Genomic DNA, 115,343 nt, shown 5'->3' with positions numbered 1-115,343 from the left:
CGAACAGGAGTTCGGCGGGCAACTGCCCTTCCAGGCTGATTACCGCAGCGAATATGTGCAGAACCTGATCCACAAGGACGGCGGCTGGTTATTGTTCCCGCTGATTCCGTTCAGCGATGACACGCCCAACTATGACCTGAACAAACCGGCGCCGAGCCCACCAACATCGGTCAACTGGCTGGGCACCGACGATCAGGCGCGTGATGTGCTGGCCCGCGTCATCTTTGGCGCTCGAGTATCGATACTGTTTGCCTTGATGCTCACGTTTGTCAGCGCGCTGATCGGTATCGCCGCCGGCGCGTTGCAGGGCTATTACGGTGGCTGGGTCGATCTGCTGGGGCAGCGGGTACTGGAAGTCTGGTCGGGACTGCCGGTGCTTTACCTGCTGATCATCCTCTCCGGTTTCGTCGAGCCGAATTTCTGGTGGTTACTGGGGATCATGGCGCTCTTTTCCTGGCTCGCACTGGTCGATGTGGTGCGTGCCGAGTTCTTGCGCGGGCGCAATCTGGAATACGTCAAAGCCGCACGCGCCTTGGGCCTGACTGACCGCAAGGTGATTTTCCGGCACATCCTGCCCAACGCGATGAACGCGACACTTAGCTATTTGCCGTTCATTTTGACCGGGGCGATTTCGACGTTGACCGCGCTGGATTTTCTTGGCTTCGGCATGCCGGCCGGCAGTGCCTCGCTGGGCGAACTGATCGGTCAGGGCAAGCAGAACCTGCAAGCGCCGTGGCTCGGGTTGACCGCGTTCTTTACCCTGGCGCTGATCCTTTCCTTGCTGGTATTCATCGGCGAAGCGTTACGTGACGCTTTTGACCCTCGATCCTGAAGCGTGACCATGACTGAAAACCTGATCGAAATCCGCAACCTCAATGTCGCCTTCCATGGCCAGACGGTGGTGCGAGAACTGTGCCTGGATATCCGCCCCGGTGAGTGCCTGGCGCTGGTCGGCGAATCGGGTTCGGGGAAATCGGTGACCGCGCATTCGATCCTGCAACTGCTGCCCGATACGGAGACGCAAACCCGTGGCAGCATCCGCTATCGCGGACAGGAACTGCTCGGTGCCGAGCCGAAAGTCTTGCGAGAACTACGCGGCAATCGCATTGCGATGATCTTTCAAGAGCCAATGACCTCGCTCAATCCGCTGCACACCATCGAAAAGCAGATCGGCGAAACCCTGTTACTGCACCGTGGCCTCGGCGGCAAGCAAGCGCAGCAGCGTATTCTCGAACTGCTCGGGCTGGTCGGCATTCAAAAGCCCAAGGAGCGCTTGAAAGCTTATCCGCATCAGCTCTCTGGCGGGCAACGGCAACGGGTGATGATCGCCATGGCCCTGGCCTGCGAACCGGAGTTGCTGATCGCCGATGAGCCAACTACGGCGCTGGATGTCACCGTTCAGCGCAAGATCCTCTTGCTGCTCAAATCGTTGCAGCAACGCTTGGGCATGTCGCTGCTGCTGATCAGCCACGATCTCAATCTGGTGCGCAGCATCGCGCAGCGTGTGTGCGTGATGAAGGCTGGCGAGATCGTCGAGCAGGCACCCTGCGAAACCCTGTTTACCGAACCCCGACACCCTTACAGCTGCGTGCTGTTGAACGCAGAGCCGGAAGGTGAAGCCCTGCCCCGTGACGAACGTGAAAATGTGCTGGAGGTCGCTGACCTGCGTGTCGATTTCCAGGTCGGTGGCGGACTGTTTCGCCGCAAGCAATATTTGCGCGCGGTTGATGGCATCAGCCTGAATATTCAGCGCGGCAAGACCTTGGGCATTGTTGGCGAGTCCGGTTCGGGCAAGTCGACGCTGGGGCAGGCGATTCTGCGCTTGCTCGACTCCGAAGGCAGTATCCGCTTTCAGGGCGAAGCACTTGATGGTCTCAATCAGAAGCAACTGCGGCCGTGGCGCCGAAAGATGCAAGTGGTGTTTCAGGATCCGTTTGGCAGCCTGAGCCCGCGCATGTCGGTAGCACAGATCATCAGCGAAGGCCTCGAAGTGCATTGCGAATCGACGGCTGACGAATGCGACGAGCAGGTAATTCGTGTTCTCAAGGAAGTCGGTCTGGATCCGGAGAGCCGCCATCGCTACCCGCATGAATTTTCCGGCGGTCAGCGCCAGCGCATCGCCATTGCCCGGGCACTGGTGCTCAAACCCGCGCTGATCCTTCTTGATGAACCGACCTCGGCCCTCGACCGCACCGTACAGAAACAAGTGGTCGCCCTGCTCCGTGATCTGCAGGAAAAACACGGTCTGACCTACCTGTTCATCAGCCATGATCTGGCGGTGGTGCGCGCCCTCGCCCATGACATGATCGTGATCAAGGACGGCCAGGTCGTCGAGCGGGGCGCCAGTCACGACGTGTTCGACAACCCGCAGCATCCGTACACCAAAGAGCTGTTGGCGGCGGCGCATCCGGGGTAGGCAATCGGCGCTCGCCTCGGAACCGAGTCATGGCTATCCCGAGCAGGCTCACTCCTGCAATTGGAATGCGTTCCCCTGTAGGAGTGAGCCTGCTCGCGATGAGGCCTTAAACAGGCGAAACATTTTCAGGACCCTGCAGATGAACACCACCGAAAGCCTCAAGGACTATCAACGGGTTCGCACCCTGGCGATCCGTTCGCTGTTCGAGATCATCGAGCAGTCCAGCGAAGGCACGGTGATCGTCGATCGCGAAGCGAACATCGTCTGGATGAACGAACGCTACGCGCGGCGCTTTGGCCTCGAATCGGCGGCAGGCGCCATCGGCAAATCCTGCGAAAGTGTGATCCCCGGTAGCTTGCTGCGCGAAGTGGTACGTACTGGTCGCCCCATTCTGCTGGACATGCAGGACACGCCGAAGGAACCGCTGGTAGTGATGCGCCTGCCGATCCACGACGACGCCGGCAGCGTAATTGGCGCCATCGGTTTTGCCCTGTTCGACGAGTTGCGTACGCTGTCGCCGATGCTCAAGCGCTACCTGAGCATGCAGGAAGAACTCGCCTCGACCCGCTCGCTGCTGCGTGCGCGGCAGACCAAATACAATTTCGCCCATTTCATCGGCACCAGCGCCGCCAGCCTCGAAGTCAAACGCCGCGCCCGGCGCAGTGCCAGCGCTGATTCGCCCATTTTGCTGCTGGGGGAAACCGGCACCGGCAAAGAGCTGCTTGCCCAAGCGATTCACAGCGCCTCGCCTCGGGCGCACAAAGCCTTCGTCAGCATCAACAGTGCGGCGATTCCCGAAGCGCTGCTGGAAGCCGAATTCTTTGGCACGGCACCCGGCGCTTTTACCGGCGCCGATCGCAAGGGGCGCACCGGCAAACTGCAGGTCGCTCAGGGCGGCACGCTGTTTCTCGACGAGATCGGCGACATGCCGCTGCCGCTGCAAAGCAAACTGCTGCGGGTGTTGCAGGAAAAAGAGTACGAACCGGTCGGCTCCAACGAAGTGATCCAGAGCGATGTGCGGGTAATCGCCGCGACCTCGACGGATCTGCAGGCGGCGATCAAGCGCGGCGAATTCCGCGCCGATTTGTACTACCGCCTCAACGTACTGCCGATCCAGGTGCCGCCGCTGCGCGAACGTCTCGATGATCTGCCGGCGCTGAGCGAGGCGATTCTGGAAGAACTGCGCAGCCAGCATGAACTGCACCGCGATGCGCTGGCGTTGCTGGGCCAGCATGCGTGGCCGGGCAACATTCGCGAATTGCGCAACGTACTGGAGCGGGCGGCGTTGCTCAGTGATGATCTGATGTTGACCGAACAGGATATTCGCGCGGCGATTGGCACGTTCACTCCGGTTGAGCGAACGCCCGAACCGAGTCTGCAAGCGCCGGCCGGTGAGACATTTGCCCAGGCGCGGGCGCGGTTTGATCGGCAGTTGATCGAGTCGACCTTGGCGCAATGCAATGGGAAAGTACCGGAAGCTGCGGCTCGGCTGGGGCTGGGGCGGTCGACCCTGTACAAGAAGATGGCTGCGCTGGGGATCGTCGAGTCTACATAAAGAGACATTGATCTCATATCTTGGATAGTTTTTTAAAATCAAACTATCGCAGCCTTCGGCGGCTCCTACAGGGTTGATACGTATTTCCTTGTAGGAGCTGCCGAAGGCTGCGATCTTTTCGGTCTCACAAACGAGACAAATTTTCCGGCGCAATCTCACTTTTTCATGAAATATCTATAGATATCAACGTGTTAGGCACTTGGCACAGTAATCGCTAACACCTCTCCACACCCGTTCCACCCACAAAAATAACAATCCTGGAGAGACACACCATGAGTGTGATCATTGCCTTGGCAGCCCTGACGCTGCTGATGCTGGCTGCCTACCGTGGCTACAGCGTCATCCTCTTCGCCCCGATCGCCGCCCTCGGCGCGGTCCTGCTCACCGATCCGTCCGCCGTTGCTCCCGCGTTTACCGGGGTGTTCATGGACAAGATGGTCGGTTTCATCAAGCTCTACTTCCCGGTATTTCTCCTCGGCGCGGTGTTCGGCAAGTTGATCGAGCTGTCCGGTTTCTCACGCTCGATCGTGGCTGCTGCGATTCGCCTGCTCGGGACTCGGCAAGCGATGCTGGTGATCGTGCTGGTCTGCGCCCTGCTCACTTATGGCGGCGTGTCGTTGTTCGTTGTGGTCTTTGCCGTTTACCCGTTTGCAGCGGAGATGTTCCGCCAGAGTAATATTCCCAAGCGCCTGATCCCGGCGACCATTGCCCTCGGCGCGTTCTCGTTCACCATGGACGCCCTGCCCGGCACCCCGCAGATCCAGAACATCATTCCCAGCACCTTCTTCAACACCACCGCCTGGGCGGCGCCTTGGCTGGGGGTGATCGGCACGATCTTCGTATTCTGCGCCGGGATGCTGTTCCTGCAGCGTCAGCGCAACAAGGCGCAGCGTGCCGGCGAAGGTTACGGCACCGAACTGCGCAACGAACCGGAAACGGCAGAAGATCTCAAGCTGCCGAACCCTTGGATTGCGCTGTCGCCATTGCTGGCGGTGGGCATCATGAATCTGCTGTTTACCCAGTGGATTCCGCTGTGGTACGGCAAGACTCATAGCCTCGCGCTGCCGGGCATGGCCGCGCCGGTCACCACCGAGATCGCCAAACTCACGGCGATCTGGGCGGTGCAGGCGGCGTTGCTGGTCGGCATCCTCATGGTGTTGGCGTTCGGCTTTCAGGCGATTCGCAGCAAGCTTGCCGAAGGCAGCAAAAGCGCGGTCAGCGGTGCGCTGCTGGCGGCCATGAACACCGCTTCCGAATACGGCTTTGGCGCGGTGATTGCGTCGCTGCCCGGTTTCCTGGTGCTGGCTGACTGGCTCAAGCAGATTCCCAATCCGTTGGTCAACGAAGCGATCACCGTGACGCTGCTGGCCGGCATCACCGGTTCGGCCTCGGGCGGCATGAGCATTGCGCTGGCGGCGATGTCCGAGCAGTTCATCAGTGCGGCGCACGCGGCGAATATTCCGCTGGAAGTGCTGCACCGCGTCGCAGCGATGGCCAGTGGCGGCATGGACACCCTGCCGCACAACGGCGCGGTGATCACGCTGTTGGCGGTGACCGGGCTGACCCACCGCGAAGCCTATAAAGACATTTTCTGTATTACGCTGATCAAGACCCTGGCGGTTTTCGTGGTGATCGGCACTTTCTACGCCACTGGCATTGTGTGAGGTATTCATGACCACTCTTTCCGGCAAGACAGCTTTGGTGACCGGCTCCACCAGCGGCATCGGCCTGGGCATCGCGCTGAGCCTGGCCAAGGCCGGCGCCAATCTGATTCTCAATGGCTTCGGCGACGCCTCGAAAGTGATCGCTGACGTCGCTCAGTACGGCGGCAAGGTTGGCCATCATCGCGCCGATGTCAGCGACCCGGCGCAGATTGCCGACATGGTTGCTTACGCCGAGCGTGAGTTTGGAGGCGTCGACATTCTGGTCAACAACGCGGGTATTCAGCATGTCGCGGCAGTGGAAGAGTTCCCGGTGGAGCGCTGGGATTCGATCATCGCGATCAACCTGTCGTCGGTGTTTCACAGCACGCGTCTGAGCCTGCCGGGCATGCGTCGGAAAAACTGGGGGCGCATCATCAACATCGCCTCGGTGCATGGTCAGGTCGGCTCCACCGGCAAAGCCGCATATGTCGCCGCAAAGCATGGTGTGATCGGCCTGACCAAAGTGGTCGGGCTCGAAACCGCGACCAGCCATGTCACCTGCAATGCGATCTGTCCAGGTTGGGTGTTGACGCCGCTGGTGCAGAAGCAGATCGATGATCGCGCGGCCAAGGGCGTCGATCCGCAGCAGGCGCAGCATGATCTGCTCGCCGAAAAACAGCCGTCGCTGGAGTTCGTCACACCGCAGCATTTGGGTGAGCTGGTGCTGTTCTTGTGCAGCGAAGCTGGCAGCCAGGTGCGCGGCGCGGCGTGGAATATTGATGGTGGCTGGCTGGCGCAATAAACACCTGGCCCTCTGTAGGAGTGAGCCTGCTCGCGATAGCGGTACATCAGTCACCTGTTACGGGTCTGGCACACCGCTATCGCGAGCAGGCTCACTCGTACAGGGTATGTGTAATCCGATAAGAAGAGGCAACCCCATGTCCGAGATCCTCTGGCAACCCGACGCCCAGCGTATCGCCCGTTCGCGTCTGGACGCCTTTCGGCGCGAGATCAATCAACGGCATTCGCTGCAGCTCGATGGCTACCCTGCCCTGCACCAATGGAGCATCGAGCAGCGCCCCGCTTTCTGGCAGGCGATCGTCGATTTTTTCGACATCCGTTTTCACACCCAGCCTGACGCCGTCTTGCGTGAGGGTGCAGAGATGCCGAGTGCGGAATGGTTTCCGGGCGCGACGCTGAACTTCGCTGAACACCTGCTGCGCCGTCGCGATGATGCGGTAGCAGTGGTCGCCGTCGCGGAAAATGGCCAGCGCGAACAGCTGACCTGGGCCGAACTGGCCGAACACGTCGCCGGTTTTCAGGCGAGCCTGCGCGCGGCCGGTGTGGCTCAAGGTGATCGCGTGGCGGCGTGCATGCCCAACACCTGGCAGACGCTGGTGGCAATGCTGGCCACCACCAGCCTCGGCGCGATCTGGTCCTGCTCGTCGCCCGACTTTGGCACCCATGGCGTGATTGATCGCTTTGGCCAGATCGAACCGAAAGTGCTGCTCACCTGCGCCGGGTATCAATATGCCGGGAAAAACCTCGATCAGACCACCAAGCTCAACGAAATCCTGGCGCAACTGCCGTCGCTGCAGCGGTTGATCATCGTGCCGTACGCTCGCCCGCAAGCTCGCATCGAGGACTACCAAACCCTAGCCTGCGTCTCTTTCTGGGAAGATTTTTATCTACCCGGTGGCGAGCCGGATTTCACCCCGGTGCCGTTCAACCATCCGCTTTACGTGCTGTACTCCAGCGGCACCACTGGCGTACCGAAATGCATCGTCCACAGCACCGGCGGCGTGCTGCTGCAACACGTCAAGGAACACGGCTTGCACTGCGATCTCGGTCCCGGTGATCGCCTGTTTTACTACACAACCTGCGGCTGGATGATGTGGAACTGGCTGGTTTCGGCGCTCGCGGTTGGCAGCGCTGTCGTGCTCTACGACGGCTCACCGTTTCATCCGGACCCTCAGCGTCTGCTCGACCTGATCGACGACGAACGCATCAGCGTGTTTGGCACCAGTCCCAAGTTTCTTGCCACGCTGGAAAGCAGCGGTGTCAGGCCCCGCGAAAGTCATGATCTGGGCAGCCTGAGAACCTTGCTGTGCACCGGCTCGGCGCTATCGCCGCAAAGTTACGATTTCGTTTACCGCGACTTGAAAACCGATGTGTGCCTGGCCTCGATGTCCGGTGGCACCGATATCGTCTCGTGCTTCGTCAACGGCAATCCGCTGTCACCGGTACGACGCGGCGAGATCATGGGCAAGAGCCTGGGTATGGCAGTTGAAGTCTGGAACGACGCTGGTCAGCCGGTAATCGGTGAAAAAGGCGAAATGGTCTGCACCCGACATTTCCCGGCGATGCCGATTGGTTTGTGGAACGACCCTGACGGGACAAAACTGCGCCAGTCCTATTTCAACCTGTTCCCCGGTGTCTGGGCGCAAGGTGACTACGCCGAACAATTGCCCCACGGCGCGATGATGATTCATGGCCGTTCGGATGCCGTGCTCAATCCGGGTGGCGTGCGGATCGGCACGGCGGAAATCTATCGTCAGGTCGAGAAAATCACTGAGGTACTGGATAGCGTCGCCATTGGCCAACAGTGGCAGGATGATGTGCGGGTCGTGTTGTTTGTGCGATTGCGCGAAGGACTGATGCTCGACGACAAGTTGCAACAGCGCATTCGTGAAGTCGTCCGCGCCAATACCACCCCTAGGCATGTACCGGCGAAGATTGTTGCGGTGACGGATATTCCACGCACCATCAGCGGGAAGGTTGTCGAACTTGCGGTGCGAGACGTGGTGCATGGGCGGCCGGTGAAGAACACCGATGCGCTGGCCAATCCCGAAGCGCTGGAGCAGTTTCGGGATCGGCGTGAGCTCAGCGACTGCGCGCCATGAAGCAACGCTGCCCCATGCCAGCATGGGGCAGCGTTACGAATCAATCACCGTTCAACTCAATGAGAACTTCACTTTCTATCGTCCGACCGATGTGACGGCTGACCGCTGCATTGAGGATTTGGACGTTCTTGAAGTATGCAGCAGCATCCGTTTCCACCTGACTCAGCAGCGCAGTCAACACTGCATAGGAGTCGGCATTCGACCGAGCTTCAGCGGCACTGTGAAACCCGCCACCCGGTTTCGGCAGGCGCCCAGCCGCGAGATTCAGCAACGGTGCCACATCGAGGACGGCAGTGTTGTTCTGCATACTGGCCGGGGCGGTAATCAAATCAGTTTTGCCTGCCCCTGCGCGGAACATCTCATGAAGCAGATCGTCCGCAACCTCACCGTAATTAAAACCTGCTGCATTGAAACGGGAATTGAGATTTCGGTTGTTGATGATCAGGTACTCGACACTTTCCTTCTCGTGCAAGCCGGCCTTTTTCCATTCGCTGTATTGGGTCTGGCTGACTTCAATGGTTTGATCATCGATTTTTGCACTGTCCAGCACGAAATTGCTGGCGGACGTGTCGTAGACGTTCAATCGAACAGCCGTCAATAAAGTCGCAAACTCATCTCGCCCTCCAGGGGTGCTGCCTAAAAACAGGCCAATGGCAAAATCGGTCTTGGTATTGAGCTTTGGCATGCTGAGCAGGTTGACTGCCGCGTTAACCTTTTCCCGCGCAATCGGCAGACTGTTCTGAACGATATGTCGCGTATAGCTCTCGGGACGCACGCCAGGCACAGTGAACGCGTGCTGAAACTGGAAGTCAGCCAGCGTTTTCCCCCACGGAGTACCGCGACTGCTTATCGCATACCATTGATTGTTTCTGTTCAACGCACATACGTTAACCACATCGGCGGCACCCGCCCGGGGTTTCCATTTGCCCTGACCGGCTTGGGGCAAACTGGATAACTTCAGAAAGTCCACGGATTGACGTCTACCGGTCAATCGATGCAATTGCGAGGTCGCTGAGTCGAGTAGCTTGACTCCCTGCCTGCTTAATTCAAGGCCGCTTTTCAAAAGTGACTTGGTCGCGAGGTATCCGGCCGTCGGTAACCCATCTATGGGGTTGAATGTCGACACCGTCAACTTCAAGGAATATTTCACGACGCTGGCGAGTTTCGCCGTCAGCGAAACTGTTCTTGCTGCAATCGTCAGTATCTTTGCCGGGGCGCCCAAGACAGTGAAGAAAATCCCGATCGCATCCATCGTGCAGGCATAAATGCCATCCACGACTTTGTTGCCCTCACCCGAAGCAATGTCTTCAATGCATCGTTTGAAGGGCACAACGAGATCAATTACAAACGTCACCCATTCGTCGGTCTTCTTGGTAAGAGACTCTCTTTCCGTAAGTTCTGTAAACGCCAACATCAGTTCATCGACGCTGCCGACAGGCCGGTGGGTTATCACGAATTGCGCGATATTGTTTATATGTTCGTCCATGAAGAACTGATAAAGACTGTGCTTGTCCGCTGGCGCAGTTGTCGGGGCAGCAAGCGTCCCCAGCTTTTCTATGACCATGATATCGGAGGCATTAGCGCGGGGGCGTGTGCCCTGCGTATAACTCTGAAAGTCAGTTGGAACCTGATGGGTTTCGGGCAGAGGAAAAAAGGCATCATTGCTATTCCCTTTGAAATCCAGCCTGGCCGGCATATTCATCTTTTGCGTTTTCAGAACAAGCTCACCCAGAGTGTCATTTCGTCGGCACTCGCCCAAAAGACTGAATAACTCATAGCACAGCATTTGATTATCGCCGTAAGAGGCGATCATGATCACCGCGAAGCGCCCCTTGCCTGATCTTTCTTCGCTTGCACCTCGACGCGTTGAGGGCCTTTATTGCCTACGCCAACCAAGTTGTAATTGCTGTTTGGATAGACCAATTCAGTAACTGGCGCCCGAACAGTAAAAAACGTTATCCGGCTTTTAGCGAAAATATCGCGATCTTGCCGGGGCATACCCGACAAGGCTAGTTTGATATTGGATGCGATCGCGCTATGCAGGCACCGATGATACTGTCGAACTTCATCCTCAAAAACACTTTGATTGATCGCCAGCCTCATCAATTGCGGATACTGAGTGAGAATGTGCGGTGTTTCATTCCAGTCCCATTCGCCCGAAGTCAGTACACCCTCGATGTGCAAATCCAGCATTGAGACTCGTGTACCAGAGAACGTTTCTGGCCGAAGTAGCGGATCCTCCAGGAAATCACATTCCGGTAAAGCTTTTTGCAAAGCCTCCAGCGCAAGCTTCTTCCGATTGGGTACGAGCGCGGAAAACGCCTTCACGCCGTTGACCATCGTTTCTACATGTATTTGATAAGCACCCAGCGCTTTCTCGGCGGCATTGGCGACCGATGCATTCAGATCACTTTGCGCGATCACCTCGTTGATCAACGCCCAATCAATGATGACATCAACTGCAGCCAGGCCCTGGAGTTGGCCCAGTGCCTGACTGATCGACCCCATGTCGGCAAACAGCATTGCGTCATTGTAATGGACAAAGCGTGCAGCTCCTCTAACGCTGAGCTCGATCATGCCGACCGCCTGAGACAACGTTACCCATCCGATTGAACCCGCAGTCAGCCATGTCGGCACACCATCCATCAAAAGTGCCGGGGCCACCGCGGACAACAGCATATGTGATGCCAAAGGCACCAACGTGCGGGGCACGATTTTCTGGCCGACAAGATACTGCTCAAAGCTCTGCCGAATACTGGCCAGGCTCTTATCGGCGGCAACGGCCGGATGATAAATATCATAGCCAGCGATTTCGTTGCGCTGTTTCTTGTTGCCAATACCTGGATCAAGTTGAAGAAGAATGGCCGTGTAGAGAACCTGCACGTAATCATTCGCATCACACTCCTCGCCAGCACGAGCGCCCCACCACTGCAGTGCATCAATATATTTCTTCGCCAAATCATAGGAAAACTGATGATGCACAAGTTCCTGCAGCACCTCGTCGGCAGTTTCCCAATCAACCCCATCATGTAAAACAGGCTTGACGTTTTCATACAACATACCCAGCAAACCTTTTCCGGCGGGAACCAGCTTCGCGGTCAATGTCCGAATTTCTTGACACTGAGTTACGGTCAATGCAGCTGAGCCACCGTCGTGGCCGTTGATGTAGTCCCAATAATTGGCGATACGGTCACTACGGCGGAATTCCCATTGCAGAAAATTCAGCAGAGATTCCAGTTGCTCGACATCAGTCGGGACCAACAGCCCGTGAAAGCGCAGCCATTGAGCATAACTGGCATCGTCCGTTACCGAGCGGACTGCTCCACCCGTTTGCGCCGCGCCCTCCATGATTATTTTCAGGACTGCCTGCTTATTCGGGTCAGATTGTATTTTCTGTCGTATGCTTTCAGCGCCACTTCCATTGTTGATCCAGACGTCAAGCCCGGCGCTGGTGACGATTGCAACCGCGTTACGATCGTATGGCTTGATCAGATCCGCCAGCATTTTGCTGAAGGTCTTGTGCACATAATAAAAAGAGGATTCCTCCTCCAAGGTCAAAGTAATTGACTCCATATCGATCAACGCTGCACTTTGTCGCACTTTATACAACGCATAAAGCACTGACGTTATTTTTTTCCGCTCTAACCCATCAGCTTTAATGCATAACTGATTTTCCTGCGCAGCCATAACTGCACTACCAGAGGAACCACTTCTGATCTTCATGTTCTGTCCTAGTTTAAATTCATTAGCGTCATAATCGACGCCTTTAAACTTTAAACAGAACCAAACATCAATCAACCAGTTAGTTATTAACCGACATTTCAGGGCGAAAACTTCAACAGAACAAACACGAACTCAGTAAACATCCACTTTACTCAATCAACCCCCAACCACCCGACGAGTCATCTTTGATTCTATCGTCTGAGTGCAGCTTTATCCGCAATCTTAAATTATTCACAGAATCTGCATGTTTAATTGCTTCATCTACATCGACGACACCTTCTTCAACCAGCTTATAAAGCGCGGAGTCGAATGTTTGCATACCTGCACCCTCCGACTTTTCCATAACGCTTTTAAGTTCTCCCAGTTCATTTCGCCGAACCAGATCTCCCACCGTTGGCGTGCCTAGCAATACCTCAACAGCAGCCCTTCGTTGACCATCAACAGTACGCACCAAGCGCTGTGAGATAAATGCTTTCAGGTTATTGCCTAGCGCTTGCAGCAACTGCGGTCGCCGCTCTTCAGGGAACATATTGATAATCCGATCCAGCGCCTGATTGGCATTGGTCGCGTGCAAGGTCGACAACACCAGATGCCCGGTATCGGCGAATGACAACGCATGCTCCATGGTTTCGCGATCACGTATTTCGCCGATCAATACCACATCCGGGGCCTGGCGCAGCGTGTTCTTCAAAGCAGCTTGGAAACTGCGTGTGTCGACACCGACTTCGCGCTGATTGACGATCGAGCGCTGGTGCCGGTGGATATATTCGATCGGGTCTTCGATCGTCACGATGTGCCCGGCACTGTGGCGGTTGCGGTGATCGATGAGTGCCGCCAGCGACGTCGACTTGCCTGAACTGGTTGCGCCTACAAACAGAATCAACCCTCGCTTGAGCATCACCGTTTCCAGCAACACCGGCGGCAGCTTCAGGTCTTCGAATCGCGGGATGTCGAGTTTGACATTGCGGATGACAATCGACACGTCGTTGCGCTGCTTGAAAATGTTTACCCGGAAGCGCCCGACGCCCGTTCGGGAGATTGCCAGGTTCATTTCCAGATCCCGGTCGAACTCCCGGCGTTGCTCGGCGTCCATCAGGGAGGCGGCGATGGCCGCGGTTTCGCCGGGTTTGAATGGCTGATCGCTCAACGCTCTCAGCACACCGTCAATGCGCGCGCTCGGCGCTGCGCCGGTAGAGAGGAACAGATCAGAACCGTTTTTTTGCGACAATATTGTCAACAGTGCATCGATTTCCATGGCTGACAGCACCCGCGAAGCATTGAATGAGCAGATTTGGCCTACGCTTGGCGCGGCTCCTGCAACAATGATAGACCCCGTCTCACCGAACCACGCTCAGGATTGAAACATGAACGCTGTACCCACCACCGATGACGCTCAGGCCCTGATTGCCCGCACCGACTGGAGCCGCAGCCCGCTGGGCCCCGCCGGCACCTGGCCGCAGAGCTTGCGCACGGCGGTGGATATCGTCATTCATTCACCGATGCCGATGCTGCTGTTATGGGGTCCGCAACTCACGCAGATCTACAACAATGGTTTTGCCCTGCTCGCCGGGAGCAAACATCCCGAAGCGTTCGGGCAACCGACGCATGAGGTCTGGCCGGAAGTGCGGGATTTCGCCGAGCCGATTTACCAGGCGGTGCTGCAGGGCCAGGTGCGCAGCTTCAGCGAGCAACGTTTCAGCGTGCAACGTGACGGCAAGAAAACCGATTTCTGGCTGGATCTGACCTACAGCCCGATTCGCGATGAAACCGCCCAGGTAGCGGGAATCCTTATCACGGCCATCGAAACCAACGAACGCCGCCGCATCGCCCTGGAATTGCAGCGCCGTTCCGAGGAAAGCCTCAAGGCCCAGCGCCAGTCCGAAGAACGCCTGCAACTGGCCTTGGCCGCCACCGACGCGGTAGGTACCTGGGACTGGGACATTGGCGAAGACCGCTTCATCGCCGATGCGCACTTTGCCGAATTGCACGGTGTCGATCCGACCAGGGCCGGGCAGCTGCCGATCAGCGAATATCTGCACGGGGTACACCCCGAAGATCGCGCCATGGTCGCGCGCGGCATCAAGTATTGCATTACTCATGGCACTGAGTACGCCGAGGAATACCGCTTGCTGCAGGCTGATGGCACGCTGCGCTGGGTGTTCGCACGCGGCCGTTGCTACAAGGATCATCATGGTCGGCCGGTGCGTTTTCTCGGCGCGGCGCTGGACCTGACCGAACGCAAACACACCGAACAGGCGCTGCGTCAGAGCCAGACCGAATTGCAGTTGATCATCAACGCCATGCCGATCCTGATCAGCTATGTCGACGCCGAAGAACGTTTTCGTCTGAACAACGCGGCCTATCTCGACTGGTACGGGCTGACTCCGCAAGAGCTGTACGGTCGTACGATTCGCGAAGTCATCGGCGAAGAGGCGTATTTCCTGCGTGCACCTTTTATCGCTGAAGCGCTGGCAGGACGCTCCTGTTCGTTCAGTTTCTACACGCCGCACCGCGACGGCAGCACCCGTCACGCGTTGATGAACTATCTGCCCCGTCATGGCGCGGACGGTGCGGTCAACGGTTTCTACATCTTTGTCATCGATGAGACCGAGCGCAAAAAAACCGAGGAAGCCCTGCGCAATCTCAATGAAACCCTCGAAGAGCGCGTCAGCGCCCGCACCGAACAACTGGCCCAGGCCAACCAGCGTTTGCAGAACGAGATGTTCGAGCGCGAGCGCGCCGAAGATGCTCTGCGCCACGCGCAGAAAATGGAAGCTGTCGGCCAGCTCACCGGCGGCATCGCTCATGACTTCAACAACATGCTCACGGGCATCATCGGCAGTCTGGATTTGATGCAGCGCTATATCGCCAACGGACGCGCCGACGAGATTGGCCGCTTCACCGAGGCGGCGGTGTCATCGGCCAATCGCGCAGCGGCGCTGACCCACCGCTTGCTGGCGTTCTCGCGGCGCCAGTCGCTGGACCGCAAACAACTGAACGTCAACGAGTTGGTGCACTCGCTGGAAGACCTGATCCGGCGCACCAAGGGCGATGCCATCGATCTGCAATTGCGCCTGCCCGACGACGTGTGGCCCGTCAGCACCGACGTCAGTCAGTTGGAAAATGCCCTGCTCAACTTGGTGATCAACGCCCGCGATGCGATGCCGGAGGGCGGCGCGTTGCTGATCCAGACCGCGAACGTGTACCTCGACAGCAGCGACATCACCATTCTCGAGCCGGTGAAGGCCGGGGAATACGTCATGCTCGCGGTCAGCGATAACGGCACCGGCATGACGCCGTCAATTCGCTCCAAGGCGTTCGACCCGTTTTTTACCACCAAGCCGATCGGCCAGGGCACCGGACTGGGGCTGTCGATGATCTACGGATTTGCCCAGCAGTCCGGCGGCCATGTCAGCCTCGACAGTGTGCCGGGACAAGGCACTTGCGTACGTCTGTACTTGCCGCGTTTGCTTGAACTGGATGCCGAGGCGGTGTCGGTGAAGAATGCCGAACCGATTGCGGCGTCATCGACCGGTGAAACCGCGCTGGTCGTTGAAGATGATCCGGCGGTGCGCATGCTGGTACTCGATCTGCTCAAGGAGCTGGGCTACAAAACCTTCGAAGCGGAAAACGCGCAGACCGCCCTGCCGCTGCTCGAATCCGCACAACGCATCGATCTGCTGGTCACTGATGTCGGGCTGCCGGGCATGAACGGTCGCCAGTTGGCGGAGATTGCTCGCCAGCATCGGCCGGATCTTAAAGTGCTGTTCATGACCGGTTACGCGCAAATAGCTGCCGAGCGTCAGGGCTTTCTCGAAGCAGGCATGGACATGGTCGCCAAGCCGTTTGTACTCGAGGTCCTGGCGAGCAAGATCCGCAAGTTGAGCACCCCGATCCCGTGACTTGAGGCATAATCGCGCGCCCCGCCGTCACCCGTTATCAGGTATCGCACGATGAAAGCCCAAGCCCGCCACATTCTGGTGAAAACTGCCGAAGAGGCCGAACAACTCAAACAGCGCATCGCCAAGGGTGAAGCGTTCGATGTGCTGGCGAAGAAGTTTTCCACCTGCCCGTCCGGCAAGCGCGGCGGCGATCTGGGCGAAGTGCGGCCGGGACAGATGGTCGGGGCGATTGATGCGGTGATTTTCAAGAAACCGCTGCGCACCGTGCATGGGCCGATCAAGAGCAAGTTTGGCTATCACCTGGTGCAGGTGTTTTATCGGGATTGATCACTGCTGCTGTGCACTCGTCAGCTCCTACAAGGGATTGCATTTCAAATTCTGGGGATCAGCGCTCCGGGTACTTGAATCACCCGACTGGCCAATTCATGCCCCGCCGCTGCCGCCTCCGCCGGACTGCCGCCGAGCAAGCGCCTGGCCAGATACGCCGCGCTGAACGAGTCCCCCGCCGCTGTGGTGTCGACGACCTTGTCGACCTTCTGCGCCGGCACTTCGAACGCCTCACCATCGCAGCGAATCAGACACGCCTCGGCGCCGCGCTTGAGCACCACTTCCGCCGTGCCGATCTGTGCATACGTGGCAAACACCTCAGCGCAATCGGCAAACCCGAACAATGCCTGTTCGTCATCCACCGTCAGCAACGCCAGATCGACATAAGACAGGACGCTGCGATACGCCGCGCGCGCCTCTTCCACAGACGCCCACAGGCGTGGGCGGTAGTTGTTGTCGAAAACGATGCGTGCGCCGCGCTGTCTGGCTTCAATCAGGGTCTTGATCAGTCGGGCGCGGCCTTGCATTCCGAGTACAGCGAGGGTGATCCCGCTGAAATACAGCACGTCGTAGTCCGGCAACGCCGCGAGGATCGGCTCGGCCGCAGGGGTGGTGAAGCAATCGCGTACCGCCGCTTCGTTGCGCCAGTACAGGAAGCGCCGCTCGCCGTTGGCGTCGGTCTGGATGCAGTACAGACCAGGCAGCCGACCGGGCAAACGCTGTACCAGATCAAGGCCGATGCCTTCGCTGCGCCAGATCTGGCACATGGCGTCGCTGAAACTGTCGTCACCCAGCGCGGTGACGTAGTCGACGTGCGCCTTATCGCCCAGCGCACGGGACAGATACACCGCTGTGTTGAGGGTATCGCCACCGAAGCTTTGCTGCAGACTGCCGTCGGCGCGTTGCTGCAGTTCGATCATGCATTCGCCGATCAGGGCGATGCGCGGGGTGTTGCGGAGGATTTTCATCGGGTGGGATCTCTGGGGGGTCGGTGGTGGCTGTGCGGGCGTTTTCGCGAGCAGGCTCGCTCCCACAATGGAACGTATTGCCCTTGTGGGAGCGAGCCTGCTCGCGAATAGCCGCCGCAACGCAATCGCAAGCCTTAGAAGCAAGTCTCCATGGTTTCGATGACCGCCAACTGCTCATCCACCAGCAACCCCACCCGCCACTTGTCAAACGTCAGGCACGGATGCGATGTACCAAAGGAAATGATGTCGCCGACCCGCAGCTGTACCCCCGGCGCCACGGTCATGAACGCATGCTGATCCATCACCGCCGTGACCTTGCACGCACCGACGTCATCGCCCACCGCCGGAACTGCGCCGGCCTTGTAGCGCAGCAGCGGCACCGGCAAACCGGCATCGAATGCGACGTCACGCTTGCCCAGAGCAATCACCGCAAAACCCGGCTCCGGCAACGACTGCACGTGAGCCCAGACTTCCAGCGCCGGGCGCAGGCCCTCGTGCAGATCGCTGCGACGGTCGAGCACGCAGCACTGCGCTTCTTTGTAGATGCCGTGGTCGTGCGCCACGTAACTGCCCGGGCGCAACACGGTGAGGAAGCGGCCAGCGGCGTTTTGCGTTTCGAAGGATTCGGCAATCAGGTCATACCAGGCCGAACCGGACGCGGTGATGATCGGTTTGGCGATAGCAAAGGCGCCGCTGTCCTGCAGCTGCACCGCCAGGCGCACAAGCGATGCGGCGAACTCGCGAATGCCGCTGACTGCGTGGTCGCCGTGGATCACGCCTTCGTAACCTTCGATGCCGGTCAGGGCCAGCGCCGGTTGCGCGTCGATGGCCTTGGCCAGTTCGATGACTTCCTGCTCGCTACGGCAACCGCAGCGTCCGCCGACCACGCCGTATTCGATCATCACGTTGAGCTTCAGGCCCCGCGAAGCGAAGTAAGCCCCGAGGTCGGCGACGTTATCCGGGTGATCGACCATGCAATAGAAATCGAACGTCGGATCGGCGAGCAGATCGGCAATCAGCGCCATGTTCGGCGTGCCGACCAGTTGGTTGGCCATCAGCACCCGGCGCACGCCGTGGGCATAAGCGGCGCGTGTCTGCGTGGCGCTGGCGAGGGTGATGCCCCAGGCGCCGGCGTCGAGCTGTCGCTTGAACAGGGCTGGGGTCATGCTGGTTTTGCCATGGGGCGCCAGTTCCGCGCCACTGTCGCTGACAAACTTCTGCATCCAGCGAATGTTGTGCTCCAGCGCCTCGCGGTGCAGCACCAGCGCCGGCAGGCTGACGTCGCGGGTCAGTTGCGCACCGATGGCGGCATCGCCTTTTTCTACGGCAGAGTTGATGGCAGTGGTCATGGTCGAATCCTCACAGGCGCGGCCGCAGGCAGCCGCGGTTATTCGTTGATCCGCCGGGCGAGGCTGTTGGCGCTCTCGATCAATACCCGGCGATAGTCGTTGTAATTGTTTTTCGCATCGGCCCGTGGGGCGACGATGCACAAAGTACAAATGGCCACGCCTTGCGGGTCTTTGACCGGCGCGGCGAAGCAATGGGTGAAGGTGTCGGCGACGCTGTCGAAGGAGAAGAAGCCATCGATGCCAGCCTGACGAATTTCCGCCAGAAAACGTTCCAGTGGCAGGCGTTCGCCGTCGGGCAGGATGTAGTCGTCTTCGTCGATCAGATCGATGATCTGCTGGTCGCTCAAATGCGCGAGCAGCAGGCGCCCGGAGGCGGTCCACGGGATCGGCGCGTTTTCGCCAATATCGGAGGAAATGCGAAAATGCCGCTCGCCCTCCTTCATCAGCGCCACCGTGTATTTGCGCCCGTTGAGCAGGCACATCTGCGCGGTTTCGCGAGTCTGACTGACGATTTCCTGCAGGGCGTGATCGGCCTCACGGCTGAGGTCGAAATGGCGCAGATGCGCCTGGCCGAGGAAGTACAACTGGCGGCCCAGATAGACGTGACCGTCCTTGCCCACCGGCTCCAGTATTCGCCGTTCCAGCAAGGATGCGACCAGTTCATAGACCGTCGATTTCGGGCTGCCAATGCCATTGGCGATGTCATTGGGGCGCAGCGGCTGGCCGATTTCCTTGAGAAAATCGAGGATATCGAACGCCCGGTCCAGACCGCGAGCCCGGCGCTTGATGGTGTCTTCGGTCATTTCAGTGGGTTCCATTCAAAGTCGCCGGGAGTTTACAGCCAATGATCGTTCCCATGCTCCGCGTGGGAATGCCTTACCGGACGCTCCGCGTCCGCTTTTGGGACGCAGAGCGTCCCGGGCTGCATTCCCACGCATAGCGTCGGAACGATCGGCGTGTTTCAGGCCTTCTTCTTGTAGGCAATGCAGTCGATCTCAACCTTGCAATCGACCATCATGCTCGCCTGCACACAGGCCCGCGCCGGGGCGTGTTCGGGTTTGAAGTACTCGGCGAAGACCTTGTTGAAGCTGCTGAAATCCCGAGGATCGTCCAGCCACACACCGGCCCGTACCACGTCTTCCAGGCCATAACCGGCCTCTTCCAGAATCGCGATCAGGTTCTTCATGGTCTGATGGGTCTGCTCGACGATGCCGCCAACAATGATCTCGCCATCCACCGCCGGTACCTGACCGGACACATGCAGCCAGCCATCCGCTTCGACAGCGCGGGCGAATGGACGAGGCTGGCCGCCGGCGGCGGTGCTGCCGGTGCCGTAACGCGTAATACTCATGGGTGTTTCTCCTGATTGCAAAAGTGCAGATTCAAAACCGCGTGCTCTTGAGAAATTCCGCCAGACGCGGCGATTGCGGGCGTTCGAACAGTTCCTTGGGAGGTCCCTGCTCTTCGATTCGCCCTTGATTCATGAAGACGATCTTGTCCGAGACCTCGAAGGCGAAACGCATTTCGTGGGTCACCAGCAACATGGTCATGCCGTCCTCGGCCAGGCCCTTGATCACGTTGAGCACCTCGCCGACCAGCTCCGGGTCAAGGGCCGAGGTGACTTCGTCAAAAAGCATCAGGCTCGGATTCATCGCAATCGCTCGGGCAATCGCCACGCGCTGTTGCTGGCCACCGGACAACTGACCGGGAAAGTGATTGCGCCGCTCCAGCAGGCCGACGCGCTCCAGCCATTTTTCCGCGAGCACCACGGCTTCGTCCTTGTGCATTTTCTTCACCTTGAGCAGGCCCAAGGTGACGTTCTGCAACGCGGTCAGATGCGGGAAGAGGTTGAATTGCTGGAAGGCCATGCCGGTCATCGCACGATGGCGGGCAATGACCTTTTCCACATGGCGCACACGTTTACCGTTGATCTCGTCGTAACCGATGGATTCGCCGTCGAGCAGGATCTGCCCGCCCTGGAATTCTTCGAGCATGTTCACGCAACGCAGCAGCGTGGTCTTGCCCGAGCCGCTGGAGCCGATCAGCGTGACCACATTGCCGCGCTGCATGCTCAGGTCGACACCCTTGAGCACTTCCACCGCGCCGTACTGTTTGTGCAGGCCGCGAATGTCCAGCAGCGCCTGATCCTGTGAAGCAACTTGAGCTTGAGTCATGGCAGGGCCACCCGTTTTTCAATGTGCCGGCCGAGTAATTCGATGCCGTAGTTGATGACGAAAAACAGAAAACCGGCGAACAGATAGAACTCCAGGGTCATGAAGTTCCGGGCAATGATCTGTTGCGTACTGAGCAGCAATTCGGCAACGCCGATCACCGAAAGCAAGGTCGACGCCTTGACGATTTCGGTGGACGAATTGACCCAGGTCGGCAGGATCTGCCGCAGCGCCTGAGGCAACAGGACGTAGCCGAGGGATTGGTAGAACGTCAGGCCGATGGCTTTGCCCGCCTCCAGCTGCCCGCGCGGCAAGGCTTGCAGCGCACCACGAACGATTTCGGCGACGTGCGAGCCGCAGAACAGCGTCAGGCCCAGGGCACCGGCCTGGAACGCGCTGATCTGCCAACCGAGCGCAGGCGCCATATAGAAGCAGGCCAGCACCAGCACAAACACAGGCGTGCCGCGAATCAGATCGACGTAAACGCGGAACGGTGCACGCATCCAGAATCTGCCGTAAGTCAGGACCAGGCCGGCAACCACGCCGAGCATGGTGCCCAAGACGATGGCCAACGCCGAGACCTGCACACTGGTCAGAAAGCCCTGCCACAACGGCTCGCGAGCGAGCCACAATTCATGCAACCAACTGGGAGATTCGTACATCGCAGCCTCCTATCGGCGGATCGCCAGACGCTGCTCGAGGTAACGCAGCAGCATGGCAATGAGGTAACAGGCCGCGACATACAACGCCGTGGTCACCAGCCAGGTTTCGATCACCCGGTAGCTTTCGACGTTGATCTTGCGCGCGTAATAGGTCAGCTCCGGCACTGCAATCGCAGCCGCCAGCGAGGTGTCCTTGAACAGCGAAATGAAGTTGTTCGACAGCGCCGGCAACACGTTGCGCAGCATTACCGGCACGGTGACGTAAGCCTTGACCTGCCATTCGCCGAGGCCGATCGCCAACCCCGCTTCACGCAGGCCTTTGGGGATACTCAGCAAACCGCCACGGAAAACTTCGGTCAGGTACGCCCCGGCATACAGCGACAACGTAATGATGAACGACGGGATCTTGTCCAGGCGAATCCCCAGACTTGGCAAGGCAAAGTAGATCAACAGAATCAACACCAGGATCGGCGTGTTACGCACCACCGTGACGTACACCGAAGCCAGCACCCGCAAGGCGCGATGCCTGGAGAGCAAGGCAAACGCCATCAGCAGGCCGATCACGCAGCCGATGGCGATCGACACCAGCGCCAGCTGCAACCCCAGACCGAGCCCCGCCAGCAAGGTGTCGAAATCGCGCCACACGGCGGCAAAGTTCAACTGATAGTTCATGGTCAGCAGTACCTTGAGCGGGGCGACATAAATCGCCCCACTCTCACGGGATCATTTGAATTCGACTGGCAAACCGATGGCTGGAGATGGCAGATCAACACCGAACCATTGTTTGAACGAAGCGGCGTAGGTCGGGAACTCAACTCCGGTCATGGCTTCATGAAGAGCGGTGTTGACGAAGTTCAGCCAGTCCTGATCGCCACGTTTGACCGCGCAGGCGTAAGTTTGCGGGCTCCACGCGTAAGCCGGGCTGCGATAGCGGCCTGGGTTCTGCACCATCAGGTATTTGACCGACGATTGATCGGTAGCGGCGGCATCGGCGCGACCGGAGTTCACCGCCTGGTACATCAGATCGACGCTGTCGTACTGATCGACTTTGGCCTTGGGCAATGCCTGATGCACCAACTCTTCGGCATACACGTTCTGCAGCACCGCGACGGTCACGTCATCGCCTGCCGCCTGCAGGTCTTCGATTTCCTTGTACTTGCTGTTGTTCGGTAAAAGCAGGCCGACGCCTTCGCGGTAGTACGGCAAAGTGAATGCCACTTGCTGAGCGCGGCTGGCGGTGACGGTGATGAACTGGCAGCTCATGTCGACCTTGTCGGTGAGCAGATTGGGAATCCGCGCATCGGACGACTGCACCACGAACTCGACTTTGCTCGGGTCGTTGAACAACCCCTTGGCCACCATCCTGGCGATGTCGATATCAAAACCCTGCAACTTGCCGTCCGCGCCCTGAAAGTGCCACGGCGCATTGGTGCTGCCGGTGCCGACAATCAACTTGCCACGCGCCAGGACACTGTCGAGTTTGCTGTCGGCAGCTTGGGCCATACCCATGACTGCGGACGAAGCTGCAAGAACAAAAACACACGCTTTGAACAACGAAGGACGGCGATGCATGGCAAGCACTCCAGAATTGTGTTTATTCCGCTATACCGGAACACGGTTTGTTACTACGGAATAGACAGCAGAAAGTGTGCCACAGCCTCAGCGTAAAATGCGACAACCGGGAAAGTTGAAATTATTCAGTGAGTTAACGGACGGAGTGCATCCGCGCATAGTGGCTGCCCCGAAAGCCCGCGTCCCGTAATTACCCGGTATCGGGAAAGTAACGTCACATTTGGGAGCACGTTGTGAGTTTTTAAGAGGCGAGCGCAAATACCAATTGAGATCGTTTTGCCTGCATACCGCTCATCGGATTTAGCTGTCTACCTGTCAGAGTTGACAGTTGTGCGCGATGAACTCCGCAGGCTAACTGGGTCAGCCCATACGAGGGCTGCAGCATCACTTGTAACTCTGACTCAATAAGGAATATTGACATGGCTAATCTGATCAAGAACGGCGACTTTTCCCAAGAAGGCACACATTGGACGGTGTCCAATCCATCTGACGTCAAGTTCGTGGCCGGTGACTGCGTCATTGCAACGCCGCATTCCATTAGTCAGGAGGTGCTGACTGGGGAAGGCGGCGGCGGGAAATTTATGTTGTCGGCAAGGATGAAGACGCTGGGCGGATTTGCGGGTCGCATTACCGTGCAGCCTGTCCCGACTGGCGAGCCGGTTCACCTCAACGTCGGGGGTGGTCAGGAGTGGACAGTGAAATTCGAACAATTCACGACGCAGATTTCGACTCTGAAGTTCATTGTCAAACTGGAATCCGATGACGGGACTTTCGGTGAGTTTGGTGCCTACTTCGGTGATGTAACTCTGTCGAAGCTGCTCTGACGCATAGTTGTAGAAAACGAGTTGCCAGCCAGGGGTAACTCGTTTTTTCCACGAACACGTAACCGTTTCACTCGAAAAAAGGATCATTCGATGAGTTCCAGAGCACCGATGACAGTCCTGCCTGATACGTACCGCAAAGCCCTGAAAACCTGGCGTCCGGTCATTCTTTATTTCGCTAATGAACACTGCCCCGCCTGCGAATGGGCCGGGCCGATCGTTCGGCAGATTGCCGAGCCTTACCGACTGCGCGCCAACATCTATATGCTTAACACCAGCCAATCGCCTCGCCACCCGAACGTGACCGGCACGCCTACAGTGCTGTTTTACAAAAATGGCAGGCTGATCAAAAAGCTCAAAGGCATTGGCACTGAAGAAACTCTCGCACGGGATTTCGCGGTGCATATCGGCAAGACCAAAGCGCCCGTTGCCGCGCGCAAACGAACGCATGATCTGACTTGGTTGCGTCGGACACTCCGTACTTTGCGTACCGTTCCACGTGGACGCCTACGCCGGATGTTCTGAACGAGCCTCACCAGACTACCAAATCGCATTCGCGAGCAAGCTCGCTCCCACATTGGAACCCGTTTCAAATGTGGGAGCGAGCTTGCTCGCGAAGAGGCCGGCATCGCCTGTAGAGAGCTCAAGTATTACGCGGCAGCACGCTCCAGCAGCACCCGCGTCACGCGCCGCTCTTCAACGGCTTTGACGGTCAGTTGCCAGCCTTCGTATTCCAGTCGATCGCCCATCATCGGCAACCGATCCAGCAGGCTCATGACCAACCCGGCCATGGTCTGATAATCCTCGGTCGGCTCGGCATCGAAGCCGGTACGCTGGCGAACGCGAGCCAAGGGCAGCGCGCCGCTGACCAGAAACCCGCCGCGCTCTTCGACCACGTCCGGGCCTTCGATTTCGCTGGCGTCGGGTAACTCGCCGGCGATCGATTCGAGGATGTCGGTCATGGTCAGTACGCCGACAAAATCGCCGAATTCGTTGACCACGAAGGCGATGTGCGTCGATGCCGCGCGCATTTGCTCCAGCGCATTGAGGATCGAATAACTGTCGAGCAGATTGATCGCCTTGCGCGCCAGATGCTCAAGGCTCGGCTCGTTTCCGGCCAGATATTCCTTGAGCAGTTCCTTCTTGTGTACGAAGCCCAACGGCTCATCCACCGCACCATCGCGAATCAACGGCAAGCGCGAGTACGACGAATGCATCAACTTCGTACGAATGGTTTCGGCATCATCGGCAAGATCAATCAGGTCAACGTCGGCGCGCACCGTCATCAGGTTGCGAATCGGCCGTTCCGCCAGTTGCAGCACACCGCTGATCATCACCCGCTCACGACGGTCGAACAGCTCGGCCACCGGTGCTTCACCGTTGTCCAGCAGGTCGGAGATTTCCTCACCAACCTCCTCCGCCGCCAGCTTGCGGCCACCGAGCAGACGCATCACCGCATGGGCTGTGCGCTCGCGCATCGGCCGCACGCCCTGCATCGAACGTTTGCGCCGAGCCCGGGCGATCTGGTTGAACACCTCGATCAGAATCGAGAAGCCAATGGCGGCGTACAGATAGCCTTTCGGAATGTGGAAGCCCAGACCTTCTGCGGTCAGGGCAAAACCGATCATCATCAGGAAGCCCAGACACAGCATGATCACGGTCGGATGCGCGTTGACGAAGCGGGTCAGCGGTTTGCTGGCGACGATCATCAGGCCGATGGAAATGATCACCGCGATCATCATCACCGCCAGTTCATCGACCATGCCCACGGCGGTGATCACCGCATCAAGGGAGAACACGGCGTCGAGCACCACGATCTGCGCGACGATCGGCCAGAACAGCGCGTAGGTTGTGTTGGTCGAGCGCTCGCCAACGTGGCCTTCGAGGCGTTCATGCAACTCCATCGTCGCCTTGAACAACAGGAACACACCACCGAACAGCATGATCAGATCACGCCCGGAGAAACTCTTGTCGAACACCTCGAACAACGGCTGTGTGAGCGTGACCAACCAGGAAATGCTCGCCAACAGGCCCAGACGCATGATCAACGCCAGCGAAAGGCCGATGAGCCGCGCACGATCACGCTGATGCGGCGGCAGTTTGTCGGCAAGAATTGCGATGAACACCAGGTTGTCGATACCCAGTACCAATTCCAGCACGATCAGAGTCAACAGGCCTAACCAGGCCGTGGGATCCGCTAACCATTCCATAAAACGTCTCGATCTCTCTTCGGTGAATTCAGGCTGCCGGACACGGCGAAGTGCAACGCGAAGGCTCAAGAGCCGCGTTATCAACCATAGTCGGGAGTCGGAAGACGGGATGCTGCGAATGGATCAAGACCGCGCGAAGGCGCGCTGGAGAATGCTGACTGGGAGGCTCCGAGAGGGTGTTCATGTAAATCCTGAATGAAAAATGGCCTTGGAGCGTACAGGGTCGACCGGCCCGTTCCACAGCGGCAAATCATTTCAAAATCTGTATGAATGAACTCGACCGGAGATTTTCAGCGCTGCTGAAGACGCCTTCGCGAGCAAGCTCGCTCCCACAGGGTTTGAGCGGCGCAGCGGATTTCAGCGTAAACCCAGCTCATCGATATGCTGATACTGCGCTTGCAGCGCGGTCGCCAGTTCTTTCGCTCGGCCCAGGCGAATCGGCCCGCGCTCAATGTCGATGAGCAATCCGGGGCACGCCAGCACGGGCAACCCAGACACGTCCTTCAGGCGACCATCGGTCACGATCAGGCAGCGCTGCCGTTCGGCGGGAAAGCGCTTGCGCCGCACTGTCAGCCACTGCTGCGCCTGCGCCAGCGCCGCGAGCAACGGCGTGCCGCCACCGGCGCCGAGGCCGTCGAGCCAGACGCTCAGGCCGCTTGAGGCCTTCAATCCTTGCACCTGCCATTTCGGCGCGGTGCCACTGGCCGTCAGCAAAGCCAGCCGCGCCCGCTGGCGGTAAGCGTCGTCGAACAGTTGCGCGAGCAGACCCTTGGCATCGCTCAAGGCCTGATGGCGACGAGTCGAAGCCGACGCATCGATGATCACCAGCCAGATCTCATGGGGTGAGCGGGTGCGTTGCTGGAACAGCAGATCGGCGCGGCGCCGGGGGCGGCCATTGAGGAGAGTGCCCGGCCAGTTCACCGATCCGCTGCCGGCCCCATGCCGCTGGCCCTGGCGGCCATTGTCGAGTTGTCCGGCACGGGGTCTGGCATTCGCCCCCGCGTCGGATCGGGGGCGAATGCCTAGGGCTTTTTGCCAGCGGCGGCCAGCTCGGAACTTCGCGGCGGGCACCGGTGGCTTGCGCCGTTGCCGGCATCTCGCCCCACTGGCCCTGCCCTTCGCCAGATTTGCTGTCTGCGCCTGACGGTGCTGAGGCAGAAGATTCTGCCTGGGTCGAAGGTTGCTCGCGACGGCGATGGCGCAGGGCAAATTCAGCCACCGCGTCGATATCCTCTGCAGCAATCGCGTCCGACCCACGCCACGCGGCATGGGCGCGCGCTGCGCGCAACCACACCAGATCGGCGCGCAGGCCATCAACGCCAGCGGCAAAGCAACGCTCGGTAATCAGCGCCAGTGCCGCATCATCCAGCGGGATGGCTGCCAAGCGCTCGCGGGCGCGTTCACAACGCGAACGCAAAATCTGCTGCTGGCTTTCCCATTGCGCGCAGAACCCTTGTGGATCGCTGTCGAAATCCAGCCGCCGGCGAATGATCTGTCCGCGCTCGGCGGGCGCGGTGTGCCCGCTGAGGGCGACGTTCAGGCCGAACCGGTCAAGCAGTTGCGGCCGCAATTCGCCCTCTTCCGGGTTCATGGTGCCGATCAGGACGAACCTCGCCGAATGCCGGTGGGAAATGCCGTCACGCTCGATCAGGTTGGTGCCGCTGGCGGCGACATCGAGCAACAGGTCCACCAGGTGATCGGGCAGCAGATTGACTTCATCGACGTACAGCACGCCACCGTCAGCCTTGGCCAATACTCCGGGGAGAATTGCGCGCGCCCGTCGCTCAGGGCAGCGTCGAGATCGAGGGTGCCGACCAGGCGTTCTTCAGTTGCGCCCAACGGCAAAGTGACGAACTGGCCACTGGCGAGCAGATCCGCCAGGCCCCGGGCCAATGTCGACTTGGCCATGCCGCGCGGCCCTTCGATGAGTACGCCGCCGATTTTCGGGTCAATGGCGGTCAGGCACAGGGCGAGCTTCAAGTCATCGGCGCCGACCACGGCGGAGAGCGGGAAATGTGGGGTGTCGGTCATTTTGAGTACTCGGTCATGGTCGGTGAATTGTTTCAACTGTAGGAGTGAGCCTGCTCGCGATGGCGGTGTATCAGTCAACTTATGGATTTGCTGAACTATCGCTATCGCGAGCAGGCTCACTCCTACAAGGGATCGCGTTGTGTCAGGTGTCTTCTTCTATGTCCAGCAGGAGGTTTTCCAGCGCATCTTTATACGCTCCCGGCTCCTGCCACATCCCGCGCTGCTGCGCCTCAAGCATGCGCTCAGTCATGTCGCGCAGTGCATGGGGATTATGCTCACGGACAAAATCCCGGGTCGCCGGGTCAAGCAAGTACGCATCCGCCAGCAACGCATATTGATGGTCGTCGATCAGCTGCGTCGTCGCATCGAAGGCGAACAGATTATCAACGGTCGCCGCCAGTTCGAACGCGCCTTTGTAGCCGTGACGCTTGACCCCGTCGATCCACTTCGGGTTGGCCGCGCGCGAGCGCACCACGCGGTTCAGCTCTTCTTTCAAGGTACGAATCTTCGGCAGATCCGGCTGGCTGTGATCGCCGTGATAACTGGCTGCCGCCTCGCCACGCAGGCTCTCCACCGCCGCGAGCATGCCGCCCTGGAACTGGTAATAATCATTGGAATCGAGCAAATCATGCTCGCGATTGTCCTGGTTTTGCAGCACTGCCTGCACCTGGCTCAAGCGCTGACTGAATTGCTCGCGGGCGGCGGTACCTTCGTCAGCGCCGCCGTACGCGTAGGCACCCCAATTCAGATAAACCTCGGCGAGGTCTTCGCGGGTCTGCCACAGGCGCCCGTCGATAGCGCCTTGCACTCCCGCGCCGTACGCCCCCGGTTTCGCGCCAAAGATGCGCCACCCGGCCTGACGCCGCGCGGTGTCCTCATCAATGCCCGCTTGCAGCAGCGCTTCAAGTTCAGCGCGCACTTTGGCGGCCAGTGGGTTCAAGTCGTCAGGCTCGTCCAGCGCGGCCACCGCTTGCACGGCGGCGTCGAACAGGCGGATGAGATTGGCAAACGCATCACGGAAAAACCCCGAAACCCGCAGCGTCACGTCAACACGCGGGCGATCGAGCAGACTCAGCGGCAGAATTTCGAAGTCATCCACGCGCTGACTGCCCGTGGCCCAGACCGGACGCACGCCCATCAGCGCCATGGCCTGGGCGATGTCGTCGCCGCCGGTGCGCATGGTTGCGGTGCCCCAGACAGACAAGCCCAACTGGCGCAAGTGATCGCCATGATCCTGCAAATGTCGTTCGAGGATCAGCGTTGCCGACTGGAACCCGATGCGCCACGCGGTGGTGGTCGGCAGGTTGCGCACGTCCACTGAATAGAAGTTGCGACCGGTAGGCAACACATCGAGGCGGCCACGGCTGGGCGCACCGCTGGGGCCGGCGGGGACGAAACGACCGCTGAGGGCGTCGAGCAGACCGCGCATTTCAGCCGGCCCGCAAGCGTCGAGGCGCGGGGCGACGACTTCGCGCAGGGACTGGATGATCTCATTCACATCAGACCACCCTGGCCCCTGTGGGAACGAGCCTGCTCGCGAAAGCGGTGTGTCATTCAAAACTGAATTGCCGGACCCGACGCCTTCGCGAGCAGGCTCACTCCTACAGGGATTTTGTAGTGCCTGGGAGATCAGGTCGGTGGCGAAGAGTTCGAGGCGCTCGCGGGTGTCGCCGGCGGTGCGCCAGACTTCTTCGCTGATGGTCTGCAACTCGGTCGGCCGCCGGCCGCTCCAGGGATCGGCCAACGCGCAATCCAGCGGATCAAAACCGAGCTCAAACGCCTTGGCCAACGCTCGCAACAAGCTCGACTGCGCGCCCTTGCCGTCTCCGCGCGGGATGCGCAGCAGCGCCAGCAACGTGTCGATACGCAAGCGCCCGCTCGGCGATTCGCCAAATATGTGCAACCCATCGCGAATCTGCGATTCCTTCAGATCGCACAGATAAGTGTCCAGACGCGGCAACCAGATCGCCGCATCGGCGTCGCTGTCCAGCGCAGCATCCAGTTGCAGTTCGCGGTCGATCTGCGTGTCTCGCACCAATTGCAGAATGTCGCGCTGTAGCTCACGGGCGCGGCGCGGATCGAGCAGTTGCGCCTCGTAATATTCGTCGGCGAGCAACTCCAGATTGCGCAGCGGCCCGTAGGTTTCGGCGCGGGTCAGCGGCGGCATCAGGTGGTCGATGATCACCGCTTGGGTACGCCGCTTCGCCTGAGCGCCCTCGCCCGGGTCGTTGACAATGAACGGATAGATATTCGGCAGCGGCCCGAGCAACGCATCCGGCCAGCAGTTTTCCGATAGCCCAACGCCCTTGCCCGGCAGCCATTCGAGATTGCCGTGCTTGCCGACGTGGATCACGCCGTGAGCGCCGTAGGTGTTGCGCAACCAGAAATAGAACGCCAGATAACCGTGCGGCGGCACCAGATCCGGGTCGTGATACACCGCGCTCGGATCGACCTGATAACCGCGCGCCGGCTGAATGCCGACAAAGGTCAGACCGAAACGCAGACCGGCGATCATCAGGCGGCCGTCGCGGCACATCGGATCGTTGTGTGGTGATCCCCAACGTTCGACCACCGCCGCGCGATTTGCCTCCGGCAGCGCGTTGAACATTGCCAGGTAATCGTCCATCGCCAGGCTCTGCTGACAGGGACGCAGATCGAGGCTGTCGAGGTCATTGCTGACACCGCCGAGCAGTTGCTGGATCAGCTCGGTGCCGCTGTCGGGCAACTCAGCTGTGATGGGATAACCTTCGGCACGCAATGCCCGCAGGATGTTCAGCGCCGCCGCCGGCGTATCGAGGCCGACCCCATTGCCGATGCGGCCGTCCCGGGTCGGGTAGTTGGCAAGGATCAGCGCGATGCGTTTTTCGCCGTTCGGCACGCGTGCCAAAGCAACCCAACGCCGCGCCAGTTCGGCGACGAAATCCATGCGTTCGGGCTGAGCGCGGTAGCAGACCACATCGGACTGACTGCGCTCGCTGCGCCAGGCCAGATCCTTGAAGCTGATCGGTCGGCTGATGATGCGCCCGTCGAGTTCCGGCAAGGCAATGTGCATCGCCAGATCGCGCGGCCCAAGGCCTTGCTCGCTGTCGCGCCAGCCGGGTTCGTTGTCCTGAGCGCAGATCGCTTGAATCACCGGGATGTTGCGGCGGAACGGGCGCAGATGCGGCGCCTCGGGACTGGACTGAGCGAAACCGGTGGTGTTGAGGATGACCCCGGCCTCGACTTCATCCAGCCAATCCTCGACCACCGACAGGCAGCCGGGTTCTTTCAGACTGGCCACCGCGATCGGCAGCGGATTGAGCCCGGCTGCCTGCAAACGCTGACAGAACACATCGATGAAAGCCGTGTTCGCCGCCTGCAAATGCGAGCGATAAAACAACAGCGCCGCCACGGTTTGATCGGGTCGCCATTCGGCTTGCCAGTCACTCAGGACAGCGCTGGTTTTCTGTGGGTGATAAATCGCCGTGCGCGGCAGGGTGTGCGGCTCGCTCCACGGGTAATCGCGGGCGAACCATTGGTTGCCCAGGCAATGGAAGAAATCCAGCGCATTGCCCATGCCGCCTTGACGCAGAAATTGCCAGAGTCGATCGCGGACTTCGGCGCTGACCGTGCTCAAGTCGCTGAGCTCGGGGTCCGGGCGGTCATCGCCAGGCACCAGAATCAGTTGCACGCCGCGTTCGGACAACTCGACCAGCCGCTCGACGCCGTAGCGCCAATAGGCAATGCCGCCGTGCAGTGAGATCAGAATGACCTTGGCGTGGCGCAGCACTTCGTCCACGTACAGATCGACCGAGGCATGATTCTGCACCTGCATCGGGTTGGCCAGACGCAGGCTCGGGTAGTCATCGGGCAATTGCTGCGCAGCCTCGGCGAGCAGCGCCAGGCTGGAATCGCCGCTGCACAGGATCACCAGCTCGGCGGGGGTTTGTCCGAGATCGGCAATGTTGTCGTCCGAGACGAATCCGCCGGGCTGGGTCCTGAGCAGGTGCATGGCTTAAACGCTGAGCGCGGCGCGCAGTTGCGCTTCGAGTTGCACGGCATCGAGTTCCTGACCGATCAGCACCAGGCGCGTGACGCGCGCTTCCTCGGCACCCCACTGGCGGTCGAAATGCTTGTCGAAACGCGTGCCCACACCCTGGATCAACAGGCGCATCGGCTTGTTCGGAATCGCCGCGAAGCCTTTGACCCGCAGGATGCCGTTCTGCACCACCAATTGCGTCAGCGCGTCGAGCAGCAGGCTTTCGTCAGCTTGCGGCAGTTCGATGGAGATCGAATCGAAGGCGTCGTGATCGTGGTCATCGTCATCACCGTCGTGGTGGTGATCATGATGACTGTGGCGGCTGTCGATGTGTTCCTCGGAGCCAGCGCCGAGGCCAATCAGCACGTCAAGCGGCAGACGGCCGTTGCTGGCTTCGATGATTTTTACCGCTGGCGGCAGCTCTTCGGCAACTTCAGCGCGCACCCGTGCGAGATCTTCCGCGCTGGTCTGGTCGGCTTTGTTGAGGATGACCAGGTCAGCACTGGCCAGTTGATCGGCGAACAATTCGTGCAGCGGCGACTCGTGATCAAGGTTCGGATCGAGTTTGCGCTGGGCATCGACCTGATCCGGGAACGCGGCGAAGGTGCCAGCGGCGACGGCCGGGCTGTCGACTACGGTGATGACTGCGTCGACGGTGCAGGCGCTGCGGATTTCCGGCCACTGGAAGGCTTGCACCAACGGCTTGGGCAGGGCCAGGCCGGAGGTTTCGATAAGGATGTGATCAAGGTCACCGCGACGGGCGACCAGTTCGCGCATTACCGGAAAGAACTCTTCCTGCACCGTGCAGCACAGGCAGCCGTTGGCCAGCTCATAAACACGGCCACTGGCCTCTTCTTCGGTGCAGCCGATGGTGCATTGCTTGAGGATTTCACCGTCGATGCCGAGCTCGCCAAACTCGTTGACGATGACCGCGATGCGCCGGCCCTGAGCGTTGTCGAGCATGTGCCGTAGCAACGTGGTTTTGCCCGAGCCGAGGAAACCGGTGACGATGGTGACGGGAAGTTTGGCCAGTGTTTTCATCGGTATGCCCTTTGGCAAGCGGCGGGCATACAGGACGAGAACCGGCAGCGCGCGTGCACGCCGGAAGCATTCGCCACCGGATCACCCCGCCCGGTTGTAGTGAGAATCTGTGACGAGGCAGGTCTCCTGGCTGACGGCGTTCAGGCGCGGGGCCTGGCATTCGCTGCGCCTTCCCGCTGGCTCATCGGTTGAGCTGGCAGTGGCGTGGCAACGAACATCACCGTTCACAGTTGCGGGGGCAGCCGCGGCTTCGACCGCGTTCCCTTCTTAGCTTCGGCAAGTGCCGAAGAACCTCGAAAGCGCAAGGCTACGCATGGGTCCGTCGTGGGTCAATGGTCGGTGAGTCTGAGTTCGGGGCATATCCGTTGCTTCGGAGGCTGCCGCTGGCGGTTTCGCTCTTGCAGCGACTCACTTTTTCAAACAGCGGAATGCCGGCCCAGCAAAAAGTCAGCAAAGGCTTTGCCCCCGGAAATTGACTAAAAACCCAAACCCATGTTCTCCTGCCCACCTTGTTACGGGTGCCCTTCACAGGGTGAAACGGGAAACCGGTGAATCATGTGCTTTACTCAAAGCCATGTCAGTCCGGTGCTGCCCCCGCAACGGTAAGCGAGCGAAGCGTCAGATCCACTGTGCCCCGGCATGGGAAGGTGACGCTTGCAGGTCGGCCTCGTGCCAACCCCTCGTGAGCCCGGAGACCGGCCCGCAACACCCAGCGCGCGCAAGCGCCGCTGACCACAAACAAACCCGCGGTGGGCGGGCGCTGTTCGAAATCCCTGCGTGCCCGGCTCGCAGGGATTTTCATGCGCTCTGTTTACCCGCTGACATTTCAGAGGGAAGCGCTATGTCGATCATCAGCAATACCGTCAGCCACACTGACCACATCTCCAGCAGCACCACTTTGGGCCAGCGCGTAGCCGCCGCCCTCTTCGCCTCGATCCTCGGTGCCAGCCTGGTCTGGTTCGCCGGCTTCTCGCACATCGAAGCGGTGCACAACGCCGCCCACGATACCCGCCACAGCGCCGCGTTCCCGTGCCACTGAGGCTTGCCGAGATGATCAAGCGTATCGCGCAAACCGCAGGCTTCACCGGCTTGCTGGCCGCCCTGCTCCTGACCTTGCTGCAGAGTTTCTGGGTCTCGCCACTGATTCTGCAGGCTGAAACGTTCGAGAAATCCGAACCGGTCGCCGAAGTTCACCAACACGCCGCTGGCACCGCTGTCCACAGCCATGATGCCGAAGCGTGGGAGCCAGAAAATGGCTGGCAACGCGTGGCCTCGACCACTGGCGGCAACCTGGTGGTGGCGGTGGGTTTCGCCTTGATGCTTGCCGGTCTGTACACCCTGCGTGCCCCGACGAAAACCTCGCAAGGCTTGCTATGGGGCCTGGCCGGTTACGCCACGTTCGTTCTCGCGCCCACGCTGGGGCTGCCACCTGAATTGCCGGGCACTGCGGCGGCTGATCTGGCTTCGCGGCAGATCTGGTGGATCGGCACTGCCGCCTCGACCGCTGTCGGTCTGGCGCTGATCGCCTTCAGCCGCCACTGGCTGATGAAGCTGCTTGGCGTGGCGATTCTTGCCGTGCCGCATGTGATCGGCGCACCGCAACCGCAGGTGCATTCCATGCTCGCGCCAGAGGCACTGGAAGCCCAGTTCAAAATCGCTTCGCAGCTGACTAACGTCGCGTTCTGGCTGGCCTTGGGCCTGATCAGTGCGTGGTTATTCCGCCGCAAAAGCGCAAGCCAATATCAGGCATGACCGATGACCGCGCAGCGCCGACCTTCGTGGTCGGCATCGGCTGCCAGCGCGGCTGCCCGGCCAGTACGTTGCGCGCGTTACTCGATCAGGCGTTGCAGGCGCATCGCATTGAACTGCGAGCAGTCAGGGCTTTGGCCAGTATCGATCTCAAACGCGACGAACCGGGTCTGCTGGAACTGGCCACACAACTGAACCTGCCGCTGCAGTATTTCAACAGTGCCGAGCTGGCGCCCTATCAACAGCGTCTCAGCCATCAATCGCAAATCGCCTTTGAGCGCACCGGCTGCTACGGCGTGGCAGAAAGCGCCGCGCTGGCGCTGGCCGAGCAACTGATCCAGGCGCCGGCGAAACTGCTGATTCCCCGGCAGAAATATGCGCAGGCGACGCTGGCGTTGGCCGGCGCTGCATAAAATCCCGATAATCCACGCCATCGATCATGAGCACACTTCATCTGAGGTGCGGCTGCGCTTCTTACCAAGGATTCAACGATGACCGTCTACTTCATCGGCGCCGGCCCCGGCGACCCGGAACTCATCACCGTCAAAGGCCAACGGCTGATTCGCAGCTGCCCGGTGATCATTTATGCCGGCTCGCTGGTACCCGCAGCGGTGCTGGAAGGTCATCAGGCCGAAATCGTGGCCAATAGCGCTGAACTGCATCTGGAACAGATCATCGATCTGATCAGGACGGCCCATGCCCAAGGCCAGGATGTGGCCCGTGTGCATTCCGGAGACCCAAGTCTGTACGGCGCGATCGGTGAGCAGATTCGCTACTTGCGTGAGCTGGGCATTCCTTTCGAGATCATTCCCGGCGTGACGGCCACCGCGGCATGCGCAGCGCTGCTCGGCGCCGAGTTGACTCTGCCGGACATCTCGCAAAGCGTGATTTTGACCCGTTACGCCGACAAGACCGCGATGCCGGCGGGGGAAGAACTGGCCAGCCTGGCGCAGCACGGCGCGACCATGGCGATCCACTTGGGGGTCAATCATCTGGAGAAGATCCTGGTTGAACTGCTGCCGCATTACGGCGCAGATTGCCCGATTGCCGTTATTCATCGCGCGACATGGCCGGATCAGGATTGGGTGATAGGTACGTTGGCGGACATTGCCGACAAGGTCGAGGCCAAAGGCTTTCGACGTACGGCGCTGATTCTGGTCGGGCGGGTGCTGGGCAGTGAGGTGTTCAGCGAGTCTTCGCTGTACCGCGCCGGGCATGCACATCTTTATCGCCCTTAAAGGCGCTTTCGCTAGCAGGCTCACTCCCACAGGGGAATGCATTTCAATCTGGGAGCGAGCCTGCTAGCGAATAGGGCACAGCAAATGTTGCCCATAAAAAAATGGCGCTCACGGGGCGCCGTTTTTTTAGTTCGCAGCGAACGCCTTAGTAGTAGGCGTTTTCTTTCTGCGTGTGGTCGGTCACGTCGCGAACGCCCTTGAGCTCAGGAATGCGCTCGAGCAAAGTGCGCTCGATGCCTTCCTTCAAGGTCACGTCGGCCTGGCCGCAGCCTTGGCAACCGCCACCGAACTGCAACACGGCAATGCCGTCCTCGACCACATCGATCAGGCTGACCTGACCGCCGTGGCTGGCCAGCCCCGGGTTGATCTCGGTTTGCAGGTAGTAGTTGATGCGCTCGTTGACCGGGCTGTCGGCATTGACCATCGGCACTTTGGCGTTCGGCGCCTTGATGGTCAGCTGGCCGCCCATGCGGTCGGTGGCATAGTCGACAACGGCGTCGTCAAGAAACGCTTCGCTGAACGAGTCGATGTAGGCGGTGAAGCTTTTCAGCCCCAGCGCAGTATCTTCAGGCTTCTCTTCGCCCGGTTTGCAGTAGGCAATGCAGGTTTCGGCGTACTGGGTGCCAGGCTGGGTGATGAAAACGCGGATGCCGATGCCCGGGGTGTTCTGCTTGGAGAGCAGATCGGCCAGGTAATCATGGGCGGCGTCGGTAATGGTAATAGCGGTCATAAAAACTCCTCGCAGGCTTGGGCGCAGTTTACGCCAATCGGCGCGGCTGACAAAGTCCTAGTATTTTTGTCGGGAAAGAATCTCGGCACACGCCTGCGAATGCTCAAAGGTTCTCGTACCGGTTCATATCCAGCACACCCTCTTCCACCGGATCGGTTTCGTGGATGTACTGGCTCAGATCGTGGAAATACAGCCAGAACTGCGGATGACTGCGGCGAATGCCCCAGCGCTCGACAATCTTTTCGAACCGGTTGGCATCCCGGGCATTCTCCATCGCATCCACAAACGCTGGCACCTGCTCGGCCGGTACGTTGAACATGAAGTTCGGGTAACTGGTGAGTACGCCCGGATAGATCGTCAAGGTGTCGAGACCCGGTTGATAGCGCCGCGACTCACCGAGCAAAAACGCCACGTTGCTGTGGGCACGGTTGCGCAGCACGCTGTAGACCTCGCGCTTGCCACTGGCGGTTTCAACGCGCAGCAAGGTCGCTTCGGGCAACTGGTCGATGACTTTCAACCCTGCGGCCGGTCGCGAGGCCAGGCGGCTCAAGGCCTGCTCTGCGTTCTGCAATGCCGGATCGATATTCGGCCGTGAGCAATAAGCGCCGTCACAGCGATTGATCGGGTCTGGCCGCGCGTTCAGATCGCCATAGCGCGCCAGCAACTGCAGGGCGAAGTCGCGTTTCGGGTCTTTTTCGTCGAGTTTCAGCGCGGTCGGTTTATCGTCATCGATGGCCTCGTAATCGAGCCACATCTTGAACTGGCCGCCGTCCTGATACCAATCGTTGAGGTAGTCCTCGCGCGAGTCGGCGGGCATCAGGCGCAGGAAGTTCTGCTCGGCGCCGTTGCGGATCAGGTCGAAATACAGGCGCGTCTGCGCCTGATGGGAGACGTTGCCGAAGACATCGAAGTTGACCGCAAGCTGGTAATAGGTGCGCTCCAGCAGCGGATAGTCGAATAGCCACATCGTCTGCGGCACCTCACCGATCAAACCCTTGGTAACCGAGGCGCTGTCAAAGTGGCGGAAAATGCTCAGCAAGGCGTTGTTGTTGCCGGCCCACAGCGTCGACCAGCTCGGCGCCGGCAGTTCGGCATAGCTGTCACGGCGCAGGGCTTCGTACTCGTTGCGCTTGTCGCGATAGTTGCGCCACAGGCTCAGCACGCTGCCGACATCATCGTTCTGCCCCGGCATCGCCAGCAGCGGCGTGGCCTGGCCACGGTAGTTCGGGTCGGTGATGTAGAGATCATGTTCCGGCGCCTGGAACAGCGCCCAGAAGTTGTCGCGGATCACGTCGGTCGCGATCTGCCCACGGCACACCGGGCCGCGAATAAAGGTGCGGACGAAGTATTCAGCGTTATCGAGCATGAACTGATAGCGCGCCTGCGCCGGAATCGCCTCGAAGGTGGCAAACGGATTGGCACGGCTCTGCGGGCCGTAACCCGGCAGCGCGTTGACCTGCCAGTTGCCGCTGTAGAACAGACTTTTGATCCGGGCCATTTTCGCCGCGCTCAGCGGATAGGTGATGTGCGTCTTGTGCACGATCACCCCTTGCACCGGCCACAAGCGGTAATACACCTGTGTGCCCGGGTCGTCGTTGGGGCGGCGCGTGGCGATCAGGTCGATCGGCTGGCCGCTCGGCGTACGCGAACGTACCCACTGGAAATAATGCCCCGGCTCACCCTCCTTGAAATAGATGTGCGCCAGATACCAGTGCTCGAACAACCAGCGCCCGACCAGACTCTGCCGCGCACCGGGGGCGTTGAGCAGGTTTTCCCACTGCAGGATCTGCATGGCCTCTTTGGCACTCGGCGCCAGGCTCTGCTCGTCAATCGGCGCGCCAGACGCCAGCCAGCGCTGCAAGGTCTGGTATTGCTGGTCGGTCAGGCCAGTGACCGCCAGCGGCATGCCCTCTTTCGGGTGCGCGCCGGCATAGCCGTCGAACTCCGCAGGCATTGCGCAGAGATTGTTGCGATTGAGCCCAAGAACAATTTCTTCCGGCAGTTTGGCGTTCGGCGTCAGCGGCGTCTTGTGGCCGAGTTCAAGCATGCGTGCCATCAGCGCGGCCTGACTGCCCTGGGCGTCGAGCACCGAGTAAAAGTCTTTCTGCTGCCAGGCGCGCTTGCCGAAGGCGTCGTAAAACAAGCGCGTGGTCGGTGCAGCCTGGGTACGTTCGCCGTCGTACACCGGCATCTTGCTCGCGCCACGGGCGGCGCCTTCGCCACTGCCCAGATTGAGCTGGCACGCCGAGTCGTAACAGGCATGGCAGGCCACGCACTTCTCGGTGAAGATCGGCTGTATATCCCGGCTATAGGAGATAACAGACGAAATGGCAGGATCTTGCGCCGCAACGCTCCCGCTCAGGACCAGCAACCATAAACTGATGAAGCGGTAAGGCATGCTACTGATCCTGATGGTAAAAAAAGGCTGCGATTCTACCGTTATGACGTCCGTACCAACATGAGCGATATTCATGCAAAAGCTGCGCATGCTCCAAAAGCGCACAGGTTTGCTATGATCCCGCTCCTTCGTAATGGTCTTTCCGAGTAGTCCACATGTCCGATCGCAGCGTCCGCCTTCAAGCTCTCAAGCAAGCCCTCAAAGAGCGCATCCTGATTCTCGACGGCGGGATGGGCACGATGATCCAGAGCTACAAGCTCGAAGAACAGGATTATCGTGGCAAGCGCTTTGCGGACTGGCCGAGTGACGTCAAGGGCAACAACGACCTGCTGGTGATCACCCGTCCGGACGTGATCGGCGGCATCGAAAAAGCCTATCTGGACGCCGGTGCCGACATTCTCGAAACCAACACCTTCAACGCCACACGCATTTCCATGGCCGACTACGGCATGGAAGAGCTGGCCTACGAGTTAAACGTAGAAGGCGCACGCCTGGCCCGCAAGGTTGCTGATGCCAAGACCGCCGAAAACCCGGCCAAGCCGCGCTTCGTTGCCGGCGTGCTCGGCCCGACCAGCCGCACCTGCTCGCTGTCGCCCGACGTCAACAACCCCGGCTACCGCAACGTCACTTTCGATGAGCTGGTGGAAAACTACACCGAAGCTACCAAAGGCCTGATCGAGGGCGGCGCCGACCTGATCCTGATCGAGACGATCTTCGACACCCTCAACGCGAAAGCGGCGATCTTTGCCGTGCAAGGTGTGTTCGAAGAGCTGCACCTCGAACTGCCGATCATGATTTCCGGGACCATCACCGACGCGTCCGGCCGTACCCTGTCGGGGCAGACCACCGAAGCGTTCTGGAACTCGGTGGCCCACGCCAAGCCGATTTCCGTAGGCCTGAACTGCGCCCTCGGCGCCAGCGAACTGCGGCCGTACCTTGAAGAGCTGTCGAACAAGGCCAGCACCCACGTTTCCGCGCACCCGAACGCCGGCCTGCCCAACGAATTCGGCGAATACGATGAACTGCCGTCGCAGACCGCCAAAGTCATCGAAGAATTCGCCCAGAGCGGTTTTCTCAACATCGTCGGCGGCTGCTGCGGCACCACGCCGGGCCACATCGAAGCCATCGCCAAAGCCGTGGCCGGTTACGCGCCACGTCAGATTCCGGACATCCCCAAGGCTTGCCGCCTCTCGGGCCTGGAGCCGTTCACCATCGATCGCAGCTCGCTGTTCGTCAACGTCGGCGAGCGCACCAACATCACCGGTTCGGCAAAGTTCGCCCGCCTGATCCGTGAAGACAACTACACCGAAGCCCTCGAAGTCGCTCTGCAGCAGGTCGAGGCCGGCGCGCAGATCATCGACATCAACATGGACGAGGGCATGCTCGATTCGAAGAAGGCCATGGTCACCTTCCTCAATCTGATCGCCGGCGAGCCGGATATCTCGCGCGTGCCAATCATGATCGACTCGTCGAAATGGGAAGTCATCGAAGCCGGCCTCAAATGCATTCAGGGCAAGGGCATCGTCAACTCGATCAGCATGAAAGAAGGCGTCGAGCAGTTCATCCATCACGCCAAGCTGTGCAAGCGCTACGGCGCTGCGGTGGTGGTGATGGCCTTCGACGAAGCCGGCCAGGCCGACACCGAAGCGCGCAAGAAAGAGATCTGCAAGCGCTCCTACGACATTCTGGTCAATGAAGTCGGCTTCCCGCCGGAAGACATCATCTTCGACCCGAATATCTTCGCCGTCGCTACCGGCATCGAAGAGCACAACAACTACGCCGTCGACTTCATCAACGCCTGCGCCTACATCCGCGATGAGCTGCCGTATGCGCTGAGCTCCGGCGGTGTGTCGAACGTATCGTTCTCGTTCCGTGGCAACAACCCGGTGCGTGAGGCGATTCACTCGGTGTTCCTGCTCTACGCCATCCGCGCCGGGCTGACCATGGGCATCGTCAACGCCGGTCAACTGGAGATCTACGATCAGATCCCGGTCGAGCTGCGCGACGCCGTCGAAGACGTGATTCTCAACCGCACCCCGGACGGCACCGACGCCCTCCTCGCCATTGCCGACAAGTACAAAGGCGACGGCAGCGTCAAGGAAGCCGAGACCGAAGAGTGGCGCAACTGGGACGTCAACAAACGTCTGGAACACGCGCTGGTCAAGGGCATCACCACGCACATCGTCGAAGACACCGAAGAATCCCGGCAGTCGTTTGCGCGGCCGATCGAGGTGATCGAAGGCCCGTTGATGTCCGGCATGAACATCGTCGGCGACCTGTTCGGCGCCGGCAAAATGTTCCTCCCGCAAGTGGTGAAATCCGCGCGGGTGATGAAGCAGGCCGTGGCGCACTTGATCCCGTTCATCGAACTGGAAAAAGGCGACAAACCGGAAGCCAAGGGCAAGATCCTCATGGCCACGGTGAAAGGCGATGTGCACGACATCGGCAAGAACATCGTCGGCGTGGTGCTCGGTTGCAACGGCTATGACATCGTCGACCTCGGCGTGATGGTCCCGGCCGAGAAAATCCTGCAGGTTGCCAAAGAAGAAAAGTGCGACATCATCGGCCTCTCCGGCCTGATCACGCCGTCGCTGGACGAGATGGTCCACGTTGCCCGCGAAATGCAGCGTCAGGATTTCCATCTGCCACTGATGATCGGTGGCGCGACGACGTCGAAAGCGCACACCGCGGTGAAGATCGAACCGAAGTACAGCAACGATGCCGTGGTCTACGTGACCGACGCCTCGCGCGCCGTCGGCGTGGCGACGCAGTTACTGTCCAAGGAATTGAAAGCCGGTTTCGTCGAGAAGACGCGCCTGGAATACATCGACGTGCGCGAGCGTACGTCCAACCGCAGCGCCCGCACCGAACGCCTGAGCTACGCCGCTGCCATCGCCAAGAAGCCGCAATTCGACTGGGCCAATTATCAGCCAGTGAAACCGACCTTCACTGGCAGCAAGGTGCTCGACAATATCGATTTGAAGGTGCTGGCCGAGTACATCGACTGGACGCCGTTTTTCATCTCCTGGGACCTGGCCGGCAAGTTCCCGCGCATCCTCGAAGACGAAGTGGTCGGTGAAGCCGCCACTGCGCTGTACAAGGACGCCCAGGAAATGCTCGCCAAGCTGATCGACGAGAAGCTGATCAGCGCCCGTGCGGTGTTCGGTTTCTGGCCGGCCAATCAGGTCAACGAAGACGACATCGAGCTGTACGACGACAACGGCAAGCCGCTGGCCAAGCTGCATCACTTGCGTCAGCAGATCATCAAGACCGACGGCAAACCGAACTTCTGCCTCGCCGACTTCGTTGCGCCGAAGGACAGCGAAGTCACCGACTACGTCGGCGGTTTCATCACCACCGCCGGCATCGGCGCCGAGGAAGTGGCCAAGGCCTATCAGGACGCGGGCGATGACTACAACTCGATCATGGTCAAGGCCCTCGCCGACCGCTTGGCCGAAGCTTGCGCCGAATGGCTGCACCAGCAAGTGCGTAAAGAACATTGGGGTTATGCGAAGGACGAGACCCTCGACAACGATGCGCTGATCAAAGAGCAATACCGTGGCATCCGCCCCGCCCCCGGCTACCCGGCCTGCCCGGATCACACCGAGAAAGCCGCGCTGTTCACCTTGCTTGATCCCGAAGCGGCTGAAATGCGTGCCGGACGCAGCGGCGTGTTCCTCACCGAGCATTACGCGATGTTCCCCGCCGCTGCGGTCAGTGGCTGGTACTTCGCCCATCCGCAGGCGCAGTACTTTGCCGTGGGCAAGATCGACAAGGATCAGGTGCAGAGCTACACCGCGCGCAAAGGCCAGGATCTGAGCGTCACCGAGCGCTGGCTGGCGCCGAACCTGGGTTACGACAGCTGAGACACCGCCAGGGCCTGAGGCTCTCAGGCCCTGGCGGGCTCAATCGGTTTCAGGGTCGAGAATGCCCAGGTTGCGGTGACGCTGGGCCCGTTTGTGCCTGGACCGCTGGCGTTTTTGCCAGTTCCGCGCGGGTCAGCTCCTTGAGCTTGAGAGTCCCGATTCGGTATTTCAGGGACGCGACGATGGCCCGGATTCCGGTGAGGTGCGGCCAGGCTGCTGCGACTCGTCAGCGACCTGCTGTAGCTCGTCGATCGCCCGACGCGTCAGTGCGACCAGTTTTTCCACGCGCAGCGTTTCCATCGCTTGGCCCAGGGCATCCAGTTCCAGGTCATATTGTCCGGCATCGATCTCAGCCCGCTCGAGGCGTCCGTCCAACGCTCCCCAGAGCTGCAAACGCTGATCATCGACCGATGCATTCAGATCGTTCATCTCCTGCGGATAGCGTTCTCGCAGATAGTCCGTCCAGTAATCGCGGGCCACCATGCTGATCGGCAGCGCGTCGGTCCGCTCTGCCGCAAGGATTGATTCACGGGTCTGCGTTAGCAAATCCCCGCTGAGGGGATCGAAATAGGACATGAAAACCGGCTGCCCGGGCAAATCCACTCCGTCGCCCCAATTGCCAGTCAGCCCGATGCGGTACTGCAAGCGCACCTCGGCGCGGTCCAGTCTCTCAGCCGCGGCCGCGGCTTCAGCAAGGGTCTCGACCCGCTCCAGACGAAACATTTGCCGGGACAAACGCACCAGTGCCTGCCCCCTGAGTGCTGTTTGATCCGGCGCAATTTGGCGCAAAACGCGATCCGCCCAGACCCGGACCTCCATGTCGCTGAACGTCAGAATCCGCCCGTCAACGCAGGTGCCGTGGGTTTCAGCGCTGTGAAACAACAAATCTCGCAACGATGTATCGTCGTAGGCAGCTTGCATGACCTCCCACACTCTGCGCGTGAGATCAGCCCGCACGCGATTGAAATCCTTGGTATCGCGCAATAGCCGCAGCAGCTGGAAAAAACGTTCGTGGTTCGGTTCCTGTGCCAACCGCGTCCAGATCACGGTTCGTTGTTCTGCCACTGATGCGGAGGTGTCCTGGAGCCAAGGGGCAAGCGAGCGCGGTGCAATGTCAGTTGCCGGATCCAACAGCTCTTCGACAGGTGCTACGGCGGCGTGCACATCAAAATCAACGCCGCCCTCCTCCTCAGGGATCCCGACCGGCTCCTCCAAACCGATGCCGTCGTAAAATATCTGCCTGTTGATCATGTCGTCGATCCGTGCGCGCGATACACCCAACACGGGGCGCCCCGGACGCTCGCGCGAGTAGCGCCGCAGATCCTGCAACGCTGACAACGACAAACGTTCATTCGCGGACAAGTCGGTGCCCTCGAGCAGATTGCCGTGCCCACCGCTGAACAAGCCAACAGGCAACTCCTCGATCCGGTTGCCGCTCAGATTCAGCGTGTGCAGACGAGGCGCCATCAACACGCCGTCCGGCCATTCGCTCAACTGGTTGAAACGTAAATCCAGGGTTTCGAGAGCGCCGAACGCCGGCGGGTGAAAAGCGCGGATCTCGTTGTAACCCAGATCCAGCGCGCGCAATCGTCCGCTGCCGAGCAATGGGTACAGGCTCGTCGCGCTGTGCAGATTGCAATACTGCATTTCCAGACGCTGCAGATGCCGCATGCGTTGCACCGGCGCGGGCAACGCCAGCAATTCATTGCCGCTGACAAACAACGTTTCGAGGTTGGGAAAGGCCTGCAGGAAAGCGTCAGAGCCGCGCGTGGTGATACCGACGCGGGTCAAGTCCAGGCTCGTCACACCTGGCAACTGCACGTCCAGCTCCGGCAGGTCACCGGTTTGCCGCTCTGAAAATTCCAGCTCCAGCCGGGGCGTGCCTGGGCTTTCGCTGAGCCCATCGAGCCATGCGGCGCGGATGCGCCGTGCAGCGAAGGAGCGACTGCGCGCATTGATGAACACGCCTTCTCCAGTGACCTCGCGGGTATACAACCAGTCGTTCAAACGGCGGGTCAGCGCGTCGAACGTTTGATGCCACTCAGTGATTCGTGCGTCGATCTGCACGTCGCTGAGCGCCATCCTGCGCAGATTGTGCAAGCTGAGCCGAGCACGCTCGTCTGGAAAAATCTGCCGCAACCGCTGCAAATGCGCAGCCGCGCCGGTCTCGCCCGCCACCGCAGCGGATTGCGCAAGCGGCAACAGCTCGTCGATGAACGATGCACCGGTTTCCGTTGGCGGAAATCGTTCCGGCACGGGTTCGGCTGCGAATCGCGCCAGCGTGCCGTGCGCCAGGCCCGTTTGCTGCTCAATACTCTGCAGCGCCATGTTCAACGCAGCTTCACCCTGCGGGCTGAACACGTTGCCGGCCAGGTTGGTTCTCATCAGCAAATCGGTGTGCGTCAACGCCCGCGGCGACACCGAGTCGATGCGATTATCGCGCAAGTCCAGCCAGGAAAATCGGCTCAGATCCTCGACACCAGCGGGCCAGCCTTGCAGCCCCGTCGACCGCAGGCCTAATGCCTGCAACTCATTCAAGGCGCTGACATCGACATCCCCGAGCGGGTTATGGCTCAAGTCCAGCGCCCTGAGGCGCTGCAAGCCATTGATCTGGCGCTGCACCACTGGGGTCATGGCAATCCGGTTATTGGCAGCATCGAGCTGTGCCAGACCTTCCAGTTCGGCTGCAGCAAAGGGCAGTTCCGTGAAGGTGTTGCCGCTGATCTGCAGGGTTTCGGTCCGGCTGAAGGCGCGGATGAAACGGCGGGCCGCTCGGGCGGAAACGTCCAGTCCTCCCAGGCGCAGCGTGCGCACATGGGCAAAACTGCCTGGCGGCAATACGGGCAATTGCACAACGCGTTCGGCCCCCGTTGGAGTGCTGAGTTCGAAGATGGTCACGCGGGACGGCAGGCCGTACCGCTGCCGGACGGCGCCTTGCCAACTGTTTCTAAGCGCATTGAAAATCTTGGCGTTGCTGCCTGTTGTCCATTGCGGGCTGAGCGCTGCGTAGCGAGTACCGTGCGGGGCTGGGGCATGGAATCGAGCGAAAATACTGTCATGCTCGGCGCGCAGCGCGGTGATCGCGGCCAGCCGTGCCTCGGGCGTAGCCGATGCGGCATCGAACGCCAGCGGCAACGGATCAATCAGCCCGGACGCGGCGAGCATGGAATCGAGTTCGGCCCGGCAGAACTCGCTGACCATCTGGTGCACATCGAGCAGATGCCCCAAGGGACCGGCGTAGTTGCTGACGTATTCATAAGCGCGCAGAAACGTGTCCGGAGTGACGCTCGACCAGTCCAGCGACAGGCCAGCCCACAGGCGTTCCTGCCCGTGGTAGAGCGACGACGGCAGCGTCTCGATCAAGGTATGACTGAGGTCCAGACGCTGCAATTGCCCAAGCCGTTCGACCGACGCCGGCCATCGCCACAAAGCACGAGGCGCGTCGATGCGTAACGTGCGCAGCTGCCTGAGCCTTGAAAAATCGAGTCCATGCAAGGACGTTGAATCGGTACCCGAGTAGTCGATGCGCAGCGCTTCGAGCGAAGACAACGCTTCGAGCCGCTGCGCGAGGTTCTCCGCCAGTAACGGCGCGTCGGTGGCGAAGCGCAGGCGGGTCAGCTCAGGCATGCGGCCCACCGCTGAAGGCAGCGTGGTCAGTGATCCGTTCACCAGCGTCTGCTCGATCCCAAGGCCGGGCTCGCCAATCGACAGATCGGTGACCTGGGGGAACGCCGCCAGAAAACCCTCGGCATTGGCGTCGGTGAGGCCGCTGCCCGTCACCGACAATTCACGCACATGGTCAAACCTCGTGGTCAGCGCAGGCAGCGGCGCATCGCAGACCAATGACAGCTGCGCCACTTCCCGGGCCTGCGCCGCCAACGGCTCATTGCGCCAGGCCTCTCTGAGGGCCTGGGCCACTTGCGCACGGTGCGCTGCGGTCTGACTGCTCGAGGGGCCTGCCTGCCATCGGTCGAGGGTGGCATTGAGTGTTTCCCAATCCTTCAGTCGAGACTCCAGTTCATCGAAGATCTGCGCGTCGGTTCTGCCGCGTCGCCGAGCGAAAAACGCTTCAACCTGGCGCGGCTCCGGATACAAATGCTGCGCGCGGCTGCGCAGATGCGGATTCCAATTGGCGCCGCGTCCGCTGGCGTAATAACCGCTCAACCGGGCACTCACTCGCGCCGGAGGCTTGAACCACTTGGCTTGCGGCTCCAGTAACCGTGCAGCATCAAGACGATGCGCGTGGGCTGACCGGATGATGCTCTGTTGCAGTTCGCGGCCTGTGCGCACATCCGCCAGCCACAGCGCTGACCGGGTTTCATCAGGCAAGGCGGCCAACAGCGACCGGTAAAAACTGTCTTCCACCCGGGGCACTTGATCAAGCGCTTGGGCACGGGCATCGAAGGCCTGATAGAAAGGCCCGGTTTTCACCAGGTAGCGTTTAACCGGTGCGGTGATTTCGCCAATACCGTCGAGCACAGCACCGGTTGTACTGCCGTCACGGATCTCCAGCCGCAAGGTTTGCGGCCATTGCGGCAATTGTTCCAGTGCATGCAATGCCAGGCGTCGGCTGTCTGCGGAGGCGAGGTTTTCGCCGTGCAAACCGGCGAATGCACGAATCTGTCGGCCTTGGCGAGCGTACCAGCGGGCCTCTTCCAGCAGCTTCAAGGGCGAGCGCCGGGTCGCGTCCAGTCGGGCAAGCTCGTCGGCCGATGCGTGGTTGAGCACGTCTTGCGCGGCTTCGTCGCTGAGCCCCGGGCATTCGCGCTGCAGAATGCGCACCCGCCCACTCGCGGGTCCGTTGCGCCGGTAGAGACTGTCGAAGATGGCTGGCCGTCGGGTGTAGGCGTATTCGGTGAGTCTCGCAGTGAATTCATCTGGCCTCGCCGGACGCAATTGCGCGCCCCTGCTCCCAAGCAGATGAACAATTTCATTTTCCTCCAGCGCAGCGATGATTCGTGCCGGCAGTTCGCCGTTCAGCACTTGCTCGCGGCTGATCCGGATCGCCGGTTTGCGCTCAATTCCCGGCAGCAGTTTTTGTGCGCCGTACTGGATGGATCGCGCCGCCTCCCCCGCGCCCTCAACGATCTCCAGCACGCGGCCCGACGGCCAACGTGGCATTTCGGGGACCAGCGGCAGCGCGTACAGGTACTGCTCATCAATTGCCTGGGCACCGCGTAACTGCTCGATCATTTGTCTGGCTCCCTGATCGGCGGCAAACAAGCGCATGGCGTCACGCAGTTCGGCAGGCGGCGGTAAATGGTCCATGTGCATTTTGCGCAGCGTGTTGTCACTGATACCGCTGGTATCGGCCAGCATCAGCAGGGCGTCGTCGGAAAAACCGTCAGTCAGCGGCCCCATGCGGCGCAGCAAGTCCAGACGCCCCCAGGTCATGGGTTGTTCCAGTGCCAGACGCCAGCCACCGTGGCCGTTGTTGACCAGGACCGGCCGGTAGGCATCGGGATCGCTGGGATGTTTGAGCAGCCATTGCGCGGTCGTCTGATCCTGGACCTGCTCGTAGACCTTGCTGCCCTGGCGGATATACGTTTTGCCTTCGAACGAATACTGCGCCAGTGCGTTGGGTTCGCCCAAGGCGTCAAATGTGACGTCCTGTTCGTAACCACTGAAGTCGGGTTTCCACAGTCGGGTTTTACCGCTGGGCAAGGTCACCGGGTGCAGGTTCTCGATGACCGGTTCCGGCTTGACAGGCCTCAACCGGCTCAAACCTGCACCCGCAACGGCGGTGACCCCGATCAGTGCGAGGTTTTCGGCAACATCGACCAGATGGGCCTTGGCCGCGTGCTTGTCGCCGTCGCTCCATTCGACGCCCCCCTCAACGGCTTCATACAACAATTGGCCAGCCATGATCACCATCATCGCTTCGCCGAGTACGGGGATGAACATCGACGCCACGTTCGCTGCCAGCAGACCGAACTGCAGCAGCGCAGCGAGTTTGGCGTCGCGCGCCTTGGCATCGACGTCTTCAGTGGGCACTGCGTGGCTGCGGGCATCATCGAACAGCTTGTCGCGGTGTTTTTCGTAGAGACAGTTCCAGAGGTCAGGGTTTGTGCCCTTGAAATAAGCGTTCGGGTCCGGAAACGGTGCGGCCGCCACGAAAGGATCGGTATCCGGAATCATTTGCGGATCCTTGTGCGGCGTCTCCCAAGGCCCTAGAGGCGTCACTGTTTGCCCTATCGTTCGCCATGCCGACCACAACCACTCGGACGCGGGATGGGCGGGCTTGATGAACCGGTTGAAATATTCAGCGCGCTTCCTATAAGGAAAGAACTGGCTGAAAAACGCCTGATAGGCCGTCGGCGCGGTGCTTTGCGGATGCTGTGGATCCCGAGCAGACAACAAGCGTTTCAGTGTGTCCTGCATTTGCGTGCCGGTGTAGCGCTTGAGCGGATGCTCGGGGTCGTTGGGCACGTAAAGAATTACTTCGTCATATGACGGATATCTGTCGTAAATCACAAAGACAACGCAGCCAACCAGTCTATGGCGCATCACGCCCAAATCCTGAAACGAGACTGTTTTGTTATCCAGTCTGGGGGTCCTGTTGCCCGCAAGAACGGAAAGAATCATCGCGTGATCCTGGCGGCGGATGTCCTTGGTCAACAACGCTTGTTCGGCCGCCGCGTGTAAAGCGCTCTTCTGAGCCAAGATGAACTGGCGGCGCAGCGCGGCTTCCGTCTTGGGGTCGGCTGGGTGGAAAAACGAAGTCAGGTAGGCTTGATATTTCGCGCCAATGTCCAGCTCACGGCACAGACTGAGAAAGTTCCTGATCGAGACATTGACCGGGACTGCCTTGTAGTTACCGGGCGTGCCGGTTGCTACTGCGAAGGTTGAGCTTTTGTGAAAGGCGCCGTACTTGCATTCGTCACTTTCAAAGTTGTGCAGGGCTGCCTGCAGCATGGGCAGCGTCAATACCTCGTGAGTGCCAACTTCCACGCGAGCAACAGTTACGAGAATCGGTCGCTTCAAACACAACAGCGTCTTGTCGACATCCACTTCCACCTGATAGCGGCTTTTCAGCGCCTCCAGCAGCAAAGGCCTGGCAAAGGCGTCAATGTCTTTGAACGATGACATGGTTTTATCCAGCTGCACCTGCGCCTGGAAGCTGTCTCTGAAGCGTTTGTGCAGCACGTCGCGTTGCGCGGGCGACGCGCTTTTGTACCAGTCGGGGGTTGCCTTGGTGGCCTGTTTGAACTCAGCTCTTCTGCGCGCGGGAGCATCAATCAACCATTGCGGTACCGACGCTTCCAGCAACGGCGCGTGCAGACTCTGCGTTGCCGCCGGTTTGATCAGGGGGGCCGCGCTTTTGGATACGAGGGAATCGGGGGACATACATCGCTCCTGTAAATGAAGCGACAGCACATCATCCGCACCGACCGGTGCGGCGGTACATAGTTATCGAGTCCAGAGAGAGTTGTTACGACGTGTCTGAACGGTCGGGCGCAGAGTTGACTATGCTTGTAACGCACGATTTAGCGGAGAGGGATTTATGGACGATCCAGTCGACAACAAACCGCCGACCTTCTGGCAGATGCTGCACAGCGTCATGGCTGCAGCCTTCGGCGTACAGAGTGGCAAGAACCGGGAAAGGGATTTTGCCCACGGCAAGCCCAGCCATTTCGTGATACTGGGCGTTTTGTTCACAGCTGTTTTCGGTCTGACGCTGTTCGGAATCGTCAAACTGGTGCTGCATCTGGCCGGTGTTTGAGGCCAATATGAAAAATCCGGGCCTTGGCAAAGCGATCGAGCCTTGTCACTGGCGAACCACCGGCGACAGGCATGCGGTCAGACCCGGAATTTCACTCACTGGTGGCTGACCCAGAAGACCGCTGTTCCTACAACGAGAATGATCAGGAACAAAATGGCCCATGCGTCGACGCTGCTGTCGCTTTTCCTGGCTTTGGTCGGGTTGCTCATTGCATCGCCTCTTGTCGGTTTTATCGGTGATTGCACAAAGACTCGATCACAGTTAAGACGATGATTGTCCGCACGACAAATGTGGATTACTTGCAAGCCATTCTCGTTAGGCGATTTGGTTCTTTACATATACTCAAACATCACTTTTGCGCATAACTGCAAACGGGTATATTGCCCCGGCTCCGTGACGGAGTGCGCGGCCGTGCGCGCAGAATTGCAGAGGCATCATCGGACTCCAGCAAGCGAAAACGCAGCGTTTTCCGAGTAGCCCAAGCCTGAGAACAGGACTTATATGTACGTATACGACGAGTACGATCAGCGGATCATCGAGGACCGCGTCAAGCAGTTCCGTGATCAGACCCGACGCTATCTGGCAGGTGAGCTGAGCGAAGAAGAATTCCGCCCCCTGCGCCTGCAAAATGGCCTGTACATCCAGCGCTTCGCGCCGATGTTGCGCGTGGCGGTGCCTTACGGCCAACTGACTTCGCGCCAGGTGCGCATGATGGCCAAAATCGCCCGTGACTACGACAAGGGCTACGCCCACATCAGTACGCGGCAGAACGTGCAGTTCAACTGGCCGGCGGTGGAAGACATCCCGGACATCCTCGCTGAACTTGCGACCGTGCAGATGCATGCGATCCAGACCAGCGGCAACTGCCTGCGCAACGTCACCACCGACCAGTTTGCCGGCGTCGCCGCCGATGAAGTGATCGATCCACGGCCATGGTGCGAAATCGTCCGCCAGTGGACCACGTTCCACCCGGAATTCGCTTACCTGCCGCGCAAATTCAAGATCGCCGTGAATGGCTCGACCAGCGACCGCGCAGCCATTGAAGTTCACGACATCGGTCTGGAACCGGTCTACAACGCCGCTGGCGAGCTGGGCTTCCGCGTGCTGGTCGGCGGCGGTCTCGGTCGTACGCCGGTGGTCGGCGCGTTCATCAATGAATTCCTGCCGTGGCAAGACCTGCTGAGCTACCTCGACGCCATCCTGCGTGTGTACAACCGCTACGGCCGTCGTGACAACAAATACAAGGCGCGGATCAAGATCCTCGTCAAGGCGCTCACGCCTGAAGTGTTCGCGCAGAAAGTCGACGCGGAAATGGAGCACCTGCGCGGTGGCCAGACCACGCTGACCGAGGCCGAACTGCATCGGGTTGCCAAGCACTTCGTCGATCCGGACTACAAGACCCTCGACAACCAGACCGCACAACTGGCCGATCTGGATAAAGAACATCCGGGCTTCGCTCGCTGGCGCAGCCGCAATACCCTGGCGCACAAGAAGCCGGGCTATGTTGCTGTAACGCTGTCGTTGAAGCCGACCGGAGTTGCCCCCGGCGACATCACTGACAAGCAGCTCGACGCCGTTGCCGACCTGGCCGACCGCTACAGCTTCGGTCAACTGCGCACCTCCCACGAGCAGAACATCATTCTCGCCGATGTCGAGCAGAGTCAGTTGTTCGCCTTGTGGGGCGAGTTGCGCGAAGGCGGTTTCGCCACGCCGAACATCGGCTTGCTGACCGACATCATCTGCTGCCCGGGCGGTGACTTCTGCTCGCTGGCCAACGCCAAGTCGATCCCGATTGCCGAGTCGATCCAGCGTCGCTTCGATGACCTGGACTACCTGTTCGACATCGGTGAGCTGGACCTGAACATCTCCGGTTGCATGAACGCCTGCGGTCATCACCACGTTGGCCACATCGGCATTCTCGGCGTGGACAAGAAAGGCGAAGAGTTCTATCAGGTTTCTCTCGGCGGCAGCGCCAGCCGTGATGCGAGCCTGGGCAAGATCCTCGGCCCGTCCTTCGCACAGGAAGCCATGCCTGACGTGATCTCGAAGCTGATCGATGTGTACGTTGAACAACGGACCGAAGACGAACGCTTCATCGACACCTATCAACGTATTGGCATCGACCTCTTCAAGGAACGCGTCTATGCAGCGAATCATTAAGAACAACGAAGTCGTCGACGAGACCTGGCACTTGCTGCCGAAGGATTTCAACATCGACGAGATCAGCAACTGCGATGATCTGATCGTTCCTCTGCAGTTGTGGCGCGAGCACAGCCGCATGCTCAAGGCCCGCGATGGCGGTCTGGGCGTGTGGCTGGATGCCGACGAAGAAGCCGAAGAAATCGGTGAAGACGTCAGTGAGTTTCAAGTGATCGCGCTTAACTTCCCGGCGTTCACCGATGGCCGCAGTTACTCCAATGCCCGTCTGCTGCGTGACCGTTATGGCTTCAAAGGCGAACTGCGCGCAATTGGCGATGTTCTACGGGACCAACTGTTCTACATGCATCGTTGCGGTTTCGACGCCTTCGCCATTCGCGCGGATAAAGACCCGTACGAAGCGCTGGAAGGCCTCAAGGACTTCTCGGTGACCTACCAGGCTGCCAGTGACGAACCGCTGCCGTTGTTCCGTCGGCGTTAAGCCTCAGGGCTTTGGGTGCGGACAGAAAAACGCCGGTCATTGACCGGCGTTTTTTTATGCCTGTTGTTTACCAGAAGCGTTGTTGGGTCAGGCGACTCCACCAGCTCAGCAGCACGCGATCAACCGAGCCGCTGGCGGCCATGCCGATGCGTTCCTGCAGGCTTTTGCGCTCGGCGTAGTGCAGATGATAGACCTCGGCCAGTTTGGCCTTTTGCGCCAGGTATTCATCGCTGGTCTTCAGTTCGTCCACCAGTTGGTTTTCCAGCGCAGCGATACCGAGCCACACCTCACCGGTGGCCACCTCATCGATCGCCAGTTGCGGGCGATAACGGGCGACGAAGTTTTTGAACAAGCGATGGGTGATGTCGAGGTCTTCCTGAAACTTTTCGCGGCCCTTCTCGGTGTTTTCGCCAAACACGGTCAGGGTGCGTTTGTACTCACCGGCGGTCAGCACTTCAAAGTCGATGTCATGCTTCTTCAAAAGGCGATTGACGTTGGGCAATTGTGCAACTACGCCAATCGAACCGAGGATGGCGAACGGAGCGCTGATGATCTTGTCGCCGATGCACGCCATCATGTAGCCGCCGCTGGCAGCAACCTTGTCGATGCACACAGTCAGTGGCACGCCGGCGTCGCGGATCCGCGCCAATTGTGACGACGCCAGGCCGTAGCTGTGCACCATGCCGCCGCCACTTTCCAGACGCAGGACCACTTCGTCTTTCGGCGTGGCCAGGGTCAGCAGCGCGGTGATCTCGTGGCGCAGGCTCTCGGTGGCGGAAGCCTTGATATCGCCATCGAAGTCGAGCACGAATACCCGGGACTTGGTCTCAGGCTTGTTCTTCTGCTTCTTCGCACTTTTATCGGTTTTCGCTTCACCCTTGCGTAAAGCCTTGAGCTGGTCCTTGTCGAGCAGCGTCTGCTCCAGGCGTTCACGCAGGCCCTTGTAGAAATCATTTAGCTTGCTGACCTGCAACTGGCCCGCCGATTTGCGCCGGCCCTTGCTGCGTAACGCGGCGAAACTGGCCAGGACCACCAGAATGGCGATCACCAGCGTGACAGTCTTGGCCAGGAAGCTGGCGTATTCGGTGAAAAAATCCACAGAGACTCCTCAAAGCAATGCGTGAACATGTAATACACGCGGAATGGTTCCAGCATACCCATGCGCCGGCTCATCGGCCAGCCGTGAAACCTCTGGCAACACGCCTGTAACGAGCATTTCAAACAAGCGTATGTTTTTTCATTGACAGCCTTACGCCATCCTCATAACCTCGCCTGACCTTCAACGTACCGGGACGACGCGGACGTGGGCAGCATTTACTTGATACGACATGGCCAGGCCTCCTTTGGTGCAGACGATTACGACGTGCTGTCACCGACCGGCGTGCGTCAGGCAGAAATCCTCGGCCAGCACCTCGCCGATCTGGGCATCAGCTTTGATCGTTGCCTTGCCGGTGACCTGCGTCGTCAACAGCACACGGCCACCAGCGCACTCGAGCAACTCAGCGCCAGGGGCCTGCCAGTACCCGTTCTGGAAACCGATTCCGCCTTCAACGAATTCGACGCCGATGCAGTGATCCGCGCCCTGCTCCCCGCCATGCTGCCGGAAGAGCCGGAAGCCCTCGACATCCTGCGCAACGCCGCACAGAACCGTGGCGAATTCCAGCGCATCTTCGCCCTGATCGTCGAGCGCTGGCTTGCCGGCACTTATGACACTCCAGGCCTGGAAAGCTGGCTGGGCTTCGTTGAGCGGGTTCAGGCCGGTTTGCACCGCATCCTCGATCTGGCGAAAAAGAACCAGAAAATCGCCGTGTTCACCTCCGGCGGCACCATCACTGCCCTGCTCCACCTGATTACGCAAATGCCTGCCAGACAGGCCTTTGAACTGAATTGGCAAATCGTCAACACCTCGCTCAACCAATTGAAGTTTCGTGGTCGCGAGGTGGCTCTGGCTTCCTTCAACAGTCACGCACACCTGCAACTGCTGAAGGCCCCGGAACTCATCACTTTTCGCTGAGTCCGGCTTACTGTGACCCTGGCTGTAACCACCCAGCTCCCATGACCAAGAAAGGATCGAACCATGACCTCCGTAGCTGATGCCGTAAAAGCAATGCAAGCCAAGTTCAACCCAGCCGCCGCTGCCGGTCTGGACCTGGTCTTCGGTTTCAACATCACCGACGAAGACAAGCAATACGCACTGATCGTCAAAGACGGCACCTGCGACATCCAGGAAGGTGAAAACCCGGACGCCAACTGCACGCTGGTGCTGGACAGCCAGACCCTGAAAGACATCGTCAGCGGCGAAACCGACGGCATGCAGGCCTTCATGGGCGGCAAGCTGCGCGTTGAAGGCGACATGATGCTGTCGATGAAGCTGTCCGAGCTGTTCCCTTCGTAAGAAGCAGCCTGGCTCAAACAAATCCCGTCCTTGTGACGGGATTTGTCGTTCATGCAGGAGATCAGCGCAGAGCTCGGCTTCGCGCTCCGCTCGCGGAGGTACGATCAACCTTCCTGCAACAACCGCGTATCCAGCCCAAACCGCTCTTGCGAAACCATTCTGAACTGACCCTCCGCCAGATCGCAGCTCACCAGCAAATTCCACGAGTGCCGTGTTGCCACGGATGGAACCAGAATAAACGGGTGTTCGGCCAACAGCGCATCGGCAAACTTTCGCTGGTTGGGCGAGGTTTTGATCGGGGTGAGCCAATGCGGATTGGGCACATCTTCCGGCTGCACGATTCTGACGCTGGCGTCGTGGGTGATCTCAAAACAGGTCAACACATAGGGCTCCTGATCAAGCGCATCAAAACTGCCATGGGCGGCCACTTCCAGGATCGCCGTGGAGGGGTCGACCGACGCATAAACGACTCTGCGTCCCGGCGTATTCCAGCGGCCACCGTCCCGTTTCGACCCCAGGCCGCTGTCCCAGGTCTCGCTGTACACCTCGCGATCCAGCCGCCAGGCGTACCAGCGATCATCCCAGGGCAAGGGGTTCATTGATAAACCCCGTATTTGATCTGGTTCAGATACTCCTCCACCATCCTGAAGCCCAGCGCATGTCCAACCAGATCGAGCGGCACATAACCGTAGAAGTAAGTAGCGCGTTGCTCCAGCCATGATTCGGCCTTGGCCTGACGCCCGAATACTTCGATGGCCAGCTCCAGCGCAGCGGCATATTGGTAGGCGATGACGCTCTGCGGCGTGTCCAGGCGCACCGACGCGCCTTCCTTGAGCAGACGTCGCAAGGTTCTCACAGATTTGCCGGTGATACGTTTGACGATCTCTCCCTGTTGGTACAGCTCGGAGGTTGCGATCATGTTCACCACATCAAGCAGCTCAAATCCTTCGCTTGTGCAGCGCAGGATGAGCATCGGATCGTCGCCGGTATCCTGCCCACGCAACAGCAACTCCAGAGGTTTGCCCTCGAGCTTCCTCAAGCCCGTGAGCCGGGACACTTTGGCGCTCGGCATGGCAACGTCCTCCGAGGGACACCTGGCGCGGTCGTCGCGCCAGTAATGGCGAGGCGAGTAAGCAGGCGTATGGCTTTCAATCAGTGGGATTCGCATAGTCCATCCTTTGTCGGGTCCAGAGCGATCTGTGCGCTCGATGACTTCAATGTCAGGACTGATGCTATAGACCCGGCGTCCGACGACCAACCTGAAAAAGTCGTCAGAAATATCCCCAAATCTGATCAAACCGCTCCTGTTTCCGTAGGACTCAAACGCAATTTTCAGCGGTTCAATCCGTTGTTGCTTTCAAGGTGGGGAGAGGGACTTTTGACTTACAATGCGCCCCACCTCCAGAAACCGGTTCCGCCCATGGACATCGACCTCGCCCGCACCTTCCTCGAAATCGTCCGTCACGGCAGTCTCGCCGCCGCTGCGCAGAAGCTGTTCGTCACGCAAACCGCGATCACCGCGCGGGTGCAGAAGCTCGAGAGCCAGTTGGGCAGCACGCTGTTCGTGCGCAATCGTGCCGGGGCGAAGTTGACGGCCAATGGCGAAGCGTTCGTGATTTATGCCAATCAATTGGTGCAGACCTGGGAAGCCGCCCGCCGCGACTTGCCGCTGCCCGAGGGGTATCACAACGTGCTGCACATCGGTGGCGAGGTCAGCCTGTGCAACCCGCTGATGCTCAGTTGGGCAGCGGAACTGCGCGAGAAAATCCCCGGCCACGCGCTGCGCATGGAAATCCGCGATGGCGAGAATCTGCTGCGTCAGCTCGAACTCGGTGTGCTCGATGCCGCGCTGGTTTATCAGCCGGAATACTGGCCGGGGCTGCAGGTCGAACAAGTGCTGGAAGAAAAACTGATTCTGGTGCGCGCGCCCGAGCGTCCCGAACCATACGTGTACATCGACTGGGGACCGGACTTCCGCCGCCAGCACGACGCCGCCCTACCGGAAAAAGCCAAAGCCGCGCTGAGTTTCAATCTTGGTCCGCTGGCCCTGCAATACATCCTCGAACACGGCGGCAGCGGCTATTTCCGCACCCGGGTTGTGCGCACTTATCTGGAAACCGGCGCGCTGGAAGCCGTCACCAAAGCGCCGGAATTCGGTTATCCGACCTATCTGGTGTATTCGCGTGATCGCGACTCGGCAGTGCTGCAACAGGCCTTCGACCTGTTGCGCGAAGTGATCCGCACCGATGACGACTGGTCGCAACGCTGGAACCCGTTGAGCTGATCCAGCGCTTGCAGTCCTGAGCATGGCATTTGTGACCTCAAGGTTCGCTCTGCACAAGTCAGCGGATCGGCTAATCTGCCGGGTATAACAACAATACCTACAGGTGAAACGCATTGAGGCAGACCACCGAGGCATTCCGCAGCCGCTACCGTGCGGCCATTCATCCTTTGTACAACCCGTGGCTGCACGGCACGTTTGTCTTGCTGTTCGGGCTTCTGGCGGTGGCTGCTTTCTGGCGCACGGTGCATTCAGTGAGTTGGCTGGAATGGCTGACCGTGCCGTTGACCCTGCTGTTGTTCAACTTCGGCGTGTACATGGTCCATCGCCATTTGGGCCATCACAAAAAAACCTTCGCAAAGATGTTCTACGCGCGGCATGCCGGCGACCATCACAGCTTTTTCACCCCCGGTCACATGACCTACGACAGCGCGCGGGACTGGCGGGTGATTCTGTTTCCAGCCTGGCTCATCGTCATTCATACCCTGGTGATCACCCTGCCCCTGTGGTGGCTGTTCGCGCAGGTCAACGCCAATGTCGCCGGGCTGTTCGCCGGGTGCATGGTGCTTGGCTATCTGCTCTACGAAGTGTTCCATGCCTGCGAACATTTGCCGCCGCAAAATCCGTTGACCCGGTTGCCGTGGATCCGCCAGATGCGTCGTCTGCATGAACTGCATCACCGCCGCGAGCGGATGCAGGAGCGCAATTTCAACATCGTTCTGCCCTTGATGGACTACCTGTTCGGCACGCTGTACCTCGAGCCGGAACCCGCCCCTTTGAGTAATTCGCAAATGCCCATGACGCGCATGCAGCACCAGATCGATATCGCCGGCGAGCCGGTCGCCGTGCTGGCCTATGCCGCCAGCGTCAGTCACTGGCCGGACTGGCATCCCTCCTCATTGAAGATTGACGGTCCGCAAGGACCGCTGCATGCCGGCGCGCGGTTCGAAGAGGACATCCATGCCGGGGGACGGGCCGGCCATTTGCGTTGGGAGGTCACTGAATATCTGCCGGGTCGGCGTTGGTGCGCACGGGCGCAAAGTGATCAGGGCCTGTCGCTACAGCTGACTTACGAGTGTTCGGCGGAGGCTGGCGGCACGCGTTTCGTGCGCACACTGGAATATCGCTTTGACGGTTTGCTCATGCGTTTCGCCAATCGCCTGTTGCTCAAGCGTCGCATTGAACGCGAGTCTGCCGCGTCCATGCTTGCCCTGCGCGACACGACCGCGCAGTACATCGGCGCGGCGAGGGCCAGCGCGTGAAATTACGTTATGTGCTGTGCCTGCTGATCGCTCTGGTCATCGCCTTCTTGTTGTTGCTGCCGACCAAGGTCGAACCGGTGGCCTGGACACCGCCACCGGCGCCGTCATTGAAAGACGGCATCTACGCGGACAACCAGCGCCTGAAAGCCGTGGCAAAGGTCGGGCCGAGCGACATCGAAGGGCCTGAGGCGCTGCTGCTGGAAGACGAATTCCTCATCACCGGATTGCATGACGGCCGGCTGATCCGCAGCAGCCTCGACGGCACGCAGCGCAAGGTTCTCGCCGACACCGGCGGCCGCCCGTTGGGCCTGGCCCGTCATCCGAACGGCATGCTGGTGATTGCCGACGCGGTCAAAGGCTTGCTGTCGCTGGATGCGCAGGGCCGCGTGATTCCCTTGACCACCGAGGCCAACGGTGTGCCATTTGGCTTCACTGATGATGTAGCGGTCGACAAGTCCGGCCACTATGCCTATTTCAGCGATGCCTCGAGCCGCTGGGGCTACGGCCATGACGGCGAGGCAATCATCGAACACGGCGCCGATGGGCGCCTGCTGCGTTACGATTTTCAGAGCGGCAAGACCAGCGTGCTGCTCGACAAGCTGCAGTTCGCCAACGGCGTCGCCCTGGGCCCGGACGAAGCCTACGTGCTGGTGAACGAGACCGGCGCTTATCGCATCAGCCGCTACTGGCTGAGCGGGCCGAAGGCAGGCACTAATGATGTGTTCATCGACAACTTGCCGGGGCTGCCGGACAACCTCTCGTTCAATGGCAGCAATCGCTTTTGGGTCGCGTTGTACGCGCCGCGCAACGCGTTACTCGATGGCACGGCGCAGCACCCGTTCGTACGCAAGATGATCGTGAGGGCGTTGACGATTCTGCCCAAGCCTGTAGAGAAGCGCGGATTCGTGCTGGGGCTGGATCTGGACGGCAAGGTGATTGCCAGTCTGCAAGACGCGAGCGAAGGCAATTACTCGCCGATTACCACCGTACGCGAGTATGGGCAGTGGTTGTACTTTGGATCGTTGAAGGCCACGCATATGGGGCGGATGGGGTTGGATTCGGCGCTGAAGTGAGCCTGAGGGATGTGCATGTAATGGACTGACGCATTCGCGAGCAGGCTCGCTCCCACAGGGGAAATGCCTTTCAATGTGGCAGCAAGCCTGCTCGCGAAGGCGGTCTGTCAGTTGCTGGACCGGTCGAACTTCTCCGGATCTTCATCCTCCGGCAGTTCTTTCACGGTTTTTTCCGGATGCGCAGTGGTATGCGCCGGGCTGTTCGGTTCAGGGCGGGTCGGAATCGGGTCGAAGCCGCCCTGCTCTTCACTGGGGAATTTCGGATCGTTCATGAGGCACCTCGCAACGAGTCGATGGTTTGCAGACTCTGCACATTGGAGGTGCCGTGGGTGGTCGCCGTTCCCTTCGGATGGCGACCACGGGTCAGGTAATTACTGACCGGTCAGCGGCTGCCCGGCCAACCGGGCGACGATCTGCTCCTTGACGATCACGCGCTTCTCTTTGAGCTTCTTCAATTCGTCGTCACTGGGGGCGTCTGACTGGGCGTTCTCGGCCTCGACCACTTCAGTATCCACCTCGAAATACTTGTTGAGCAGCGAATCCAGCTTCGGATCCTCGGAGCGCTTTTGCTCGATCTCATCCTTCTTGCAGCCCAGGTCCTGATACAGATCATGTGAAACCGGCATGAAACACCTCCATCAAATTGATCGACAACCAGCGCGACCGATGCGCTGACTCTTTATCAGCATGGCCTTGCGCAACAGCTTCTGTCGACACCCTGTCAGACCAGCGGTTGCCGTTCGTCGCCCTGTCGTAAATGCGATAAAACCTTTGGCTGGTGCGCTCGCTCCATTGGATAACGCTCACAAAAACCTGCGTGGAGATACCCAATGGACGGATTCAAACTGCGTCATCTCGCTCTGGCTGTTGCACTGTCTGCCGGTATGGGCAGCGCCTTTGCCGCGACCGACAACGATTTTGTCGATAACGCCGCCGCCGGTGGCATCGCTGAAATCGAAACCAGTCGCCTGGCCTTGGAAAAAAGCCAGTCTGCTGACATCAAAGCCTTTGCCAACCAGATGATCACCGATCACAGCAAGGCCAACGACGAGCTGGCGGCGATTGCCAAAGCCAACGACATTGAGGTTCCGGACACCACTACCCTGGTCAAACAGGCCAAGGAAAAGATTCTCGACATGCGCGATGAATCCTTCGATGCGGCCTACGCTAACAACCAGGTCATGGCTCACCAGGAAACGATCGAGCTGTTCAAGAAACAGGCGAACACCGTGACCGATGACAAGACCAAAGGCGCTACGGAGCTGAAAGCGTTCGCGCAGAAAATGCTGCCAGCGCTGGAAAAACACTTGGCCCATGCCAAAGAGCTGCAAGCCAAACACCCGAGCAAGTAACCGCCCGGCAATAAAAAGGCCGCATCCTTCGATGCGGCCTTTTTGCGTTTCAGCGATCAACCGCCATCGGTATCGATATCGGCATCGGTGCTTTCGCCCGGTTCAGGACGGTCCGGGTCAGGCTTGAAGCCGGGGCTGAAGTCGTTGCTGTTGTCATTGTGATGCTGCTTCTGATCGACCTCGGCAGCCGCGCTGTCCGCCTGTCCTTCTTCAGCCGGCGCGGGGGTATTTTGCCCCGGTGTCTGCGGGTCGATGGCGGGGTCGTTGCGGTTAATTGACTCTGAGGACTGATTTTGCTGTTGCGGCGCTTGCTCGTTCATATCCACCTCATTCATAGTCCTGCCTCCTTCTTCCAGCACGACTGGAAAACGTCGGGCATGCAGATTCGAAGCCTGACGCCGCAGATTCGTTCAAAACATCGTTGCCTGCTGCCACGCCGACTAGAGTTAGCGGGGCGTTCGACGCGACAGGCGGAAAAATTCGCCGCTGGGTGAACAACTATTTCATGCGGCAAATGTCAGTCAATTCGCGCCGGTCATTTCGCTGAGCCGGCACCAATACGTAACGGAGCGACACGCACATGGCAGCACTGCAGAACAGCACAGTTGTAGCAATCAAGAACAACCAGGCTCAACTGTTGAGCGAATGGACCAAACGCCTCGAAGCCAGCGGCGCCACGCGCAATCTCAAGGAGCACGACCTCGCTCAGCAAACCCGTGACTTGCTGAGTTTGCTGCTGGCCGGTCTGGAAAACGGCAACGGCAGCAAGATTGCCGCTGCAGGCTGGGAAGACACCCGCCAGTTCCTGGAAAAGTTGTCGCAGAGCCGCGCCCTGCTCGGCCAGGATTCCCAGCAAACCGCCAACTTCATCTTCGCCCTGAAGGGTCCGTTGTTTGCCCTGCTGCAAAACCATTATCAGGACCAGCCGGCACTGCTCGCCGAGCAACTGCTGGAAGTCTCCGAACTGCTCGACACGGTCGGCATGCACACCATCGGTACCTTCCAGAAATCCCGCGAGGCGGTAATCAAGCGTCAGCAGGAAGAGCTGTTGGAACTGTCGACCCCTGTGGTCAAGCTGTGGGACGGCGTCCTCGCCCTGCCAATGATCGGCACCCTCGACTCGCAGCGCACCCAAGTAGTGATGGAATCGTTGCTGCAACGCATCGTCGACACCGGTTCGGAAATCGCCATCATCGACATCACCGGCGTGCCGACCGTTGACACCCTGGTCGCTCAGCACTTGCTGAAAACCGTGACCGCGATTCGCCTGATGGGCGCCGACTGCATCATCAGTGGCGTGCGTCCGCAAATTGCGCAAACCATCGTGCACCTGGGTCTGGACCTGCAAGGTGTGGTGACCAAGGCCAATCTGGCCGACGCATTGAAACTGGCCCTGACTCGCCTGGGCATCAGCCTCGGCAAAGCGGTCTGAGCCGATGGAACGTATTCCGATTCTTCAGATGGGCGATTTGCTGCTGGTGACCATTCAGGTCGACATGCACGACCAGCTCGCCATGACCCTGCAGGACGATCTATCCGAGCGTATCAGCCGGACCTCGGCGCGTGGCGTGCTGATCGACATCTCGGCGCTGGACATGGTCGACTCGTTCATCGGACGCATGATCGGCACGATTTCCGGTTTGTCGAAGATCATGGACGCCGAAACCGTGCTGGTCGGCATGCAACCGGCCGTGGCAATCACCCTTGTTGAGTTGGGTATGACCTTGCCGGGCGTGAGCACCGCGCTCAACGTCGAACGCGGAATGAAACTGCTGCAGGATCGAGTACGCCTGCAATGACCGTGCGCAGCAGCGGTACTCAACCCATCCTGATTGAACAGGACGTGGTGCTGGCCCGCCAGACCACGCGCAAGCTCGCCACCGAGTGCGGCATGCGCCTGATCGACCTGACCAAACTGGTCACCGCCGTCAGCGAGCTGGCACGCAACACCATGGTGTATGGCGGTGGCGGCGACATGGACTGGCAGATCCTCGAGGAAAACGGCCGGGTCGGTTTGCGCATCACCTTCCGCGACGAAGGCCCGGGCATCCCCGACATCAAACTGGCGATGACCGACGGCTGGACTTCCGGCAGCGGCCTCGGCCTGGGCCTGACCGGTGCCAAGCGCCTGGTCAATGAATTCGAACTCGACACTGAGCCCGGCAAAGGCACACGCATAACGATCACCCGATGGACATGAATATCGCCGGGTCGTTGACCCAGGTTTTGCCGATCGAGGACAGCAGCCAGATCGGTCACGCCCGACGCACCGCGCAGAAACTCGCCGAGCAGCACGGCTTCGACGAAAACGATGCCGGGCGCGTGGCGCTGGTCGCGACCGAACTGGCGAGCAATGTGCTCAAGCATGCCCAGCGCGGAGAGTTTCACCTGCGTGTACTGGCGCGGCCAGGTAACGCTTTCGGTATTGAAATGCAGACGGTAGACCGGGCTCAGGGCTTTGATCTGGATGCCTGTCTGGCGGACGGTTTTTCCACGGGCGGCACGCAAGGCATTGGCCTGGGCGCGGTGTCGCGGCAGACCAACGTCTTCGACGTCTATGCCGACCACCGTGGCGCCGTGCTGCTGGCGCGGATCTTTGCGCGTAGTGATCGTCAGGCCGATCTCCGCTTCGGCGTCAGCCAGCATTCGTTGCATGCCGATCCAGCCTGCGGCGACGTCTGGCACCTGGCGTATGAAGGCGCGCGGATCAGCGCGCTGGTGGTGGATGGTCTCGGTCATGGCGAAGACGCCGAGCGCGCAGGCCTGGCCGGGGCACAAGCATTCGCCCGAGCGCCGTTTGCCGACCCCGTGGTGTTGATGGAAGACCTGCATCAGGAAATGCTCGGCACCCGCGGCGGCGCCGTGGCCTTCGCGCAATTCGACAGCCAGCGCGATGGCCTGACATTCGCCGGTGTCGGTAATATCGGCGCCAGCCTGCTCGATCCGGAAAAGTCACGCGGGCTGGCCTCGCATCCCGGCATCGTCGGCGGCCAGTACCGTAAAGCCAAACCTTTTGACTATGCTCACGTGAACGGACATTTATTGATCATGTACAGCGACGGCTTACAGTCCCGTTGGAACCTCAAAGACTACCCCGGTCTGGTGCATCGCCATCCCGCCGTGATAGCCAGCGTCCTGCACCGCGATTTCTGTCGTGGCCGCGATGACGTGACGGTGCTGGTCGTTGACCTGGAGGCCACCCATGGCTGAATCGGCAACCTTGAGCCCTGCTGAACAGGCGGCGCTCATCGCACAGTTGCAACGTGAAAACACTGCCCTGCGCGAAGAACTCGATGAGACCAACCAAGGCGTACTGGCGCTATACGCTGAACTCGACAACCAGGCAGACGAGTTGCGTCAGGCCTCAGATCTGAAGAGCCGCTTCCTGTCGTACATGAGCCATGAATTCCGCACGCCGTTGGGCTCGATTCTGAGCATCAACAGTTTGCTCGCTGACGAACTCGACGGCCCGCTCAGCCCTGAACAGCACAAGCAGGTAGCCTTCGTCAGCACCGCTGCCCGCGAGCTCAGCGACATGGTTGACGATCTGCTCGATCTGGCGAAGATCGAAGCCGGGCGCATCAGCATTTCGCCGGCCTGGTTCGACATGTTCGACCTGTTTTCGGCGCTGCGCGGGATGTTCCGGCCAATCGTCGATGCTTCGGCGGTGGATCTGATCTTTGAAGAGCCGCTGGGCCTGCCGCGCCTGTATACCGATGACAAGAAACTCGGGCAGATCCTGCGCAACTTCATTTCCAACTCGCTGAAATTCACCACCCGTGGCGAAGTGCGCGTGTCGGCGCGACTGGAAGGTGAAGACAAGGTGCGCTTTGCCGTCAGCGACACCGGCATCGGCATCGCGGCCGAGTTGCATGACACGCTGTTCGAGGACTTCTCCCAAGTCGATTCGCCATTGCAGAAGCGTCTGCGCGGCACCGGTCTGGGCCTGTCACTGTGCAAGCGTTTCGCCGCCCTGCTTGGCGGTGAAGTCGGGGTAGACAGTACGCCGGGCGTGGGCTCGACGTTCTTTGTCATCATCCCGCTGGCGATCGCTCTGGAGAACGTCGATGAATCGTGACATCCGCCTGTTGATCGTCGATGACAACGTCGCCACCCGTTACGCCCTGCGCCGACGCCTGGAGCGCCATGGCTACACGGTGCTCGAAGCCGGCACCGGCAGCGACGGCCTGGCCCTGATCGAGAGCGAAGCCCTCGATGCGTTGATCCTCGACGTCAACCTGCCGGACATGAGCGGTTTCGACATCGTCCGCCTGTTGCGCGCCGACCCGCGCACTGCGCTGCTGCCGGTGATTCATGTGTCGGCGGCGTCGATCCAGACCGGCGACATCATCACCGGACTCAACGCCGGCGCCGATGCGTATCTGATTCACCCGGTCGACCCCGATGTGCTGCTGGCGACGCTGCGTACCCTGCTGCGGGTGCGCGACACGGAAAATGCCTTGCGCGAAAGTGAGGCGCGTTTCCGCGAGATTTTCGCTAACGTCTCGGCGCCGATCGCGGTGCTCGATGCCAATCTGAAAGTGCATGAATGCAATCACGCCTTTGCCCAGCTGATCGTCGATAACCGCGACCCGCAGGCGCTGCGTGAATGCTTCGCCGAAGATCAATGCTCGATCCTCGATGAACTGCGTCTGCGTCTGGTCGACGGCGAGCGCTGGAAAGGCACGCTGAACATGAGCGTGCAGGGTGAAATTCGCGAAACCGAATGGCAGATTTCGCCGTATCGCACGCCGGAACTGAGCCTGGTGTTCGTCGAGGACGTCACCGAACACCGTCGGCGCGAGCGTTCGCACCTCGCACGGCTGGATGACACCACCACGCAACTGGCCAAGGAAGTCGCCGAACGCGTGCACGCCGAGGCGCAATTGCTGCAAGTGCAGAAAATGGATGCATTGGGCAAGCTTACCGGTGGTATCGCCCACGACTTCAACAACCTGCTGACCGGGATCATCACCAGTCTGGAACTGATCCAGAAACGCGTGGCCGATGAGCGTCTGGACAAGGTTCAGTTCTACACCGAAGCAGCGCTGAACTCAGCGATGAGCGCGGCCTCGCTGACCCATCGTCTGCTGGCATTTGCCCGTCAGCAGCCGCTCGATACACGGCCGGTGGACATCAACGAGCATGTCCGCTCGCTGGAAGAATTGCTGGTGCGCACCATCGGCGAGCGCATCACCCTCAAGCTGGAACTGACCAACAAACCGGCGATTGCGCTGGTCGACCCGGTGCAGCTGGAAAGCGCCGTGCTCAACCTGGTGATCAACGCCCGCGATGCCCTGCCCTCCGGCGGCAATATCTGGGTCAATACTTACGCCGCTTATTCCCACGGCGATCCGAATCTGGCCGATGGCGCGTACGTGGCGCTGTCGGTACGCGATGACGGCACCGGCATTGAACACAACGTGATCGACAAGGTGTTCGAGCCGTTCTTCACCACCAAGCCGCTGGGCCAGGGCACCGGGCTCGGCCTGTCGACGATTTACGGCTTCGCCCGTCAGTCCGGCGGTGACGCGCACATCCGCAGTGTCGCTCGGCGTGGCACCGAAGTGACCATCATGCTGCCCGGCACCAACGACCCGACCGGGGCCGACGCACCCGTGCCGATGCCTGACGCCAAAGGCAGTGGTGAGCATGTGCTGATCGTCGAAGACATGGCCACGGTGCGTTTGTTCGTCACCGAAGTGCTGGAAGACGCCGGCTATCGCTGCACGCAAGTGGCGGATATCGAATCGGCGCTGGAGCGCCTGCAGAACGACCCGTCCATCGACCTGCTGCTGACCGACGTAGGCTTGCCGCGCATGAGTGGCCGTGAGCTGGCGGATGTCGCCCGTGGCTGGAATGAAGGGCTGCCGATCCTGTTCATGACCGGCTACGCCGAAACCGCGCTCAACCGCCAGGTCTTCCTGGGTACAGGGATGGAAATGCTGGTCAAGCCGTTCCAGATCAGCGAACTGCTCGACAAAGTCCGCCGCACAATCGATGGCGCCTGAACTGGCGCCATCGCTGGCAAGCCAGCTCCCACAAGGGGCATCAGTGTGCGCAGATTTTCGGCAACAACTTGAATTCCTGTGGGAGCTGGCTTGCCAGCGATGGCGGCCAGCAAGGCGCTGCAGTTATCGGCTCAAAGCCCGAGCCAGAAATGGCGCGGTCTTGCTCTTTTTGCTCGCGGCGACTTTTTGCGGTGTGCCGGCGGCGACAATTCTGCCGCCCTGATCACCGGCGCCGGGGCCGATGTCGATCACCCAGTCGCTCTGCGCCACTACACGCATTTCGTGCTCCACCACGATAACCGTGTGTCCCGCCGTCACCAGCGTATCGAGTTGTTCCAGCAACCGATCAACATCCCTCGGGTGCAATCCCGTGGTCGGCTCATCCAGCACATACAAGGTCGCGCCACGCTGACTGCGCTGCAATTCGGTGGCGAGTTTGATCCGCTGCGCCTCACCGCCGGACAATTCCGTGGCCGGTTGCCCGAGGCGCAGATAACCCAGACCAATATCGCGCAGCACTTCCAGCGAACGGCGGATTCCTGCCTGTTCGGCAAACACCGTCACCGCTTCATCGACTGTCAATTGCAGCACCTGGGCAATGCTCAATCCCTGCCAGAGGATCGCCAATGTCTGTGGGTTGTAGCGCGCGCCGTGGCAGGTCGGACATGGCGCATACACGCTGGGCATGAACAGCAGTTCCACACTGACAAAGCCCTCGCCCTCGCAAGTGGCGCAACGGCCCTTGGCGACGTTGAAGGAAAATTGCCCGGCGTCATACCCTGCCGCTTGCGCTTCGGGAGTCGCGGCGAACAGCTTGCGCACGTTATCGAACAATCCGGTGTAGGTCGCCAGATTGGAACGCGGTGTCCGGCCGATCGGTTTCTGGTCAACCTGCACCAGGCGCTTGATCGACTCCAGGCCGGCGCTGATCTGGCCGGTGCTGGGCGGCGGCGCGTCATCTTCCAGGCTCGATTCTTCTGACTCGGCCTCGGCCACCGGACGGCCCAACTGTGCGCCGACCAGTTCCAGCAAAGCCTGACTGACCAGACTCGACTTGCCAGAGCCAGACACACCGGTCACCGAGGTGAAGCAGCCCAAGGGAAATTCGGCGCTGAGATTATTCAGATTGTTGCGCGTCACGCCGTCCAGCTTCAGCCACCCGCTCGGCTTGCGCGCGGTGCGCTCAGGGCGCTGGTTTTCGGCAAACAGATAAGCGCGAGTCTGCGAATCGGCAACATCAGCGAGTCCCGCAGGCGGACCGCTGTACAACACGCGCCCGCCCTTCTCGCCCGCTGCCGGGCCGACGTCGATCAACCAGTCGGCACGGCGCATGGTCTCGACATCGTGCTCGACCACAAACAAGGTGTTGCCGTCAGCCTTCAACCGTTGCAAGGCCTCGAACAGCGCCTCGCCATCCGCCGGGTGCAGACCGGCAGACGGTTCATCCAGCACATAGATGACGCCGAACAGCTGCGACCCCAACTGTGTGGCCAGGCGCAAACGCTGCAACTCGCCCGACGACAACGTCGGCGTACTGCGTTCCAGCGCCAGATAACCCAGGCCGAGATCGGTCAGGGTGCTGACCCGCTCCAGCAAATCCTCAGCGATGCGCTGCGCCGCCAAGCGTTTCTCCAGCGACAGGTTCGGCGTGTGGCGCACGTCCGGCGCGCTGGCGTGACCGCTGGCGCCATGGGCGACCCGTTGCTGGCGGGCCTCGCGGGTTTGCGCATGGCTGAGGGTGTCGCCGTTCTCTTCGGCCTGTTCCAGATAATTTGCCGCTGCTACAGGCCGCAGCACTTCGGCCACTTGCAGCAATGGCATCTGCGACAGCTCACCAATGTCGTAGCCGGCAAAGGTCACCGACAACGCCTCGCGCTTGAGCCGCTTGCCCTCGCACAATGGGCACGGACTGCCGCGCATGAATTGCGAAACACGCTTCTTCATCAGCGCACTTTGCGAGTGGGTGAAGGTGTGCAGGATGTAGCGCCGCGCGCCGGTGAATGTGCCCTGATAACTCGGTTCCATCTTGCGTTTAAGGGCGACGCGGGTTTCTTCCGGGGTCAGCCCGGCGTACACCGGCACCGTCGGCGTCTCTTCCGTGAAGAGAATCCAGTCGCGCTGCTTTTTCGGCAATTTCTTCCACGCAATGTCGACGTCGATACCCATGGTCACGAGGATGTCGCGCAGGTTCTGCCCCTGCCACGCCAACGGCCAAGAGGCCACGGCGCGCTGGCGGATGGTCAGGTTGGGGTCCGGCACCATCAGCGCTTCGGTCACTTCATAGACGCGGCCCAATCCATGACACTCCGGGCAAGCACCCTGCGGTGTGTTCGGTGAAAAGTCCTCGGCATACAGCATCGGCTGTCCCGGCGGGTAACTGCCGGCACGGGAATACAGCATGCGGATCAGGCTCGACAGCGTCGTCACGCTGCCCACCGAGGAACGCGCGCTCGGCGTGCCGCGCTGCTGTTGCAGGGCGACGGCGGGCGGCAGTCCTTCAATGGAGTCGACATCCGGCACGCCAACCTGATCGATCAGCCGCCGCGCGTACGGCGCCACCGATTCGAAATAACGCCGCTGGGCCTCGGCATACAGCGTGGAAAACGCCAGCGATGACTTGCCCGAACCCGAGACGCCGGTGAACACCACCAGCGCATCGCGGGGAATATCGACATCAACGTTTTTCAGGTTATGTTCGCGGGCGCCGCGCACGCGGACCATGCCGGCGGGTGCTTTGGAATTGCGCTTGGAAGTCATCGACCTGCCTTGATTGGAAAACAGTGGCAGCGCTCGGCCTCAAGTGCCGAGCACCTCGCAAATCATCTGCAGCAACGCTTGCGGGCTGTAAGGTTTGCCAAGCAGATGCGTATCGGGGCTGAGTTGGTGGTCGCGGGAAATGATGTCGCGGGTATGCCCGGAGGTGAACAGTACCGGCACCGGCGGCGTCTGCACCTTGGCCCATGCGGCCAGATCCGAACTCTTGATCAGGCCGGGCATGACCACATCGGTGAAGATCAGCTCAATCTCGATGCCTTCCAGCAACATCTGCATGGCGACGTCGCCATTGCACGCGGTCATGACTCGATAGCCTTCTTCGCGCAGCAATTCCACCGCCGAAGCGCGCACTGCGTCGTTGTCCTCGACCACCAGAATGGTTTCGTGGCCGCCGCCTTTGCGTTCGCCGACACTCGCATTCTCTTCGCGGACCGGGCGCAAGCTGCGCGGGAAATACAACTGCACCCGCGTGCCTTCGCCGAGCTTGCTGTCGATCTCGACGTGGCCGCCACTCTGTTTGACGAAGCCGAAGACCATGCTCAAGCCCAGCCCGGTGCCCTGCCCGTCGGCCTTGGTGGTGAAAAACGGTTCGAAGACCTGTTCCAGCATTTGTGGGGCAATGCCCACGCCGGTGTCGCTGACCGCCACGCGAACATACTCACCGGCCGCGATGCCCTTGCCGGCGCAGTATTCGCTGTCCAGGCAGACGTTGGCGGCGCTGAGGCCAATAACGCCCTCGCCCTTCATCGCGTCGCGGGCGTTGATGGCCAGATTGAGAATCGCGTTTTCCAACTGGTTACGGTCGACGTTGATATGCCACGGCTGCGGCGGCAGTTGCACGTCGATCTGAATGGTTTCGCCCAGGGCGCGTTGCAGCAGTTCGCCGACGCCTTCGAAAATCTGCTCGGGGTTGCACACGGCCGGTGACAGCGGTTGCCGCCGGGCAAAGGCGAGCAATTGCGAAGACAGTTTGGCACCGCGCTCGACCGCTGCCAGCGAAGCCCCGACCCGGCGCTGTACGTTGGCATTGTTCGGCTCATGCCGAGCGAGCAGATGCAGGTTGCCGGCGATCACTTGCAGCAGATTGTTGAAGTCGTGGGCGACGCCGCCGGTGAGGCCGCCGATGGCTTCGAGTTTCTGCGATTGACGCAATTGCTCTTCCGCAGCCAGTCGCGCATCCACTTCGGCGGCCACGCGCTGTTCGAGGTTGCGGGTGAATTTGAGCAGGGATTCTTCGGCGTTCTTGCGCTCATGAATATCGATCAGCACGCCGGGGAAACGAAACGGCTTGCCGTCTTCATCGAACTCGCAGGCACCACTGGCCAAGACCCACAGATACTGGCCGTCGCCACGCTGCACGCGGTATTCGGCGTTGTACGGTTCGCCAGTGCGCACGCAATGGGCAACCCGCTCCTGCACCCATCGATGATCCTCGGGATGGATGCGCGATTCGGCGATCTCTTGTTGCAGATCGCTCAGGTCCTGATCCGACGGATAGGAAAAGGTGCGGGCGAAACGTTCGTCAGCGGAGAAGCGATTGTTCTTGATGTCCCAGACAAACGAGCCCAGCAGTGCGCCGGCATTCAAGGCCAGACGCACGCGTTCGTTGTCGGCGCGATAAGCATCTTCCGCCGCCTGGCGCAGGCGCTCGGAATGCACCAGTTCGGTGGTCTCGACGACCATCGCCATGACGCCGCCGGGCACGCCTTCATCGTTGGCCACCGGGCTGTAATACAAATCCATCCAGACATCTTCGGGGACGCCGTCGCGCAGCAATACCAGCTCTTTGTTGCGATAGGACAAGGTGCCACCGGCCAGGCAGGTGTCGACGACGTGACGGTTGAATTCGGCGACTTCCGGCCAGCCCAGCTCAACCGGGACGCCAAGCAGATAGGGGTGGCGGCCGCCGGCGAATTCGGAATAAGCGTCGTTGTAGATCATGTAGCCGGCGTGGCCCCACAGCATCACCATGGGCAACGGCGAAGCCAGCATCAGTTGCACGGTGTTGCACAGGCTGGCCGGCCAGTCGGCGAGCGGACCCAGTTCGGTATGGCTCCAGTCAAACGCCCGAATGCGTTCGGCCATTTCGCCTTTCCAGCCCTCACAGCCGTGGCTTTCGGATAAAAACTGCATCGCCTGACTCAGTGTCCTTTTTTGCGGTTTTCCGATCTATCGCAACGCTACAACGACGCGACGCCCGTGTGTTTCGAGGCTCTGAAAGCACATTGGTTTCATTGGAGATATAGCGATTTCCAACGCGAGCCGATTCAGACGCCAATGAGGTGTTTGAGCGGGTGATAGCCGGTTTTCATTTTTGCAGCAACGTCAAGAATCGCTTTCTCGATTCCGTTGAGGTGCGTGCAGGTCAGCTCGATCGCGGCGCTCTGATTGCCGGCCTCGATGTACTCGAGCAGGCGCAGGTGTTCATCGTCGCGGCAGGCCTGGTGACTGTCGTCGTCGAGCGCGGCGGCATAAAGCGAGGCGCGCGAGATCAGTTTCTGGAACCAGTCGAGCAGCACCGGATTGTTCAGGCTGCGCGCCAGTTTGAGGTGGAATTCGCCAAGCAAGTGAATCAGCCGTTCATGGTCGCCGGCTGCATGGGCGGCGTCTTCCAGCAGCAAGTGCTCGCGCAGGTCCTGCAGGGCAACGGTGTCCTTGCGTCGGCACAGTTCGGTGACGATGCCGATTTCGATCAGCCGCCGGGTTTCGAACAGCGAACGCAGCTCTGCGTCACTGGGCAAAGAAACCGACGCGCCTTTGTTAGGCTCGGTCGTCACAAGGCCATCGGCCTCCAATTGCTTGAGCGCAGCCCGCACCGAGGTGCGGCTGACATTGAACAGCTCGGCCAGCGAGGCCTCGCCCAGCTTCATGCCGGGGCGCAACGAACGCTTGCTGATCGCCGCGTAAACCCCTTGGTAGACGCGGTCGACCGTGGTTTCCAGTTTCTTTTCGGTCATTCGAACACTCCTTCGGCGTCGGGCAATTCATCCTGGCAATGGCTGGCCATGGAGATTGATCGGATTCCCGTCCCCGTGTGAAGCGCAGAATATCTGCCTTCGGCCCAAAGGTGCAGCCTTTTGATTTATCTCGATTTTGAATAAACAGCCAAAACCTGTGGGAGCGAGCTTGCTCGCGAAGGCGTCGGTACATTCAACATCTGCATTGCCTGAACCACCGCTTTCGCGAGCAAGCTCGCTCCTTGTATGTTCCCCAGACACCAGCATGAATGAGATCTAAGCTCGCTGGTGCGACATACGAAGATGTGTTTCTGGGGGAGACCGATCGCTCCTTAAGGCAGGACTTGCTCCTGACCTTGTCTGTAGAGAGGTCCCCCCGCCTCATTGCCCACCACGAAGAGTATCGAGAAGCCGACGAGTCGGACTTCGCATTACAAGGTTGCAGTGGCATGAAGTTCGAGGTCAGGGGAACCAGGAAGCATTTTTAACTCAGTTCTCTTGGAGTTGAAAGCATGAACATGCACGTCGGTTTGGATGTGGGATCTCGCACTACAGCGATGGGCTGGCGCAATGGCGGCCGCTTTGCAGGTCAGTGCAATATCGACCAGACGCCGGCGGGGCGCAAGGCTGCTGTCGGCAAATTGCTTGAGCTCAAGCCGATATCTGTGGTGATGGAAGCCACCGGTATCTACTACCTGGACTTGGCCATGGAGCTCGCTGCGGCGGGTTTGCCAGTCTCGGTTATCAATCCGAAGAGTTTTCACAACTTTGCAAAGCTGATGCTGAAAAACAGCAAAACGGACGCAATCGATGCCCAATTATTAGCTGAATACGGCGAACGGATGAGCCCAAGGTTGTGGACGCCGCCCACTTCAATACAGCTTGAGCTGCGTGCTATCGGCCGCCACATCAATCGTTTGACAGGTCACCGCACCCGCGCCAAAAACGAGCTGCATGCGCTAAAAGCTACTCAAACAACACTCCCGATGCTGATTGAGGATGAAGAAGAGGCCATCAACGCCTTTGACAAACGAATCGAGCGTTTCCGTGTCGCTGGTCGGGCATTGATCGACAACTGCCCAATGTTGAGCGCCCAGTTTGGACACATGATTGCCGCTCCAGGCATGGGTGAGATCTCAGTATTTGCAGCGCTGGCTGAACTGACGACCTTACCGGTGACGCTTAAATCCGCGCAGGTTAGCCGCCATGCCGGACTCGATGTCCGACTCACGCAATCAGGAAGCAGCATTGATAAACCCGGCCGGATAAGTAAGGGCGGCAATGCCTATTTGCGCTCAGCGATGTACATGCCTGCGCTGACCGCCATACGTTGCGACCCGAACGTGAAAGCGTTTTACGAAGCGTTGGTGGCCCGAGGAAAGAGGAAGATGCAAGCTATCGTCGCAGTCATGCGCAAATACCTGACCGGACTATGGGCCTGCATGCAGGCCGGAGAAGACTTCGACACGGCCAAGCTTTTTAGCGGTAAACACGTCCAAAAAGCTTGACCGTGAACAGAGTATCTACAATGATCCGGGGCAAAGCCAACATCTTCAGCGCAACCCAAATCCCTGTGGGAGCGAGCTTGCTCGCGAAGGCGTCGGTACATTCACCATCGCCATCGCCTGGCCCACCGCTTTCGCGAGCAGACTCACTCCTACAATGATCCGGGGTAAAGCCAACATCTTCAGCGCAACCCAGATCCCTGTGGGAGCGAGCTTGCTCGCGAAGGCGTCGGCACATTCAACATCGTCATCGCCTGGCCCACCGCTTTCGCGAGCAGGCTCGCTCCCACAATGGATCGGGGTAAATCAACGATCTTCAGCGCAAATCCCTGTGGGAGCGAGCTTGCTCGCGAAGGCGTCGGTACATTCAACATCGTCATTGCCTGACACTGCGCTTTCGCGAGCAGGCTCGCTCCCACACTGATCCGGGGCCGATCAACCATCTTCATCGCAACCAAACCCCCTGTGGGAGCGAGCTTGCTCGCGAAGGCGGCGGCACAGTCAACATCGTCATCGCCTGACACTGCGCTTTCGCGAGCAGGCTCGCTCCCACAATGATCCGGGGCAAAGCCAACATCTTCAGCGCAACCCAAATCCCTGTGGGAGCGAGCCTGCTCGCGAAGGCGTCGGCACATTCAACATCGTCATTGCCTGACACTGCGCTTTCGCGAGCAGGCTCGCTCCCACACTGATCCGGGGCCGATCAACCATCTTCATCGCAACCAAACCCCCTGTGGGAGCGAGCTTGCTCGCGAAGGCGGCGGCACATTCAACATCGTCATTGCCTGACACTGCGCTTTCGCGAGCAAGCTCGCTCCTACACTGATCCGGGGCCGATCAACCATCTTCATCGCAACCAAAATCTCTGTGGGAGCGAGCCTGCTCGCGAAGGCGCTGGCACAGTCAACATCGTCATTGCCTGACACTGCGCTTTCGCGAGCAGGCTCGCTGCCACACTGATACGGGGCAGATCGACCATCTTCATCGCAACCAAAATCCCTGTGGGAGCGAGCCTGCTCGCGAAGGCGTCGGTACATTCAACATCGTCATCGCCTGACACTGCGCTTTCGCGAGCAGACTCACTCCTACAATAATCTGGGGTAAATCAACGATCTTCAGCGCAACCCAAATCCCTGTGGGAGCGAGCTTGCTCGCGAAGGCGTCGGTACATTCAACATCGTCATCGCCTGGCCCACCGCTTGCGCGAGCAGACTCACTCTCACATGGAATCAGTGGAAATCCCGGCTCTGCACGTGAATGCCATTGAGCAGTGGACTCAGGTCGCTCATGCGCCCGGCGATCAGGTGCCGCACATCGCCTTCGCGTTCCCAGCGGCCGTCGACCTTGAGCAATTGCGAACCCACCAGCACCTGTCGCTGACGCTCGGCGAGGTCACGCCAGACCACCACGTTGACGTTGCCGAACTCGTCTTCCAGGGTCACGAACGTCACGCCGCTGGCCGTACCGGGGCGCTGTCGGCCGGTGACCAGGCCGGCCACGCTGACCGGCCGGCCATGTTCGATATCCATCAATTCGCGCGAGCTTCGGCAACGCCGGGCCTGCAACTCGCCACGCAACAAGGCCAATGGATGTGGCCCCAGCGTCGTCCCCACCGTGGCGTAATCAGCGTGCAGGTCTTCGCCAACGCTGGGTTTGGGCAGGACGATTTTGACTTCTTCCTCGTTGGGCAGGCCGGCGAACAGGCCGAGTTGTTTCTGTACCCCGGCCACTTCCCAACGCGCGCGATGGCGATGCCCGGCCAGACCGCGCAAAGCGCCGGAGTCAGCCAGCAGGGCCTGCGCACGACTGTCGAGAGCGGCGCGCTCACCCAGGTCAGCGACATCGGCAAAGGCTCCGTGGCAGCGCGCGGCTTCGATGCGCCGCGCATCTTCTTCGCGAAAACCCTTGATCATGCGCAGGCCCATGCGAATCGCCGGCTGCCCGGCACTCAGCGGTTCGAGGCTGCAATCCCAGTCGCTGGCGCGCACGTCCACCGGACGGATCTGTAACTGGTGCCGGCGCGCGTCCTGCAGAATCTGGTCAGGGCTGTAGAAACCCATCGGCCAACTATTGATCAGCGCACAGGCGAACGCCGCCGGCTCGTGGCACTTGAGCCAGCAACTGGCGTAGGTCAGCAAAGCAAAACTGGCGGCATGGGATTCGGGGAAGCCGTAACTGCCGAACCCCTTGATCTGCTCGAAGATCTGCGCGGCAAATTCCGGCGTGTAGCCATTCTTTTTCATGCCGGCGGCAAGACGTTCCTTGTGCGGCTCCAGTCCGCCATGGCGTTTCCACGCCGCCATGGAACGGCGCAACTGATCGGCCTCCCCGGGGCTATAGTCGGCAGCGACGATGGCGATCTGCATGACCTGTTCCTGGAACAACGGCACGCCCAGGGTTCTTTCCAGCACGACTTTGAGCGCCGGCGATGGATAGGTTTCCGCCTCTTCGTTATTACGTCGGCGCAGATACGGATGAACCATGCCGCCCTGAATCGGCCCGGGACGGACAATCGCCACTTCGATGACCAAATCGTAGAAGGTCTTTGGCTTCAGGCGCGGCAGCATCGACATCTGCGCCCGCGACTCGATCTGGAACACGCCGACGGTATCGGCGCGGCTGATCATTTCGTAGGTCGGTTTGTCTTCGGGCGGGATTGTCGCGAGTGTCAGGTTCAGATCACGATGCCGGCGCAGCAGGTCGAAGCAGCGGCGAATCGCACTGAGCATGCCCAAGGCGAGAATATCCACCTTGAGCAGGCCGACCGCATCGAGATCGTCCTTGTCCCACTGAATGATGGTGCGGTCGGCCATTGCCGCGTTTTCGACCGGCACCAAGGTGTCCAGCGGCTGCTCGGAAATCACAAAACCGCCGGGATGCTGCGACAGGTGCCGGGGGAAGCCGATCAGTTGCCCGGTCAGGCTCAATACCCGGCGCAGCACCGGGCTGTCCGGATCGAAGCCACCTTCGCGCAAGCGTTCCAGCGGCGGCGTTTCATCACTCCAGCGCCCGCAGCAGTCGGCCAGCGCGTTGATCTGATCCGGCGGCAGGCCGAGAGCCTTGGCCACATCGCGCACGGCGCCGGTGGCGTGATAGGTGCTGACCACCGCCGTCAACGCCGCACGCCGCCGGCCGTAACGGTTGAACACGTATTGCAGGACTTCCTCGCGGCGCTCGTGCTCGAAATCAACATCGATGTCCGGCGGCTCATTGCGTTCCTTGGACATGAAGCGTTCGAACAATAGCGTGGTGCGGTCCGGGTCGATCTCGGTGATGCCCAAGGCAAAACACACCGCCGAGTTGGCTGCCGAACCACGGCCCTGACAGAGGATTTTCTGTGTGCGGGCAAAGCGCACCACGTCATGCACGGTGAGGAAGTAGCTTTCGTAGCCGAGTTCGGCGATCAATTGCAGCTCGTCATCGATCTGCTTGAGCACCTTGGCCTGAGGCCCTTTCGGCCAGCGCCAGGCAATGCCCTCCTCGGTCAGATGGCGCAACCAGGAACTGGCACTGTGACCAGCAGGTACCAGCTCTTTCGGGTACTGATAGCGCAGTTCGCTCAGATCGAAGGTGCAACGTCGGGCCAGTTTGACCGATTCCTCGAGCAAGGCCGGCGGATACAATTCGCGCAGCACATCAAGGCAACGCAAATGCCGCTCGCCGTTGGGATGCAGGCGCAAACCCGCTTCGGCCACGGGGACGTGATGACGGATCGCGGTCATGGTGTCCTGCAAGGCACGGCGCCCACGGGCGTGCATGTGCACATCGCCACTGGCCACGGCTGGAATCTGCAACTCAGCCGCCAGAGCCAACAATGCCGATAGTCGCTGCTGATCGTTCTGCCCGCGATGCAGTTGCACCGTGAGCCACAGGCGGTCGCCGAAGGTTTGTTTCAGCCAGCGCCCCTCTTCCCGGTCATCCACTGAATCCGGCACCCACAACACCAGCAAACCCGGCAGCGCTTCGGCGAAGTCTTCACGCAGGATTTGATACTGGCCTTTCTGTGTTCGGCGCCGGGCCTGGGTGATCAAGCCGCACAAGGCCTGATAACCAGCAAGGTTTTCCACCAGCAGCACCAGTTTCGGGCCGTTGTCGATGCGTATCTCGCTGCCGATGATCAACGGCAACTCAACGGACTTCGCCGCTTGCCAGGCACGGACGATTCCGGCCAGGGTACATTCGTCGGAGATCGCCAGCGCCTGATAGCCGTGCTTTTTCGCCCGTTGGAACAGCTCCAGCGCGCTCGAGGCTCCGCGCTGGAAACTGAAGTTCGACAGGCAATGCAGTTCGGCGTAATCGGCACTCATGCGAACCAGCCCTGCAGCCACAACGGACCGCCCTCACCCACGGCGCGCCAGGCCCAGCCTTGCTGACCGGCGCGGTTCTGGATCAGGTAATAATCACGCCGCACGTCACCGCCGTCCCACCAGCCGGATTCAATACGCTCCGGCCCCATGAGAATCCGCGCCGAGCCTTCCGGCACGCTTTGTGGTTCGTTGAGCAGCCAGCCCGGCCGCTGGACGTTGGGCAAACCGCTGCAAAGCTGTTTATCGGCAGCGTTCTGCCACGCGTATTCGGGGCGATGATCGGCCTGAAAGCGCAGCCCTTGCACAGCGTCATCACCCAACCGTGCGCGCAGGCGTTCGCGCAGTTGCTCCCAGGGCAAGGTTTGCTGCGGGCGGTCGTCGAACAGTTCCTGATACTGCGGAACGAAACTCGGCAGGTCTTCGGCGCGCAAGCGAAAACCACGCACCGGCGCCTCGACCTGGATTTGTTCCAGTCGCCCGCGTGCCAACTCAAAGAGCATCGCCGCATCACGCTCGGCACTGAGCAGGCCGACCTTGATCACCGTATCCGGCAGCCCGGCGTGTTCCAGAAGCAAATCGAAACGCTGCACGCCGCTGTCACGCCCGCAAAGGAACGCTGACAGGTCGCCGGTCAGACGCCGTAACGGGAACAACAAGGCCTGATGGGACTGCACGTCGTAATTCAGTTCGATGCGGATATCGAATCGGTCGGGCGGCAGATAGAACGCCAGCGCCAGAGGGCGTGCGCCGAACAGGGTGTCGAGGTGTTTGAGCATTTGTGCTTCGAAACGTCGGGCCAGTGCCTGGCGTGGCAGGCTTTGCACCTGACTGAGATTGCGCAGGCCCATGCGCGACAATGCCGTGGCGACATTCGGCTCCAGCCCGACACGATCAACCGGCAATTGCCCGAGATGATGCTGCAAGGCCTCGCCGTCCGGCACCACCAAGCCATCGTAGGCATTGGCCAGCACTCGCGCGGCCACCGGGTTCGGCGCGGCGACGATGCGGTGACGAAAGCCCAGGTCTTTCAACTCCTGGCGCAGGCGAGCTTCGAATTGCGGCCAGGTACCGAACAGGCCCAGGCTCGATTCGATCTCGAAGACCACGGTGCGCGGGTAATGCACGCTGACTTGCGCGCTGAAACGATAGGCCCACGCGGCGAGAAACTGTTGCCAGTGCGCAACCTCGGCCACCTCATAATCGGCGGTGGCAAAGCCTTTGCTCATGGCTTGCGCGGCGGTCATCGACATGCCGGGGCGCAGGCCCAGTTTGCGCGCCGCCGGATTCACCGCTTGCAGCACCCGGCGCTGGGCCGGGCCACTAAGCAGGACCAGCGGCTCCTCAGGGTCGGGCCGCTGACGCAGCACGGCATCGAGGGCCAATTGCGGAAACAGGATGCATACCCAGCGCATGACGATCAGTGCCCCACGGCAAACGCAATCGGCGCCGCACGTGCCAGCCCGCCACGGCACTTGAGCACGCGTAGCTGCGCCGGTCTGGCATCGATGGCTATGCGCAACGCTGCCGGTGACGGGTTGACCGCCTCGCTTAACGGGCGCCAGGCGAATGCCAGGGTCTGGCCGGTTTCCGCCGCCACCTGCAAACGCCGCAAGGCTCGGTCATCGGCCTTGTTCGGCCAGCACAGCACCGCGCCGCAACTGCCCGAGCGCAAACACTGCTCCGCCGCCCACAAGGCATCGCGTTCGCTGGCCTGAATCACAGACAACTGGCGCAAATCGACTCCGGCATTGGCCCACGCTTGTGGGTACGGCAAGAACGGCGGCGCCACCAGCACGATGCGCTCACCCGCCGCGGACAATCGCGCCAGGGTTGGCCAGACCAGCTGCAGCTCGCCGACACCGGGGCCGGCCAAGAGAATTTCGCTCAGCGCCGCTTCCGGCCAGCCGCCGCTGGGCAGGGCCGCGTCCAATGCCGCATGCCCGGTCGGCTGCGGGCTCGCCGAGGGTGGCGCAGGCCGGCCGCGCCAGACCTGGCCGCCATTGAACAGCGTATCCAGTGCAACGACGGCGCCCATCAGCCTTGCCTCACCAGACCACAGAACACACCTTCGATGGCCAGATCCTGATCATCACGCACGACAATCGGCTTGTACGCCGGGTTGCGCGGCAGCAGGCGCACCTCTTCACCCACCCGTTCGAAGCGTTTGATGGTGACTTCACCGTCCAGACGCGCAACGACGATCTGGCCGTTGAGCGCCTCGGGATTGCGTCGCACCCCGACCAGATCGCCGTCGAGAATGCCGTCTTCGATCATCGAGTCACCCTGTACCCGCAGCATGTAATCCGGGGTACGCGAGAACAGCGCCGGATCGAGCAGCAAACGGTTATGGATGTCGGCATCGGCGCCAATCGGTGCGCCGGCGGCCACGCGACCGAGTACGGGGATTTCCAGCAGCTCCGGACGCGGCGGCTGGCCAACCAGGCGAATGCCCCGGGCCTGATGCGGGTTGACCTCGATGAAACCGGCTTCGGTGAGCGCCAGCACATGCTTGCGCGCCACGCTGCGCGAGGCAAAACCAAAAGCCTCGCTGATTTCAGCGAGGCTTGGGGGCTGACCGTGCTCGGCGATGCGATCGCGGATAAACGTCAGAATGGCGGTACGGCGGGGAGTCAGGTTTGTCATGGAGTACATTTGTACTCCTGTAGGAATTTCCTGACAAGAACCGCCAGTCGGCGCAAGCCGACGCAGGCAGCTGCCGAAGGCTGCGATCTGATCGTTCCCACGCTCTGCGTGGGAATGCCTCAAGGGACGCTCCGCGTCCAGTGACGCGGAGCGTCACGGGCTGCATTCCCACGCGGAGCGTGGGAACGATCATCGGGTAAGGTCAGGAAGCCAGTTGCGCCAGGTACGCCCACGGGTAAATCCCGCGTTGATGCCCGTCGCTGAACACCAGTTGCACGCCATACCCCTGCGGGTTGACCTCGATCAGGCGCACGCGCTCATCAACCAGCGGCGTGACGCCGCGCAGGCGAAACGCGCGGCATTGCGAGCACGGGCATTGCTGGCGCAGATCGGCATGCTTGAGCAGTGATTCACGCCCGTCCGGCCAACTCAGGCGTAACGTGCGCTCACTTTGCGAGTTGCCCACCGACAGCGGGTTCATTGCAACTGACTCAACGCGATGCGTACGGCTTTGCGCACTTCCGGGTCGCCGTCGTCCTGCGCCGCCTGCAACGCGGCCACGGCGCCGCGATCGTTCAATTCACCGAGGGCCAGCGCAGCTTCCTTGCGCAGGTTGCTGATGCGGTGGCCGAGGGTTTCGATCAGCGCGTCCAGGGCCGGGACGAAGCGCAAGCGACCGAGACTGCGGGTGGCGCGCAGGCGCACCTGCCAGTAATCATCGCTCAGCGCATCGACCAAGGCCGGGCCGGCGTCGCTGTGACCGACCTTGCCCAGCGTGGTCGCAGCTTCTTCGCGCACTTGCCAGGCTGGGTCGCGCAACGCCTGGCGCAACGCCGGCAGCACTTCGGCGTCGCTGGCCAGACCGAGCGCGCCGGTGGCGGCGCGGCGCACTTCGGTGTCCGGGTCGTCGCTGGCCAGGCGCGCCAGGGCTGGCAGCGCGTCGAGCTGTTTGAGCCAGCCGAGCACACCGACCGCTTCGCGACGGACATTGGCATCAGCATCCTCCAACGCTGCGACGGCAGCCGGCGCGGCCTCGGCGAAGCGCAATTCGCGTAACGCCCGAAAGGCGGCGATGCGCACACTGACATCGGCATGGACGGTCCACGGCAGAATCACCCGCCCCGCCGCTGCTGTCTTGAGCAGGCTCAGGCTTTGCGCCGCCGCCGATTGCACAGCGGGCGACGGATCCGTCAGCGCCTCGCACAAGGCTTGCACAACCGCTTCGTCCTCCCACGCTTCGAGCAATCGCGCGGCTTCAGCGCGGACGTCCTCGGCGGGATCCTGCCGCAGCCGATCGACCAGCCAGAGCAAGCCATCCGGCTCCTCCAGATCGGCCAGATCAATCAGGGCAATGCGCCGCACGCCAGCGTCTTCAGCCGTCAGGCGCGGTTGCAGGGCGAGGATGTCTTCGTTGTCGGTTACAGCAAAAATAGAGGTCATAAGGCAAATCGCGGCAAAGGGTTTTCAGGAGGCAGGCCGAGCGGATTGAGGCGCGGCAGCGGTCGGTCGTTGTCGTGGCGCAGCAGGTCGAGGCAGTGGCGTTTGAGGCGAGCGAATTCCGGGCTGGTCACTAGTTCGCTGGTACGCGGGCGAGGGAAATCCAGACGCAGGTCTTCAATGATCCGCCCCGGTCGCGCGCTCATCACCAGCAAGCGATCAGCGAGAAACAGCGCCTCGTCAATGTCATGGGTGACGAAAACCACGGTGGTGCGGATGCGCGTCCAGATGTCCAGCAGCAATTCCTGCATGTTCAAGCGGGTCAGCGCATCCAGCGCGCCGAACGGCTCGTCCATCAGCAACAGGCGCGGGCGATTGACCAGCACCCGGGCGATCTCCACCCGCTGCTGCATGCCTCCGGAGAGTTGATCTGGCCAGCGCTCGGCAAAGCCTTCAAGGCCGACCAGTTTGAGGATTTCATCAGCCTCACGATGCCGCTCAGCCTTGCCGACGCCACGCATCTTCAGGCCGAAGGCGACGTTGTCGCGCACCGTGCGCCACGGGAACAGCGTGTGATGCTGGAACACCATGCCGCGCTGTGGTGATGGGCCGGCCACCTCGTTGCCGTCGACTTTCAGGCTGCCGGTGTTGGCGCTCAAGTGTCCGGCCAGGGCGCCGAGCAAGGTCGACTTGCCACAACCGGACGGGCCGAGAATACAGACGAACTGGCCGGGTTCGATCTGGCAATCGAGGCCCTGCACCGCTTCGAAAGCCTCGCGGCCCTGGCCGAGGACAATGGACAATTGGCGGATGTCGATCCGCCCTTCCGGGGTTTGCATCACGCTCATCAGGCTTTGCCTCGCGGTCGATGCCAAGGCGTGAACAAGCCGCCCAGGCATTTGATCAGCCAACTGCTGCCCATGCCCAACACGCCGATCAGGAGCATGCCGACGACAATGTCGGCGTAGTTCTGAATGGTGTAGGACTCCCAAGTGTAGTAACCGATGCCGTACTGCCCGGAGATCATTTCCGCCGTCACCAGACAGAACCACGAAGTGCCCATGCCGATCGCCAGGCCCGTGATGATGCTCGGTGCAGCGCCCGGCAGGATTACTTCCAAGAGAATCGCCCGACGCCCTGCCCCGAGGCTTTTCGCCGAAGCGATCAGGCGTGGATCGACGCCTTCGACGCCGTGCACGGTGTTGAGCAGGATCGGGAACAGCGCGCCGGTGAAGGTAATGAAGACCATCGACAATTCCGAGGACGGAAACATCAGGATCGCCAGCGGAATCCACGCCACGGCGGGGATCGGGCGCAGGACTTCCAATGGTGGGAGCAGAATGTCTTCGGCCCATTTCGACCGGCCGATGGCCAGGCCCAGGGCGATGCCGATGATCAACGCCGCCAGATAGCCGGCGAAGACGCGGCCGAGGCTGCTGCTCAAGTGCTGCCAGAGTTTTCCCGAGTCGCCCAGGCCCAGAGCGGCTTCGACGACGGCCAAGGGAGTTGGCACGTTGGCGAAGGTGACCAGGCCGAGGTTCCAGTGGTGGCTGGCGGCGAGCTGCCAGAAGAGTAGGCAGAGCAACAGAGAGCTCGTCCTCGGAATCCAGCGCAAACAGGATCGATACACAAATATTCCTCTCAACCAGATCCTACAGGGGGAATGCAGTGTTTTTTGGGGTTAGCGCACGGCAACGACCTGGGCAGTGGCATCGCTGAAATCGAACACCTTGCCACCCTGCGCCGCAGCGTATTGCTGGGCCTGGCCTTTGAGCAGAAATGCACTGAGGCGGCCCTTGGCATCGCTGGCAAACCACGCCTGTTCAGCGAGCAACTTGATCCCGCTGTCAGTGGCCTGCGCATACACCGCCCGAACGTTCTTGCCCTCCTGCTTCAACGCCGCCAGCGCGGTGAACGCCGCTTCAGCCGAGCCGTAACGGCGAATTTTTTCCTCGCCACGCACCCAGATTTCCGCGACATGGCTGACATCGGTGATGGCTTTGCCCGTCGTCGTATCCACGCCCGGCAATGGCGTTTGCGCGTAGTTGGCCAGTTGCGCGGTGTAATCGAGGTTCGAAGCCTTGAAGGCAGCGCGGATGTATTGGTCATCGATAAAGCTGTTCAGGTCGAGCCCACGATCGGCTTTCTTCAGCAGCTTCAAGGTATCGATAGCGGTGCCAACGGCCTGGCGGTATTCAGGCTTCCAGCTCAGGTCGCGAGTCTGCACCCCGAGTGGGCCGTGGAACAGATAGTTGACCTCGGCATCGACCCCGGTGACTTTGGCGATCAGTTCGCTGTACTTCTCCGGTTCGGCGGCGAGCAGTTGGTTGGCTTCGATGCTCGCGCGCAGGTAGGCGACGACGATTTCCGGGTACTTTTTGGCGTAGGCCTGATCGACCAATGCGCCATGGAAAGTCGGCGCGTTGGCCTGAGCGCCGTCGTAGATCTTGCGGGCGAAACCACGGCTCGGGAACAGCTCGGCGAACGGTACGAAATCGGCGTGGGCGTCGATCTTGCCGGCCTGCAATGCCGAGCCGGCGACTTCCGGTGGCTGGGCGATGATGTTGACATCCTTGAGCGGATCCCAGCCCTGCTCTGCCACAGCACGCAGCAACATGCCGTGGGCGGTGGAGGCGAACGGCACCGAGATGGTCTTGCCCTTGAGCTCACTCAAGCTCTGCACGGCCGAGGCGCTCGGCACGACAATGCCGTTACCGCTGCCCTTGATGCTGCCCGACAGCACGCTGATGAACAGGCTGTGCTTGCCCGCCGTTTCGAACGCCACACCGTTGAACGCACCGGGGAAATCGGCCATGGCGCCGAAGTCGAGCTTGCCGGCGACCATCTCGTTGGTCAGCGGCGCGCCACTGGTGAAGTTCTTCCACTGCACATCGTACTTCGCGTCTTTGTAGACGCCGTCGTGGGGCAGGTATTTTTCCAGCAGACCCAGTTCACGGATCAACAGGCCACCGGCGGCGCAGTTGATGGTGGTGTCCTGAGTGCCGATGGCGATGCGGATGGTTTCGGCCGAGGCCGACAAGGTGAATGAGGCCAGTAGCAGACCGGCAAGTGCTGCACGCAACATGAGTGTTTCCCCTCGAATCATTGGTTTGAAGTTCGTCTCCGCCGCGATCAGGGCGCGGTGGGAAACGAGGGGTTTGGGTGAATCGAGCGTCCGGGGTTTCCGGGTAGCTAATGGCTTGCCACACCATTGAATGTGAGAAACCTTTGTGGGAGGGGGCTTGCTCCCGAATGCGTTTTTTCAGTCAAGGGTGATGCCAGCAATGCCGGCCTCTTCGGGAGCAAGCCCCCTCCCACCTTCGACCGGGTTTCAACGCAGGAGATAAGGGATGTCGACCTTCACCGCCCCCGTCGGGCAATCCTTCTCGCACGGCATGCAGTACCAGCATTCATCGAACGCCATGTAGGCCTTTTGCGTGGCCGGGTTGATCGCCAGCAGGTCCATCGGGCAGACGTCGACGCACACCGTGCAGCCCTTTTCCGCGATGCATTTGTCCTCGTCGACGGTGACCGGGGCATTGGAGCGGAAGAAGATTTCCTGAGCTTGATAAGCCATGGTTCGGACTCTCTGAAAAATGATGTCTCAAGCGGCGAAGGCGCCGACCCGCAGGCGGTCATAGGCCTGCATTTCCTCGGCGTCGAGCGGGATGATGTAGGGCTCGACGGCCTTCTTGAAACTGGTCATCTTGCCGTCTTCGCCCTTCTTCAGATGACAATGGCAGAACCAATCGGCGTCGTTGCGCTGCGGATGATCGACGCGATAGTGGTACAGGCCCCAGCGGCTTTCGGCGCGGAACAACGAAGCGCGGGCGGCCATTTCGGCGCAGTCGCGGATCACGCTGGTTTCCATCGCACGCATCAGTTCGTGAGCGTTGTTGGCCTTCATCTGCTCAAGATCGCGCTCGATGTCGCTGAAGCGTTGCAGCCCGATCTGCATTTTCTTGGTCACTTTCGGCGGTTGCAGGTAGTCGTTGACGAAGCGCCGCAGCTTGTACTCGACCTGCGCCGGCGGCAGTCCGTCGGCGCGATCGAGTGGCGCATAGACCCGGGCTTTCTCCTTGGCGATCTGTTCGCTGTCCAGCGCAGAAAAATCGCGCCCGGCGACGAAGTCTGCGGCGTTGTGCCCGGCGAACCAGCCGTAAGTGAACGCGCCAAGCATGTAGTTGTGCGGCACTGCAGCCATGTCGCCGGCCGAGTACAAGCCTTTGACCGAAGTCTCGGCACGCTCGTTGACCCACACGCCTGACGCCGAGTGACCGCTGCAAAAACCGATTTCCGAAATGTGCATTTCAACCATCTGCGTGCGGTAGTCGGTGCCGCGATTGGCGTGGAACTGGCCACGGCTCGGACGCTCGTTGCTGTGCAGGATTTCTTCGATGTTCTGGATGGTTTCCTCGGCCAGGTGATCGAGTTTCAAAAACACCGGACCGTTGCCGCTTTCCAGTTCCTGGTGAAATTCCCACATCATCTGCCCGCTCCAGTAGTCGCACTCGATGAAGCGTTCGCCCTTGTTGTTGGCGGTGTAGCCACCCAGCGGGCCGGTGACGTAGGCACAGGCCGGGCCGTTGTAATCCTTGATCAACGGGTTGATCTGAAAGCACTCGAGATTGGCCAGTTCGGCGCCGGCGTGATAGGCCATCGCGTAGCCGTCGCCCGCATTGGTCGGGTTTTCGTAGGTGCCCATGAGGTAGCCCGACGACGGCAGGCCGAGACGTCCGGCTGCGCCGCAGGCGAGGATCACCGCTTTGGCCTTGATCACATGGAAGTCGGCAGTGCGGCAATCGAAACCCATCACACCGTTGACCGCGCCCTCCTCGTCGGTCAGCAAACGCGTGCAGACCAGGCGATTGGTGATGCTCACCCGCGCACGTTTCAACTGCCGATACAGAACTTTCTTGATGTCGTGCCCTTCCGGCATTGGCAGTACATAAGCGCCCATGTGGTGAACCTTTTTCACCGCGTAGTCACCGGTTTCGTCCTTCTCGAACTTCACGCCCCAGCGGTCGAGTTGTTCGATGGTTTCAAAACTGTGCGTCGCATAGGCGTAGACCGCGGCCTGATTGACGATGCCGTCGTTGGCGATGGTGATTTCCTTGGTGTACTGCTCCGGCGTGGAATGCCCCGGGATGATCGCGTTGTTCAAACCGTCCATGCCCATGCTGATCGCGCCGCTGCGTTTGACGTTGGCCTTGTCGACCAGCAGCACGCGCAAATCGCGGTTCTTCTCTTTGGCCTTGATCGCCGCCATCGGCCCGGCCGTACCACCGCCAATCACAACGATGTCGTATTCCTGTTCTAGAACGTTACGGGTCATGCCTGCTCCCCTTTTTGCCGGTCGATCCGCAGGCGGTACTGGAACGCATCGCCACGGTAATAAAGGTGTTCGAAGTCCAGCGGCTGGCCTAGGGCGTCGTGGGTCAGACGCTCGATGCGCATGATCGGCGAGCCCGCTTCGACGTTGAGCGCCTGGGTCAGGTCGCTGTCGGCCAGCACCGCGTCGATGGCCAGATCGGCGTGGCCGAGGGCAATGCCGCAGTCGTTTTCCAGGATCAGAAAGATGTCGCGGGTAACCAGATCGGCCTTCTCCAGCCGCTCGCCGACGGCTTTGGGCAGGTAGGTGATTTCCAGCGAGATCGGCTCGCGGTTGATCAGGCGCACGCGTTTGATCTGCGCGACGATCTCGCCTTCGGTCACTTGCAGACGCTCGGCCACGCGCTTGTCGGCCGGAATGAATTTGAAACTGCGCAGGCGGTTGATCACCTCGTAGCCGCGCCCGGTCATCGACTCGGCGAGGCCTTGCAGGCTGCTGACGTTTTGAAAGGTTTTCGGCTTGGCAACGAAGGTACCCTTACCGTGGATCTTGAAGATCAGCCCTTCCTTTTGCAGATCACCCAGTGCCTGGCGCACGGTGATGCGGCTGACTTTGAACAGCGCGCCCAGTTCGCTTTCGGAAGGCATCTGGCTGTCTTGCGGGTATTCACCGTCGAGAATCCGCGCACGCAAGACATCACGCAGTTGGGTGTGCAGCGGAACGCTACTGAGGGAGAGAACGTTATCGGTCATCGCGGGATCACTTGTTATAACGAGTTATGACGTGATCTTAGAGTTGTTATGACGAGATTGAGAAATATTGTTTGGGCATAACCTTAGATGCGTGTTGCGCTGGCAAAATCTGTGGGAGCGAGCCTGCTCGCGAAAGCGGTGTGTCAGTCACCAAAATACTGACTGACAGGATGCTTTCGCGAGCAGGCTCGCTCCCACAAGCGGTCGTGGTCTACTCAGCGTTTGAGTATCTGATCCATGACCCAGTCGGACTTGACGGCTTGCTCGGCCACGGCGGGGTGCTGTGATTCACCCCGAATATGCGCATTCATCCCCAGCACGTGATGCCACTGGATATGTTCGTGATGGGCAATTTCCAGGCTGATTTGCTCATCGGCAAACAGCTGCACCGGATGCTCGTCGAACACGGAAAAACCGATGCGTCCCTTGCTGCCAATAATCTCGACACGGTCCTCACGCCGGTCCGCAACAAAGTTCCAGCAACCCATGCCCAGCGCCCCGGAGGCGAATCGCCAAGTGGCGCTGACCGCATCTTCCGCCGCGTACAGACCTGCCTGACGCGCGGTGAAACCGGCGACTTCAACGATGTCGCCAAGCAGATACTGGAACAGGTCCAGGCCATGGCTGGCCAAGTCGGCAAAGTAGCCGCCGCCGGCCACCGCCGGATCGGTACGCCAATTCTCCCGACCTTCAAGATCAGCCGGCGACGGCGCTTTGGTCAGTGTCCAGCTCAGATGGCGGACATCACCGATGCGCCCCTCCTCCAGCCATTGCCGTACCTGGGCAAAGCGCGGCAGCGAGCGGCGGTAATAGGAGACGAACAAGTGCAGACCGGCAGCGACAAACGCTTGCTGCATCTCGCGGCTTTGCCCGGCGTTGAGCGCCATGGGCTTTTCCACGCAGCAATGCTTGCCGGCGGCGGCGACTTTCAGGCTGTAGGCGTGGTGGCTGTCGGGCGGTGTGGCGATGTACACCGCGTCGACTTCGGGATCGTTGATCAGCGCATCGACGTCGGTATAGACGCGGCTGATGCCATGGCGCGCGGCGTAATCGGTCACCGCTTCAGGGCGTCGGCCCATCACCGCGACGAGCGCCGAACCGGGGGCCTTGTAGAAGGCCGGCCCGCTCTTGCGTTCAGCGACGCTGCCGCAACCGATCATGCCCCAGCGCACCACGTTCATAGGCAGTCCTCAGCCGATGCGCAACGCGCGCAGATCAAGGCGTCCGTCCTTGAGTGGCGGACACCAGTAGTAACCGCCGGTGATTGGTCGGCTGATCTGGTACAAGCCATCGGCGATACCGTCCTCCAGACCGCTCATGCGCCGCAGTTGCGCTTCGAAGGCATCCAGCGAGAAACCGAAAGCGAGGAACATCAAACCAGCGCGATCGCCTTCGATCCACGGCATCGAACGGCGCACAACGAACGCTTCCGGCGCGAAGCTCTCCTGCGCGGTGCGTTTGACGTGGGCGGAAATCGGCGCGTCGTCGATTTCTTCGTTATCGCTCAAGCGCCGCCCCATGATGTCGTCCTTGGCGCCGGCAGACAGGCGATGAAAACCCTTGAGGTCGTGCTGCCATTGCTGGATCGCGGCGAAGCTGCCGCCGACCAGTCCGTCAGCGCCGGAGCTTAGCAGCGCGGCGGCGACGGCGGCGTCATCGTAGGGGTTTTCCGTACCGTCCTCGTACCCGGTGAGGTCGTGGCCGTCCATGTGGCGGAAGGCTTCCTGCATCTCGACCAGACGCAAGGCCGGGGCCAGCGCGGCTTCAATAGCGTTGCAACGGTTGAGCAACTCACCCCGGTCGACACCGTGCAACCAGATCCACAGGGCATGCTGGGTCGACGGGTTGTTCACGCCCACGCCGGTCAGCGCCGGGAAGCTGCGCAGGCCGGCGATTTCGACATTCAGCGCCTTGGTCAACGACTCACCAAAACCGAGCACCGCCGACTTGCCATCCACCAGCATCAGCAGGCTGTCGATCGCTTGCGGCAAGGCTTCAACCGACGCCATGGCGAAAAACAGATGACGTGCTTGCGCAGGAACAGGGTGGCGAGAATGCCCGGCTGGTAGTAACTCATGTGAACTCCTTGAAAAAGTGCGCGGAGTTTACCTGTAGCCGGATGGTTTGTGTGGGTGGCGAGAGCGTCGTCGTTCAGCGTTCGACGCCTTCGATCAAGGCCTTCAAAGCCAGCGCATCGGCCGTGGCAGCGCCGCTGGCGGTGTTGTCGAAGATGCACCAGATGTCTTTGCCTTCAGCCTTCGCGCTCTGCAGGTTCTGAGCAAGCTGCTGCAAATAAGCCGCGTCATAAGCGCTGTGATAAATCCGTGGCGAGCCGTGCAGGCGCCAATACTGCAGGCCTTGCCAGCCACCCGGCGCGGTGTCGGTGCTGATCCGCGAGGGATCGACCACCGCCTGGGCAATCTGCAGGTCCACCAGCATGGCCTCAGCGCCCGTCCAGGATTCGTGTCGCGGCTCCAGCACCACGCGGCCTTGAAAAAGCTCGCGCAAGGTCCGGAAGAAAGCCTCGGCTACCGGCGCCTCAAACGCCAGTTTCGGTGGCAGTTGCACCAGCAGGCAGCCGAGTCGATCACCCAAGCCCTGGCACTGTCCGAGAAACTCATCGAGCGCGGCCGCGCTGCCCGCCAGCCGTTGCTCGTGGGTAATGAGCTTCGGCACTTTCACTGCGAAGCGAAAGTCCGGCGCCACCGAGTCGGCCCAGCGTTCGTAGGTCTGACGGCGATGCGGGCGGTAGAACGAGCTGTTGATCTCCACACAGTTGAAGCGCGCGGCGTAGCGTTGCAGGTGCGTGCCCTCGGCGGGGAATGCCGGCCAGTGCTCGCGAGCGAGACTCCAGCCGGCGCAACCGATGTAGAGGGTTGAATCGTTCAAGCGCACACCGTCATTTCTTCCCGGGCAACACGGCGCCCAGTACCTGCTTGGCGGTCTGCACGATCACCCCGGCTTCGTCCGGATCGCCCTTGAGCAGGGTCGTGGCGAATTTCTTCGCTTGCTCAAGCTTGATGTGCGGTGGCAGCGGCGGCACGTTCGGGTCGGTCTTGAACTCGATCAGCACCGGCACTTCCGAGGCGAGTGCCTGTTCCCACGCAGCGGCGACCTCTTCCTCGCGATCAACGAAAATGCCCTTGAGGCCAATGGAGATCGCGAACAGGTGATATGGCACGTCCGGGATGCTCTGCGACGCTTCGAACTTCGGATCGCCCTCCATCACCCGCTGCTCCCAGGTGACTTGGTTGAGGTCTTCATTGTTGAACACCGCGCAGATCCATTTGGGGCTTTGCCACTGGCGCCAGTATTTGGCGACGGTGATCAGCTCGGCCATGTTGTTCATCTGCATCGCGCCGTCGCCGACCAGGGCAATGACCGGGCGTTCCGGGTAAGCAAATTTCGCCGCGATCGCATAGGGCACCGCCGCGCCCATCGAGGCCAGGCCACCGGACAACGAACATTTCATGCCGCGACGGATTTTCAGATCGCGGGCGAACCAGTTGGCGCAGGAGCCGGAGTCGCTGGTAATGATGGCCTGCTCGGGCAAACGCGGTGACAACTCATAGACCACCCGTTGCGGATTGACCGGATCGGCTTTGGCCATGGCGCGTTTTTCCAAGGTTTTCTCCCAACTGCTGCGCCAGCCTTCGATCTTCTTGCGCCATTTGTTCGAGGTCTTCTGTTCCAGCAGCGGCAGCAACGCGGCGAGGGTTTCTGCTGAATCGCCGACCAGATTGACCTCCATCGGATAACGCAGGCTGAGCATGTCCGGCTGCAGATCGATCTGAACGCCGCGCGCCTGGCCTTCCTTGGGCAGAAATTCGGAATACGGGAAGCCCGATCCGATCATCAGCAAGGTGTCGCACTCGCTCATCAGCTTGTAGCTGGGCTCGGTGCCGAGCAGGCCGATGCTGCCGGTGACCCACTGCAAATCATCGGGCAATGCGGCTTTGCCCAGCAGCGCTTTGGCGACACCGGCGCCGAGTTTTTCTGCCACGGCGATGACTTGATCAGTCGCCTCCAGCGCACCGGCACCGACCAGAATCGCGACTTTCTCGCCGCTGTTCAGTACCTCGGCGGCGCGTTGCAGATCGGCTACATACGGAACGACTTTCGGCTTGCTGTAACCGACGCCGGAATGCGCGGTGCCATGGGCGCGCGCCGGTTGTTCGTAAGGCAGATCCTGCAAGTCGTTGGGCAGAATCAGCGCGGTGACGCGGCGCTCGCCGACAGCGGTACGCACCGCGCGATCAAGCAGATGGCGCACTTGCGACGGCGCCGAAGCCTGCTGCACGAACGCGCCGGCAACATCCTTGAACATCGACACCAGATCCAGCTCTTGCTGGTAGTGACTGCCCAGCGCCGTGCGCGCCTGCTGACCGACGATGGCCAGCACCGGCATGTGGTCCATGCGCGCATCGTAGAGGCCGGTGATCAAGTGCGAAGCGCCGGGACCGGAGGTGGCGATGCACACGCCCAGCTCGCCGGTGAACTTGGCGTGGGCCGAGGCCATGAACGCAGCCATTTCCTCGTGCCGTGCCTGGACGAATTCGATCTTGCCCTTGGCCCGGCTCATGGCGCCGAACACGCCGTTGATGCCATCGCCCGGATAGCCAAAAATTCGTGTCACGCCCCATTCGCTGAGCCGTTCAACCAGAAAATCCCCTACTGTCATCGTCATCTTGACCCTCGCCATTTGCCGGTGCATGGACATGTAAGGGTCTGGACAGCCCGCTTAGCGATGAAGTTTCGATGGATTGTGTGGGCATGGGCCCTGGCCCCATGTTTACGCAGCCATGATTTTTTGAGGCGAGTGCCCTGCCCTGCGGTCGATTGAGAAATGATCGAAGGAGAATGGGCCATGACTGAAGTACAAACCCTGCTGCTCGAACGCCATGACTGGGTACCGAACAATCCGCGTTTGCCGGTGCTGATCTATCGCAGCGCGATTGCCGTTGAAGGCGACGATCCGGCGGCGCGCTTCGAGCAGACGTTCGGCGCCAACGGCTGGCCGGCGCAGTGGCGCTACGGCATTTATGACTATCACCACTACCACACCGAAGGCCATGAAGTGCTTGGCGTGGCGGCCGGTCAGGCGCGGTTGATGTTGGGAGGGCCTGATGGGCAAGTGGTCGACGTCAGTGCCGGGGATGTATTGCTGCTGCCGGCCGGGACCGGGCACTGCAATCTGGGCTCGAGCGAGGATTTTCTGGTGGTAGGTGCTTATCCGCCGGGGCAGCAGGCGGATATCTGCCGGGCCGCGCCGAGTGATGCGCAGTTGGCGCGGATCGAGGGGCTGGCGTTTCCTGAGACCGATCCGGTGCAGGGAGTCGGGGGTGCGGTTGGGCAGTATTGGAGCCGTTAGGCGCGGCGACCCTGCCGACGCTTTCGCGAGCAGGCTCGCTCCCACGGGAGATTTGTGCCTGACTCCGAACCTGTGGGAGCTGGCTTGCCAGCGATTGCGGTGGGTCAGCCAATATTGATGCTGGATGTGCCGCCGTCATCGCTGGCAAGCCAGCTCCCACAAGGTAGTGTTCTCAATCCTTTCGAGATACGGTGTCTACCTGTTCTCTCCCAGCATCGACGAGGTCCGTTTCATGAGCAATGCGTCTTACGTTCCGCCCAAGGTCTGGAAACACGAAGCCCCGTCCGGCGGCCACTTCGCCAGCATCAACCGCCCGATCGCCGGGCCGACTCATGACAAAGAGCTGCCGGTCGGCAAGCATCCGTTGCAGCTGTATTCGCTGGCCACGCCCAACGGCGTCAAAGTCACCATCATGCTCGAAGAGCTGCTTGCACTCGGGCACAGCGAGGCCGAATACGACGCCTGGCTGATCCGCATTGGCGAGGGCGATCAGTTCTCCAGCGGCTTTGTCGAGGTCAATCCCAATTCGAAGATTCCGGCGCTGCTGGATCGCAGCGTCGAGCCGCCGATCCGGGTGTTCGAGTCCGGTTCGATCCTGCTGTACCTGGCGGAAAAGTTCGGCGCTTTGCTGCCAAAGGATCCGGCCGGTCGTACCGAAACCCTCAACTGGCTGTTCTGGCAAATGGGCTCGGCGCCGTACCTGGGTGGTGGCTTCGGGCATTTCTACGCGTATGCGCCGGAGAAGCTCGAATACCCGATCAACCGCTTCACCATGGAAGCCAAACGGCAACTGGATGTGCTCAACCGCCGTCTCGCCGACAACGCCTACCTGGCCGGCGACGAGTACACCATCGCTGACATCGCCGTGTGGCCCTGGTACGGGCAACTGGTGCGCAACAACGTTTACTCGGCAGCGGAGTTTCTCGCGGCGCATGAGTACACCCATGTGCAGCGCTGGGCGGAAGCAATCGCCAAGCGGCCGGCGGTCATCCGTGGGCAACGGGTGAACCGCACCTGGGGCGATGAAGACAGCCAGGTGCCGGAGCGGCATGGGGCAGAAGATCTGAATTGAACCAGACGCGGTCTGTCTGACCGACCACCAGGTAAAAACTGTGGGAGCGGGCTTGCTCGCGAAAGCGTCGTGTCATTCAACAAATGTGTTGGCTGACACGACGCTTTCGCGAGCAAGCCCGCTCCCACATTCGTTTTCACGAGAGCATCGATTCAATTGTGAAAGATTCATTAACTAACTGAGCCGTACGGGTTTATTCCCTCAGAAACTTCCTACATACTAATGCGAATAGTTCTTACATGCACTCGCATCAGTTTCGTTTGGGTAATCTGGGGAAGCAGATAGATGTCGTTTCACACGATCCACCGCCGTTCGAACCTCTCACCTAACCTCCTCGCAATCGCCATCGGCATGGCCAGCATCGCACCTGCGCTGGCCGAAGAAACCGCACCCACTGCGCCAGCCAATGGCCCGCTGGAACTGCAAGCGACCGAAATCGGCGCCACGCAGATGAGCAGCACCACCGAAGACACACAGTCCTACACCACCGGCCCGATGCAGACGGCGACCAAGCTGTCGCTGACCATGCGCGAAACGCCGCAGGCGGTGACGGTGATCACTCGCCAGCGCATGGACGATCAGAACATGACCAGCGTCAACGACGTGGTGCGCGGCACGCCGGGGCTGTTCCTCAGCGAGGCCAGCGGCCCGGGCCGGCAGACTTACAAGGCGCGCGGTTTCGACATCGACAACATCATGTACGACGGCCTGCCCAGCTCGTATTCGCCGTTCACTTTGGCCGTGCAACCGAACCTGGCGATGTTCGACCGAGTGGAAATCGTACGTGGCGCAACCGGCCTGGTCACCGGTGCCGGCAACCCGTCGGCGGCGATCAACATGGTGCGCAAACGCCCGACCGCTGATCAGCGCGTGACCCTCACTGGCGCCGCCGGCAGCTGGGATGACTACCGTGGCGAAGTCGATGCCTCCAGCCCGCTGAACGAAAGCGGCACCCTGCGTGGCCGCGTGGTGACGTCGTACCAGGGCGCCGACAGCTTCCGCGACAAGGAAGAAAACGATCACGGCCTGTTCTACGCCATCGGTGAAGCCGACCTGAGCGAAAGCACCACCGCGACCCTGGGTTTCTCCCGGCAGAACGATCAGACCAACTATTTCTGGGGCGGCCTGCCGATCGGCGAAAACGGTCATCATCTCGATCTGCCCCGCTCCACTTACCCGGGCACCGATTGGGAAAACCGCAAGCTGCAGGTCGACACCGTGTTCGGTGAAGTCGAACACCGTTTCGACAACGACTGGAAACTGCACCTCGGCGGCTCGACGTCGACCCTCGAGGGTGAATTTTCCGGCACGTACCTGTCGCGTTACGACGGCCCGCTGGAAACCACCGCCTACCAGTCGCACCACACCGACAAGCAACGCGCCTTCGACGGTTTCGCCAGCGGCCCGTTCGAAGCGTTCGGCCGTACCCACGAATTGGTGGTCGGCGCGAGCAATCGCGTGTACGACGCCACCACCAAGGAATACTCGCCCTACGACACCGGCCTGCCGATCGCCGCGCCAAAACCTGACTTCGTCCGTAGCGGCAAGTCGCGCAACGTCACCACTCAGGATGCGGTTTACCTGACTACTCGCTTGAGCCTGGCCGACCCGCTGACGTTGATTCTCGGCAGTCGTCTGGACTGGTATGACTACGACGATCGCAGCGCCGACGGCGACTTCAAAGTCACGCGCAACCTGACCCGTTACGCCGGCCTGATCTACAAACTCGACGACCATCACTCGGTCTACGCCAGCTACACCGACATCTTTACCCCGCAGACCCAGAAAGATCTCGGCGGCAAAGTGCTGGAGCCGATCGTTGGTGAAAACTATGAGGTCGGTATCAAGGGCGAATATTTCGACGGTGCGCTGAACGGCAGCCTCGCGGTGTTCCAGATGGACCAGACCAACCGCGCCACCCAGGCGGCGACCCAGCTCGGCTGCCCGGAACTGACCTGCTACGAAACCTCCGGCAAGGTTCGCGCCCAAGGCGTGGACATGGAACTGCAAGGTGCGCTGACCGAGCAATGGCAAGTCGGCGCCGGCTACACCTACACCCGCGCCCACTACATCAAGGACGAAAACCCGGCCAACAATAATCAGAAATTCGACACCGACATGCCCGAGCACCTGTTCAAGGTCTCGACCGTGTACCGCTTCCAAGGCCCGCTGGAAAAACTGCGCGTGGGCGGCAACGTCTACTGGCAGAGCCGCATGTACAACGACATCGCTTTGGCCAATGGCAGCAGCTATCGCCTGCAACAGGGTGGCTATGCGACCACCGACTTGATGGCCGGTTACGAGGTCAACAAGCACCTCGACCTGCAGGTCAACGCCAACAACATCTTTGATCGCAAGTACTACTCCTCCATCGGCACCGACGTGACCTGGGGCTCGACCGACAACTACGGCACGCCGCGCAGCTACATGATGACCGCAAAGTACAAGTTCTGAGTCGATAGTGGTCAGCAAGTAACGCCAAATGCGCCGGGACTTTTCCCGGCGCCCTTTTTTGCATGTTCATTAGGCATGGCCGGGAATTACCGATAGTCTCTGGCGACACTTTCGCGAAGCGCCGGCCATGCCCCAGACAGATTTCTCCTCCGACCTCGAAGCCATCGGCAGCATTGACGCCGTGCCGGTGATCCTGAGCATGGTCAAGCACATGACCGGCATGCGCTTCGCCGCCGTAGCGCGGGTTACCGAGAGCAAGTGGATCGCCTGCGCCGTGGATGACTCGATCGACTTCGGCCTGTTGCCTGGCGGCGAGCTGGTGCTGGAATCGACGATTTGCCATGAAATCCGTCAGCACCATCAGCCGGTGATCTTCGGCCATGCCAGCCAGCACCCGCTGTTCTCCACGCACCACACGCCGAAAACCTACGGTCTGGAAAGCTACATTTCCATTCCCATCATCAAGGCCGATGGCGAGTTTTTCGGCACGCTGTGCGCCATTGATTCGGTTCCGGCAAACCTTGACGACCCGGCCATCGAAAAGACCCTGACCCTCTTCGCCCAGTTGATCGCAATGAGCCTGGACACCCAAGGTCATCTGCACGCAACCAGAACCGCGCTGGCCGATGCCAACGAATTGGGCCGTCTGCGCGAGCAATTCATTGCCGTATTGGGCCATGACTTGCGTACGCCGCTCAGCGCTATTCGCATGAGCGCCGATCTGCTGCAAAGCAAAGCCGAGGACAAGCGCTCGCGTACGCTGTTGTCGGCGATCCGCACCAGCTCGGTGCGCATGGGCGTGCTGATCGAAAACATCCTCGACTTCGCCCGGGGTCGGCTTGGCAGTGGCATTCCGGTGCAGCGCAAACTGGTCGATGATTTGCAGCAAACGTTGCGCCAGACCCTGGACGAAATTCGGGTGGCGTACCCGCAGGCGACGTTTATTGATTCGCTTGAAGTGCCGACCGGGGTTTATTGCGACCCGCTGCGCATCAGCCAACTGTTGTCGAATCTGCTGGGCAACGCCGTGACCCACGGCTCCACGGCCGAACCGATCGTGCTCAAAGCCTTTGCCGAGGGCGACGAGATCGTTATTTCGTTGACCAATCAGGGCACACCAATCCCGCCAGCGCTGATGCCGCTGCTGTTCGAACCGTTTTCCCGTTCCGAAGCAGGCCAACGCAACGAAGGGCTGGGACTGGGGTTGTACATCGCTGGGCAAATTGCCAATGCGCACAACGGCACCTTGAGCGTGACGTCCGACCGTGAAGCGGGCACCTGCTTTGTCGCGCGCTTCCCTGCGCGCTTCAAGTGGGTCTGAGCGCCGGTCTAAGTATTCAATGGCGTCTGCGGCGTGTCCGGGTTGAGCTGGCGGCGACGAAACTGGCCCGGTGGCTGGCCGTGAATCTGGCGAAAACGCCGGGAGAAATAAGCCTCATCGGCGAACCCGCACAATCGCGCCACTTCGCCCACCGAACGCGTACTGTTGAGGAGGAAATTGCGCGCGGCGTGCATGCGCCGCTCCAGCACCAGTTCGGTGAAGGTCTTGCCGATTTCCTTGCGCAGCCAGTGCGTCAGGTAGGTCGGTGACAGATAGGTCGCAGCGGCGACTTTGATCAGGTTGAGATCAGGATCGGCGATGTTCTTCCGCAAGTATTCGAACATGCGGCTCAAGGCGTCGCGACGGCTGTTCTCGGCGGCATTCTCTTCCGCCAGACGCTTGAGCGGTTCGGCATAGAGAAAACACACGCTACCGATCATCTGCAGCAAGAGCCCTTTGAGCATTTCCCGCGTGCCGAACTGACGATTCTCATCAAGTGCGCGCATCTGCTCGATCAGGCCACAAACCTGAGCGAAATCCTCATCGCCCAAAATGAAATCCAGATGCTCCTGAAAGCGGAACGGCGACAGCTCCGGCGCGAGCAGGATCGACACTTCTTCCAGGTCCATCGGGTCGCATTGCAGGTGCGGCAAGAGGAACGTCTGGGAAAAATTGATGACGATGAAATTGCTGTCCTCGGGATGCGGAATCACGTGTACGCGGTGCGGCAGGATGAACGCCAGGGTGTTGCGCGGGAATGGCCGCTGGACGCTGCCGATGTGCTGCACGGTGTCGCCGCCGAGGTTGATCTGGATCTGGAAGTACTCATGCCGATGAGGAGCGGTTTCGGCGCGCCGACCCTTTTTGTCGCGAATGTAGAAATCGGTCAATTCGCTGCGTTGCTGCATGACGTAGGTCGGAATACGGCTGGGTGAAGACATGGGCAGGAGGTCCTCCGGGCAGTGAGGTGGCGCTTGTCATCTTGCAGGGTCGAGCGGTGGTCGGCAATCAGTCATACGATGACGAGGGTACCTGGAGTTTTTTCTGCCGATGGAGTGGCAATGCGCCTGTCCAAAAGCAGAAATAGTCGAAGATCAACACAAAGTGATTAATTTCAAAATCTTATGAAATATTCCTAATCAGAATTATTAAAACTTAACGCATTTATTTTTTGGACACGTTCGCCAAACCGGCTTTTGTGAAGAAAAAACGTTCTAACCCATCGGTTGATTTAGAACCGTTGTACGACCACTGTAATGACCAACGCAGCCCAACCTCTTTCAAAAACAATCAAAGGTGCGCACGTCATGATCCTGCTATTTCCCCTCGCCGCCCCGCCCGACCTCCCCTTGAAGTCAATCGCACAAAGACGTTCCTGAACGTCTGAAACCCGCGCTGCAACCCGTTCGCTTGCATTGCCCCACACGTTGCGGGCAACGGCATCGGCTGCTCGAAAAATCTCGACTCTACTAACAATAACGAGGTCTCCGCATGTCCAACTCCCATTCCTCCAGTGCCACTGTGCCGCCGGTGATAGCCGGCGCACGCGATGCCGTTACGACGCAGCGTCTGCCTACGCGGCGGCGCTGGTTCATGCTGTCGTTGCTGCTGATCGCGACGATCATCAATTACATCGACCGGGTGAACATCTCGATCGCCGCGCCGTTCATGGCCAAGGACCTGGGACTGGACAAGATCGAGATGGGCCTGATTTTTTCCGCCTTCGCCTGGACCTATGCGCTGGCGCTGGTGCCGGCGGGGTTTATCGCTGACCGGTTCGGCTCGCGCTTCACCTACGGCGTATCGCTGATCAGTTGGTCGACGGTCACTGTCTGTCAGGGTTTCGCCACGGGGTTTGCCTCGCTGTTCGGCCTGCGCCTGGCGGTCGGCGCCATGGAAGCCCCGGCTTTTCCGGCCAACAGCCGCTCGGTGACGGTGTGGTTCCCGGCGCGGGAACGCGGGATGGCCAGCAGCATCTACGTGTGCGGCCAGTACCTCGGCACAGCGCTGTTCACCGGCGCGCTGCTTTGGCTGGCGACCACCTTCGACTGGCGCCACGTGTTCTACAGCACCGGCGCACTCGGCATCGTTTTCGGTGTGTTGTGGCTGTACCTGTATCGCGACCCGCTGAACTGCAAGAAAGTCAGCCAGGAAGAATTGAAGTACATCGAAACCGGCGGCGGTCTGGTCAAGAGCAGCCAGGAGCGCACCCGTTTCAACTGGCGGCAGATTGCCGAGCTGTTCAGCTATCGGCAGATCTGGGCGATCTGCATCGGCAAGTTCGCCAGCACCTCGGCGCTGTATTTCTTCCTCACCTGGTTCCCGACCTACCTGATTGAAGAGCGCAAATTGACCATGATCAAGGCCGGGATCTTCGCCGTGCTGCCCTTCGTCGGTGCGACCGTGGGAATCCTGCTGGCCGGCATCGTTTCCGACCTGCTGATCCGTCGCGGCTACTCGATGTCGTTTGCGCGCAAATTGCCGCTGGTGGTCGGTTCGATGCTGGGCATGTCGATCGTGCTGGTGAACTTCACCGACTCCAACCTGATCTGCATCGCCGTGCTGACCATCGCTTTCTTCGCCCAAGGCATCGCGTCTTCGTCGTGGGCGGCGGTGTCGGAAGTGGCGCCGAAAGAGCTGATCGGCCTCACCGGCGGCATTACCAGCCTGGCGGCGAACATCGGCGGCATCGTCACGCCGATCGTGATCGGCGCCATCGTCCACGCCACCGGCACCTTCGCCTATGCCTTCTGGTTTATCGGCGGCGTGGCACTGATCGGCACCCTCTCCTACTCGTTGCTGCTCGGGCGCCTGTATCGCATCGAGCTGAAGGTGCGCTGAGGCGAATAACCCGGATTTGTCCAAACGCAGGCGGCTTTCGTCCAACTTAACCGACGCCAGCCGCCGTACGCTGCCCTTTCAAACAGGATGACCCGCAGGATGAACATGACTGAATACGTCTTTACCCCGGATCTGCCGGTGACCTTGCCGGTCCTCGGCACCGAGCAGCGCTTCCCCGTCGGCCGCGTGTTCTGTGTCGGCCGCAACTACCCGTGGCCGGACTCGCAAGGCCAATCGCGCCAGCCGCCGGTGTTCTTCATGAAACCGGCAAGTTGCGTGGTCGATGCGCTCGGCGACGTCGCTTTCCCCTCGGTGTGCGAGGACTTCGTTCACGAAATCGAACTGGTCGTGGCCATCGGTGAAGGCGGCGCCAATATCCCGGAGGATCAAGCGCTCGCCTACGTTTGGGGCTACGCCGCCGGCCTCGACCTGACCCGCCGCGATGTGCAACGCGCGGCCAAGAGCAACGGCTTGCCGTGGGAAGGCGCCAAGGTGTTTGACGGCGCCGCGCCGATGACCGCCGTGGTCCCGGTTAGCCATTCTGGCCATCCCGAAGGCGAGTTGTGGCTGAACGTCAACGGCGAAGAACGCCAGCGCGACAACCTCGACAGCCAGATCTGGTCGGTCAGTGAAGTGATCGCGCGCATCTCGCAATCGGTGGCCCTGCGCGCCGGCGACCTGATCATGACCGGCAGCCCCGCCGGCGTTGACAGTCTGCAACCGGGCGATGTGATTAGCGCCGGCATCGACGGCATCGGCGAATTGGAAATGCGCGTCGGCCCACGGCCCTGACCCAGCGGTTCAGAAAAAGGAGAACAACAATATGAATACCCCTTTGAAAGTCGCGCTGGTCACCGGCGCCGGCAGTGGCATTGGCCGCGCCGTGGCGCTGGGCCTGATGGCCGACGGTTTCACCCTCGTGCTCGCCGGCCGCCGGCCCGAGCCTTTGCAGGCGCTGGTCGAACTGGCGCAGAGCCAGGGCCACCAAGCACTGGCGGTCCCCACCGACGTGCGCGATCCGGACAGTGTCGACGTGCTGTTCGCGACCATTGCCGAGGTCTACGGCCGCCTCGACGTGGTCTTCAACAACGCCGGCGTCAACGCCCCCGCCGTACCGCTGGACGAGTTGACCTTCGAGCAATGGCGCAACGTGATCGACACCAACCTCAACGGCGTCTTCCTCTGCGCTCGCGGCGCGTTCGGGCTGATGCGTAAACAACAGCCGCAGGGCGGGCGGATCATCAACAACGGTTCAATCTCGGCACACACCCCGCGCCCGTTCAGCAGCGCCTACACCGCGAGCAAACACGCCGTGCTCGGCCTGACCAAATCCCTGGCGCTGGACGGCCGCGAATTCAACATCGCTTGTAGCCAGATCGACATCGGCAATGCCCTGACGGAAATGTCGGTGCGCATGACCAAAGGCGTGCGCCAGGCTAACGGCAGCATCGCCGTCGAGCCAATGGTCGACGTCAAACACGTCGCCGATGCGGTGCGCTACATCGCCGGCCTGCCGCTATCGGCCAACGTCCTGAACATGACCGTCATGGCCAGCGCCATGCCGTTTGCCGGCCGCGGTTGAGCCGGCCTTTTTATTGCGTAACGAGGTAGCCATGAAGCCAGAAATCCTGCAACTGAGCCCGATCCTGATCCCGGAAATCAACGCGCGTCTGGACGAACTGTTCACCGTACGTCGCTACTTCCAGCAACCGGACAAAGCCGCCTATATAAAAGAACACGGCGCCAACATTCGCGGCGTTATAACGGGCGGCCACACCGGCATCAGCCAGGCGTTGATGGCGCAACTGCCGAACCTTGAAGTGGTGGCGGTCAATGGTGTTGGCACCGACGCCGTCGACCTGGCCTACGCCCGCGACCGTGGCATCCGCGTCACCGCCACCATCGGCGCCCTCACCGAAGACGTCGCCGACCTCGCCATCGGCCTGCTCATCTCGGTCTGTCGAGGCCTGTGCACCAGCGACCGCTACGTCCGCTCCGGCCAATGGCCACAAAGCCCGACCCCACTCGCCCCGCTGCCCTTGGCCCGACAAGTCTCCGGCATGCGCATCGGCATCGTCGGCATGGGCCGCGTCGGCCGCGCCATCGCCACCCGCGCCGCCGCCTTCGGCTGCCCGATCAGCTACACCGACCTGCAACCGATGAGCGACGTCCCCCACACCTTCATCGCCGACCTCAAACAACTGGCCCGCGACAGCGACGCCCTGATCCTCGCCGCTGCGGCGGACAAGGGCGAAGCGATCATTGATGCGCAAGTGCTGCAAGCGCTGGGCAAGGACGGTTACCTGATCAACGTCGCGCGGGGCAAACTGGTGAACGAAGCGGACCTGGTTGCCGCGCTTGCGGCTGGTGAAATTGCCGGGGCTGGGCTGGATGTGTTTGTCGATGAGCCGAATGTGCCTGAAGCGTTGTTTGGTAATGAACAAGTGGTGCTGCAACCGCATCGGGCCAGCGCAACATTGCAGACTCGCACGCGGATGGGGGAAATGGTGGTGGCCAGTCTGGTTGATACGTTTGCGGGGAAAGTGCCGGTTGGGTGTGTGACTGGGTGAACGGGTTCCGGAGCGCTGTTCGTGATCGCGGCACATACCGCCTTCGCGAGCAGGCTCGCTCCCACAGGTTTGATTGCGTACATTCAGTGAGAAATGGGGCGTCTGTCAGGCCGCCTTCGCTGGCAAGCCAGCTCCCACAGGTTTTTGTGGCGTGAACAGGAATTGGTCAACACCCAACGTCCAATGCAGGCTTGCTCTCAACGGAAAAGCAAAAGCGAAGGCCAGATCAAAGATCGCAGCCTTCGGCAGCTCCAGTTGGATCGCGTTCCGCTCAAGAACAGGTCGGCTGTCAGGCCGCCTTCGCGAGCAGGCTCGCTCCCACAGAAATGCAAAAGCAGACCCCATCGCTTTTCACCACTCAATACAATGAGCGCAAGCTCGAGTAAAGCTTTTGATCCTGGAGCCCGTCGGCAGGCTGAGTGGAGGGATTGATCCGGGGGTGGGAGCGCAGCGACCGTACGACGCAGTCGTACACAGCGGAAGGAGGTGCAGCGAAGCAAACCGTAGCCGCTGCGCCAGGATCGATCCCGGAGCGAAGGAACCCCGAGCCCCAGCGAGCGGGCCGAACGTCAGGGCGAAGACCTTTGGTTCCTTTTGGGGCGTTTGCCAAAAGGGACTCGCCGTAAGGGCGAAACCGCCACCCGCAACACCCAAAAAACGGATATTCACCCAAAACCCCCCAAGCATGGTCGGCCCAAAGGCCGCCAAGTCCCAAAAAAAGCCCCACAACCGATAACCAGTGTGGGGCCAAAAAATTGGTTGGTTGCGGCCAACCAAAGGAGCTCTGTCAAAACCCGTCAAGCGCTCAGATCAAATGCACTCCTGAGCCGCCCGCTCAAAACTCGAAGGCAACAGATTCGACGCCAGCAAATGCCGCTCATAAATGAACACCTTGCCGCCCTTCCCCGCCTTGTACGCCTCCAGCACGTTGTCCGCCGACACCTTGCTCGGCACCACAATCCGATAACTGCGCTGATTCTGCGAAACCGCCGGGTTCAACGCACTGCCCTGCAACTTCGGCACCACGCAATCGGCGTACTGCGCCGGCGTTTTGCTGGTCTGCAACGTCAGCGTCGGATCGTTCGGCGCTGAAGCGCAACCGGCGAGCAACAGGGAAACAAAAGCCATGGCTGGCACGAATAAAGGACGCATGGGGTAAATCCTGAAAATAAAGGTTCGGTTCAACCGGCAACGGTTCGACTTCACGGCATCGCCGCTGCCATTCAATTTTTGGAGAATCAGCTCGACGCCACCAAGGCCTTGAGCGACACATCGAATTGCTTCAGCGCATTGAGTTGCAGGTCACGCTGCTGATTGATCTGCGCGGCGATTTGCGGCGCCGCACGGTCATGCACCCAGACCGAAGGCAACTCCTGCTCGATTGCGCCCTCGGCCTTGCCGATGTATTGCAGGTCGGCGTCGTAGAACCGTGCAGAGAAGCGCGCCTCGACGAGACTGTTGCGTTGGGTCAGCAAGCGATTGAAGGTGTCGAGCTTGACCACCACATTCGGATGGGCCTGAAGCAGTTCATCCAGGTTGTCGTAAACGGTCACCGAGACGAACTGTTGCTGCAGCGAACTCACCAGCCAGTCGAGCGCCAGTTCCGGGTCGGAGCTGCCGACAAAGGCGTCGCGGATTCGCGAATCCAGCGCATCTTTCGCGCCGTTCAACGCCATGTCGTGGTAGCGCTCCAGGTATTGCAGGTTCTGCAGCGTGCTTTCGCTGAGCAATACACCTACGGTCTGCGTGTGCTGCAACGCCGAGGCGCTGGCAGCGATGGGTTGCAGGTGACACGACCGGGCGTCGTCTGCGTAAGCCGGTGCGGTAACCACCCCGCCCATCAGCAGGGCGATCATTGCCAGTCGAGTCAGAATGTTCATCGCGCAATTTCCTTGAGCTGCGTCTTCGATGGAGGCGATTTTCCGCCGATCGCTGGCAAAGCAGAACTTGCGTTTCTTGATGGTCACTATTACTTCCAGCAATAGTTGCGTGCCGCGCAGACTGATGCACACTGCGCAAACCAAGAAAAATGATGAGGGTCTCGCCTTGAGAACGTTTGATCTGATCCGTGATGCCGTGCTGCCCGAATATCGCGAGCGCGTAGCCGAATACCTGATGCAGTACGAAAGCGTCCTGCTGGACAAAAATGCGCGTGACAAGCCATTGATCCGCGACACCGCCCAGCAACTGCGCGGTTACCTGCGCGGGCTCAACACCACGCGAGTGCTGGGCATGGCCTATTGGGAAGAGCTCGATCGCCGCGTTATTGACACATGGCTGACCGCCCAGGAGTGACCGCCGGAGCGCCAGTGGTCTGCCCGGCGACGCGCCCCCTGCGAAAAACCTGACCAAACGCTTACAATCGCAGGCCTATTGCCATACATACAGGCCTGCCCGGAAATGCCGCTCGACCCGCCAACGATGCTGACCATCACGATCGCCCTCGCAGCCGCTGCCGCGCTGTATCTGGCGGTCGAATGGCGCAGCATCCGTGAGCCTTCGCTACTGTTCTGGAGCGCCGGTTTCGCCACCATCACCATCGGTTCTACCCTCGCCCTGCTGCGCAGCAGCGGTTTTCTGCTGCTGGGCATCTGGTTCGCCAACGGTCTGCTGGTGACTGCACACTTCTTTTTCCTGCTCGGCGTCGCGCGCTTCACCCAGACCCGACTGTCGCCGGCGTGGTACCTGGTTTTCGCAACGTGGCTGATCATGTTGATGTTGCCGGACGGACCGCTGTGGTCCAAGGCCATGCTGGTGGCCAACTCGCTGCTGGTGGCGCTTCCGACACTCAAGGCCAGTTCGCTATTGCGTCCGCACGGCAAGTCACTGAGCGTCGGCGCGGTGCAACTGCGCTTTGTGCTGCTCGCCCATGGCATCTTTTATGTGGCCAAGGCTCTGACCGTAGTGATCCCCGGCACGCTGATCGATCTGGCGGCGTTTCGTGGCGAGATCATCCAGATTTCACTGGTCGAAGGCGCCATGGCGATCATGTTGATTGCGCTGTCGATGACCGGCACCGAGCGTTATCGCCGGGAAAAGCAGATCGCCCGCCTCGCCGAGCGCGATCCGCTCACCGCCCTTTACAACCGCCGCGCCCTGGAAAAACGCACGCCACGCCTGCTCGCCAGCGTAGGCCCGCAACGCCCGGGTGCGCTGCTGTTGATCGACATCGACAACTTCAAACTGGTCAACGATCAGTATGGGCACATCGCTGGCGACCGCTTGCTGATCGCTTTGAGCGAGATGATCCGTGCCCAGCTACCGGCCAATGCGCTGACTGCGCGCCTGGGTGGCGATGAGTTTTTGATGTTGCTCAACAACGCTTCGCCCGAAGCTATCCTTGAACTGGGCAATGCCTTGCGCGAACAGTTTCTGGCCCTGGCGTCGCACACCTATCCCACGTCCGCTGCGGTGACCTTGAGCATCGGCGCCACCCTGTTCGACAAACCACCAGCCAGTCTGGATGCGCTGATCGAACTTGGCGATGCCGCGCTCTACGAGTCCAAACGTGGCGGCCGCAACCGCTTGCGCCTGTCCGGCCTCGCCATTTCAGGATGACCCACACCATGTCCAGCCACGACACCCCGCTGCAAGACCTCGCCGCCCCCGACGGCGTTTGCTACGGCTGCGGCGGCCGCAACCCGCAAGGCCTGCACGTCAAGAGTCGCTGGGACGAAGACGGCAGCCACGTGATCGCCGAACACGTGCCCGAAGCCCAATACTGCGGCTGGCCGGATCTGGTCTACGGCGGGCTGATCGCCATGCTGGTCGACTGCCACTCCAACTGGACCGCCATGGCCTGGCACTACCGCGCAGAAAATCGCAAAGCCGGCAGCCTGCCGCGCATCGACTGCGTGACGGGCAACCTCGGGATCAAGTTCATCAAACCGACGCCCATGGGCGTACCGCTGCTCTTGCGTGCACGGGTCGAAGGTGAGGTCGGGCGCAAGACCCGGGTGATTTGCGAGGTGTATGCCGGGGAAGTGCTGACGGCGGTGGGTGATTCAGTGTTTGTGCGGGTGGATACGGGGCAGTTGGCGGATGCAGCGCATGGCCGCTAAAGCCAAAGCCCCTCAGCCTAGCCCTCTCCCGGAGGGAGAGGGAACTGACCGCGGTGTTTGGTCTAGATACGCCGACCTGGCAAACCGAGTCGAACGCGAATATTGAAAAACACATGGATCGGCTCCATCTCCCTCGGGAGAGGGCTGGGGTGAGGGGCTGCGGTTCAAGCCACGCAGCCACACTCAAGCCGAAAGCGAAGCATTCTGAGCCAGCTCTTCAACGCGACAAAGCCGCCACACCCGCCCGCGCCGCATGCAGCTTTTTATAGCTCTCGATCAAGCGCAAATGCCGATCCAGCCCTTCCAGCTTCATGCTCGTCGGTGTCAAACCGTAAAAGCGCACGCTGCCATTGACCGAACCAATCGCCGCATCCATGCGCTCGTCGCCAAACATCCGACGGAAGTTGGCCTCGAAGTCTTCCAGTTCGAGATCGTCGTCCAGCTCCATTTCCAGCACCACATTCACAGCCTGATAAAACAAGCCGCGCTCAACAGTGTTGTCGTTGTATTGCAGGAACGCCTCGACCAGATCCTTCGCCTCGTCAAACTTTTGCAGCGCGAGGTAGATCAAAAGGCGCAGTTCGAGAATCGTCAACTTGCCCCACGGTGTGTTGTCGTCGAACTCGATGCCGATCAGCGTGGTGATATCGGTGTAGTCATCCTGCTCGCTGCGTTCCAGACCCTGGACCAGATTGCGCAGGCCAACCTTGCTGAGGTTGTGCAGATTGAGGATGTCGGCGCGGAATTGCAGGGCTTTGTTGGTGTTGTCCCAGATCAGGTCTTCGATCGGGTAGATCTCCGAGTAATCCGGCACGAGGATGCGGCAGGCCTTGGCGCCGATGTGCTCGTAGACCGCCATGTAGACTTCCTTGCCCATGTCTTCGAGGATGCCGAACAGGGTCGCGGCTTCTTCGGCGTTGGAGTTTTCGCCTTGGCCTGAGAAGTCCCACTCGACAAATTCGAAGTCTGGTTTGGCGCTGAAGAAGCGCCACGACACCACACCGCTGGAATCGATGAAGTGCTCGACGAAGTTGTTCGGTTCAGTCACTGCCTGCCCTGAGAACGTCGGCTGCGGCAAGTCGTTGAGGCCTTCAAAGCTGCGGCCCTGAAGCAGTTCGGTCAGGCTGCGTTCCAGCGCGACTTCCAGGCTCGGGTGCGCGCCGAAGGAAGCGAAGACGCCGCCAGTGCGCGGGTTCATCAGGGTCACGCACATCACTGGGAATTCACCGCCCAGCGAGGCGTCCTTGACCAGCACCGGGAAGCCCTGCTCTTCCAGGCCTTTGATGCCGGCGAGGATGCTCGGATATTTCTCCAGTACCTCTTGCGGTACGTCCGGCAGGGCCATTTCGCCTTCGAGGATTTCGCGTTTGACGGCGCGCTCGAAAATTTCCGACAGGCACTGCACCTGCGCTTCGGCCAAGGTGTTGCCGGCGCTCATGCCGTTGCTCAGGTAGAGGTTTTCAATCAGGTTGGACGGGAAGTACACCACCTCACCGTCCGACTGGCGCACGAACGGCAGCGAGCAGATACCGCGCTGGGTGTTGCCGGAGTTGGTGTCGTACAGGTGCGAACCGCGCAACTCGCCGTCGCGGTTGTAAATGCCGAGGGTATAGTCGTCGAGAATCTCGCCCGGCAACTCGTCCTTCGCACCCGGCTTGAACCATTTCTCGTCCGGGTAATGCACAAATTCGGCATTGGCGATGTCTTCGCCCCAGAACTGGTCGTTATAGAAGAAGTTGCAATTGAGGCGCTCAATGAACTCGCCCAGCGCCGAGGCCAGTGCACCTTCCTTGGTCGCGCCCTTGCCGTTGGTAAAGCACATCGGCGAATGCGCATCGCGGATATGCAGCGACCAGACGTTCGGCACGATGTTGCGCCACGAGGCGATTTCGATCTTCATGCCGAGGTCGGCAAGGATCTTCGACATGTTGGCGATGGTCTGTTCCAGCGGCAGGTCCTTGCCGGCAATGTAGGTGCCCGCCTGGGAATCGGACTGCGGCATCAACAAGGCCTGGGCATCGGCGTCGAGGTTGTCGACTTCTTCGATGATGAACTCGGGGCCGGTCTGCACCACTTTTTTGACCGTGCAGCGGTCGATGGAACGCAGGATGCCCTGGCGATCCTTGTCCGAGATGTCGGCGGGCAATTCAACCTGGATCTTGAAGATCTGGTTGTAGCGGTTTTCCGGGTCGACGATGTTGTTCTGCGACAGGCGAATGTGCTCTGTCGGAATGTTGCGGGTGTCGCAGTACAGCTTGACGAAGTAAGCCGCGCACAAGGCCGACGACGCCAGGAAGTAGTCGAACGGCCCCGGTGCCGAGCCATCGCCCTTGTAGCGAATTGGCTGATCGGCGATCACCGTGAAGTCGTCGAACTTGGCTTCAAGTCGAAGGTTGTCGAGAAAGTTGACCTTGATTTCCATGCGGGATTACCAGAATACGGCTAAACGAATGGCGGCCATTATCCGGTTTTTGTGCGGGAAGTCTCGCCCTTTCGGGATTCGCCGCTGGCCGGCCATGCTGGAAATCTCGCAAGATTCGCTACACTTTGAACAAAGCCCGGCGATGCCAATAACATCAATCTGAACATTGTGCCCGCGCCATTGTTCTAGATTCAGAAGACACCGGATCAAGGACGAGCACATGGCCGTAACTCACGCTGCGCCGCCAATCCCCACCCCACAGCGCGCTGTGACCCGACGCCTGGCCATCGCCGTTGGCGCGTTGTTCGTCGCTGGCGTCATTGCCGCCATCAGCACCTTGCTGGGTATCGCCAATACCCTTGATGCCAAAGACCTGGAACAGAACCAGTTCTACTCCGTGCGCGCCGTGGAGAACCGCATCACCACCTCGAAAAACTACATCACCAGCTACGCCTACTGGACCCGCGCCTATGAGGCCTTGAGCGGGCCGATCGACGTCGACTGGGCCTACACCGAACAGAACATGGGCAAAACCATGTTCACGACCGACGGCTATGACGGCGTGTTCGTTCTCGATCGCAATCGCACTAAGTACGCGGTGATTCGCGGGCAGATGGTCGAAACCGACGTGTCCACGGTGCTGCAAGCGCCTGCCTCGGCGCTGGTCGAGCAGGTGCTCAGTCAGCCCGACCTGACCAAACCGATCAGCAGCTATTCGCTGTTCGAAGGCTGGCCGGCGCTGATCACCGCTGCCGCGATCATTCCCAACGACGAGCGTCCGCTGGACGAACTGAGAAACACCTCGGTGCTGGTATTCGTCGACAAGCTGACGCCGACCAAATTGCGCAAGATCGGCAGCGGTTATGGCCTGTCAAACCTGACCCTTGTCCCGGATGACACGGTTAAAAATGACCATCCAAGCGTACCGCTCGACAGCACCGGCTACAGCCTCGTGGCCGACCTGCAGCGGCCCGGCCAGCAATTGTTGTGGACGCTGGTGCCACCGCTCGGCGCGACATTCCTGGTACTGATGCTGCTGACGGCATATTTTTTTCGCCACGCCCTGCGCTCTTCGCAATACGTCGACAACAGCATCCATGCGATGCAGGCGTCGAATCAGGCCCTTGAAGCCGCCAATCATGCGCTCGAAGCCAGTGAAGAACGCTTTCGCGCCGTGGCCGAAGCGGCGTCGGACTGGATCTGGGAAGTCGATGGACAGTTGGCGCTGACCTATCTGTCGGCGCGTTTCAGCGAGGTCACCGGCTACTCGCAAGCTCTGTGGCTGGGCCAGGACATCGGCGAATTATTGACCTGCGACACCACACCTCTGGAGCTGTGGCTGCGCAAACTCAGCGAAGAAAACAGCGCCGGCGATTTGCGTTGCACCTACCGCGATGAATCCGGCCAGCCGCGCCATTGCCGACTCTCCGCACGGCCGATTTTTGACAAGGACAATGTCGTCGGTTATCGCGGCACCGCCAGCGACATCACCGACGAAGTCGCCGCCCACGCGCAGATCCAGCACCTGTCGATGCACGACGCCCTGACCGGTCTGCCCAACCGCAACAAACTGGCGCGCTATCTGGATGAAGTGCTGCTATTGAAGGAACATGCACCGCCGCTGTCGCTGCTGATGATCGATCTGGACAATTTCAAACCGATCAACGATTCCCTCGGCCATCCGGCCGGCGACGCGGTGCTGCAGGAAGTCGCCACGCGTCTGCGTGAGTGCACCCGCGAGCACGACCTCGTTGCCCGCCTCGGTGGTGATGAATTCGTGGTGGTGCTCAATGGCATGGACAGCCATAACGAGATCGACAAATTCTGCACACGGCTGATCGGCAGCCTGCATCAGCCGATCCTCTACGAACAGCATCCACTGCATATCGGTGCCAGTGTCGGCATCGCCCTGAGTCGTCGGCACGGTTTCGTCGCCAGCGATCTGATCCGCTACGCCGACATCGCGCTGTATCAGGCCAAGTCCGATGGTAAGAACACCTGGTGCTATTTCGAAGCGCACATGAGCGACCAGATCCAGACGCGCCGGCGAATGGAAGATGACTTGCGCCATGCGCTCAAGCACAACGAATTTGTCCTGCACTATCAGCCGCGCTACAAGGTCGACGGCAAACACATCGTTTCAGTCGAAGCGCTGGTGCGCTGGCAGCATCCGACCCAAGGGTTGCTCGGACCGGACGTGTTCATTCCGCTGGCCGAGCAGACCGACCTGATCGTCCCGCTGGGCCGCTGGGTGCTGCGCGAAGCCTGCGAAACCGCGCTGGAATGGCCCCATGACATTCTGCTGTCGGTCAACCTCTCGCCTGCGCAGTTCGCCCTCAGCGATGTCGTCGAGGATGTTCGTGAAGTGCTGGTGGATACGCGTTTCCCGGCCAGCCGCCTGGAGCTGGAAATCACCGAGAACGTGATGCTGAACGACACCGATGGCGCGCTGACGACCATGAATCAGCTCAAGGAACTCGGCGTGCGTCTGAACATGGACGACTTCGGCACCGGCTATTCGTCGCTTGGTTATCTGCGCGCCTATCCGTTCGACGGGATCAAGATCGACAAGCGCTTCATCGCCTCGATCAGCAGCGGCACCAATGATCGCGCCGTGGTGCAGGCGATCATCGGTTTGGGCAAAGCCATGGGTTTGACGGTGACGGCCGAAGGCGTCGAGACCGAGGAGCAACTGGCGATTCTCGGCAAGGATCAATGCAACGAGGTGCAGGGCTACTTCATGAGCCGGCCGATCGACAAGGCGGCTTTTGCTGATCTATTGCGGGCTTCGAGGCTGTCACCAGTCAGCAAAAAGGGCCGAGTCACCTGAAGCTCAGTCGTCGGTGGCAACGCGCACCTTGCCGCTGAACACGCGGAAACCGAAGGTGTTGTAGGCCAGGGTGATCGGTATGAGCACGGCGAAGCCGACCAGCATGAACATCTGACTGTTCGGGCCTGATGCGGCTTCGCTCAAGGTCAAATCTGGCGGAATGATGAAGGGAAATAGCGCGACCAGCATCATCGCGAAAGCCAGGACGAAGACGCCCAATGCGGCGAACAGAGGGATGAAGTCGAAGCGGCTGTGAAAGCCTTTGCTGAACACCCATCCCAGAGCGCTGAGGATCAGCCCTGCCGGCAACCACAGCCGAATATCGGCGAGCCGCCGGGCATATTGCGGCTGCAACATCGCCGTCCATTCGATCAACACCAGCAATAATGCCGCGACGACCAGCGCCAGGACGCGGGCCTGACGGTCCGAGCGCTGCTGCAATTCATCAAGGGTGCGCCAGTACAACCAGCACGTCCCCAGCCACACGTAGCCCAGCACCAGTACCAGACCGCAAAACACCGGGAACGGATTCAGCCAGTCGCGGCCATCGCCAATGTACTGACCCTCCAGATGCGCAACGCCCTGCACCAAAGTCCCCAGCACCACGCCCTGAACAAAACCCGTCAGCAGCGACGCCAGCGCCAACACGCCATCGATGATTCGTT

90 protein-coding genes, 2 pseudogenes and 2 riboswitches (2 of these 94 running past the window's edge) are annotated in these 115,343 nt (G+C 60.4%); of the genes and pseudogenes, 43 read left to right on the top strand and 49 right to left on the bottom strand.

The features are described from left to right. The 6 genes from ACZZZ4_RS21460 to ACZZZ4_RS21435 form a co-directional block, all read left to right on the top strand. Positions 1–832 carry the 3' portion of an ABC transporter permease gene (locus tag ACZZZ4_RS21460; protein WP_039758571.1) on the top strand. 191 nt of this gene lie to the left of the window's left edge, so the window shows 832 of its 1,023 coding nt (coding positions 192–1,023); its start codon lies beyond the left edge, outside the window; the stop codon is at positions 830–832. 9 nt (positions 833–841) lie between these two features. Next, positions 842–2,416, top strand: a complete 1,575-nt coding sequence (locus tag ACZZZ4_RS21455) for an ABC transporter ATP-binding protein (protein WP_463548711.1) — start codon at positions 842–844, stop codon at positions 2,414–2,416. 139 nt (positions 2,417–2,555) lie between these two features. After that, positions 2,556–3,971 carry a sigma-54 interaction domain-containing protein gene (locus tag ACZZZ4_RS21450; RefSeq protein WP_463548710.1) on the top strand — a complete coding sequence of 472 codons (1,416 nt, stop codon included), beginning with the start codon at positions 2,556–2,558 and terminating at the stop codon, positions 3,969–3,971. Between the two features lie 272 nt (positions 3,972–4,243). Then, complete coding sequence (locus ACZZZ4_RS21445) at positions 4,244–5,635, top strand: GntP family permease (RefSeq protein WP_463548709.1); 1,392 nt, start codon at positions 4,244–4,246, stop codon at positions 5,633–5,635. Positions 5,636–5,642: 7 nt separating this feature from the next. Beyond that, a complete protein-coding gene (gene hbdH, locus ACZZZ4_RS21440) occupies positions 5,643–6,416 on the top strand; it encodes a 3-hydroxybutyrate dehydrogenase (RefSeq protein ID WP_463548708.1) in 774 nt (257 codons plus the stop codon). A gap of 136 nt (positions 6,417–6,552) precedes the next feature. Beyond that, positions 6,553–8,517 (top strand): acetoacetate--CoA ligase, encoded by a 1,965-nt coding sequence (locus ACZZZ4_RS21435; RefSeq protein WP_463548707.1) that lies wholly within the window; start codon positions 6,553–6,555, stop codon positions 8,515–8,517. A gap of 40 nt (positions 8,518–8,557) precedes the next feature. On the opposite strand, the gene ACZZZ4_RS21430 is transcribed toward ACZZZ4_RS21435, so the two are convergent. From ACZZZ4_RS21430 to ACZZZ4_RS21420, 3 genes are all read right to left on the bottom strand, one after another. Beyond that, positions 8,558–10,336 carry a hypothetical protein gene (locus tag ACZZZ4_RS21430; RefSeq protein ID WP_463548706.1) on the bottom strand — a complete coding sequence of 593 codons (1,779 nt, stop codon included), beginning with the start codon at positions 10,334–10,336 and terminating at the stop codon, positions 8,558–8,560. Next, positions 10,333–12,240, bottom strand: a complete 1,908-nt coding sequence (locus ACZZZ4_RS21425; protein ID WP_463548705.1) for a hypothetical protein — start codon at positions 12,238–12,240, stop codon at positions 10,333–10,335. The genes ACZZZ4_RS21430 and ACZZZ4_RS21425 overlap by 4 nt, the downstream gene beginning before the upstream one ends. A gap of 148 nt (positions 12,241–12,388) precedes the next feature. Further along, positions 12,389–13,495 carry a PilT/PilU family type 4a pilus ATPase gene (locus ACZZZ4_RS21420; RefSeq protein ID WP_415762642.1) on the bottom strand — a complete coding sequence of 369 codons (1,107 nt, stop codon included), beginning with the start codon at positions 13,493–13,495 and terminating at the stop codon, positions 12,389–12,391. Between the two features lie 109 nt (positions 13,496–13,604). On the opposite strand from ACZZZ4_RS21420, the gene ACZZZ4_RS21415 reads away from it, so the two are divergent. Beyond that, positions 13,605–16,142, top strand: a complete 2,538-nt coding sequence (locus ACZZZ4_RS21415) for a PAS domain-containing hybrid sensor histidine kinase/response regulator (RefSeq protein ID WP_463548704.1) — start codon at positions 13,605–13,607, stop codon at positions 16,140–16,142. Between the two features lie 51 nt (positions 16,143–16,193). Continuing rightward, positions 16,194–16,469, top strand: coding sequence for a peptidylprolyl isomerase (locus ACZZZ4_RS21410; protein ID WP_007912322.1), 276 nt, complete (start codon positions 16,194–16,196; stop codon positions 16,467–16,469). Positions 16,470–16,513: 44 nt separating this feature from the next. Here ACZZZ4_RS21410 and kdgK read toward each other — a convergent pair whose 3' ends face one another. The 8 genes from kdgK to ACZZZ4_RS21370 all read right to left on the bottom strand — a co-directional run bounded on the left by kdgK (position 16,514) and on the right by ACZZZ4_RS21370 (position 23,191). Next, a complete protein-coding gene (gene kdgK, locus ACZZZ4_RS21405; protein ID WP_463548703.1) occupies positions 16,514–17,437 on the bottom strand; it encodes a 2-dehydro-3-deoxygluconokinase in 924 nt (307 codons plus the stop codon). A gap of 134 nt (positions 17,438–17,571) precedes the next feature. Beyond that, positions 17,572–18,786: an amino acid deaminase gene (locus tag ACZZZ4_RS21400; protein WP_463548702.1), complete on the bottom strand. Its 1,215-nt coding sequence runs from the start codon at positions 18,784–18,786 to the stop codon at positions 17,572–17,574. Positions 18,787–18,824: 38 nt separating this feature from the next. Continuing rightward, a complete protein-coding gene (locus ACZZZ4_RS21395) occupies positions 18,825–19,589 on the bottom strand; it encodes an IclR family transcriptional regulator (RefSeq protein WP_415762646.1) in 765 nt (254 codons plus the stop codon). Positions 19,590–19,747: 158 nt separating this feature from the next. Beyond that, positions 19,748–20,137 carry a RidA family protein gene (locus ACZZZ4_RS21390; RefSeq protein WP_016774497.1) on the bottom strand — a complete coding sequence of 130 codons (390 nt, stop codon included), beginning with the start codon at positions 20,135–20,137 and terminating at the stop codon, positions 19,748–19,750. Positions 20,138–20,168: 31 nt separating this feature from the next. After that, positions 20,169–20,960 (bottom strand): amino acid ABC transporter ATP-binding protein, encoded by a 792-nt coding sequence (locus ACZZZ4_RS21385; protein ID WP_039758595.1) that lies wholly within the window; start codon positions 20,958–20,960, stop codon positions 20,169–20,171. Beyond that, positions 20,957–21,619: an amino acid ABC transporter permease gene (locus ACZZZ4_RS21380; protein ID WP_463548701.1), complete on the bottom strand. Its 663-nt coding sequence runs from the start codon at positions 21,617–21,619 to the stop codon at positions 20,957–20,959. The genes ACZZZ4_RS21385 and ACZZZ4_RS21380 overlap by 4 nt, the downstream gene beginning before the upstream one ends. A 9-nt stretch (positions 21,620–21,628) precedes the next feature. Next, the gene (locus tag ACZZZ4_RS21375; protein ID WP_463548700.1) at positions 21,629–22,291 is read right to left on the bottom strand and encodes an amino acid ABC transporter permease; all 663 of its coding nucleotides are present in this window, start codon (positions 22,289–22,291) and stop codon (positions 21,629–21,631) included. 51 nt (positions 22,292–22,342) lie between these two features. Continuing rightward, complete coding sequence (locus ACZZZ4_RS21370) at positions 22,343–23,191, bottom strand: transporter substrate-binding domain-containing protein (protein ID WP_463548699.1); 849 nt, start codon at positions 23,189–23,191, stop codon at positions 22,343–22,345. 419 nt (positions 23,192–23,610) lie between these two features. Between ACZZZ4_RS21370 and ACZZZ4_RS21365 the strand changes: the two genes are divergently transcribed. Further along, on the top strand, positions 23,611–24,015 hold the full coding sequence (locus ACZZZ4_RS21365) for a hypothetical protein (RefSeq protein ID WP_463548698.1): 405 nt from the start codon (positions 23,611–23,613) through the stop codon (positions 24,013–24,015). A 90-nt stretch (positions 24,016–24,105) separates the two neighbouring features. Beyond that, positions 24,106–24,537, top strand: coding sequence for a thioredoxin family protein (locus ACZZZ4_RS21360; RefSeq protein ID WP_415762653.1), 432 nt, complete (start codon positions 24,106–24,108; stop codon positions 24,535–24,537). Positions 24,538–24,662: 125 nt separating this feature from the next. Here the strand turns inward: ACZZZ4_RS21360 and ACZZZ4_RS21355 are convergent, their stop codons facing one another. The 5 genes and pseudogenes from ACZZZ4_RS21355 to cobW form a co-directional block, all read right to left on the bottom strand. Continuing rightward, positions 24,663–26,222: a TerC family protein gene (locus tag ACZZZ4_RS21355; protein ID WP_463548697.1), complete on the bottom strand. Its 1,560-nt coding sequence runs from the start codon at positions 26,220–26,222 to the stop codon at positions 24,663–24,665. Between the two features lie 357 nt (positions 26,223–26,579). After that, the gene (locus tag ACZZZ4_RS21350; RefSeq protein ID WP_463549300.1) at positions 26,580–27,242 is read right to left on the bottom strand and encodes a vWA domain-containing protein; all 663 of its coding nucleotides are present in this window, start codon (positions 27,240–27,242) and stop codon (positions 26,580–26,582) included. Positions 27,243–27,402: 160 nt separating this feature from the next. Continuing rightward, positions 27,403–28,253, bottom strand: a pseudogene (locus ACZZZ4_RS21345) (ATP-binding protein); the annotation flags it as partial. 142 nt (positions 28,254–28,395) lie between these two features. Further along, on the bottom strand, positions 28,396–32,244 hold the full coding sequence (gene cobN / locus ACZZZ4_RS21340) for a cobaltochelatase subunit CobN (protein ID WP_463548696.1): 3,849 nt from the start codon (positions 32,242–32,244) through the stop codon (positions 28,396–28,398). Between the two features lie 3 nt (positions 32,245–32,247). Continuing rightward, on the bottom strand, positions 32,248–33,312 hold the full coding sequence (gene cobW / locus ACZZZ4_RS21335; protein WP_463548695.1) for a cobalamin biosynthesis protein CobW: 1,065 nt from the start codon (positions 33,310–33,312) through the stop codon (positions 32,248–32,250). A 99-nt stretch (positions 33,313–33,411) separates the two neighbouring features. Continuing rightward, a riboswitch (cobalamin riboswitch) is annotated at positions 33,412–33,623 on the bottom strand. A gap of 188 nt (positions 33,624–33,811) precedes the next feature. Next, a riboswitch (cobalamin riboswitch) is annotated at positions 33,812–34,030 on the top strand. Positions 34,031–34,153: 123 nt separating this feature from the next. Between cobW and ACZZZ4_RS21330 the strand changes: the two genes are divergently transcribed. From ACZZZ4_RS21330 to cobM, 4 genes are all read left to right on the top strand, one after another. After that, positions 34,154–34,351 (top strand): CbtB domain-containing protein, encoded by a 198-nt coding sequence (locus ACZZZ4_RS21330; RefSeq protein WP_016774486.1) that lies wholly within the window; start codon positions 34,154–34,156, stop codon positions 34,349–34,351. A gap of 11 nt (positions 34,352–34,362) precedes the next feature. Next, on the top strand, positions 34,363–35,064 hold the full coding sequence (locus tag ACZZZ4_RS21325; protein WP_463548694.1) for a CbtA family protein: 702 nt from the start codon (positions 34,363–34,365) through the stop codon (positions 35,062–35,064). Continuing rightward, the gene (locus ACZZZ4_RS21320) at positions 35,061–35,474 is read left to right on the top strand and encodes a cobalamin biosynthesis protein (RefSeq protein ID WP_463548693.1); all 414 of its coding nucleotides are present in this window, start codon (positions 35,061–35,063) and stop codon (positions 35,472–35,474) included. The genes ACZZZ4_RS21325 and ACZZZ4_RS21320 overlap by 4 nt, the downstream gene beginning before the upstream one ends. Positions 35,475–35,552: 78 nt before the next feature. Next, positions 35,553–36,299, top strand: coding sequence for a precorrin-4 C(11)-methyltransferase (gene cobM, locus ACZZZ4_RS21315; RefSeq protein WP_463548692.1), 747 nt, complete (start codon positions 35,553–35,555; stop codon positions 36,297–36,299). Positions 36,300–36,444: 145 nt separating this feature from the next. On the opposite strand, the gene nfuA is transcribed toward cobM, so the two are convergent. Both nfuA and ACZZZ4_RS21305 read right to left on the bottom strand, forming a co-directional pair. After that, the gene (gene nfuA, locus ACZZZ4_RS21310) at positions 36,445–37,029 is read right to left on the bottom strand and encodes a Fe-S biogenesis protein NfuA (RefSeq protein ID WP_003225494.1); all 585 of its coding nucleotides are present in this window, start codon (positions 37,027–37,029) and stop codon (positions 36,445–36,447) included. A gap of 103 nt (positions 37,030–37,132) precedes the next feature. Then, positions 37,133–39,427: a fatty acid cis/trans isomerase gene (locus ACZZZ4_RS21305; protein ID WP_463548691.1), complete on the bottom strand. Its 2,295-nt coding sequence runs from the start codon at positions 39,425–39,427 to the stop codon at positions 37,133–37,135. 155 nt (positions 39,428–39,582) lie between these two features. Between ACZZZ4_RS21305 and metH the strand changes: the two genes are divergently transcribed. Continuing rightward, on the top strand, positions 39,583–43,293 hold the full coding sequence (metH, locus tag ACZZZ4_RS21300; RefSeq protein ID WP_463548690.1) for a methionine synthase: 3,711 nt from the start codon (positions 39,583–39,585) through the stop codon (positions 43,291–43,293). A gap of 168 nt (positions 43,294–43,461) precedes the next feature. Here metH and ACZZZ4_RS21295 read toward each other — a convergent pair whose 3' ends face one another. Beyond that, positions 43,462–50,640: an NEL-type E3 ubiquitin ligase domain-containing protein gene (locus tag ACZZZ4_RS21295; protein WP_463548689.1), complete on the bottom strand. Its 7,179-nt coding sequence runs from the start codon at positions 50,638–50,640 to the stop codon at positions 43,462–43,464. Between the two features lie 157 nt (positions 50,641–50,797). On the opposite strand from ACZZZ4_RS21295, the gene ACZZZ4_RS21290 reads away from it, so the two are divergent. The 3 genes from ACZZZ4_RS21290 (at position 50,798) to ACZZZ4_RS21280 (ending at position 53,654) form a co-directional block, all read left to right on the top strand. Further along, a complete protein-coding gene (locus ACZZZ4_RS21290) occupies positions 50,798–51,016 on the top strand; it encodes a DUF2970 domain-containing protein (RefSeq protein WP_039758638.1) in 219 nt (72 codons plus the stop codon). 501 nt (positions 51,017–51,517) lie between these two features. Next, entirely contained in the window at positions 51,518–53,176 is a 1,659-nt protein-coding gene (locus ACZZZ4_RS21285) for a nitrite/sulfite reductase (protein WP_129998568.1), read from the top strand. After that, positions 53,160–53,654 (top strand): DUF934 domain-containing protein, encoded by a 495-nt coding sequence (locus ACZZZ4_RS21280; protein WP_039758643.1) that lies wholly within the window; start codon positions 53,160–53,162, stop codon positions 53,652–53,654. Before ACZZZ4_RS21285 ends, ACZZZ4_RS21280 begins: the two co-directional genes overlap by 17 nt. Positions 53,655–53,721: 67 nt before the next feature. Here ACZZZ4_RS21280 and sohB read toward each other — a convergent pair whose 3' ends face one another. After that, positions 53,722–54,753, bottom strand: coding sequence for a protease SohB (gene sohB, locus ACZZZ4_RS21275; RefSeq protein WP_039758645.1), 1,032 nt, complete (start codon positions 54,751–54,753; stop codon positions 53,722–53,724). A gap of 204 nt (positions 54,754–54,957) precedes the next feature. Here sohB and ACZZZ4_RS21270 point away from each other — a divergent pair, with 204 nt between their 5' ends. Both ACZZZ4_RS21270 and ACZZZ4_RS21265 read left to right on the top strand, forming a co-directional pair. After that, positions 54,958–55,668 carry a histidine phosphatase family protein gene (locus tag ACZZZ4_RS21270; RefSeq protein WP_463548688.1) on the top strand — a complete coding sequence of 237 codons (711 nt, stop codon included), beginning with the start codon at positions 54,958–54,960 and terminating at the stop codon, positions 55,666–55,668. 63 nt (positions 55,669–55,731) lie between these two features. Continuing rightward, on the top strand, positions 55,732–56,049 hold the full coding sequence (locus tag ACZZZ4_RS21265) for an SCP2 sterol-binding domain-containing protein (RefSeq protein ID WP_016774477.1): 318 nt from the start codon (positions 55,732–55,734) through the stop codon (positions 56,047–56,049). A 104-nt stretch (positions 56,050–56,153) separates the two neighbouring features. On the opposite strand, the gene ACZZZ4_RS21260 is transcribed toward ACZZZ4_RS21265, so the two are convergent. Beyond that, positions 56,154–56,648, bottom strand: a complete 495-nt coding sequence (locus tag ACZZZ4_RS21260) for an RES family NAD+ phosphorylase (RefSeq protein ID WP_039758650.1) — start codon at positions 56,646–56,648, stop codon at positions 56,154–56,156. Then, positions 56,645–57,121 carry an antitoxin Xre/MbcA/ParS toxin-binding domain-containing protein gene (locus ACZZZ4_RS21255; protein ID WP_463548687.1) on the bottom strand — a complete coding sequence of 159 codons (477 nt, stop codon included), beginning with the start codon at positions 57,119–57,121 and terminating at the stop codon, positions 56,645–56,647. The genes ACZZZ4_RS21260 and ACZZZ4_RS21255 overlap by 4 nt, the downstream gene beginning before the upstream one ends. Positions 57,122–57,469: 348 nt before the next feature. Between ACZZZ4_RS21255 and ACZZZ4_RS21250 the strand changes: the two genes are divergently transcribed. The 3 genes from ACZZZ4_RS21250 to ACZZZ4_RS21240 all read left to right on the top strand — a co-directional run bounded on the left by ACZZZ4_RS21250 (position 57,470) and on the right by ACZZZ4_RS21240 (position 60,665). Next, entirely contained in the window at positions 57,470–58,333 is an 864-nt protein-coding gene (locus ACZZZ4_RS21250; RefSeq protein WP_024012724.1) for a LysR family transcriptional regulator, read from the top strand. Positions 58,334–58,446: 113 nt separating this feature from the next. Next, positions 58,447–59,592 carry a sterol desaturase/SRPBCC family protein gene (locus tag ACZZZ4_RS21245; RefSeq protein WP_463548686.1) on the top strand — a complete coding sequence of 382 codons (1,146 nt, stop codon included), beginning with the start codon at positions 58,447–58,449 and terminating at the stop codon, positions 59,590–59,592. Next, positions 59,589–60,665: an SMP-30/gluconolactonase/LRE family protein gene (locus ACZZZ4_RS21240; protein WP_463548685.1), complete on the top strand. Its 1,077-nt coding sequence runs from the start codon at positions 59,589–59,591 to the stop codon at positions 60,663–60,665. The genes ACZZZ4_RS21245 and ACZZZ4_RS21240 overlap by 4 nt, the downstream gene beginning before the upstream one ends. A gap of 107 nt (positions 60,666–60,772) precedes the next feature. Here the strand turns inward: ACZZZ4_RS21240 and ACZZZ4_RS21235 are convergent, their stop codons facing one another. Together ACZZZ4_RS21235 and ACZZZ4_RS21230 are read right to left on the bottom strand one after the other, a co-directional pair. After that, on the bottom strand, positions 60,773–60,937 hold the full coding sequence (locus ACZZZ4_RS21235; RefSeq protein WP_165368399.1) for a hypothetical protein: 165 nt from the start codon (positions 60,935–60,937) through the stop codon (positions 60,773–60,775). A 99-nt stretch (positions 60,938–61,036) separates the two neighbouring features. After that, on the bottom strand, positions 61,037–61,291 hold the full coding sequence (locus ACZZZ4_RS21230; protein ID WP_463548684.1) for a hypothetical protein: 255 nt from the start codon (positions 61,289–61,291) through the stop codon (positions 61,037–61,039). Positions 61,292–61,495: 204 nt separating this feature from the next. Between ACZZZ4_RS21230 and ACZZZ4_RS21225 the strand changes: the two genes are divergently transcribed. Then, the gene (locus ACZZZ4_RS21225; protein WP_463548683.1) at positions 61,496–62,017 is read left to right on the top strand and encodes a DUF4142 domain-containing protein; all 522 of its coding nucleotides are present in this window, start codon (positions 61,496–61,498) and stop codon (positions 62,015–62,017) included. 56 nt (positions 62,018–62,073) lie between these two features. Here the strand turns inward: ACZZZ4_RS21225 and ACZZZ4_RS21220 are convergent, their stop codons facing one another. Then, complete coding sequence (locus ACZZZ4_RS21220; RefSeq protein WP_041478793.1) at positions 62,074–62,337, bottom strand: hypothetical protein; 264 nt, start codon at positions 62,335–62,337, stop codon at positions 62,074–62,076. 260 nt (positions 62,338–62,597) lie between these two features. Between ACZZZ4_RS21220 and ACZZZ4_RS21215 the strand changes: the two genes are divergently transcribed. From ACZZZ4_RS21215 to ACZZZ4_RS21190, 6 genes are read left to right on the top strand one after another with little or no spacing between them, the layout of a single operon-like run. Continuing rightward, positions 62,598–63,449: an STAS domain-containing protein gene (locus tag ACZZZ4_RS21215; RefSeq protein WP_039758664.1), complete on the top strand. Its 852-nt coding sequence runs from the start codon at positions 62,598–62,600 to the stop codon at positions 63,447–63,449. A 4-nt stretch (positions 63,450–63,453) separates the two neighbouring features. Further along, positions 63,454–63,816 (top strand): STAS domain-containing protein, encoded by a 363-nt coding sequence (locus ACZZZ4_RS21210; protein WP_016774466.1) that lies wholly within the window; start codon positions 63,454–63,456, stop codon positions 63,814–63,816. After that, the gene (locus ACZZZ4_RS21205; protein ID WP_016774465.1) at positions 63,813–64,217 is read left to right on the top strand and encodes an anti-sigma regulatory factor; all 405 of its coding nucleotides are present in this window, start codon (positions 63,813–63,815) and stop codon (positions 64,215–64,217) included. The genes ACZZZ4_RS21210 and ACZZZ4_RS21205 overlap by 4 nt, the downstream gene beginning before the upstream one ends. After that, on the top strand, positions 64,214–65,227 hold the full coding sequence (locus ACZZZ4_RS21200; RefSeq protein ID WP_463549299.1) for an ATP-binding protein: 1,014 nt from the start codon (positions 64,214–64,216) through the stop codon (positions 65,225–65,227). Before ACZZZ4_RS21205 ends, ACZZZ4_RS21200 begins: the two co-directional genes overlap by 4 nt. Next, positions 65,220–66,095 carry a sensor histidine kinase gene (locus ACZZZ4_RS21195; protein WP_039758669.1) on the top strand — a complete coding sequence of 292 codons (876 nt, stop codon included), beginning with the start codon at positions 65,220–65,222 and terminating at the stop codon, positions 66,093–66,095. Before ACZZZ4_RS21200 ends, ACZZZ4_RS21195 begins: the two co-directional genes overlap by 8 nt. Next, positions 66,085–68,028: a response regulator gene (locus tag ACZZZ4_RS21190; RefSeq protein WP_463548682.1), complete on the top strand. Its 1,944-nt coding sequence runs from the start codon at positions 66,085–66,087 to the stop codon at positions 68,026–68,028. Before ACZZZ4_RS21195 ends, ACZZZ4_RS21190 begins: the two co-directional genes overlap by 11 nt. Before the next feature lie 123 nt (positions 68,029–68,151). Here the strand turns inward: ACZZZ4_RS21190 and ACZZZ4_RS21185 are convergent, their stop codons facing one another. From ACZZZ4_RS21185 to ACZZZ4_RS21175, 3 genes are all read right to left on the bottom strand, one after another. After that, on the bottom strand, positions 68,152–70,785 hold the full coding sequence (locus tag ACZZZ4_RS21185) for an excinuclease ABC subunit UvrA (RefSeq protein WP_463548681.1): 2,634 nt from the start codon (positions 70,783–70,785) through the stop codon (positions 68,152–68,154). Between the two features lie 39 nt (positions 70,786–70,824). Next, positions 70,825–72,936: an ATP-binding protein gene (locus ACZZZ4_RS21180; RefSeq protein ID WP_463548680.1), complete on the bottom strand. Its 2,112-nt coding sequence runs from the start codon at positions 72,934–72,936 to the stop codon at positions 70,825–70,827. Positions 72,937–73,070: 134 nt separating this feature from the next. Beyond that, positions 73,071–73,760 (bottom strand): GntR family transcriptional regulator, encoded by a 690-nt coding sequence (locus tag ACZZZ4_RS21175; protein WP_415762676.1) that lies wholly within the window; start codon positions 73,758–73,760, stop codon positions 73,071–73,073. Positions 73,761–74,272: 512 nt separating this feature from the next. Here ACZZZ4_RS21175 and ACZZZ4_RS21170 point away from each other — a divergent pair. Continuing rightward, positions 74,273–75,268, top strand: a complete 996-nt coding sequence (locus tag ACZZZ4_RS21170) for an IS110 family RNA-guided transposase (protein ID WP_310408833.1) — start codon at positions 74,273–74,275, stop codon at positions 75,266–75,268. A 1,226-nt stretch (positions 75,269–76,494) separates the two neighbouring features. Here ACZZZ4_RS21170 and ACZZZ4_RS21165 read toward each other — a convergent pair. From ACZZZ4_RS21165 to ACZZZ4_RS21090, 16 genes and pseudogenes are all read right to left on the bottom strand, one after another. Further along, positions 76,495–79,572, bottom strand: a complete 3,078-nt coding sequence (locus ACZZZ4_RS21165; RefSeq protein ID WP_463548679.1) for an error-prone DNA polymerase — start codon at positions 79,570–79,572, stop codon at positions 76,495–76,497. Next, positions 79,569–80,984: a Y-family DNA polymerase gene (locus ACZZZ4_RS21160; protein ID WP_310405027.1), complete on the bottom strand. Its 1,416-nt coding sequence runs from the start codon at positions 80,982–80,984 to the stop codon at positions 79,569–79,571. Before ACZZZ4_RS21160 ends, ACZZZ4_RS21165 begins: the two co-directional genes overlap by 4 nt. A 5-nt stretch (positions 80,985–80,989) precedes the next feature. After that, on the bottom strand, positions 80,990–81,607 hold the full coding sequence (imuA, locus tag ACZZZ4_RS21155) for a translesion DNA synthesis-associated protein ImuA (RefSeq protein WP_463548678.1): 618 nt from the start codon (positions 81,605–81,607) through the stop codon (positions 80,990–80,992). Continuing rightward, positions 81,607–82,224 (bottom strand): transcriptional repressor LexA, encoded by a 618-nt coding sequence (gene lexA, locus ACZZZ4_RS21150; protein WP_463548677.1) that lies wholly within the window; start codon positions 82,222–82,224, stop codon positions 81,607–81,609. Before lexA ends, imuA begins: the two co-directional genes overlap by 1 nt. A 193-nt stretch (positions 82,225–82,417) precedes the next feature. Next, a complete protein-coding gene (locus ACZZZ4_RS21145) occupies positions 82,418–82,696 on the bottom strand; it encodes a DUF971 domain-containing protein (RefSeq protein WP_415762681.1) in 279 nt (92 codons plus the stop codon). After that, a complete protein-coding gene (locus tag ACZZZ4_RS21140; protein WP_463548676.1) occupies positions 82,693–83,655 on the bottom strand; it encodes a HEAT repeat domain-containing protein in 963 nt (320 codons plus the stop codon). Before ACZZZ4_RS21140 ends, ACZZZ4_RS21145 begins: the two co-directional genes overlap by 4 nt. Continuing rightward, positions 83,652–84,500: an ABC transporter ATP-binding protein gene (locus tag ACZZZ4_RS21135; protein ID WP_415762683.1), complete on the bottom strand. Its 849-nt coding sequence runs from the start codon at positions 84,498–84,500 to the stop codon at positions 83,652–83,654. The genes ACZZZ4_RS21140 and ACZZZ4_RS21135 overlap by 4 nt, the downstream gene beginning before the upstream one ends. Continuing rightward, entirely contained in the window at positions 84,500–85,282 is a 783-nt protein-coding gene (locus tag ACZZZ4_RS21130; RefSeq protein ID WP_463548675.1) for an ABC transporter permease, read from the bottom strand. The genes ACZZZ4_RS21135 and ACZZZ4_RS21130 overlap by 1 nt, the downstream gene beginning before the upstream one ends. A gap of 51 nt (positions 85,283–85,333) precedes the next feature. Next, the gene (locus ACZZZ4_RS21125; protein ID WP_463548674.1) at positions 85,334–86,737 is read right to left on the bottom strand and encodes an ABC transporter substrate-binding protein; all 1,404 of its coding nucleotides are present in this window, start codon (positions 86,735–86,737) and stop codon (positions 85,334–85,336) included. Positions 86,738–86,983: 246 nt separating this feature from the next. Further along, on the bottom strand, positions 86,984–87,229 hold the full coding sequence (locus ACZZZ4_RS21120) for a 4Fe-4S dicluster domain-containing protein (RefSeq protein ID WP_003225615.1): 246 nt from the start codon (positions 87,227–87,229) through the stop codon (positions 86,984–86,986). Positions 87,230–87,256: 27 nt separating this feature from the next. Next, a complete protein-coding gene (locus tag ACZZZ4_RS21115) occupies positions 87,257–88,987 on the bottom strand; it encodes a fumarate reductase/succinate dehydrogenase flavoprotein subunit (RefSeq protein WP_463548673.1) in 1,731 nt (576 codons plus the stop codon). Continuing rightward, a complete protein-coding gene (locus tag ACZZZ4_RS21110; RefSeq protein WP_039758705.1) occupies positions 88,984–89,736 on the bottom strand; it encodes a GntR family transcriptional regulator in 753 nt (250 codons plus the stop codon). Before ACZZZ4_RS21110 ends, ACZZZ4_RS21115 begins: the two co-directional genes overlap by 4 nt. 215 nt (positions 89,737–89,951) lie before the next feature. Continuing rightward, complete coding sequence (locus ACZZZ4_RS21105; protein ID WP_463548672.1) at positions 89,952–90,917, bottom strand: Gfo/Idh/MocA family protein; 966 nt, start codon at positions 90,915–90,917, stop codon at positions 89,952–89,954. Positions 90,918–90,926: 9 nt separating this feature from the next. After that, positions 90,927–91,813: pseudogene (locus ACZZZ4_RS21100) on the bottom strand (Dyp-type peroxidase). 74 nt (positions 91,814–91,887) lie between these two features. Next, positions 91,888–92,625 carry a DUF72 domain-containing protein gene (locus tag ACZZZ4_RS21095; protein WP_463548671.1) on the bottom strand — a complete coding sequence of 246 codons (738 nt, stop codon included), beginning with the start codon at positions 92,623–92,625 and terminating at the stop codon, positions 91,888–91,890. A 10-nt stretch (positions 92,626–92,635) separates the two neighbouring features. Continuing rightward, positions 92,636–94,423 carry a thiamine pyrophosphate-requiring protein gene (locus tag ACZZZ4_RS21090; RefSeq protein WP_039758713.1) on the bottom strand — a complete coding sequence of 596 codons (1,788 nt, stop codon included), beginning with the start codon at positions 94,421–94,423 and terminating at the stop codon, positions 92,636–92,638. 180 nt (positions 94,424–94,603) lie between these two features. On the opposite strand from ACZZZ4_RS21090, the gene ACZZZ4_RS21085 reads away from it, so the two are divergent. The 4 genes from ACZZZ4_RS21085 (at position 94,604) to ACZZZ4_RS21070 (ending at position 99,954) form a co-directional block, all read left to right on the top strand. Then, positions 94,604–95,107, top strand: coding sequence for a cupin (locus ACZZZ4_RS21085; protein WP_463548670.1), 504 nt, complete (start codon positions 94,604–94,606; stop codon positions 95,105–95,107). Positions 95,108–95,339: 232 nt separating this feature from the next. Next, a complete protein-coding gene (gene yghU, locus ACZZZ4_RS21080) occupies positions 95,340–96,179 on the top strand; it encodes a glutathione-dependent disulfide-bond oxidoreductase (RefSeq protein WP_463548669.1) in 840 nt (279 codons plus the stop codon). Between the two features lie 285 nt (positions 96,180–96,464). Then, complete coding sequence (locus ACZZZ4_RS21075) at positions 96,465–98,633, top strand: TonB-dependent siderophore receptor (protein ID WP_463548668.1); 2,169 nt, start codon at positions 96,465–96,467, stop codon at positions 98,631–98,633. Between the two features lie 127 nt (positions 98,634–98,760). Further along, complete coding sequence (locus ACZZZ4_RS21070; RefSeq protein WP_463548667.1) at positions 98,761–99,954, top strand: GAF domain-containing sensor histidine kinase; 1,194 nt, start codon at positions 98,761–98,763, stop codon at positions 99,952–99,954. Between the two features lie 8 nt (positions 99,955–99,962). Here ACZZZ4_RS21070 and ACZZZ4_RS21065 read toward each other — a convergent pair whose 3' ends face one another. Next, positions 99,963–100,895: a helix-turn-helix transcriptional regulator gene (locus ACZZZ4_RS21065; protein WP_039758730.1), complete on the bottom strand. Its 933-nt coding sequence runs from the start codon at positions 100,893–100,895 to the stop codon at positions 99,963–99,965. Between the two features lie 550 nt (positions 100,896–101,445). Between ACZZZ4_RS21065 and ACZZZ4_RS21060 the strand changes: the two genes are divergently transcribed. The 4 genes from ACZZZ4_RS21060 (at position 101,446) to ACZZZ4_RS21045 (ending at position 105,365) form a co-directional block, all read left to right on the top strand. After that, the gene (locus ACZZZ4_RS21060; protein WP_463548666.1) at positions 101,446–102,795 is read left to right on the top strand and encodes an MFS transporter; all 1,350 of its coding nucleotides are present in this window, start codon (positions 101,446–101,448) and stop codon (positions 102,793–102,795) included. A 99-nt stretch (positions 102,796–102,894) separates the two neighbouring features. Further along, entirely contained in the window at positions 102,895–103,587 is a 693-nt protein-coding gene (locus ACZZZ4_RS21055; protein ID WP_463548665.1) for a fumarylacetoacetate hydrolase family protein, read from the top strand. A 31-nt stretch (positions 103,588–103,618) separates the two neighbouring features. Continuing rightward, on the top strand, positions 103,619–104,377 hold the full coding sequence (locus ACZZZ4_RS21050) for an SDR family oxidoreductase (RefSeq protein ID WP_463548664.1): 759 nt from the start codon (positions 103,619–103,621) through the stop codon (positions 104,375–104,377). Positions 104,378–104,408: 31 nt separating this feature from the next. Further along, the gene (locus ACZZZ4_RS21045) at positions 104,409–105,365 is read left to right on the top strand and encodes a 2-hydroxyacid dehydrogenase (protein ID WP_463548663.1); all 957 of its coding nucleotides are present in this window, start codon (positions 104,409–104,411) and stop codon (positions 105,363–105,365) included. Positions 105,366–106,175: 810 nt separating this feature from the next. Here the strand turns inward: ACZZZ4_RS21045 and ACZZZ4_RS21040 are convergent. Then, positions 106,176–106,517 (bottom strand): hypothetical protein, encoded by a 342-nt coding sequence (locus ACZZZ4_RS21040; RefSeq protein WP_463548662.1) that lies wholly within the window; start codon positions 106,515–106,517, stop codon positions 106,176–106,178. 86 nt (positions 106,518–106,603) lie between these two features. Next, a complete protein-coding gene (locus ACZZZ4_RS21035; protein WP_463548661.1) occupies positions 106,604–107,245 on the bottom strand; it encodes an ATPase in 642 nt (213 codons plus the stop codon). A gap of 166 nt (positions 107,246–107,411) precedes the next feature. Between ACZZZ4_RS21035 and ACZZZ4_RS21030 the strand changes: the two genes are divergently transcribed. The 3 genes from ACZZZ4_RS21030 to ACZZZ4_RS21020 all read left to right on the top strand — a co-directional run bounded on the left by ACZZZ4_RS21030 (position 107,412) and on the right by ACZZZ4_RS21020 (position 109,426). Then, entirely contained in the window at positions 107,412–107,660 is a 249-nt protein-coding gene (locus tag ACZZZ4_RS21030; RefSeq protein WP_129998743.1) for a hypothetical protein, read from the top strand. A gap of 105 nt (positions 107,661–107,765) precedes the next feature. Then, positions 107,766–108,923 carry a GGDEF domain-containing protein gene (locus ACZZZ4_RS21025; protein ID WP_039758745.1) on the top strand — a complete coding sequence of 386 codons (1,158 nt, stop codon included), beginning with the start codon at positions 107,766–107,768 and terminating at the stop codon, positions 108,921–108,923. 8 nt (positions 108,924–108,931) lie between these two features. Next, a complete protein-coding gene (locus ACZZZ4_RS21020) occupies positions 108,932–109,426 on the top strand; it encodes a PaaI family thioesterase (protein WP_463548660.1) in 495 nt (164 codons plus the stop codon). Positions 109,427–109,643: 217 nt separating this feature from the next. Here the strand turns inward: ACZZZ4_RS21020 and ACZZZ4_RS21015 are convergent, their stop codons facing one another. Beyond that, positions 109,644–111,848 carry an OsmC domain/YcaO domain-containing protein gene (locus ACZZZ4_RS21015; RefSeq protein WP_463548659.1) on the bottom strand — a complete coding sequence of 735 codons (2,205 nt, stop codon included), beginning with the start codon at positions 111,846–111,848 and terminating at the stop codon, positions 109,644–109,646. Positions 111,849–112,068: 220 nt separating this feature from the next. On the opposite strand from ACZZZ4_RS21015, the gene ACZZZ4_RS21010 reads away from it, so the two are divergent. Further along, positions 112,069–114,678 carry a bifunctional diguanylate cyclase/phosphodiesterase gene (locus ACZZZ4_RS21010; protein ID WP_463548658.1) on the top strand — a complete coding sequence of 870 codons (2,610 nt, stop codon included), beginning with the start codon at positions 112,069–112,071 and terminating at the stop codon, positions 114,676–114,678. A 3-nt stretch (positions 114,679–114,681) separates the two neighbouring features. Here the strand turns inward: ACZZZ4_RS21010 and cydB are convergent, their stop codons facing one another. Next, positions 114,682–115,343, bottom strand: the 3' portion of a protein-coding gene (cydB, locus tag ACZZZ4_RS21005) for a cytochrome d ubiquinol oxidase subunit II (protein ID WP_463548657.1). 340 nt of this gene lie beyond the right edge of the window; only the last 662 of its 1,002 coding nucleotides appear in the window; its start codon lies beyond the right edge, outside the window; the stop codon is at positions 114,682–114,684.

The organism is Pseudomonas sp. AC252 (assembly GCF_979258105.1).
This window is presented reverse-complemented; position numbering and strand designations above follow the sequence as displayed.

Bases quoted from the DNA above. Each gene is read 5' to 3' on its own strand.
- ACZZZ4_RS21455 (WP_463548711.1), top strand. From the start codon at position 842: ATGACTGAAAACCTGATCGAAATCCGCAACCTCAATGTCGCCTTCCAT.
- ACZZZ4_RS21450 (WP_463548710.1), top strand. From the start codon at position 2,556: ATGAACACCACCGAAAGCCTCAAGGACTATCAACGGGTTCGCACCCTG.
- ACZZZ4_RS21445 (WP_463548709.1), top strand. From the start codon at position 4,244: ATGAGTGTGATCATTGCCTTGGCAGCCCTGACGCTGCTGATGCTGGCT.
- hbdH (WP_463548708.1), top strand. From the start codon at position 5,643: ATGACCACTCTTTCCGGCAAGACAGCTTTGGTGACCGGCTCCACCAGC.
- ACZZZ4_RS21435 (WP_463548707.1), top strand. From the start codon at position 6,553: ATGTCCGAGATCCTCTGGCAACCCGACGCCCAGCGTATCGCCCGTTCG.
- ACZZZ4_RS21425 (WP_463548705.1), bottom strand. From the start codon at position 12,240: ATGAAGATCAGAAGTGGTTCCTCTGGTAGTGCAGTTATGGCTGCGCAG.
- ACZZZ4_RS21420 (WP_415762642.1), bottom strand. From the start codon at position 13,495: ATGGAAATCGATGCACTGTTGACAATATTGTCGCAAAAAAACGGTTCT.
- ACZZZ4_RS21415 (WP_463548704.1), top strand. From the start codon at position 13,605: ATGAACGCTGTACCCACCACCGATGACGCTCAGGCCCTGATTGCCCGC.
- ACZZZ4_RS21410 (WP_007912322.1), top strand. From the start codon at position 16,194: ATGAAAGCCCAAGCCCGCCACATTCTGGTGAAAACTGCCGAAGAGGCC.
- kdgK (WP_463548703.1), bottom strand. From the start codon at position 17,437: ATGAAAATCCTCCGCAACACCCCGCGCATCGCCCTGATCGGCGAATGC.
- ACZZZ4_RS21400 (WP_463548702.1), bottom strand. From the start codon at position 18,786: ATGACCACTGCCATCAACTCTGCCGTAGAAAAAGGCGATGCCGCCATC.
- ACZZZ4_RS21395 (WP_415762646.1), bottom strand. From the start codon at position 19,589: ATGACCGAAGACACCATCAAGCGCCGGGCTCGCGGTCTGGACCGGGCG.
- ACZZZ4_RS21390 (WP_016774497.1), bottom strand. From the start codon at position 20,137: ATGAGTATTACGCGTTACGGCACCGGCAGCACCGCCGCCGGCGGCCAG.
- ACZZZ4_RS21385 (WP_039758595.1), bottom strand. From the start codon at position 20,960: ATGACTCAAGCTCAAGTTGCTTCACAGGATCAGGCGCTGCTGGACATT.
- ACZZZ4_RS21380 (WP_463548701.1), bottom strand. From the start codon at position 21,619: ATGTACGAATCTCCCAGTTGGTTGCATGAATTGTGGCTCGCTCGCGAG.
- ACZZZ4_RS21375 (WP_463548700.1), bottom strand. From the start codon at position 22,291: ATGAACTATCAGTTGAACTTTGCCGCCGTGTGGCGCGATTTCGACACC.
- ACZZZ4_RS21370 (WP_463548699.1), bottom strand. From the start codon at position 23,191: ATGCATCGCCGTCCTTCGTTGTTCAAAGCGTGTGTTTTTGTTCTTGCA.
- ACZZZ4_RS21365 (WP_463548698.1), top strand. From the start codon at position 23,611: ATGGCTAATCTGATCAAGAACGGCGACTTTTCCCAAGAAGGCACACAT.
- ACZZZ4_RS21360 (WP_415762653.1), top strand. From the start codon at position 24,106: ATGAGTTCCAGAGCACCGATGACAGTCCTGCCTGATACGTACCGCAAA.
- ACZZZ4_RS21355 (WP_463548697.1), bottom strand. From the start codon at position 26,222: ATGGAATGGTTAGCGGATCCCACGGCCTGGTTAGGCCTGTTGACTCTG.
- cobN (WP_463548696.1), bottom strand. From the start codon at position 32,244: ATGCACCTGCTCAGGACCCAGCCCGGCGGATTCGTCTCGGACGACAAC.
- cobW (WP_463548695.1), bottom strand. From the start codon at position 33,312: ATGAAAACACTGGCCAAACTTCCCGTCACCATCGTCACCGGTTTCCTC.
- ACZZZ4_RS21330 (WP_016774486.1), top strand. From the start codon at position 34,154: ATGTCGATCATCAGCAATACCGTCAGCCACACTGACCACATCTCCAGC.
- ACZZZ4_RS21325 (WP_463548694.1), top strand. From the start codon at position 34,363: ATGATCAAGCGTATCGCGCAAACCGCAGGCTTCACCGGCTTGCTGGCC.
- ACZZZ4_RS21320 (WP_463548693.1), top strand. From the start codon at position 35,061: ATGACCGATGACCGCGCAGCGCCGACCTTCGTGGTCGGCATCGGCTGC.
- cobM (WP_463548692.1), top strand. From the start codon at position 35,553: ATGACCGTCTACTTCATCGGCGCCGGCCCCGGCGACCCGGAACTCATC.
- nfuA (WP_003225494.1), bottom strand. From the start codon at position 37,029: ATGACCGCTATTACCATTACCGACGCCGCCCATGATTACCTGGCCGAT.
- ACZZZ4_RS21305 (WP_463548691.1), bottom strand. From the start codon at position 39,427: ATGCCTTACCGCTTCATCAGTTTATGGTTGCTGGTCCTGAGCGGGAGC.
- metH (WP_463548690.1), top strand. From the start codon at position 39,583: ATGTCCGATCGCAGCGTCCGCCTTCAAGCTCTCAAGCAAGCCCTCAAA.
- ACZZZ4_RS21295 (WP_463548689.1), bottom strand. From the start codon at position 50,640: ATGTCCCCCGATTCCCTCGTATCCAAAAGCGCGGCCCCCCTGATCAAA.
- ACZZZ4_RS21290 (WP_039758638.1), top strand. From the start codon at position 50,798: ATGGACGATCCAGTCGACAACAAACCGCCGACCTTCTGGCAGATGCTG.
- ACZZZ4_RS21285 (WP_129998568.1), top strand. From the start codon at position 51,518: ATGTACGTATACGACGAGTACGATCAGCGGATCATCGAGGACCGCGTC.
- ACZZZ4_RS21280 (WP_039758643.1), top strand. From the start codon at position 53,160: ATGCAGCGAATCATTAAGAACAACGAAGTCGTCGACGAGACCTGGCAC.
- ACZZZ4_RS21265 (WP_016774477.1), top strand. From the start codon at position 55,732: ATGACCTCCGTAGCTGATGCCGTAAAAGCAATGCAAGCCAAGTTCAAC.
- ACZZZ4_RS21260 (WP_039758650.1), bottom strand. From the start codon at position 56,648: ATGAACCCCTTGCCCTGGGATGATCGCTGGTACGCCTGGCGGCTGGAT.
- ACZZZ4_RS21255 (WP_463548687.1), bottom strand. From the start codon at position 57,121: ATGCCGAGCGCCAAAGTGTCCCGGCTCACGGGCTTGAGGAAGCTCGAG.
- ACZZZ4_RS21250 (WP_024012724.1), top strand. From the start codon at position 57,470: ATGGACATCGACCTCGCCCGCACCTTCCTCGAAATCGTCCGTCACGGC.
- ACZZZ4_RS21235 (WP_165368399.1), bottom strand. From the start codon at position 60,937: ATGAACGATCCGAAATTCCCCAGTGAAGAGCAGGGCGGCTTCGACCCG.
- ACZZZ4_RS21230 (WP_463548684.1), bottom strand. From the start codon at position 61,291: ATGCCGGTTTCACATGATCTGTATCAGGACCTGGGCTGCAAGAAGGAT.
- ACZZZ4_RS21225 (WP_463548683.1), top strand. From the start codon at position 61,496: ATGGACGGATTCAAACTGCGTCATCTCGCTCTGGCTGTTGCACTGTCT.
- ACZZZ4_RS21220 (WP_041478793.1), bottom strand. From the start codon at position 62,337: ATGAACGAGCAAGCGCCGCAACAGCAAAATCAGTCCTCAGAGTCAATT.
- ACZZZ4_RS21215 (WP_039758664.1), top strand. From the start codon at position 62,598: ATGGCAGCACTGCAGAACAGCACAGTTGTAGCAATCAAGAACAACCAG.
- ACZZZ4_RS21210 (WP_016774466.1), top strand. From the start codon at position 63,454: ATGGAACGTATTCCGATTCTTCAGATGGGCGATTTGCTGCTGGTGACC.
- ACZZZ4_RS21205 (WP_016774465.1), top strand. From the start codon at position 63,813: ATGACCGTGCGCAGCAGCGGTACTCAACCCATCCTGATTGAACAGGAC.
- ACZZZ4_RS21200 (WP_463549299.1), top strand. From the start codon at position 64,214: ATGAATATCGCCGGGTCGTTGACCCAGGTTTTGCCGATCGAGGACAGC.
- ACZZZ4_RS21195 (WP_039758669.1), top strand. From the start codon at position 65,220: ATGGCTGAATCGGCAACCTTGAGCCCTGCTGAACAGGCGGCGCTCATC.
- ACZZZ4_RS21190 (WP_463548682.1), top strand. From the start codon at position 66,085: ATGAATCGTGACATCCGCCTGTTGATCGTCGATGACAACGTCGCCACC.
- ACZZZ4_RS21185 (WP_463548681.1), bottom strand. From the start codon at position 70,785: ATGACTTCCAAGCGCAATTCCAAAGCACCCGCCGGCATGGTCCGCGTG.
- ACZZZ4_RS21180 (WP_463548680.1), bottom strand. From the start codon at position 72,936: ATGCAGTTTTTATCCGAAAGCCACGGCTGTGAGGGCTGGAAAGGCGAA.
- ACZZZ4_RS21175 (WP_415762676.1), bottom strand. From the start codon at position 73,760: ATGACCGAAAAGAAACTGGAAACCACGGTCGACCGCGTCTACCAAGGG.
- ACZZZ4_RS21170 (WP_310408833.1), top strand. From the start codon at position 74,273: ATGAACATGCACGTCGGTTTGGATGTGGGATCTCGCACTACAGCGATG.
- ACZZZ4_RS21165 (WP_463548679.1), bottom strand. From the start codon at position 79,572: ATGAGTGCCGATTACGCCGAACTGCATTGCCTGTCGAACTTCAGTTTC.
- ACZZZ4_RS21160 (WP_310405027.1), bottom strand. From the start codon at position 80,984: ATGCGCTGGGTATGCATCCTGTTTCCGCAATTGGCCCTCGATGCCGTG.
- imuA (WP_463548678.1), bottom strand. From the start codon at position 81,607: ATGGGCGCCGTCGTTGCACTGGATACGCTGTTCAATGGCGGCCAGGTC.
- lexA (WP_463548677.1), bottom strand. From the start codon at position 82,224: ATGTACTCCATGACAAACCTGACTCCCCGCCGTACCGCCATTCTGACG.
- ACZZZ4_RS21145 (WP_415762681.1), bottom strand. From the start codon at position 82,696: ATGAACCCGCTGTCGGTGGGCAACTCGCAAAGTGAGCGCACGTTACGC.
- ACZZZ4_RS21140 (WP_463548676.1), bottom strand. From the start codon at position 83,655: ATGACCTCTATTTTTGCTGTAACCGACAACGAAGACATCCTCGCCCTG.
- ACZZZ4_RS21135 (WP_415762683.1), bottom strand. From the start codon at position 84,500: ATGAGCGTGATGCAAACCCCGGAAGGGCGGATCGACATCCGCCAATTG.
- ACZZZ4_RS21125 (WP_463548674.1), bottom strand. From the start codon at position 86,737: ATGTTGCGTGCAGCACTTGCCGGTCTGCTACTGGCCTCATTCACCTTG.
- ACZZZ4_RS21120 (WP_003225615.1), bottom strand. From the start codon at position 87,229: ATGGCTTATCAAGCTCAGGAAATCTTCTTCCGCTCCAATGCCCCGGTC.
- ACZZZ4_RS21115 (WP_463548673.1), bottom strand. From the start codon at position 88,987: ATGACCCGTAACGTTCTAGAACAGGAATACGACATCGTTGTGATTGGC.
- ACZZZ4_RS21110 (WP_039758705.1), bottom strand. From the start codon at position 89,736: ATGACCGATAACGTTCTCTCCCTCAGTAGCGTTCCGCTGCACACCCAA.
- ACZZZ4_RS21105 (WP_463548672.1), bottom strand. From the start codon at position 90,917: ATGAACGTGGTGCGCTGGGGCATGATCGGTTGCGGCAGCGTCGCTGAA.
- ACZZZ4_RS21090 (WP_039758713.1), bottom strand. From the start codon at position 94,423: ATGACGATGACAGTAGGGGATTTTCTGGTTGAACGGCTCAGCGAATGG.
- ACZZZ4_RS21085 (WP_463548670.1), top strand. From the start codon at position 94,604: ATGACTGAAGTACAAACCCTGCTGCTCGAACGCCATGACTGGGTACCG.
- yghU (WP_463548669.1), top strand. From the start codon at position 95,340: ATGAGCAATGCGTCTTACGTTCCGCCCAAGGTCTGGAAACACGAAGCC.
- ACZZZ4_RS21075 (WP_463548668.1), top strand. From the start codon at position 96,465: ATGTCGTTTCACACGATCCACCGCCGTTCGAACCTCTCACCTAACCTC.
- ACZZZ4_RS21070 (WP_463548667.1), top strand. From the start codon at position 98,761: ATGCCCCAGACAGATTTCTCCTCCGACCTCGAAGCCATCGGCAGCATT.
- ACZZZ4_RS21065 (WP_039758730.1), bottom strand. From the start codon at position 100,895: ATGTCTTCACCCAGCCGTATTCCGACCTACGTCATGCAGCAACGCAGC.
- ACZZZ4_RS21060 (WP_463548666.1), top strand. From the start codon at position 101,446: ATGTCCAACTCCCATTCCTCCAGTGCCACTGTGCCGCCGGTGATAGCC.
- ACZZZ4_RS21055 (WP_463548665.1), top strand. From the start codon at position 102,895: ATGAACATGACTGAATACGTCTTTACCCCGGATCTGCCGGTGACCTTG.
- ACZZZ4_RS21050 (WP_463548664.1), top strand. From the start codon at position 103,619: ATGAATACCCCTTTGAAAGTCGCGCTGGTCACCGGCGCCGGCAGTGGC.
- ACZZZ4_RS21045 (WP_463548663.1), top strand. From the start codon at position 104,409: ATGAAGCCAGAAATCCTGCAACTGAGCCCGATCCTGATCCCGGAAATC.
- ACZZZ4_RS21040 (WP_463548662.1), bottom strand. From the start codon at position 106,517: ATGCGTCCTTTATTCGTGCCAGCCATGGCTTTTGTTTCCCTGTTGCTC.
- ACZZZ4_RS21035 (WP_463548661.1), bottom strand. From the start codon at position 107,245: ATGAACATTCTGACTCGACTGGCAATGATCGCCCTGCTGATGGGCGGG.
- ACZZZ4_RS21025 (WP_039758745.1), top strand. From the start codon at position 107,766: ATGCCGCTCGACCCGCCAACGATGCTGACCATCACGATCGCCCTCGCA.
- ACZZZ4_RS21020 (WP_463548660.1), top strand. From the start codon at position 108,932: ATGTCCAGCCACGACACCCCGCTGCAAGACCTCGCCGCCCCCGACGGC.
- ACZZZ4_RS21015 (WP_463548659.1), bottom strand. From the start codon at position 111,848: ATGGAAATCAAGGTCAACTTTCTCGACAACCTTCGACTTGAAGCCAAG.
- ACZZZ4_RS21010 (WP_463548658.1), top strand. From the start codon at position 112,069: ATGGCCGTAACTCACGCTGCGCCGCCAATCCCCACCCCACAGCGCGCT.